The sequence below is a fragment of the Pseudomonas sp. SB113 genome (assembly GCF_040754745.1).
In the GTDB taxonomy this organism is placed as follows: Bacteria; Pseudomonadota; Gammaproteobacteria; order Pseudomonadales; family Pseudomonadaceae; genus Aquipseudomonas; species Aquipseudomonas grimontii.
On sequence record NZ_JBFMHW010000009.1, the window covers coordinates 115,344 to 227,656 of the forward strand.

Below are 112,313 nucleotides of genomic sequence, written 5' to 3' on the forward strand. Positions count from 1 at the left end.
AATATATCTATAATTCTTCAATCAATATGAAGAAGGGCTTCACAATGGCATCTTACAAACTGGATGAGCTCGCCGTGTTTGTAACGGTCGGCAGGGAGGGAAATTTCACGCGTGCCGCGGCCAGTCTTGGCGTATCACCTTCGGCAGTGGGCCAAACCATGCGGCTTCTGGAAGAGCGCCTGGGGGTGCGGTTGCTGACACGCACAACACGAAGCGTCACCCAAACAGAGGCAGGGGAAAAGCTGTTACGAGGCTTGATACCGTTGCTGGATGAGATCCATTCACTGGTCGATGCGGCGGTTGAGTACAGCGATCATCCCTCTGGCACGGTGCGCATTTCGGCTGACGAGTTTGCGGTCAGATTTGTCCTGTGGCCCAAGCTCAAACCGATCATGGATCAATTTCCGGATATCACCATCGAACTGATAACTGACTACGCAATGGCCGACATCGTGGCTGAGCGATTCGATGCCGGCGTCCGTCTTGGCGATACACTCGCCGCCGATATGATTGCGGCGCCCATCGCGCCCCCTATGCGACTGGTTACAGTGGCCTCACCGCGCTACCTGGCCGAACATTCAACCCCGCAAACGCCGGAAGAACTCACCCGCCATCGCTGCATCAACTTGCGCCTGCCGACTCATGGCGGCCTGTATCAATGGGAGTTCAGCCGAGAAGAACGCGAGTTTCGCGTCCGTGTCGACGGCCCGCTGATCATGAACAGTGTCTTTCAAATCCTGGAGGCGTGTCTGGCAGACACAGGCTTGGCTCAACTGCCTGATGGCTTAGTCATGGAGCACATCCACAGTGGCAAGCTCGTTGAAGTGTTGGCGCAGTGGTCAGAGCCGTTCAGTGGCTACCACCTTTACTACCCGAGCCGACGCCAGCATACGGCCGCATTTCGCGTGGTGCTGGAAGCGCTGCGTATTGAACTGGCAAGCATGCCTGTGCTCGATCACGGGGCCCGAAAAGAAATAAAAGCGTAGTTCACCGGCACGTCCATTGTCACTTGCGCGCCGGTTTCAAGCACTTGCCCTGCAATACCTTCGCCCGAAACATGGAATTGCCATTCACTGTCCTGCTCGACCTCTGGCTGCCCGACCACCTGGTCCACACCCTGGATAAATGCGCCCATGTCGGGAAGATAAGCCGTAAACCCGTCACCCTTCAGCGCTGTTGTCCTAATGCCCAGCAAGGCGCAAATCGCGTCTTTGCTCTGGATGTCATCATGATCAGCCTGACGAGAATGCTGGATCAATTTCGCGAGGTCCTGATCCACCAATTCACCGCCAACGATCATGTCCGCGCCCGTGGTCCAGGACTCTGGAGGGCAATCTTTGAGCGTTGTATTCAGAGGAATGTGCGGATTGATTTCCATCGGGTAGATCCGGCACACCAGTGGCCGGCGATCGTAGATTCGACAAAGGTTGTCTTCGTCAAGATTCCTGCAGGGGCCCGCGTTGTAAGCGGCGAAGGTGATGGCAACGTACGCTTCGCTTGTACCACTTTGGACAGCGACCGATCGACGGTAGGCATGCTCGCGTTGCGGCTCGGGCAGGCCCAGGCCATTGCTGAGAAACCCCTCCACAAGCACGATCACTTGCCCCCCATCCCCCGCCCATATCCTTGCTTCGTCAAGGGTCAGGGGCACATGGTGGTCATTGCAGCATTTGCCACAACCTACACAGGAAAACTTTGTATTCATGAAGTGATCAATCGAATTAGAGGTATGACATAGGCGCCGTAACGGCACACTTCGAATAAAAATAGAGCAGTAGAAGTTGCATTTAACGGTGTGGATGCTGGCTAGCGCCCAGGCTCTAGCTGGTAGCTTTCGTGAATCTTCAGTTCTCGCAATTTCAAACTTGCGCCGGTTCGGCCATTCATCACAGCCTGGATCTCCCCAAGTACCGACATCGCCACGATTTCTGGCGTATCACCGCCAATATCCAAACCAATCGGGTAAAATAATTTGCTGCGTGCAGGCTGGCTGTTTACCTCTCGTGTTATCCCATCCAGCAGGCGCTCGGTCCGGTCACGCGGCCCAAGCTGACCGATGTAACGGGGATTGCTCTGCAATACACCTTTGAGCCAATACGCATCCTGACTCAGGCTGTGGGACATCACCGCCACAAAAGCTCCATCCACCAACTCTCGAAACTCGAAGCGCTGGTTGATACTGGCGCACGTTACAAAATCGGCTTCAGGAAAGCGCTCCTGACGGGCGAAATGCGGGCGACTATCGATGACCGAAACATGCCACCCCAAGAGTTTGGCCATCCGCACCAACGGCTGCGCGTCATGACCCGCCCCAAAGATCACCAATCGCGGTGCAGGCGCGACGTACTCAAGGAAGACGTCGACCTCTGTGCACCCTTCTGCATAGTGCTGCAGCGAAGATTTTTGCCGGTCCAGTGTGAGCCGCAGATCATCCGTGATTCGCTCCGTCAGTGCTGGGTGGTAGAGCCCTCCGTGAGGAGCGCTGCCTGACTCTAGAAACACGCGATCGCCAACATCTGCACGGCTATTGCGGCAGCACGCTATTATCGTGGCGATTGCTGCGGGACGCTGCCTGCTCCTCACATTGCGCAACGCATCAAGCAAAGTGCATGACTTTCTTGCGGGTATGCGCTCGAACAACACATACACTTTGCCATTGCACCCCAGCCCGAATCCAAGTGACTCCTCCCCGCCCTCTTCGTCTAACGCCTCTGCAGTGCTGTAGCTGCGAATCACCGGCCCCGACTCACTTAACCACCAAGCTTTTCGCGCCACATCATTTTCCAGGCAACCGCCGCTGATGGTGCCCTGTGGGCGTCCATATTGAGACACGAGCATGCGCGCCCCTGGACGGCGATAAGCCGAACCCTCGACCTTCACAACCGTGGCAAGTACTGACTCCCTGCCCTCGAGCTGTTCGGCCTGGACAGCGTCGAGCAATGCATTTAAACCAGACATCTCACATCTCTCCCAAAGTGAATCAGCGTGACAACTGATACGCAGAACTTGAGGACGTTCGTGCGCGTGGGACTCAATGAGTAATAAATAAAAACGGGGGGGACCCTGGACAACACAACCCGCCGCAATAACCAGCGGTCGTCATAATTTCTTGCCGACCAAACGTTTCAGCCGACTCTGCTATTGACGGGGCTTTGAAGAGGCTGTGGCTTCTAAAACTGTCCAATCGGACGTAACTCTTTGATGAGATCAATCAATAGGCGAAGAGCCGTCGGCATCTGCCGGTAACTTGAGTAGTAGATATGAAAGCCTGGTCCCACACTGGCCCACTCTTCCAACACCCTTTGCAAGGTACCATTGGCTAAAAGCGGCGCGACAACAGGTTCGGCAACGTAAGTAAGTGCCTCGCCCTGGGCAACCATGGCGAGCATTACGCGCGTCTCATCCAATACAACACCGCCCGACACGGGGATCTCTAATTTTTCACCGTCTTTTTCGAACTCCCAGTTGTACATTCGACCGTTGCCTAGACGAAACCTCAAACAGTTGTGCTGCTTCAAGTCCTCCGGGTGCAACGGGATACCGTATCGGTTGAGGTAATCCGGAGTACCTACCACTACCCAACGGACGGGTGGTGAAAGGCGTTGGGCAATCATGCCTTCAGGTACGGTTGCGCCATACCTGATTCCGGCGTCAAATCCCCCCTCAACAATGTCCACCATGCTGTTGGTGGTTGAGATATCCACTTCGATACTCGGATAACGACGAGCAAACGTCGTTAACACCGGCGCCAACAGCAGGAGCGCCGCGTCACTGAATACATTCAGCCGTATACGACCGGTGGGTTCATCGCGGAACTTGTTCAACAGCTCAATCGCCTGGTCGATTTTCTCGACAGGTTCGCTTATCAATGCCAGCAGTTCCTCACCGGCCGCCGTCAGGGTTACGCTGCGCGTCGTACGATTGAGCAAGCGAACACCCAATCGCGCTTCCAGCCCCTTGACCGCATGGCTCAGTGCAGACGCGCTGACCCCCACGTCAACACCCGCACGACTGAAGCTGGAATGGCGGGCGACGGCCAAAAAATAGATAAAATCGCCAAAATTGGCACGCGTCAGCTGCATTATTTCCCCGCCATTAGTATGAAACAACCAAGCGGCCCCTCGGGCGCCTGTATCTGTTCGCCCAGCGTGGATACGGCCGCCCGGCATCCGGGGCAGCCAAGTCAATGGGCCACCGCTGCAACACTGACCATCGAAGACGTTGCCCGACACCCCTCATCAGCGCATTTGTAAAATAATGGCGTTACTGCTCGCGGGGCTCGTCCGTTCGCGCAGCTCTTTCACTTCATCCGACCTGACACCACCGCCTCTGTTTCCCCATGAAGTGCGAACAAAGGTCAAGACGTCGGCCATCTCCTGATCGGAGAGTTGTTTACGAAACGGTGGCATGCGATAGCTGTCCGGAACGCCATCAGCTACCACGCGCGCAGAACCATTGAGCGTCACATTGATGGAGGAAGCGTTCTGGGTAACCATGGACGATGTCGAGCCCGCGAGAGGCGGTACCCATTGGCCCTGACCACGCCCATCCGCCCCATGACATGAGCTGCATTTGGCAATGTAGGTCTGCGCTCCCGGAACGTTCGCTCGCTGATCGAGCGCCAGAGAGCGGTTGGACGCCGCATCATATTCGTAAGGCGGCCCGTCGCGTTGAGGATCTCCCGGCAGCGACTTAAGATAGTGCGCGATAGCCTTCACGTCATCATCCGTCATGAACTGCGTTGAGTTATTGAACACTTCGGCCATCGACCCGAATACGACGGCAAGCTCGTTACGGCCGGTCTTGAGGAACTGATGTACATCGCTTTCAGTCCAGCGACCAAGCCCTGTGTTCGAATTTCCCCGAAGACTGGGCGCGTACCAGCCGTCCAGCAGAGCGCCAGAGAGGTAGAGCGGGCTACTGTCATCAAGTGCTTTCTCATTCATCGCCAAGCCACGTGGCGTGTGGCAACTGCCGCAGTGCCCCGGCCCTTGAACGATGTAAGCGCCCCGCTGCCACTGCGGGTCTTTTGATGCTTGCGGCTGAAAGCTGTCAGTCTCTGAAAACACCGCATTCCACATAGCCAACGGCCAGCGCATGTTCAGCGGCCACGGTATCTCTGCGTGTTTGTTTTCCTGACGAACCGCCGGAACAGCGTGCATGAAATAGGCATAGAGCGCGCGTACATCATCCTGAGTCAGCTTGGCGTAGGACGGATAGGGCATCGCCGGGTAAAGCCGATGCCCATCACTGGCAACGCCCAAGCGTACTGCCCTGTCGAAGTCCGCGAGACTGTAGCGACCAATGCCCGTTTCCTTGTCCGGCGTGATGTTAGTGGCAAAGATCGACCCCATAGGGGTTGCCATCTCAAGCCCGCCAGCGAACGGCGCGCCGCGTGGCGTCGTGTGGCAGGCAACGCAGTCACTTAGACGCGCCACGTATTCTCCACGCCCCATCAACTCGGTTGACGGTTTTTCAGTGCTCGCAAAACCGTCAAAGGGCGACGACGGTGTGCGCGTGACAAACCACGCTAATGAGGCGCCCACGATGACGCAAAGCGGCAATAGGATAGCAACGGCTTTTTTAAACCTTCTTTTCGTCATGGGTGCTGTATCCGTCATGCTAGCTTTTGAAGGTGTATTGAGAAAGCGGCATGCTACGAATGCGTTGTCCGGTCAATATCGAAACCGCGTTCGCAACAGCTGGAGGAACAGCCGGTAGAGGGGGCTCACCAATCCCTCCCATCGTTGCTCCACTCTCGATGATCTTGACGTGCACGCGCGCCATGCGATCGAGAGGCAAGATGGGGTACAAGTCATAGTTACGAGCCACTGGCATGCCGTCTTTGTAAACCGCCTCTTCAATCAAGACCTGCGAAAGTCCGAGAGCAACGGCAGAGTTGACCTGGGCATCTATAATGGCCGGGTTCACGATGCTGCCTGGATCGATCGCCTGCCAAATATCATGCACCTTGACTTGGCCATTTTTGATCGAAACCTCCGCGATCACTGCCGTCTCTGTGCCAAAGGGTGTAGCCATGGCGACGCCGCGGGCGCGCATAGTCCCATCCTCCGCGGTAAAAGGGCCACGCTTCCAGCCACCGGACAATTCGGCCACTGCTTGAAGCAGATTCGTCAGTCGCTGATTCCCCCGCAGCAGTCTCATACGAAGCTCAAACGGATCCTGTCCGCCCTTGTCAGCCAGCTCATCAAGGAACGTCTCATAGAAGAAATCATTCATTGAGTGCCCGACAGAACGCCAATAAGCCAGCATCGTCGGATTTTTTACATAGAGGTGGGCCGTCCGCCGGTTTGGAATGTCGTAGACCTTACCCGCCAACCCCTCCGTTGCTGTCGTGTCAATCTTCCCACTGCGCTTGTTACTGACGCCTTCGGTTGCGCCTTCGCAAGCGGTGATGGCTTCGATAGCAATGGGCATACCTTGAGCATCAAGCGCGCCGCGAAATCGCACAGCAGCCATTGGTCGCAGAGGGTCTCGCAAGAACTCCTCCTCGCGGCTCCAGATCAATTTGATAGGGCGACCCGTCTCTTTCGCCAACTGGATGGCCTGCGGGTAAGGGCTGGCAGCTTCGTATAAGAAATGACGTCCAAAAAAGCCGCCCAACAGGGGCGAGTGAATAACGATCTTGGAGGGATCAAGCCCCGTCCGCTTGGCCACGTCAGACAGAAATAAATCAGGGGCCTGATTGGGTATCCATAGCTCCAGTGTGCCGTCTGGGTTATACCGCGCCAGCGTCGAAGGCGGCTCAAGTTGCGCGTGATGGACGTAGGGGCAGTTATAAGTCGCCGTCACCACGGTGCGGGCACTGCCCAGCACATTGATAGCGTCTCCCACCGTTTCGGCGTCCTCACCCGGGCCCGACTCATTGGCCAGCAACTCACTCAACGCCGCCGTCGAGAAATCGGCGGGCATGTATCGTCGAGAAGAATCGGGCGCAGGTTCACTCCAGTCGACCTGAACAGCTTCAGCGGCGACCTTGGCATGCCACCATCGTTGCGCGACGACCGCGACCGCTCCGGGCAGACGGTGGATAGAATGCACGCCCTTCATGAGCTTGATCGCGTCTTCGTTCCGAATGGAACCCACGTTCAACCCCAGCCGCGGTGCATGTTGCACTGCCGCATGTAGCATCCCTTCAACTTGGCAATCGATGGTGTAGGTCGCCTTGCCCGTAGACTTATCGTAAACATCCAAACGCCCAACCGACTTACCAATCCAGCGAAACTCACTAGGATCCCTGAGCTTGATACCCTCCGGATCAGGCACCAGAAGATCCATAGCAAGCCCTGCAAGCTCACCGTACGTTAGCGTACGCCCCGAGCTGGCGTGCACAACCAGCCCTGGCTGAGTGGTGAGCGCCCCAATTGGCACTCCGAGGCGGCTTGCGCCAGCTTGCAGCAGCATCTGACGAGCAAGCGCTCCGAGACGCCGCATCGTAAGATAACTTGACCTTACGGACTGGCTACCACCCGTGAATCGCTTACCGCCATCCATGACTGTGTAGTCAGAGCCAGGAGGAGCGTTCACTACGGTAAAACTCTGCGGATCAGCATCAAGTTCCTCACCCACGATCTGTGCCATTGCAGTGAAGATGCCCTGCCCACCCTCAATGAAAGGGCACTGCAGGCGGATTGTGTTATCCGGACGGATCTCGAGAAATGCTGGAACTCGTGTTCCTGGGGGGGCAGCCTGCGCGCTAGCGTCGGCACGTGCCTGACCGATCGGTAGTCCGAAGCCAAGAACGAAGGCGCCGGCCACAGTGCCTGCCGAAGCGAGCAAGAAACCGCGCCGGGAGATATTGGTGGCATCCCCCGACGGAAACACATCGCCCACCAAGGCCTTATCCGCCTGCTTTGTCATCATGCCTTCCTTTCTTCGCCAGCTACTTCGTGGACTGCGGCACTGATCGCGTTATAGGTCCCACAGCGGCACAGATTGACCATCGCGGCTTCAATTTGTTGATCTGTCGGATGCGGGGTTTGCTTGATAAGAGCGGTCGCTGCCATCACTTGACCTGACTGGCAGTACCCGCACTGTGCCACTTGGTGTTTGACCCAGGAGGCCACGACACGTTGGCCTACATCGTCCTGCTCTATCGCCTCAATTGTGGTGATCTTACGGCCGGATACACCGACGATGGGGATGACGCATGACCGTGCTACAACGCCGTCGATCAAGACCGAGCAAGCACCACATTGAGCGAGACCACAGCCGTACTTTGTTCCCGTCAGACCGAGCTCGTCACGAATCACCCACAGGAGCGGAGTGTCGCTATCAGCTTCAACCTGATAGGTCTTGTCGTTAATCTGAAGCTCCATAACTCTCCAGCCATCTTGGCTCTAATAAGGGCTACTGACGGGGCATCGTTTGATGGCTGCCCATACATCGTTTGAAAGTACCATGCACTCTGTGGGGGCAATCATTCAGTGGCCTTCTAGGCTCTATGAATAAAAACGCGTAATGCGAAATATCGAAGTATTTCTATGGCACATCAACATGGTGATTACTGCGCCACTCAAAACTAAACAACGCGCTTAAGACGACTACCGTTACCGATCACCAACGCACACAGAACCAGCAACGCCGCGCCTCCGATCAACGGTGCGGCGACGTTAATGCTGTCGAGCAAGTGGCCGCCGAAAGATCCACCGAGCATTATCGCCAGTTGAATCGAAGCGACCATCAAACCACCTCCGCTTTCGGGCTCGTCGCTAATCTCCTGCGCAAGCCACGTTGACCAGCACACAGGGAGCGCCGCATTCAGTGCCCCCCAACCCACCAGCATGCAGGCCACGCCCCAAAACACATGCCCAAAACCCACAAGCCCCAAGGTCAAAACAGCCAGTGCGATTGGCAACCAAAGCAGAAGACGGTAAAGAAGATTCCTTTGCAGCATCGAGCTGACCGCATAAGTTCCTGCAAAACCGGCAAGCCCCAAACAGAGCAACAAAAATGACAGGCCGTCTGAACTCACGCCCGTCTCATCTTCCAGAAATGGACGAAAGTAGGTGAACGCCGCGAATGCGCCGGAGAAAGACAAGCCGACTCCAAGCATGCCGAACGCAACATGTTTACGTTTCAACAGCCCAAACAGCCGAGTCACCGGGATGGTTGCCTGGGGCGGCATTGACGGCAGACTCTTGAACTGCCAACACAAGCTGGCTATCACTAACGGGACCAATCCCGCGAACACCAGTCGCCATCCGAAGTGACCTCCCAGATAAGCCCCCACTGGCGCCGCGAATGCAGTAGCCAACGCATTGCCCATGTAAATAGTGCCAAGGGATTTGGCAACGTGATCAGCAGGAACCAGCTGAATAACCGTGGCTGTCGCAAGTGACCAGAACCCGCCAATCGCCAAACCGAGAAGCGCACGCGCAGCCATCAGAAGCGTGAAGTTGGGCGCTATCGCTATCAGAATCAGTGACAGCAACATCAACACGGTCATGCTCATCAATACATAACGCCGATCAAACCGTCCGGCGATAGGTGCAATGAACAAACTCGCCAAGACAGCAAAGAATCCCGAGATCGAAATGGCCTGCCCCGCCATGCCCTGAGTTGCATGCAAGTCGTCTGCAATCGGCGTCAGCAGACTGACTGGCATGAATTCAGCGGATATCAACATCGCCACGCACATCGCCATAGAACCTATAGCGCTCCTCATCTGGCGTCCGGAGGAAACAGGTAACAAAGAGGAGTCTGTCATAATGTGTACTCGAAAAGTTCAAGACGCAAAAACGCGAAAGTACAGGTTCAACAGCGTTGAACCTGGACGAATTTGCTATCGAAACGGGCTGTAAATTAGCGGGGCATTAACCGAAGAATTTCATCAGTTCAACGTCGAGTTATCGATCACGAATCGGTACTTCACGTCACCTTTGAGCATGCGCTCGTAAGACTCATTGATCTGATCTGCGCCGATCAACTCAATATCCGACACGATGCCGTGCTCCGCGCAAAAATCCAGCATCTGCTGTGTTTCAGGAATGCCACCGATCATGGAGCCGGCAATCGAACGACGCTTGGTGATCAAGTTCATTACGTTCGGCGAAGCGTGCGGTGAAGAAGGCGCGCCGACCAGAGCCATCGTTCCATCCCGCTTGAGCAAGGTGACGAACATGTCAAGATCATGTGCAGCGGCCACGGTATTGATGATCAGGTCGAAGCTTTTCGCGTGGGCCTTCATCTCTTCGGCGTTATGCGAGACCACCGTCTCGTCCGCACCGAGCAACCTGGCAGCCTCACGCTTGGATTCAGACGTCGTGAAAGCAACCACGTGCGCACCCATCGCATGTGCGAGCTTGATCCCCATGTGACCAAGCCCACCGATACCGACGATCCCAACCTTTTTGCCAGGCCCTGCCCCCCAATGCCGAAGGGGCGAATAGGTAGTAATACCTGCGCACAGGAGTGGGGCTACGGCGGCAAGTTGCTCTTCTGGATGCCGAATGCGCAGCACATAGCGCTCATGCACCACAATCTGCTGCGAGTAACCGCCCAATGTGTAGCCAGGTGCGTCTGCCGTCGGGAAATTGTAGGTCCCGGTCATACCATCGCAATAGTTCTCCAGGCCCACATCGCATTCCTCACAATGCTTGCAGCTGTCGACAATGCAGCCGATACCGACGAGATCACCCGGACGAAAGTCGGAAACATGGCTACCTACCGCGGCGACTCGGCCGACGATCTCGTGGCCTGGAACACAAGGGAACTGCGTTCCGGCCCACTCACCACGCACTTGGTGCAGGTCAGAGTGACAAACGCCGCAATAGGCAATATCAATCTGAACATCGTGCGCTTGCGTTGTGCGACGGTCGATATTCAGCGGTTCCAACGGTTTGTCGCCAGCGTAAGCACCATAGGCTTTCACAGTCATGTCCAACTCCTGTCTCTTTAATTCGTGCCGCCCAACAGACGTGCTTGAGACAAATCTATGACAGCCTCAGGCGAATAAACAGGGTAAAACAACGAATGCATAGATGAGCCAAATTGAACAATACGTACGCAAGCATGCAAATAACCGACACCCGAAAATCTAATTTCCAGGCCATTTGCATCTGGATCAATCAATCATTGATGGGTTTTAGATAGCCGGGTTGCAACCGACAAGATAACGAACACTGCTGAGCGTCCAAGCCACGGTCGCTCAGCTTTGGCCGGTGCAATTCCGGCATCTTCTGAAGCTACTCACTCACAAGTTTGATCGTCACTTTAATCGGGCCTGGGCGTGCGAGGAGTTCAAGGCCAGAGTCAATCCTACCGAGCTGAATAAGGCCACTCGAGTACTTGAAGCCTTTGTGAAAAATGGCAAGATTTCCCCAAGGCGCGTAGAAGGTAATGTCACCCGGTGAAGGTGTGAAACCAGCCGGCGCGCCTTGAATATTTAATGGCGCGGGCAGGTCACTAATCTTCTCCGTCGATGCGTAGTCTTCCAGTGTCAGCGTCATCGGAAGCTGTTTAACGAAGTCCTGGGAGGACTGGTTGTTGTCGAGAGTTGCCGTAACCGGGCCGCCTGCGACATCAATGCGTATCTTCATTGTTGCTCCACTTTATTGTTGCTCCACTTTGATCCAATGCATTGCGGGATACATCCTGGACACCGACCTGACTCGTATTGACCGCCGCCTACAGTATCGGTGAAGAGAAGAGAACGAGGAGGATGCTCGCTCGTGCGTTGCCATGGGATATTTTTACCTAAAGCTGCTGAGTTTAGCGTTCCATGCGCGGCTCTTTGGCGTCCGGCACAGCCGCTTTACTCGTTAACGGTAGGCGACAAAACGATCACTCGCGCGACCACCATCACGTAATGAGCAATTATCACCGCCAAGCAGAACATGGCAACCCAGTACCCAAAAGGAGACAACAACGACCGTGAAATCCCAGAAGTCTAGATTTTAACTAAACGTTAACTTCGTCCATACCCCCAGTATCGAGAAACTCCATACCCCGTAGCACGCCATCAATACCGCGGTAATCCGAAGCAGCATTGCGTTGATCGTGCTCAGGTAAGAAACCTTCGAAAGCAAACGTAGCGTTGTTTCAACGGCCTATACCGTTTCATAGGCCTGTACCGTTTGATCTGGCCAGAACCACTGGTACTGCCAGTCGTCATTACCAGCCCCAATCTCACCGGTGACACCGTGATGTCATTGACGCCCACCTATCAATTCAGCTCATGGTTGTATGCGATCCATGCAGCTGGCTCCCCGTCACCCCCGCTGTAAGATCACGCTACTTTTGAGCATTCCCATCTGGCTTATCGACAATAGGCGTCACGATCATTCCTGATCGCGGACAGACCATGAACGCCCTACAGACACTCAGCTAAGCCCACACTCCGCCCAATAGCAGTGACTGCGCCAAATCAGGATTGAGATTTTACTGTTCATGTCCCGCGGCATTACTTCACACACTAAATGGAGATCCGTTGATGCCTACTCCAACCAAGCTTGAATTTTCCGAAAAATATGACGATGAGCATGCGCAGAAATATTTACTCAAGCATCAGGGCAGCTTGGCTCGCCGCCTGTCCCACAAACGCGACGAGCAATTGGCGCGTAATGCGCTGGCCTTAGCCGGCGAGCCTGGCCTGGTGTTGGACTTGCCGTGTGGGGCCGGACGATTCTGGCCGTTACTGGCGCAGAAGCAAAGCCGTGTAATCATCGGCGCCGACAACTCAGAGTCGATGTTGAAGGTAGCAACTGTCGCTCAACCGGCTGATGTAGTGAAACGCGTACGCCCATTGAAGACGTCTGCCTTTGATATCGATTTGCCGGACAACGCGGTCGACAACATATTCTGCATGCGCTTGATGCACCACATCGGCGAGTCCGAGCACAGGCTGGCGATACTGCGTGAATTTCAGCGTGTGACACGCGATAGCGTAATTCTCTCGCTGTGGGTGGACGGCAATTTCAAGGCTTGGAAACGCAAGCGTACCGAAGTGCGGCGTCGCAACAAAGGAGAGCAGGAAGTTTATCAAAATCGGTTCGTGCTACCGCCTGCTACTGTTGAGGCAGAGTTTGAACAAGCCGGTTTTCGTGTTCAGCAATCCCTGGACTTCATCCCGCTCTACGCCATGTGGCGAGTGTATATATTGCGCAAGAGGTAACCGGACGGCTGATTAGCCATTATTTAACATGCAGTCGCGACGCGCCATACGGCGGGTTAGGAGATTAACGCAGGACTGGCGAAGTCCGTCCTGCGTCGAATTCAGGCTAGAACGAGGCGGTGCAATAGCACACCCGTTCAGTTACCCAGTGCGTGCTGGACGACATAGCTGTCGGCGGTCTGTTTTAGCGCGGCGAGCTGTCCGTCACGTACTGTCCACAGATGCATAAATCGGACGTCCACCTTCTTCCCGTCCTTAGTAACACCGTGGTACAGGCCGACTACGAACACGTGGTTTTCATCATCAGCGTAGTACTCCTGCGCCTCGCTCCCCCAGGAAGCGAACAGCGGCACGAATTGACCGAAGAAGTCTTTCACCGTGCTGTCGTAGCCGTGATAGAGGCCACCCTGTGGAAAGCCCGGAGTGATGTCCCAGACGATATCCGCTGCCATAACCTTAGCAGTGACCTCCGGTGAGGCGCCGGACTCGTAAAGCTGGCGAGCAAGCGCGATGTTTTCAACCTTGGACATGGTGTTCTCCGTTAGTCATTGAAGATTCTCGAACGGGTTTCGTTCAATACTCCGGCACTCATTGGAGTGCCGGGGAAGTTAAGCGCTGCAGGCTATCTGCGTGTACAGCACTGTGCCGCGCGTGCTCAAACGCTTTCGCTGTCGTCCTGCAGGGACGCCAGATCGATGACGAAGCGGTATTTGACGTCGCTTTTGAGCAGGCGGTCGTAGGCCTCGTTGATCTGTTGAATACCGATCACCTCAACATCCGAGACGATACCGTGCTCGCCACAGAAATCCAGCATCTGCTGGGTCGCCGCAACGCCGCCGATGAAGGAGCCGGCAATAGCCTTTCGCCCGAATACCAGTGCACCTGCCGAGACAGGCTCGTTCAGCGGCCCCATGTATCCGACCAGCACCAGCGTACCGTTGAGGGCCAACGTCGGCAGGTACGGATTTACGTCGTGCTCGTAGGGCACAGTGTCGACGATAAGATCGAAGATACCTGTCACTGAGGCCATCTGACTCTCATCAGTAGACAGCACTACATGGTCGGCACCGAGGCGGCGCGCGTCCTCCTCCTTATCAGGCGAACGTGTGAAGAGCGTAACCTGCGCACCGAGTGCCTTGGCTAGCTTCAACGCCATATGGCCGAGCCCGCCAAGACCGACCACGGCGACATGTTTACCCGGACCCGCCTGCCATTGCTTCAGCGGCTCCCAGGTAGTGATGCCGGCACATAGCAGCGGTGCCGCCCCAGCCGGGTCGAGTGCATCAGGGATGCGCAAGATGAATTTTTCTGACACCACCATTTGCTTCGAGTAACCGCCGAGGGTCGTATGCTGATCGTAACGATCAGTACCGTTGTAGGTGAAGGTGGCACCCTCTACGCAGTGCTGTTCGAAGCCCTGTTGGCAGGGATTGCAGTGTTGGCAGGAGTCGACCATGCAGCCAACGCCGACAGTGTCCCCGACCTTGAACCGCGTGACACCACTGCCGACCTGAGTGACCTTGCCGATAACTTCGTGGCCGGGTACGACCGGATAGCGGGTATATCCGCCGTGGTTACGTGCGATATGCAGGTCGGTATGACAGACGCCGCAGTAAAGAACGTCCAGAACAATATCATCGGGACGCGGCTCACGCCGGTCGAACCGAATTTGGGCAAGGGAGTCCGTTGCCGATCGGGCGGCGTATCCTAAGGTTTTCATGTGGCAGTCCTCCCTTTATCAGGCACGCCCTGCAACAAATTGCTGGGTCAACTCGGCGACGCGTTTGCCAAGGTGCCGCGCCGTGTCCAGGTCAGCCTTATTGGGTGAAAGTTCCGGCGATTCGTCTTTCGAGTAGGCCATGGCACCGAGCCAGCCGCCGACGCGGTTGAGTTCCTCATCAGCTTTGCCAGGGAACAGGTCCAGCCCCACCCAGACCATGCCATGCTGCGCAGCGAACAGGGTTAAGGTGACAAGCGAGTTGAGTTTATCGCCGTGCATGGACCCGGAGTTGGTAAAACCAGCAGCGATCTTGTTGCGCCACGCTTGCGGGAACCACGCGGTCCTGGTGGAGTCCTCCATGAATTGCTTGAAACGCGCGCTAATTGTGCCGTTGTAGGTGGGCGAGCCAAAGATGATAGCCTCGCTGGCGGCCAGCGCCTCCCAGTCGACCGGGCCATCAGCCACGGCTACAAGTCGAACCTCTACTCCGGCAATGCTGCGCGCGCCCTCGGCGGTAGCCTCTGCTTGCTTCTTGGTATGGCCGTAGCCGCTGTCATAAACGATGGAAATGGACATGGGTTTTTTCCCGATAGCGAGTTAGGGTTCCATCATGCGTTCCATTTTATTCAACCGGAAGTATTGAATGAGTTGATGAGCCATCAACTTAATGTTGATAATTGCCCTGCACATTCGGCAAAACTTCTTGAGGGCAGCATGGATCCATCACATCGAGTACGCGCCATACTGTCCTTCGTTCAAGCGTCCGACACTGGCAGCTTTGCGGCCGCAGGACGCTTGATGGGCGTGACCTCGGCAGCAATAAGCAAGAACGTCGCGACGCTTGAGAAGTCGCTGGGGGTGCGCTTGCTCAATCGTACGACACGTACGCTCAAGCTCACTGATGAAGGCGCGACATTCCTAAGACAAGCGCGGATCGCACTGGATGCGCTGGATGCGGCCGTCGATACGATCGCAGCTGGACGCGAAGAGCCACACGGGCGTGTTCGGATCTCGACGAGCGTGGCGATAGGTCAAGGGCAGCTCATGCCCGTAATCCCTGAGCTCCTGTCGCGCCAGCCGAGCCTGTCAATTGCGCTGGACTTCGACGACCGGGTGGTTGACCTGGTCCGTGACGGATACGACTTGGCAGTACGTGGTGGACACATCCGCGATTCCGCCCTGATTTCGCGCCCAGTGTGTCGCCTCAACACAGTACTCGTTGCGTCCGTCGGCTACCTTGAGCACCGGGGCGTTCCGCGAACTACGGCAGACCTTCGCCAGCACAAGTTGATCGCGCGACGCTTCTTGGGGGGAAGTGTCGATGCCTGGAGCTTCGTTGCCGCAGACGGCAGTATTACAACGCTGGACCCCACGGATACGGCCATCCTTACACTGTCGTCACCGGAAGCTTTGGTAGAGGCCGCGCTCAAAGGCGTCGGCGTCGCGCAGGTAGCGGTTCATCTCGCCTGGGAACACCTGCTGTCGGGAAGTCTGAAGGTCGTGATGCACCACCAGCACCATCCAGGCGTTTATGAGATGGTGATCCAGTATCCGCATCGTGCGTTGATCGCACCGCGAGTGCGCGTTGTAGTGGACTATCTGCTTGAAGCATTTGCCGCCACCCCTGCGCTGCATGTCCCTTTAGACTCACTGGGCGCGTACACGGCTTGACGCCTTCACACTGCAGGGTGAGGCACGGCCGGTTGTCTGGTCGCCTCCTGCAGGCAGTGCGCGATGGGTTAGGTTGGCCGTGGGCCAGGTATCTCCATCCGCAATGGGCGGCAGCCGGCAATGCAGCTAGCAAGGACCAAACGCCCCAACAAATCCCGTCCTTTCCAAAATCTCAGTTTCGCACCGACAAACACCTAACGCCTTATTTAGCTCGCTCTATCAGCACCTTAATCGGGCCAGGCCTGTCGAAGATCGACACATCACCCTCGACCTTTCCAAGTATCACGATTCCAGGCTGGGGGACGCGACCGCTACGGTAGTAGATGACAAAGTGGTCTGGCCCCCAAAGCCCCAAGGTGCCTACAGAGAAGTCCTGCTGGCGAGAAGACTGCGGCAGGCCAGTAGGAAGATCACCCGTCTTCTCTTGTCGCAGGTGGTCACTCATCTCTATCGTAACTGGCAGATGCTTTAAAAGCGCTCGCGTAGCCTCGTTGTCGTCCAGCGTGGCCGTCACATTGCCCCATTCTGAGCTGATGGAAATCTGTTCCCGAGCCAAGGCAGTTCCTGCTGTAAATGTAAGAGCCAGTGTACTGGCAGTTAAAAAAGCACGGAGCATATCGGTTCTCCTTTATCTAGCATCCATGAAAAGCGTCAGTTCACTACTAACTTCATATTGGCTCGCAAGAAAGCAACTAGCTTCTCAAATGGAGTCGGAGGTGTGCTCGTAAAACTCAAAGGTCACGCGAAGTTTTGATGTACACGGCATGCTTGTGTACAGGCTTACTAACCTATTTGATCGCAGTGCAATCACTCCCCGATGATGCACACCGCGTAGAGACAAGGTCTGCGCGAAGCCTTGGTATTGGAAGCTAATGTAAAACGATAATTTTATTGGCGCATGGCCTGAGATTGCATACAACCATGAGCCATATTGGACAATTAGTTTTGATTTTCTTGGGTCGAACCGATGCCAAATAGACAGGGAACCTGCTGGATCAATTAATTGCAGTCCCCGGCCAAAAGACTACGCCGATGCGTACCTCCCAAATCCTTACCGGGTGCGCCTGACGCAAACCCATCAATCCTGCTCATAGCTCTATGCGTTCCACCCAGCTAGCCTTCAGTCAGCCACACTGTAAAAATAAAATCTTCGATACGGTAGCGCTGATAAACAGCACCGTTCGCGCACCCACTCATAGTGAGGATTTACGATTTCATGCCCCCTCGAATCATTTGCCACATGATCAGTTCCGTGGACGGTCGCCTTGTTTCCTCCCGATGGACACCATTGCCCAATGGGAACAGCGAGCAAACCATCAACGACCACTATGAGACAATCGCCGACCATCTAGGCGGCGACGGCTTCATCATCGGCCGAAATACAATGGAAGCGTTCGATGGTATTTCCTCACGCACACCGCTGACGCCGCGAGAGAACAATGATCTGCGCGACCACTACATAGCCCACCATCCAGGGGAGCCGGTTGCGGTCGTGATTGACCCCTCTGGAAAGTTGCACTACCAAACGAACACCATTGATAACGGACACCGTGTAATAACTATTCTCTGCGACTCGGTATCAGATGTGTATCTGCAGGAACTGCGAAACGCGGGTGTTTCATATCTTTTCGCAGGTCCTCGTTGTGAGAACCTTGAGCACGCGATAGCGATGCTAGGCCTCCAGTTTGGGTTAAAAATGCTGCTACTCGAAGGCGGAGGCGTGATTAATGGCACCTTTTTGAAATCCGGCCTGATTGATGAAATCAGTCTTTTGATTTATCCCGGCATTGATGGTCTTAGCGGGATACCAAGCATATTTGAATACCATGGCAAGGAGGACGAACGACCAGGATCCGGTCAGACCCTACGCCATATCAGTACGCAATCCATCAATGACGGTTTTATCTGGGCCCGATATCTCGTAGAGAAGACGCCGTCACGACTATAAAATCCATAGCTGCGGTGGGTGGACTAACGCTCGTATCGAGATCCGCTGTGCTTTGCATCACCTATCGCGAATGCGCCCAACCCTCCAGGGTATGGACGCTGGAATAACGGTCATTTTACGGCGTGCTGCACCTGCGCTTCCGGCATCGCGGAAGAGTGATGGTTGAGAATCTTCCACAGACCGCCGACCTGTTCGTAAACGAAGGTGAAGCGCGCCTGCACCTGGCGAGCCTTGCCGGTCGCCTCAGTCAGGGTAAGGGTGTAGACGCCGCTGTCCATTGCCACGTTGCTGCCCAGTTGAGGGATTTCTCGGTAGTTGATCTGGCCTACCGGCTTGAGCGGCAGCCGGCGCATAGAGGTCGACAACCGATTGCGCGTTATCGGTCTGCAACGCGCTGTTCCAACAATCAAAGAGCGCGGCAATCTCACGGTCCTTCACGTTGATCGGCGCTTGCGCTACGGTTCGGTATACTTGGATCGACAGGTCACGAGCATAGCCGCAACCGTCTCCAGGTGCTCCGCCGCAGAGCCTCGGGATCTCGGCCCCGCGGCCACAACAAGTGGACCGCTTACCAGGGGCGGGATCGCGCGATACATAGCCGTACTCAAGCGGTAGGGAAATAATCGCGCCATCGCAGAATGCGACCGCTTTCGATCTCGAAAATACCGCAGACACGTACGGTCATTACCGTTTCACCCGCTGCCGAATGAAAATAGTCCACCCGTTCGGTAAAAACGATTGGACCCTTTGCGACAATGAATTTCATGTCTACGGTCATCGTCTCGTAGCGGAAGGGGAAATTCTCGACGATTTTCTTGGCCTCCTCCGGACCAGTCGAAAGAGAGACACCTACATTTTCCCAAACCGTCTCGGCGGTGAAGAACTCGTCGAATGCATCCAGTCCTTCCTGGAGAGAGCGACCCGATCGTTCGAAAAACTGCTCTACTATCTCAACATTCTCGTTAGACACCGTTCTCACCTCATTTGATTATTTTAAAGGCGCTACCCGCGAACTTGCCAGATTGGACAAGCCAGTCTGCTTATCAGTCCTGTGGAAAACGCAAACTCGCAATTTTACCCACCTCATCCAGAGGCTCAAGATTGTCCGTGCACTCTCACGCGGAGAAAGCGCAATGACATAATCGCAACGATGATCGGCTAGCTCAGTGAGCACGGCTTCGCCGGGGCCCGCGGTGATCGCGTGAGGAGCGTCGCTGGCGTCTCGACGCGTACGCTTTGTCAAGCATCGCTTAGTCACCACGGCCAAAGAGTTCAGCTCTATGGTCTCGTTTTCACTGTGTGTCGCTTCGCCTAATGCACCAAGTCCATCCAGACTCGCGCTGACGAACTTGCTTACGTGAGAGATATCTGCTCCGCCCCTCTCTGTCGTGAGTATCCCGGTTAGGGCTTTCTGGTACAGCCCTACGATTTCAAAGCCGCCGCAATCATGCCGTGACGTCCTGCGCGCTCATACTCGATAACTTTTAAGTGGGATGGGATTGGGAGGGCTCATTCCTACACGTCAAAGATCAGGTGTAGGCGAGGAGCCGACCGGCGAAGATTACGCCTGTCCATGCGATCAGTGACACGCCTGCCCCAACGCGTGCGGCGACGGGGGTCTTGGCGCTATCCGTCCACTCACTGACGCGGCGGTAGATACCACGGTGGAAGACCAGTACGTTGAAGCAAGCGAGGATCAACAGGCCAAACTTCCACGGCGCAGCGCCGGTACCTGCGACCACGGTTGCCTGCGCGCTGAGCAATACGATGCCCGTGATAAATGCGATAGCAAAGCCAATGTGGGAGACGGGCAGCAGAGAACGCGCGGCTGTGGTTACAGAGACTACGCGGCGCCCTACTCCTAGCAAACGGAGATCGAAGGTGAAAGCGGGACCCACAAGGAGAGCGATGCCAAGGATGTGGCTAGCTTCAAGCATAGGATAGAGGAATTCAGAATTCCGCACCGCTTCTCCGAGCGCAGAGCCCTGCAAAAGCTTCAGCAAAAAGTTTAGCAACTCAGACATCGTTCATTCAATTCCGTTGGCGGCGATGGCGCAGGTGGCGAAATACATCCGCATCCGCCGCGGCGGCGATCCCGAATACCGTTGACACCACCCAAACTCCGGCGTCTTGCACTGCGGGTCCTGATCTAGTGTTCGCGTTGACGTTCGCACCTGTCGCGCAAGCCTTATTTCGCCATCGGCGCTCGTACCGGCAATGTGTTACCTAGCACCTGGTTCACAGGTACTGCGTCATGCCCGTACCAGAACACGACCGGCCGAAACAGACTGTTGTCTGTCCGATTGATATAGCCGACCGCCTGGAAACGCTCCCCGATCTTCAGCGGGCGGTCCAGGCCCCATCTGCCCGACCAGGCCGGTGGCGCGATGATTATCTCCAGCGTTTTGTGGGGACCTTTATACGACAGAGCCGCATTCACCCGAGTACTGTCCTCAGGATCCTGCAACTCCGTTGGAATAGTGAGCGTAGGAGTGCGGGCAGGCAGGTTGCTGTCCAGGGTTATATCGAAGAGTGAGTGCGGATTACCCCACACACCCTCCGAGGAGACCGCCCCGGCGACGTAGATGAGGCGGTCGGTGTCGAAGCCGGGCCATCCGTGATGCGCGAACGCCGGCAAGGCTGGCAGCAGCGAGGCCGCCGCCAGCGCGACAGCGCCAAGGATCACGCGCGCGCGGCGGCGTAATCCGGTGTCATGTCCATGAATGCGTTTGCGGTCAGTATTGGCCATTCTTCATCTCTCTGCGTTCATCGTTTGAACCACGAGACCGGCTGGGCTTAGTGTCATTGCCAACTTAGGGGCATCGGCTCCAATTACTCATGCCTGGAATGTTGGGGCTTGTTGATCTGCCTGACTAGCTAATACACTCTGCTAAGGTATATTAGTTGTGCTAATTAATACGCCATGTAAAAATTTCAGTCATGATCAAACGAAACCTCAACGATCTGCTGTATTTCGTAACGGTGGCACGGGAAGGCAGCTTCACGCGCGCCGCCTCGCTGCTGGGCGTTACCCAATCAGCCCTCAGCCAGGCCATCAGCGGCCTGGAGGCACGGCTGGAGATACGGTTGCGCACGACACGTAGCGTGTCGCCCACGGCCGCTGGCGAGCGCTTGCTCAATGCCATCGGCCGTCGCTTCGACGAAATCAACGCGCAGCTGTATGAGCTGACGGATATGCGGGATAAGCCTGCAGGCACTGTGAGGATCACCTGCGGCGAGCACATCCTTCGGACGACGCTGCTGCCCAAGCTCACGCCCTTGCTGCTGAAATACCCTGACATCAAGATCGAGTACGACATCAACTATGGATTCCGGGACATCGTGGCCGACCGCTTCGATGCCGGCGTGCGAATGGGCGACACGATCGACAAGGACATGATAGCGGCTCCGATCGGGCCACAGTTGCGCATGGCGATCGCGGCTTCGCCCACCTACTTCGAGAAGCATCCGCCCCCCAAGATTCCGCGCGACCTACTCAAGCACAATTGCATCAACATGCGCATGCAGACGGCGGGCGGGCTCTATACTTGGGACTTTGAGCGTCGAGGCCAAGCATTAAAGGTGCGGGTGGATGGGCAGCTTATCTTTAACACCTCGCCCAGCATGGTAGACGCGGCGGTAGCGGGGTTGGGTATTGCCTACCTGCCTGAAGAAGAGTTTGCGCCCCACCTTGAGGAAGGGCGATTGGTGCGCGTGCTGGAAGACTGGTGCTCGCCTTTCCCTGGCTACTACCTGTACTACCCTAGCCGAAGCCACCCTTCGCCCGCTTTCTCGCTGGTACTTAATGCGCTACGTGTGCCTCTGCGCCATCCCTGAAGCGGCGCCAGACCGGTTCAACTGAACATGCAAGGCCCACCCACAATAGGTCGTGATCGTCGTCCCTGACCTGCATCGCGACATCTGGAAGTTTTGTTCGTCGCGCTGAACATGTAGAGGCGGATAGACCTTATCAGTATAACTATCGATAAATTAGTTATGACGCTTCTATCCTAACGAGGACGCAACACGAAAATATGCAATATCTTAACTCCATTTTTATTTATCAGTTTGGCGCATGAGAGCATTCTGCTTCATGACTGTTACGAGAAGCCAAACACATGATAATGTATGCGCTGCTATGTCGCACGACAACCAGCCACGCAGCTACCATCCCAGGGCACACGAAACTATCAACTCATAGTGGTACAGACTAATGATATGGGCTTTTAACTTCCACTGCATCCCACATTAAAGTCGCTAATCGGAAGAACCCAAAGCCTCTGCTCTAACGGTGTCGGGAGTGAAAACCTACTATCAAGCAGAAACCGACCATTTCAAGCGAGTCTCACCCAGTAGGGCGACGATAGCATCAGGCATGTACGCAACAAGATAGTAAACAGGAAGGTACCACACACGACGCGCGCACCCGAACCACAACAAGGGTGACGTTTTGCTTTAGAAGTCTTAAGAAGAGACAGTCACCGCAAGGAAGCTAAGGCTTGTACAGCCTCTAAAACGTACCTAGCGGATCTTCCCTCTTGGAGTGAGGTGGCTAGCATGTACACAGCCAACAGTTGTATTCCACTGGAGAGCACGTTTTACCGGCCTATTGATGCAGCAATAAGGTGGTGCGGCCTCATGGATCATGAGGCTCGGATACTCGAGATCGCATGGGAAACCCCATACTTACTCGATAAAAAATTCCCCCAGTGGCCCTGCCTACATATCAACACCGAAAAAATTATTGATGCCGTGCGGAGTTTTGAAATTCCTTATGGCAATTTCGGGATAACCGTTCAACCCGGAACGCCCATCGACCACAGATTTCTAACAGTCAGGCATTCAGACCTAAAATCATGGATGATTCATAATTATCCAGAGCAACGCCCTGCATTCCTATTTGGGGAAAATATCACCGAGCTGGAAAATATCAGCATTGAAACTTACCTAACATTACAAGCGCACCGAGATGCTTTGGAAATCCAGCTCGAAGCGAAAGAGACTGCACATCAAACTTTACTAGAGGAGCTCAAAGCTATAGGATTAGAAAGAGAGCGCTTACACTTGCTCTACGAAGCACGCGGCGAGCTTAGTGACAGAAGCGAAGCTAGTTATAAGTGTATCATCGGTGCTCTACTTGAAACCCTGCTTGGTTCGTCTCCCGCGGGAAAACCTAACTCAGTATTCAAGACTCAAGCCTCGATAGTTGACTCGATCACATCGCACTATGAAGGAGTGCCAGGATTGAGCAAACGATCTCTTGATGAAAAGTTTGCTGCTGGTAGACGTAGTCTTCTAGGAGGTTGAGTTGTCATTGCACTGCAACGCCGCCTATTGCAGTGCAATGACTCTCCCACATTTCTGCTATTCAATTCAGGTCACTTCCCACTGGGAGCCATTCGCCGACAGGAGTGACCAGTATGTCCAGCCAACCCTCACTTATAGATGAAACACTTCAACCACAGGTAGAACGCCACATTATGCGGCGTGACGAGGTGGAGCGAAAAACCGGATTCAAGCGCGCGCACATCTACAACTTGATGAGGGAAGGTAAATTCCCTCAAGCCAAACGCATTGGGCTGCGCGCAGTTGGCTGGGACTCGCTGGAAATCGAGCGATGGGTCATTGAACGCCTGCGCCAGCAGGGCTGACGCCATGCGTGTGGTCGCGGTGCTTTCCACCAAAGGTGGGGTCGGCAAAACTACTGTAGCCGCCAATCTCGGCGGTCTGCTGGCGGATGCAGGTCTACGCGTCCTACTGCTCGATCTGGATAGCCAACCCACCCTCTCCACCTATTACGCCTTGAGCCAGAAAGCTGTTGCTGGCGCGTACGAGCTCATTGCACTCAACTTAACAACGCCTGCACAGATTATTTCCAGGACCGTGATTGCAGGGCTCGACCTAATCATCTCCAACGACGCTCAAGGCCAGTTGAGTACATTACTGCTGCACGCCCCCGACGGGCGATTACGTCTGCGCAATTTGCTCGACGATTTCCGCCCCCGTTACGACCTGCTTTTAATCGACACCCAAGGCGCACGTAGCGTGCTGCTGGAGATGGCCATCCTCGCCTGCGATATCGCCCTCTCCCCCATCACACCGGAAATGCTAGCCGCCCGCGAACTACGCCGCGGCACTTTAAGGCTGTTCAGTGAACTCGAACCATTTCGTCACCTGGGTATTACGCTGCCACCGTTGCAGCTGCTACTGAACCAGGTAAATGGCATCCGAGTAGACACGCGAATGATCATCCGTGGCCTGCACGAGGCCTTCGATGGGGCTCCCAACATCTCAGTTCTAGACACCGTAGTTCCAGACCGAGTGGCTTATCTCAATGCAGCCTCCCTTGGTCTACCGGCCCACCGAATCGAGACTCGCCAGTCACGTGAACGACGCTCGCACTCAGCAATGGAAACCATGCAAGCGCTGGCCATCGAGTTGTTTCCGGAATGGCGTGAAGCGATTTCTGAGGTGAGTAGATACGCAGAGGTTCGATAAGGCGAATTCCGAAGACGATATTTCGCGCCAAATCATTTTGTTTGTTCAACTTTGAGGCCAACAGCGTTTGGCGAGGAGTCTTTTGATGTTGGATCAGTTTCCCATCATCGTTCAACCATCCATTCGGCAAGATCATCCACCTAGTGAAGAGTACTGCACTGTGGTCTTTCGCCTGCAGCGTGGGCGCTCAGCCATGGGTTGGTTTCTCGCGGAACTGTCTCGGTATTTCGAAGGTTCGGGAACAGCCGAGATCGTTAAGTTCGAGGTCGGTGACCATTTGCGTAACCGGCGTTAACTGAGGCGGTTCAAATGAAGAAGCTCAGTCAGGAGGAGATCACCGACAAATTGCACCAGGACCATTTTCCTCGGGGTCCAGAACTGGAGCGACTATCCGATCCAATCATCGACACCCCAATGCTGGTCACGCTGGAGCAGTTGCGGCCCTACGAGCACAACCCACGCTTCATCCGCAATCCACTTTATGACGATATAAAAGCCTCGATCCGTGAGCGCGGGCTGGATCAACCACCTCCGATTACCCGCCGCCCGGGTGAAAACTATTTCATCATCCGCAACGGCGGTAATACGCGGTTGGCGATTCTCGGCGAGCTGTGGCAGGAAACCCGCGACGAGCGCTTCTTTCGCATTCATTGCCTGTTCCGGCCCTGGAGCAATGAAATCACCACCCTGCTCGGCCATCTGGCCGAAAGCGATCTGCACGGCCAACTCACCTTCATCGAACGTGCTCTGGCGGTAGCCAAACTCAAGATCATGCTCGAATCAGATGGAGAAACACTCTCGCAACGCGAGCTGGCACGACGTCTTGCCGCTGGGGGCTACCCCATTTCACAGTCGCACATCAGCCGGATGCTTGACACCCTCGAATACCTGCTGCCCGCAATCCCACAAACCTTGTATGCCGGATTGGGTAAACCCAAAATTGAGCGCCTGATCTCTCTGCGTAGCCAGGCTGAACAAACCTGGAATCGTTATCCAACCGACGCCATTGCGTTCCCCGAGTTTTGGCTCGACACCTTGGGCCAATTTGATGCCGACCCCGAGTCCTTTGATCTTGAGCGAGTCCAGGATGAACTGCTCGAACGCATGAGCCGCTTACTCGGACAGTCCTACCGCATTTTGTCCCTGGAGCTGAGCGATACACAACGGGTCATCCGGACGCCTGGCGTTGTCGTCACACCATCAGAGAACAGTCATCCGTCTAGTATTGATGAAACCGCGGCGGGCCCTCTCTCACCCAAAACAACTGTGACCAGAACCCAGACCGACACAGCGCGAGAGGAGCTGCTCACGCTGCCCGAAACAAATGTCGCATCAGCAGTCAACTCTCCGTCACGTATCCAACAGATTCGCGAACAGATTGATCGCGACACTGCCCCCGAACCAGCACCAACCGTCGAAACCTGCACGTTCGACGATATATGGTTCATCGCCCCAACACTGGATACCCCCGAGCCCCTGCGATTTGCCATTGCTGAATTGGCCCGGGAAATGGCGACCTATGCCGGACATCCCGAGAGCATCATCGATCAGAAGTATGGTTTGGGCTTCGCCCTCAACATGGAGCAACTGGATCTTGCAGCGCCTCGTGCAACCGGCGTTCACCTGATGCTCCTTGCCCTAATGCGCGCTCAAGACGAAGTGAACTGGGACGATCGTAAACAATTACCCTCTGCCCTGTTCGGACAACTGCTATTGGGTGTCTATCAACTCCCGCTGCCAGATCGTCCCGCCTTGGACGTGGGACTGGAGCGATTGCCCGACGGTCTACTAATAAAACTGTATCGCCTCATTCGCTTAGCCCGGCGCCTGATCGACTTAACGCTCACCCCTGAAGACGACTCACCAAGGGAGCTGCCATGAACCTGTCCTTCAATGTACTCAACCAGGCCATGCTGACCCAGGTCCTTCATGAGGTGCGCCTGGGCAACCTGCAACGATGCAAGGCACTCGGACTGGGTGAAGAGGACATCTACCTGCTGCAATCTTTGCCACCTACCACACTGTCACGCCTGGCCTATGCCACCGTGCCCTGGGTTGAGGTCAAGATTGATTCGCCGGTGCTACATCGGTTGATCGACCAAGCCGAACGCGACGAGCAGAACGAGCGCTTGATCAACCGAGCGCTCAAGCTTGGTGCCAGCAGTACCATCATGTATCAGTGCTTCGGCTTGGCGCATTCGGAAACGGCCCTGCGCCGACGCCTGCTCAAGATAGAAACCCGTAAGGGTCGCCCCCAGAACTTGAGTGAAGCGCAGGAACATGCGGTCTGGCAGCGTTGGTGCCAATTACGCGCTCAGGACGGTGCCGAGGATCAACTCGACGCGATGATGATGTTAGCGGAGGAGCAAAAGATCAGCCTGACCATTGTTTGGCAACAGATCGATCAGTACAGCAATGGAACATGAACACTACCTCTTTTGGTCGCTGGCAGCGCGTTTTGCAGCAATGCACCCAACAGCTGAGTGAGCGCTGGCCCAAACACCCTACCACTGAACAACCCTCCAACCAGGCTCTACAGGTTGCCTTTCTATTCAGTGGCCAATCACATGAAGTCGTGCCGCGTCGCCTGCTGCTGGATAATCGGTTGACGCCTTTGGAGCGTAACGCCTGGCAGGTGTTTCGACTCATGTTGCAAGGCCAGGGCATGGTTACACCGCGCTATGAGGATTTTCAGCCTTACCTGTCGAGCGTGCCCTATGGGGTATCAGCCTCCCGTGAAACCATCGCTCGCGTGTTGACGATGCTCAGGCTGACCCGCTGGCTCAGCTTGGTGAGTCGTGGCCGCGATCAGCTCAGCGGGCGCCTACAAGGCTCTCTGTACGTCCTACACGATGAACCGTTAACCCCCGCCGAAGCCCTGGAGCTGGATCAAGATTACCTAGAGCTGGTCGGACACGCCCTTGGTCACGCGACCAAGGCTGTGCGTATTGTCGCGCAGCACATTGTGGAAGAAATTCGCCAAGACACGGATATCGATCAGGGTCGACTACCTACCCCACTTGAGAGCTGGGGCGAACACTGGACACCGCAAAAACTGGATCAGGTGACCGATGAAGTACTACACGATTCCGAACTGAGTGACGATCGCAGCGTTCGGGATCGTGTGGGACCTCGTTCGGATTCCGAACCGGGTCTGAACGCCAATGTTTCCGGCGCAGTTCGGAAACCGAACGCCGCCTGTACTGTATTAAAAGAAAGTACTTGTACTGTACCGCGCGCGACCCCAGCAGTGGATAACCTGCACTGGCCCGACCAGCTGCAACTGAGCCCAAGCGAACGTCAGACCGTCGCAGTGGCGCTGAACAAGCTTAAACCAGCGGATCGGCAGGCAGTGCTCAACGAAGCGGGCGTGCGATGTGCAGCTGGCGGTATCCGCAAGCCAGCGGCGTATCTGATGGGTCTGATCCAGCGAGCGCTGAAAGGCGATTTTCGTCCTTGGGCAAGTCAGTCTGAATCATTACCTATTCCAGAACCGCCACCCGTCCCTTCACGCCGACCAAGAAAACAGGGCGAACCCGTCTCTGCCCTGGCCCAAGCGTGCCTGAATGAGTTGCGTCAGCTGCGCGGCAAACGCCCTGGACGTCAGTAGATTTGATGCCACTGGCATCAGTGTCGAGCGTCTCAGAAATTAGCCGTCTCGAACCAAACCGAGCAGACCGCATTCAGCTTTTTGGCTGTCCTTGCCCTTCATCTATCGCAACGTTCCCGTCCAAGCTTATGTGAGGACAATACCGTGGCTGATCATTACCAACTCAACCTGGGCTCGTTGCGCAGCAGCATCACCCTGACACTGCACACTCACCACGCCGCCCGTATCTGGCAAGGTCGAACCGCACGTGAAGGCGTCCATTCGATCATGGGCATGGCCGGCTACATCAGCGTCACCAATCTGATCAAACAAGCCGCAGCTCAGGACGACCCTTATGCCGATTGGGCTATCGTGCAGCTCGAAGAAAAACTGCTGCAGGCTAAGGCTGGGATGCTGGAGCTGACCCAACAATTGGATCAGATCAGACGGGACCTGCCGACGCAGATCGACATGAGCGATAACCTCAATATCCACCCCGTCACCTTGCCCTTGTACATCGGTAGCCAACTGGGGTTTCTCGCCGTCTACCTGCTGACTGACTACGACACGCTGGTGCGCCACACCCTGTTGGCCCATCACACCGCCTTGATTGGTCGCAGAGACATGGAAGCCTGGATAGACGACGGTGCCCATCTACTACGCAGCCTGTTCGGCCAGGCGCAGCGTTATCGACTTGCAGGTGTCACGCGCGATGATATGGCCACAAATAATGCCCGAGCCCTGGCGGCCATGGAAAAGTTTGGGTTGCCCCCCATGGACATCCTTGAGGGGCATCGCCGTTCCCAGTTCGCGCCACCGATCATTCGTCGTGGCGTTGTGACGGTGGATGACGCTGATGCGTGGGTGGAGGACGCGGTAGCCCCATCTGCGGCGGCGGATGGGCTGGAGGACGAAGCATGAGTCCCATGACACCGGCTCAACCAATGCCCCTCGAAGCATTAACACCGGATGCCTATCGACAACTCGAACACGCTGCCTCCCTAAAAGGCCTTTTAAAACCATTTAAGGGTAAGGGGGAGCTGGACCATCTGGCGCAGATGGCGAGGGAAATCGAGGCGCAGTTATGTCATCTGATGGAGGCTGTGGTGCGGCAAGCCGGACAACATCCTTACTCACTGCTGGATATTCGATTGGTGCTGCAGAGCACCAGTGCAGGCAGCACCTTTTTGCGTTGGCGTACCCGTGACTTCGCTCGTATGGGGGTGGCGGTCTGGGAACGCCAGGTATCCAACAAGGCCTTGCCGCAAGCCATACGCGAGGAATTGCACCGTTTCGAATGCGAGCGCATTGCGCTGAACTTGCAGATGAGCGTGGTGCATTCGCTATACCGCCAGGCATCGACCTGCGCGATCAAAATGGCCAGTGCCGAACGGCTACTGCGCCAACTCACAACCGCAGTGGAGGTATCAGGATGAGTACTTTTTTTGTCGGCGAAGGCAACATTGGCAGTGCGCCAGAGTTCCAGGAGTTTTCATCAGGCAATGACGAGCCACGGCGTTTGCTACGGCTGAATGTGTACTTCGACAACCCCGTGCCACGCGAGGGCAGCTATGAAGATCGGGGCGGCTATTGGGCGCCAGTTGAGCTCTGGCACCGTGAGGCAGAACACTGGAGCACGCTGTACCAGAAAGGCATGCGCGTGCTAGTCGAAGGCCGCACAGTGCGCGATGAGTGGGAAGACAGCGAAGACAATGCGCGGGTCACGTTCAAGATAGAGGCACGTCGAGTCGGCATCCTACCCCATCGGGTACACAGTGTGGTCATGCGGGATCGATCCAGTGAACCGGCCGCATCTGCGGCAGATGTTGGGCAAACTACAGACCATGCCAGGTCGTCTGCGTCAAAGTCCAAAAAGCGCAGAGAGCCGTCGGCTCAAGGTTGACGGGCATTAGGCATAAAAAATGCGCCTACGCGAAGTTTCTGGCCATTATTACTCGCTGCTCGTGAAGATCCGCCCTGCTGCCCACGCCACACCTAGGCCCGACCTATCCATGACTGCCTTCATCGACAAATATGAGGAACCTGTCATTCAGGTTTCTCATATCTCACTACCGCTGTTTTCAATAACGCTGCTCCGAACTCAATCCGGAGCAGCTCTATGCGTCTCTTTCTCTGTGAGAAACCTTCCCAAGGTCGTGACATCGCCAAGGTTCTCGGAGCCACCCGACGCGGTGATGGTTGCCTGATCGGCACCGATTCAACCGTCACCTGGTGTATCGGCCACCTGCTGGAGACAGCCCCACCTGAAGCTTATGGTGCCCAATACAAATCCTGGTCGTTGGACCAACTTCCGATCATTCCCACGCAGTGGCAGGTTGAGGTCAAACCCAAGACTGCCGCGCAGTTCAAAGTCATCAAGCGCCTGCTCAGTGAAGCCTCCACCGTCGTCATCGCGACCGACGCCGATCGCGAGGGTGAAATGATTGCCCGCGAGTTACTGGAGCTGTGCACATATCAAGGCCCCATCCAGCGCCTCTGGTTGTCCGCACTTAATGACGCCTCGATTCGCAAAGCACTGCTCTCGCTGAAGTCTAGTCAGGAAACCTTCCTGCTCTACCACTCCGCCCTGGCGCGCAGCCGAGCCGATTGGTTGATCGGTATGAACCTCAGTCGCTTGTTTACCCTCCTCGGTCGACGGGCGGGTTACGACGGCGTGTTGTCGGTAGGGCGCGTCCAGACACCCACGTTACGTCTGGTGGTCGACCGGGATCGCGCGATTGCCAGCTTCGTTTCGGTACCCTACTGGGACGTGGAGGTGCACCTGTCCTCAATGGGGCAACCATTCATCGCGTCGTGGCAACCACCCAGCTCAGGGCGAGATGAGGCCGGTCGTTGCCTGCAGCAGGCAACTGCCGGTCAGGCGGCGCAAGCGATCTCTAGTAATAAGACCTCCATTGTACTCTCGCTGCTGACGGAGCATTTCCGCGAAGCGCCGCCCCTGCCCTTCGACCTGAGCACACTGCAGGAAGTCTGTTCACGCAAGCTGGGACTCGGCGCTCAGGAAACCCTGAACATCGCCCAAGCCCTGTATGAAAACCACAAAGCCACCACCTACCCGCGCAGCGATTGCCGCTATTTGCCAGCGAGTATGTTCAACGAGGTACCCGCAGTATTCGATGCCCTACTCAAATCGGATCCGGCGCTGCTGCCCGTATTGGGAAGACTGGATCGATCACAGCACTCACGCGTGTGGAACGATGCCAAGGTCACCGCGCACCACAGCATCATCCCCACCACCGAGCCGGCGAATCTGGAGCGGATGTCCGAACAAGAACGCCAAGTCTACGAACTGATTCGCAACCACTACATGGTGCAGTTTCTTCCACATCATGAGTTTGATCGGACCCAGGTCGAACTAGAGTGTGGCGCAGAACGATTGACCGCTGTTGGCAAACAGATCCAGATCGAGGGCTGGAAAGGCTTGCTCTACGAAAACACCGAAGAGGATGAGCCCAGTCACAAGTCCCAAGTCTTACCAGTCTTGCAACAGGGTACGCAGTGCACAGTGGACGACGTCGAACTCAAGTCCATGCGCACTGCCGCTCCCAAACCTCTCACCGAGGGCGATCTGATCAAGGCCATGAAAAATGTGGCCAAGCTGGTCAACGACCCACGCCTGAAACAGAAGCTTCGGGACACCACCGGTATCGGCACCGAAGCCACGCGAGCCGGTATCATCAAGGGGTTGATTGATCGCGGTTATTTGCTGAAGAAAAAACGCGCTTTGATGGCCTCCGCAACGGCCCATACCCTGATCGAGGCGGTACCTGCTGCAGTCGCGGATCCGGGTATGACCGCGATCTGGGAACAGGCTCTGGACGAAATCGAAGCGGGACGTCTGACACTGGATGCGTTCGTCGCCAAGCAGGCGACTTGGATTGCGCAGTTGGTCACACGCTACGGCTCACTTACTTTAGCCATGCCTATAGAAGCCGGTACGGCCTGCCCTATTTGCAACGCTTCAATGCTCAGGCGAAAGGGAAAATCAGGGCCGTTCTGGTCATGTTCCCACTACCCGGACTGCAAGGGCACTGCGCCGATCAGAAAAGATACGCGTCGCCCATGACGCGCCAGTGGAGATCAACATGAAATTGGGGACGATGTACTGGTCAGTGCATCATCAACGGCGGCTGATCCCTCTCTAAGTCGCTGAGTGGTTGTCCGATTTCACGGGCCAAGGCGATGCCTGTCGAAATCCAGATCTGCCCTAGTTCGTTGAACGCTTTCAGGTGAGCAGGATTTTCGTTGAGCCAACGGACAAGGCTGTCGAAGTGTTCGGGGTTATCAGGGCAATCATGAATCTTGATGAACAGCTCCAGTGTTCGATCCCAGATCAGATCCATGACGTCTTTGCTCTCATCTTCCATGCTCAACCATTCCTCAGTTTGGCCCTGTCAGACCATTCATTCTCACGGGCCACCCTGGACTCTGATTCCTGGAGGAATAGAACCCACGTCGCATTACAAAGGGATTTCAGCCAATATAACAACCTAACAAGTCGATACTCAACCGTTAAGGATGTTCATGTCAATGGGTCTTTGCTCAACCATTCGGGTTGAACTGGAGAACTCATCACTTGGCACATAAACATCCAACCCAAGCCCAAATCGGGCGCATGATCGCGAAACACCGGACCGAGCGTAATCTGACCCAGGAAGAGGTGGCTGAGCGCATGGGGATCGGCAGTGAAGCCATATCGCGCCTGGAGCGGGGTGTAGTGGAGCTTTCTGTGGTCAAGCTAATGCAACTGGCAGACATTTTCGACTGCCGAATGGATGAACTGCTGACGGAGTCGAGCAATCGTCCCAATGATCAAGGCCAGATGATCGCGGGTCTGCTGCGCGGACTGAAAGAAAGTGATCGCGCCTTTATCCTGGCAACTGTCGAACAATTGGCCACTCATCTCGCCAACAAGTGAGTTCATTCACTCGCATCCGATACCGGGGTCTTTGAGGCGGCGCACTCTGCCTTGACGTCGTCCCCCCTCTCTGCTGTAGTGCCTCAGGATCATCGCCAACGGCGACCCAAGACCGATTCGCTCCGGGCAGCTCGGTCAGACTCTTAGAGTTCGGAGCCTTCTCCTCTGCGGGATTTCATTCCCGATTTGTGCTCGACCTGATCGTGGGGGCGGATGACCAGTGTTGCCTCTACAAGGCAACAGCGGTCATTCGCCTCGGCGATCGTATTCAGCCCCGGGGCCCGCCGGGGAAACACTGGGCACCCTTTGTGCGCGGATGCGTGCCAGCATATTCCGACCCAGGCCACGACAAGGGTCGGTTGACGAATCAAGGCGCAGTTAAACCAAGCTTTGCGAGGAGCTTTTCGACTGCGTATGACAGTCAAAGGTGGCTTTTCTGTTCCTCGCCTGGTGACCCACCAGGCCAGCTCTTCTTTTTCTCATTCCAGTGACTGCCACCGTATTCCGGCCATAAAAAATCGGGTTGCAGCGTCTTGACGCTCCCCTGTGACAGGCTTATACAAAGGGCGTGGTTCGCTGTCGTTGACAGCCCAGCCCAGGTAGCTTGAACCTTCAAGGCTACGCCACGTTCGTGGTGGTTTACCCAAGTGCGATCAGCGTTCGGAAGCTCGCGCGGTTACCGCTTCAGCGGTGATGAATGCCCACTACCCCATGTCTGCGGATCACCACCGCAGACGCTCCTCTGCTGCACCGCTATTCCCCCCAGACGCATCGTTCTGATCGTCATCGGCTTGCCGGTGGCGAGTCGTTCATCGCTCGCCTTCACCTTACCCACCCTGACGGAGGCTCACTTCCCCGTCAGGGGCTGTGCGTCGCCGTTTTCCCTTGAAACAGGAGAACCACCATGGCCCACGCCAACCACCCCCAAGAAGCGACCACTTACTTCAATCTGCACACCGTCGGTATCGGCTACCTCAACCGTGTTCGTGAAGTACAAGTCCGCCGCGGCCAGCCATTCATGGCCTGCGATATTGCAGCCCTGCACGGTGCCACCGATGCGGTGGAGTACACCCGTTTCGACTGCAAAGTTGCTGGGGGTGAAGCTGAACGCTTGATTCGTCTCTATATGGACGCCGTCAAAGCCGAGAAAAAAGTCCTGCTGTCGTTCCGTATCGGCGACCTGTGGATCGATCCGTTTCTTTACGAGAAAGGCGATAAACAAGGCCAACCGGGCGCCAGCCTGAAAGGTCGTTTGCTGTTCATCGACTGGATCAAGGTCAACGGCACGTTCGAATACAAAGCGCCCGCCAGGCAGGAAGTAACAGCACCTGCTGAGCAAGCGCCAAACAGTGAGCCATCCCCATCATCGGCTGATACCGAAGCTGAGGAGACCGCAAACCCAACAGAGGCTCGGGTCGAACCTGAATCTCCACCCACTCCCCGCACGGCCCGCCGTGATGCCACCCGCACCGTTCAGTCCGCCTGAACAGTCCACGATGTTCCTCATCACATCAAGGCGCTCCGTCGAGCGCCTTTTCTTCAATCCGCACAGGAGAACCAACATGGAATCCTTCTGGCTTTGCGACGACTGCGTGTTCGCTACTGCTTACGAGGACTACAGCACGTTATCGCTCTATTACACGACGGATGAAATTGAGAAACGCATCGCCGGCATCCATCGAGGACTGGTTCGGTTAATGCCCATCAGTGCCGACTTCGATCCCGAAACTGGCTGGGGAATAAAAGCTTTTTCCCCATTGCCCTGCGACGGTTGTGGTTCGTCCCTACACGGTCAACGCCACCGATTCACGCGGCTGTAAACAGCGCGCCATCTGCTAACGCCCGCGACTCCACACCCACCTCGGGGACAACACACCCCTCGGGCGTGTACCCCTGATTGTTCCCTTCGGAGGTACCACCATGAGAACCCAACTCACACTGATTGAGACCTCGGATTTCGAGGCTGATCGTATCGTCCAAGAAAACCAGGTGATCGACGAAGCACTGCACATTCTGGATCGTCGGCTGTTCGCCCGCGGCCCTAACCTGATGTCGCCTGACGCCGTGGCTTCATACCTAAAACTGCATCTTGTGCAACAAGAGCATGAAGTCTTCGGTGTGATATTTCTCGATGCCCAGCACCGGGTGTTGGCGTTCGAAGTCCTCTTTCAGGGCAGCATTGATGGCGCCAGTGTTTACCCCCGCCAAGTCGTTAAGCGTTCCCTAGCGCATAACGCCGCGGCCGCCATTTTTGTTCATAACCACCCCTCAGGTTGTACAGAACCCAGCCAGGCGGATCACGTCTTGACTGCACGGCTGAAAGAGGTCTTGGCCTTGATCGAAGTGCGCGTACTGGATCACTTCATCGTGGGTGAAGGTCGTCCACTTTCTCTTGCCGAACATGGCTGGCTTTAACCCTCACAGGCGTCTTCGGGCGCCTTGTCCATTATCATTCTGGAGAACCTTCATGAACCCCACACACCAAGCTGCAGCCCTGCTGACGGCCTCCAACCCATTTACTCGCGGTTACGACAACCTTCATATCGAACGGCTGCTACTGATCACCTACGAAGACGACTGCCCTCCCTGCTGTCGACCCGTACACGACGCACAGGCCCATCTGTCCGACGACGAGCTGCAACTGTTCCCCTGCCTGTTCAATGACGATTTCGCCGTGATCAGCGAAGGCCAATCCATTTCGGATGATTTGGATGAACGCTGCCAGTCCACCGGGCTAGTGCGCCAAGTAATCTACGCTGTGACGGGTGAAATGCTCAACGAGCGGCATCACCTCGGTGATCTGTACTCCCTGGAAGAGGCACAAGCCATGGTCCATCGCTTGAGCTTCGAAACGGGACACTACAGTCGAGCCTGGGAAATCAGCACCGCACACCTTCCCGAAGCAGCGATGTTCTATCTGCAGAGTGGGTCAGTAACTTCGCTCTGCGGCAGACCGGCCTTTTGTTCGAGCTTTTTACGCTGCCAGATTGCTGCGGTATCGGTTGCAAACTGATCGGCACGCCATGGACGGACGATAACTTGTTGAACATTGAGGGCAACCGTTATTCGAGCTTGAGACAAGAGCAACTCGACGCAGGCACGCCGGAAGCCTTGGTCAACGTACTGTATCTGGCGGCATTAGCGGATGTGCGATTGTTAATCTTCGACCCCGACGCTGCCATCTTGAATGGGCTCGCCATTTTTGATGAATAGCAACGCGTTCAGCGTTAACACGACTCGCCTTGAATCAACTTTCTCACTGAATCGTCCCTTCACCTCATGTCAGGTTTTGCACTGAATCTGACATGAGGTTTTTTCCATGGAGCGTTTTTTCACGCCTGTCTGCCTGCTGGGTTTGTTGAGCGCCTGCACCGCGCAAATCCCCAACCCTTTGCCGACCAATCCAGAGATCGACAGTTACTCCAATCGGGCCCAGCACTCGAAGGGCATAGCCGAAGAAAGCCATCCGGCAGAGCTTCGTTATGGCCGCTACACGCTGGTCAGCACCGAGCCCACCACGGAACAACGCGATCTTCTTGCCCAAATCATTGACGTGAGCATCCCGTCCAGCTTGAACCCTTCAGTGCAGGATGCATTGCAGTACGTATTGCAGCGCTCGGGCTATGCGCTCTGCCCCGTTACCGCGTCGGTGAGGGTGCTGTTTACTCGGCCCCTGCCCGCGGCCCATTACCGGCTCGGCCCGATCTCTTTGCGCCGCGCGCTCCAAGTGCTCGCTGGCCCCGCCTGGCAACTCACGACCGACGAAGTCAGCCGTTCAGTCTGCTTCGAACAGCAGAAAACGGCGGCCGGCGTCGCGCTGATCACACCCGTCTCGCCCCATCTGTTGGAGGCACGCCCATGAGAACCTCGACGTTTCAAACCCTCATCATTGGGCTGCTTTGCTTGGCGGTCGCCGGCCTGAGCGGTGGTTTGTATAACCAGTATCAACGCGTGGCCGAACTGCAGAGCACGAACACCCAACACCGACAAACCCTGGACACCCTGCAACATGATTCAAGCGCCCTCAAGGATGCCCAGGAGAAGCTGCAGTACGCGCTTAAAGACCTGAAGCAGATGGTCGATACTGGTGAGCAACAGGCCAATACCCTCGATCCGATGTTGGATCAGTGGGCGCAAGAGATACAGGAACTGCGTGATGGTCTCGCAGCCCGCGCCACCCAGGCAGACCTGACAGCGCTGCGCGCACGCCTTGAACAGGTCGAGCAGCAGCTCCTGGAGCACAAGACCCAGCCATCACCCCCATCGCCGACGCCTTCTGCGACCAACACGAAAAAGACCGCTCGCCCCAAACCCACCCCGCTCTCGCCACCGTTTTCAGTATTGAGTGTCGAGTCCCGCGGTGGTGAGCGCTTTCTGGTGGTCGCACCTCATGACAGTCGCTCGCTCACGGATGTCAGGCTGCTACATAGCGGTGAGCAGCAAGGGGCTTGGCGCCTGAAAATACTGGAGCCGAACTCAGCCATCTTCGCGGTGGCCGCTCAGCCAGATCAGACCGTGCACCTCCCTTGAGTAGTGATCATGAACAGAGCGCTACTGCCCACCGTTGTCTGTCTCGCTTCGCTACTGGCCATGGGCGCTGCGGTGGGCAACCCTGTCGCGACACAGTCACGGATCCAGGACACGCAGTCCGCTCCCCTGGGGCGTTCTGACTCTGAACAGGCGGCGAGCTGGGGTCTGACGGAGCAGGAGTGGACGCGCTTCGAACAGATCCAAGCCGGCCCGCGCGGTTTCTGGAGCCCGAACCTCGATCCGTTGACCGCACTCGGGGTCGAGGCCCAGACCGACCAAGAGCGCCAGCGCTACGCCGAATTACAGGTAGCGCTGGAAGCCATACGCGCTGAGCGCGAGTTGGCCTACCAAAACGCTTACACCGCGGCCTGGGCCAAGCTGTTTCCCGGGCTGCTGCCGATCCAGGGCATAGCATCCCCGTCCCCTGCCAACTCAGCGGTCATGCCGCGTCATGCCTTGTTTGTGGAGGACCACTGCCCAGCGTGCACCGCCGAAGCCCAGCGTCTGCAAAGCAGTGGCATGGCGTTCGATATCTACCTGGTGGGCAGCCAAGGCGAGGATGAACGCGTCCGTAGCTGGGCTAGGCAAGCAGACGTTGATCCGGCCAAGGTCCAACGCCGGCAGATCACCCTGAACCATGACCGTGGTCGCTGGTTCAGCCTGGGAGCCCCGGGGCCATTGCCTGCCACATTTCAAGAGGTGAATGGACAATGGCAACGCCTCGACTGAGTGGTATTGCGCTGATGTTGGCGATGCTGGCGGCTCAGGCCGAGGAGCTTCCGCCGCCAGCCTACCAACTGGTGGCGCATGACGCCGACATCCCTTCTACGGTGCTGTTCGCGATTGCCCTGCAGGAGAGTGGTATCCGCGTCCGGGGTCGACTGCTGCCCTGGCCTTGGACCCTGAACATCGCCGGAACACCCTACCGCTTCGCCACTCGCCAGGCCGCCTGTCACGCCTTGCTTCAGGCACTCACCCGACATGACGCCAAGCGGGTCGATGCCGGTCTCGGGCAAACCAATCTGGGTTACCACGGACAACGTTTTTCCAGCCCCTGCGAAGCCCTTGATCCCTACCGAAATCTCGCCGTGACCGCCGCGCTGCTGCAGGAGCATCACGCTGCCACCGGTGATTGGGTCTTGGCTGCCGGGCGCTATCACCGTCCGGCAGGAGGAACGCCGGCCGCGCGTTATCGCGCAGGCTTTTCCCGGCAACTCGAACGGTTGCTGGTTTCCTTTGAACAGGGCATACCACCATGAAGCGAATCCCCAATGTCTGTTATTGCATCCTGCTCTTGGCACCTTTCGCCCAGTCGGAACTGACCGTAGCCGGGGATCAGCCTAGCGACTTCACCCGACCCCATTTTCAAGTTGCCAGGCCGTCATTAAACAACAAGACCCAGCCTGATCGGACCATGCATGCGGACCTGTCCACATTTGCCGATGAAGCCTGGATATTGCCCGTCCGCAGCTCTCACTTGAGCCCCGGCCAGATCACGTCTCGCGCCCTGAACATGCCAGGCTTGCGACCATTTTTCCTCGTCGGGGAGGATCCCCAGTCACTGGCTTGGTTGCGTCAACGCGCGGCCGAACTGCACGAAATGGGCGCGGCCGGCCTCGCCGTCGAAGTGGCCGACACCGAAGCTTTGGCGCGGATTCGAACAGCCGGTCCGAACCTCACCATCCTGCCGATCAACGGTAACGACATCGCCACCCGCTTGCAGATCGAGCACTACCCCGTCTTGATCACTGCCACCTCACTGGAACAGTGAGTCCAGGTCATGGCCGAGCATGCGATGGAATCCAAGCTCCGGCCAGCGGTGGAGCTGTACACCGTAGCGATCTGCATCGCGGCCGCAATGCTGTGCATGTCCTCGCCCTGGGCCGTGGCCCTGTCACCCGAGATCGGGCAGGTTGCGGCGCTGGCCTATGCCTTGTTCGGCCTGATCCGCCTGCGACAAGCCTGGGAGGTGTTGCGCTATCGACGCAATATCCGCCGGCTGCCCCGCTACGAACTGACCAGTCGGCAGATTCCGGTCAGTCGTAAGCGTTTGTTCATGGGTCGCGGCTTTCGCTGGACCCGTCTGCACACCCAGCGCTTGGTCGAGGCCCAGGATCCGGCGGTCGCCCACTATGTCGACCAACCGACCAGCTACCGTCTGGCCCGTGGACTCGAACGGCGCCTGGAGCATGTACCGTTTCCACTCTCGATACTGGCCCGTGTCACGGCCTGGGACAGTGCGTTCAATCCGTTGCGCCCTTTGCCCTCGGTAGGTGGCTCGCCACTATTGCATGGGGTCGAGCCCGATGAAACGGAAGTCAGTCTGCCGCTGGGCGAACGGGTCGGACACACCCTGGTGCTCGGCACTACCCGTGTCGGCAAGACGCGACTCGCCGAGGTGTACATCACCCAGGACATTCATCGCATCGAACATGAGGTAGTAATCGTCTTCGATCCGAAAGGCGATGCTGACTTGCTCAAGCGGATGTATGTCGAAGCCAAACGGGCCGGTCGGGAAAAGGAATTCTATGTTTTCCATCTGGGCTGGCCGGAGATCTCCGCGCGCTACAACGCGGTGGGACGTTTCGGACGCATTTCGGAAGTGGCGTCACGCATCGCCGGGCAGCTCAGTGGTGAGGGTAACTCTGCGGCCTTCCGTGAGTTCGCCTGGCGCTTCGTCAATATCATCGCCCGTGCCCTGATCGAGCTCGGCCGGCGTCCGGACTACCTGCAGATCCAGCGACATGTGGTCAATATAGACGCGCTGTTCATCGAATACGCTCAGCAGTTTTTCGCCAAGACCGATCCGAAAGCCTGGGAAGTGATCGTCCAACTTGAAGGCAAACTCACCGAGAAAAACATTCCCCGGCATATGGTGGGACGCGAAAAGCGCGTGGTGGCCATAGAGCAGTACCTGGCAGTGAAGCGGGTATTTGATCCGGTACTGGACGGACTGCGTTCGGCGGTACGCTACGACCGTACTTACTTCGACAAAATCGTTGCCTCGCTACTGCCGCTGCTGGAGAAACTCACCACCGGCAAGACCGCCCAACTGCTGGCCCCCAACTACACCAACCTAGATGACCCGCGGCCAATCTTCGACTGGATGCAGATCATCCGAAAACGCGGCATCGTCTACGTCGGCCTGGATGCACTGACCGACGCCGAGGTGGCCGCCGCGGTGGGCAACTCCATGTTCGCCGACTTGGTCTCGGTCGCCGGACACATCTACAAACACGGCATCGACCATGGCCTACCCCAATCGGGTAACAACAGTGACAAGTTGCCAATCAACCTCCACGCCGATGAGTTCAACGAGTTGATGGGTGATGAATTCATCCCGCTGATCAACAAGGGCGGCGGGGCCGGCATCCAGGTGACGGCCTACACCCAGACCCTCAGCGATATCGAAGCGCGAATCGGCAACCGCGCCAAGGCCGGCCAGGTCATCGGTAACTTCAACACCTTGCAGATGCTCCGCGTACGCGAGACCGCCACTGCTGAACTGCTCACCCAGCAGTTGCCCAAGGTTAACGTGCTGACCAAGACCCTGGTCTCCGGGGCGACCGATACCTCCTATCCTGAGGCCAACACGGACTTCACCTCGTCCTCCCAAGACCGCGTCAGCAGTACCAGCGTGCCGTTGATCGAGCCTGCTCATATCGTCAGTTTGCCCAAGGGACAGATGTTCTCTTTCCAGGCCGGTGGGCAGCTCTGGAAAGTCCGCATGCCTTTGCCAAAACCCTCCAACGACGATGCCATGCCCAAGGACCTGCAGGAGCTCACCCAGCGAATGCGGGCCGCCTACAACGAGCAGGCGGGGCAATGGTGGAGCGCAAGCGGTGGCGGCCCAACAACAAACTTCAATCTGGATCAGGTGGGGTAGCCCGCCCCTGCCACAGGTTTCGATTCAGCAAAAACTATCCAGAAGGCCTCGTGACGACATCAACACTGCAGCGCGCAATGGAGTGAACGATGGCGACTTCCGTCCAGAACACGCCGCCACAACCGATCCAGCGCCCGGGGTTGTTCATCTCGGCGATCAGCCTGGTCCTGCGCATCATCGGACTGCTGATTGCCTCGTTGCTGTTCTCGATCCTCACCGAGTTCGTCGGACTGCTACTGTTCTGGGGCGATCAGGGTTGGCGCCACAGCCAGGCCATGTTGAATAGCGAATTGGGATGGCTCAGCGAGCACTTCAAAGCTTCACTCATCCTCCAACAACCCGGGCAAACGATCGTTCAAGTACTGGATTATCTAAATCAGTGGCTGCTGGTCAAGACTGGCTTTGCGGATTTTGCCCGGCAGGCGCGGGAGTCGAGCCGCGGCAACGGTTTCTGGAGTTGGACCAATCAGCTGTACGTGAGCATTGAGGATTTCGTACTGGTCGCAGTGTATGTGACCTTTACCTTCGTGGTGCGCCTGACCATTCTAGTCCTAGCCACACCCTTGTTTCTGTTGGCCATATTCACTGGTTTTGTGGATGGCTTGATGCGCCGTGACCTGCGCAAATTTGGCGCGGGCCGTGAGAGCAGTTTTGTCTATCACCGCGCCAAGCGCGCAGTGATACCACTGCTGATCGTGCCCTGGATCATTTACCTATCTCTACCCTTTTCGATCAGTCCAATGGCGGTATTCCTACCTTGCTCCGTGATGCTCGGGGTGACCATGGCTATTACTGCGGCGACATTCAAAAAATACATTTGAGTGCGGCACAAGTGCTAATTTTCTATTTCAGTCGATATGATGACGCTGGCATTCAAATGGACCGCGGTGAGCGCCCCGTAGGGCGAGCCTAACTTGCCGCAGTTCAGAATTTCCGAGTGAGATCCTGGTGTACTGGAGGCTCGCCATCGGCGAGAGGGACTACCCTGGAACAGCATTGGAAGTGTCTTCGACGGACGAGAAGACACACCCCGGCAAATGGGGAGATGAAAAGGCAACCCGCACTGAGCGGGATGGAGGTGGGGCAAGTTTTCCTATGCACGGCTGTATGAGGGAGATATGTGGCTCATTAACTCGTCGATTTCACCCGCCGAGGCAGTATAAAGCGGCTCGAATCGGCCGTGCTCTCCGGCAAATACGTACCGTGAACAGCGGCATTCATCGGCTGCCTCCTCGCAGTTTTTACATGGGGGAGAACAGAGCTCTATCATCTGATCGATTGCTGTCGAAGGATCGTAGGGGTCGAAGATGTCAGGATGATGCGACGCCTCCATAACGATGAATCCTCCCCTCGCGAATTCCAAAACTTCTTCAGTACTATCAAACTCCCAATTCGACAATGCCCTTAGAGCCGGCAGAAGCACCACACGGCAGTAGTCGAATCGGTAGTTCTCAAGGTGGCACATGACGCGTCCCTCATCCTCCACTAGACTCTGGAACGAAATCTGTCCGTAGCGTTCGCCTAAACTCCTATATCGCGAGGGATCGACACGGATGTGCTTCAGGGCATTGTTGATCGCGTCTATCAGTTCCATTTTACGGTTACCGAGATACGCACCGGGCACCGAGAATTTCTCATCGAAAGTTGTTACCAGGTCCTTGCGTGTTTCTGTTATTCCATCTGCAGATCTTACAGCCTGCAAGTAGTCCACGCTGTGAGCCAAAATCAGGTTTACGCCGAACACTTGGTGGAGCGTAACCTCGTCCCTCCTGACCTTCGTTTCCAGATCGTCCCTTGCAGGCTCAAGGATGTAAGTGATGAAGTGACAATAGTCGTCGCACGCCTGCTGAAGTGACAAGGACACTTGAGTTCTGGGTTGCGGTTCCGCATCGTAGATGATTGCCATGCTGTTTTTTCCTTAAACATTGGTGTATCAGTCAATCGGGAAAAAAGCGGCGAATTTCAGCTTCCGCAGCTCGTAACAGTTCGCAAGCATTTTCCGGCACTTCGATGCTCCAGACCCAGCCGCTTGTATTCTTCTGTCGGTAATAGCGCACCCGCTCGACACCGGCCTGGAGGATAGTCAACGGGTTAGCAATCTCGATCCCTTGCACCTCAAACGTACCGATTGAGTAGGCCTGCTTCTTACCTTTCCAAGGGCCGTCAATCACTGGCAGCGGGCTGAAGGGATACAGCGAATTCGTGAATTGCATTAACGCCTCAAACTGCTCTTTGGCCAATGCGCAAAGGAGGTTGTAGGCCTCTACAGCCAGCGCATGCTGTTCAGCCGTTTGCTCTATCACTGTTTCAAGCGTTATCGCTTCCCGAGGCCCGAACGACCACATGCGCTGCCCCTTTTCGTTGGCTGATACCGCTACGGAAGCCGTAAGGCCCATACCGATGTTGCGGGGATGACCATGCTCATGATGGTTTCGGTAGTTGTCCGTCAGGTCGTGGATGGCACCGTAACCCAGCTTATTACTGAGGATGGGGGCCAACTCCTTCCAATTCGCCCATGGTTGTCCAATACCTGAGGCTATCTTCATGTTCAGGTTGCGAACGCCGTCCCATTGCAAATTGGGATTGTCACCATGGAGAACGTAGTTGGCGTGGCCGCAGCAAATGGCAGCTGCGTACATTATTCGGCCCCGAATGGCCTGTGGGCCTCCTAGCGCTAGAGTCGAATAGGGGCGTATGTGCTCGACCAGCAGCGAGAGACGTTCAATCTCATCGCAGCTCTCGTATACCTGCCTCCAAGCATCGAGCGTGTTAATCCAGCGCCGAAAGTCGTTCACGGAGTTGAAGAGTTCGCGCAGGAAATCATCAGCGCTCTCAATGTACGGGATCATTGGGGCCGTCATTGTCTGTCCGCCAGACAAGTTTGGCTGTTGCACGATATCGTGCACCCGTTTCGTCTGGTAGCTGGCTCGGAACTGGGCGTAGAGTTCTATAGCTCGATCATCATCCATGGTGTATTCCTTGATCTGTGGCTGTCGAGAACAACCTATTCGCATCAACTCTTGACCTGTACTGCTACTCATTACTGACGGCGACCGTATTGAGGGGAGTATTCGACCAATCCTGAAGAGCCAGGGGGTAGCTGATAGTCGTGCCTAAAACAGAGAGGCGGAGTGTCTGCCGCCCTCGCGCTAAGGGCAGACGATCCCTTTTTTTCGCATCTTCGCGATGAAGGCGGGGCCATCACCCGTAAGGTGGCTCCCATCAGAGGACTGGCCAATACCCGCATATCCGGCAGTGAGAGGGAAGCCGAAGCATTCCCTGTGCAGCTCAAGGCAGCGCTGGCCAATACCTAGTCCCTTGCAGGCATCGAGAGCTAGATGAGTGATATGGTATCGATCTGGAGCGCCCGTATCGTCTTCATCATCTCTGTAGTCGAGGCGAATGTTTCCGACCAATGCTCCACCCCTAGTCACGTTGATCACGTCGCCCTCATCATCAATAGTGATCATGTAACTGTTGCCGTCTGAAGCGTTGAATTGATCTTCCATCATTTTTCCTCGTTAGAGTGCTAAAAGTCGCATTCTTCTACTGGCTTAGCCCCAGTGAAGGGGCCGTGGACTTCCTACTATTCGGACTGTCGCATCAGAGATGTCTTCAGTTCCAATGCTTTTGCCAAAAGAAGATCGATGTCTTCTTGTGTGCTGGCTTCAAGCTCGATGTCACCCACTTTCAACCGAAGCTTGCGGCCGGCACGTCCATTCATCCACGCAACAGCTGCAACGCTAAGAGCAGGGACAATTATTTGAGCTGCTGGAATGAGAAACTCACCCGTCATACCACCGACAGTGCCCGGACTATCGAACACGGCAAAGCGAGTATCCGCATCAACACTTGCGGCTTTGAGCTGGCCCTTAAACTGACGCAGTTCAGCCTGATAATCAGCTCCGAATCTGGCAAGGTCATCTGGCGCTGGGATTAAACGAAGGGAAAGTTCAGATTGGTCGTTCATTTGTAGAAATCCATTCTTTTGGACGCGAAAACCACGTCCTTCTACTCGCTCGGCCCCGCACAAAAGCGGGGCTTGGAGTATACCTAGGCGATTTATCTGGTTGGACATAGTGTCGCCGTCCTGGGCCGCATGAACCAACTCCATGACCCAGTCTTGCAGCCACTCACGCTGAACTCCGACGATTTTCGAGCTAGGGTGTTCAACCGTATTTAGGGCCACGTTTGAAGCACTCTGCCCCCTTCGTATTGCAGTAGCCCCGAAAGAACGGAGCTGGTGGTGGACCTAGTTTCATATCAAGCCGAGTCGCTGATGTATGCGTTTGATACGGCCTGATTGCGCCTCGGTGGGTTCCATTGCTCCGATGAAGAAGAAGCTTTCATGGTAGTTCCCAGCTACCCATTTGAAGTCGCCATTGGACTTCCATTCTAGGTTCGGTGGTGTCCTCAACCGCTCGACGTCAAACGGTGCACGGTTATCCGGCATAAATAGTGCTTGAGCAGACAACCCCTCATTTGGCGTTGGATCAAGGAGTTCGCCCTCCTCATTTCGCCAGATCGCGTGATGCTGCGCAATAAATACGTCCCCTCGCTGCCAGAGCGACCAGCCATATACAACCTGTCCACCATTTGAAAGCTGGTGGTCAATGCAGTTAAACCAGCAGTAAGAAATATCACAATTTGGCTGTGGATCGACAGGTACGACAAGAACTGATAAGTGATCCACATAGCTAGAAGTAGCCAAACCTTTCGCAGGAAGAACCTTTGTTTTGCGCAAAAAATCACAAAAATCCTGAAATCGAGTGTCGTCCGTTCTTGGAACATTTGGCAGCGGTTTGCTCATCAAGATTTCCATATTAATGCTGACTAGCGGATAGAGTTACCGATGTCACTATGCCAGTGCAAGCTCGAAAGCGCGGCGGACAACCTCGATGTCAACAGTTAGATACATCTTGCTGTGGTAGAGATAGGCATGCCCGAGAATGATCTGAACTGTCTCAACGTCGCCGATTGCGGCCAGGTTTTTTTTGCAGCAAGCGAGCGTCTGCCACTATGGGATGATCCCTGCTTGATACCGGCCTGTCGGTAGAGCCTGATGATGGTCTGGTGGAGCGAATCGCACGCCCGGTAAACCTCTGGCCCATTGTCCAGCTCCCGATGCTTGAAGACCAGTTCAAAACCCCGGCCCGTGTGTGTCGTGACCAGCTTCGATGCAGGCCGCAACCCTCGATACTCATCAGTGCTGGAAAGCCCCCAGCGGCACCGAGATCGCACCGCTATCCAGCCACCCAGGGCGGCAGGGCATCGAGCATGGGTCAGGTACACGTTTCGCGGTCGGCAGCCCTTCGTGATATCGGCACGCAGGTAGACTTCGGGCTTAATGGTGCCACTTGGGTACAGCACGTCTGCGACCTCCAGTAAGGTCCTTCCCCAGAAAAAGCGATTCATCAGACCTCAGGTTTCTTACGGAATAATTCGACCTCTGACTTGATTCTGCTCCCAGATCCATATGGGCCAGCATCATGCCAACTACCGTCTTTCGCTGCTTACTACTCTCACTGGCTATCGTCGATGGCAGCAGCTATGCCGCATCTGCTCATGAGCAGGATCAGCTCAGCCTGGTCCAGCAGCAACTCGACATTATCGAACGGCTTACGACGCGTGCGGAGGCAGCCAGTACTTCTGAATCGAACAAACGCTATCGCTTCGACTATCCCCAATTGATCCAAGACATCCAGCGCATCGGAAACGGTGTGCAGGACTACCTGTCTCCCTCTCGCGCTCAACCCCGTGACCCCACTGAATTGGTCGGCGACTACCGCCTCGACGCTCCGCCCGTGAAACCCTCGCCATGAGCATGACTGACGCTCAGATCGCAGCCTTCCAAAACGCCTCCGGCTTCTCGGCGCAGAGCAGTTCGACACTGTGGCTGTCTCTGGTTCTCGTCCTGGCTTTGCTTTGGTGTGCCTGGGTGATGTGGACGGCTTACCGGGGTTGGGCCGCCGGCAGTGTGCGCTTTGGGGCCTTCGGCGGCAGCACCGCGCGCGTCTTGCTCGCCCTGCTCGTACTAATGTTCTTCACCCTGTCCTAATCCAGGAGATCGCCGCCATGCTCAAGTGCTTTGCCCCTCTGAGAAACAACCTGCGTGATCGTGCCAGCCAGCGCTTGATCGGTCTGCTGCTGGTGCTCGGTCCGAGCCTGGCCTTTGCTGAACTCCCAACCATGGAAGCACCTTCGCGCGGCGAAGGCTCCGGGTTAATCGAGACAATCAAAAACTACGCCTACGACGGCGGCATCTTGCTCGGCCTGCTGATCGCCCTGCTCGCTTTTCTCGGTGTGGCCTGGCACTCCCTGACTGTCTATGCCGACGTGCAGAACCAACGCAAGACCTGGAAAGACCTCGGCGCCGTAGTCGGCATCGGAGCCTTACTGGTGGTGATCATCATCTGGTTCCTGACCAAGGCTGCCGCGATTCTGTGAGGTTGGTATGAATGACGCTATCGAACGCCTTGTCGACGGCACCTTGGTCTTTCTGCCAGAGCGACTCAATCGCGATCCTGCCGTATTGCGCGGTTTAACCAATGATGAGATGTGGGTAGCGCTCGGCACCGGCGCTGTCATTGGCCTGCTGCTAGGCGTTCCTCTGGCGATCGCCACCGCCTCCATTGCCGTGGCGCCGACCAGCATGATCGCAGGTATGGCGGTAGTGTTATTTGCCGGTGGCACACTACTGCGTCGGGCCAAACGGGCTCGCCCCGAGACCTGGTTGTACCGCAAGCTCGAATGGGTACTGGCTAGCCGCTGGCGCCTGGGTCGAGGGACTTTGATCCTTCACTCCAGCGCCTGGACGGTTCGCCGTTCGCGTCGACTGCGCCCTGCCCTGTCCCGGTGGCAGCCATGAGTCGTTTTCGGAACAAGGTGGATGCTCAGCAGGCCCACATCTTCAGCCTGCGCCTGGCGGTAGTGATCCTCGCTCTTGTCTGTGCCGGACTCTGGTATGGCTGGCGCTCGGCGCCGACCGATCTGACCGTGCATGTACCGCCAGATCTGCGCTCGGGCAGCACTCGCAAGTGGTGGGATATTCCCTCAGAAAATGTCTATGCCTTTGCCCTCTACATCTTTGGCCAACTCAACCGCTGGCCCTCGGATGGCGAGCAGGATTATCGCCGCGCCATCTATGGCTTGCAGTCCTACCTGACACCCGCCTGCAAGGCCTTCCTCGACGGCGACTACGAGTACCGCAAGGCCGCTGGCGAACTGCGCCAGCGGGTGCGTGGCGTCTACGAAATCCTGGGGCGAGGTTACAGCGAGGATCCGGAACTCAGGGTCAAGCAACTCGACCGCGACAGCTGGTTGGTCAAACTCGACCTCAATGCCGATGAATATTACGCCGCCGAACCGGTGAAACGGGTGGTGGTGCGTTATCCATTACGCGTAGTGCGTTTCGATCAGGATCCCGAGCGCAACAAGTGGGGGCTGGCACTGGATTGCTATCAGGGCACTCCGCAAAAAATCTCCCTGCCTGGAGGTGAGCCATGAAGCAGATTTCTACCCTGGGACTCACCGTCGCACTGATGCTATGGGGAGCTGCAGCGCAGGCCGTCGAGCTGATGCACTGGGAACGCCTACCCCTCGCGGTCCCGCTGGTGATCAATCAGGAACGGGTGGTCTTTGTCGATGAGGATGTTCGAGTCGGCGTGCCCTCAACCCTGACAGGCAAGCTGCGCGTGCAATCAACCGGCGGAACGCTGTACCTGCGCGCATCGGAAGCCATTGCCCCGACCCGACTGCAACTGCAATCGGTCACGACGGGCGAGATTATCCTCCTGGATATCGCGGCCACTCCCGGCGATCAACCGCTGGAGCCCGTACGTATTCTCAAGAATGCTCAGAGGCAAGCTACCGAGGCTGAATCTAGCGCCGTCCCTGTTCCAGAACGCACACCGATCCCGGTCGCTTTGACGCGCTACGCAGCGCAAAGCCTGTACGCGCCGCTGCGCACCGTGGAGTCCCTGCCCGGTGTACGCCGCGTCCCGCTCAAGCTGCGCACCGAACTGCCAACCCTGCTGCCGACCGAAAACGTGTCCAGCACACCCATCGCCGTCTGGCGACTCGGTGATTACTGGGTGACGGCGGTGAAATTGCGCAATCGTGGTTCAGAGACGGTGCAACTCGATCCACGTCGACTTCAGGCCAAGCTGTTCGCCGCGGCCTTCCAGCATGCTTTCCTCGGGCCTGTCGGCAGCGCTGAAGACACCACGATCGCCTACCTTGTCACCCGCGGTGCCGGCCTCGAGCAAGCCGTGCTGCTCCCGCCCGTTGCGCGAGGTGCTGACGATGAAAGCTAACGCCTTGCTCAAATGGCTGGTACCGGCTGCGCTGCTGGGCGTGGTGCTGATCATCCTGAAAACCTGGGTCCCGGGTGGCAGCACACCTTCTCCAGAGCACCCAGTTGATCAGGGCAATATTCAATTATCCGCCGAGCAAGCCAAGTCGCTCGGCATTGCGGGCGATACCCCACGCGACACGGTCGCCACCCTGGTCGGCCAGGTGAAGGCCATGCGCAGCGACATGCTCGGTTTGAAGAAACACAATGACTCACTGCAGACGGAAAACAACCGCCTACGCGAGCGGGAAAACAGTGTCGATTCGCGTATCCAGACCGCGCTTGGCAGTGTGACCCAGCAGGTCGACGAAGGCCGCCGCCAAGCCAACGAGGCCCGACTCAAAGCGGAACAAGACAGTCGTCAGGCTCGCGGCCTGCTGACGCAATTGCAGGAACAGTTGTCGGGGCTGACTGGCAAAAGCAAGGACATGCCGATCGGATTGGGGCTTGAGCCCGGCGACGGCGCTCAGTTCGAAGGGCGACACTCTACCAATGATGCGCTGCAGTGGATTGAACCCTCGGATGCTCCGTCCACCGACGCCAGAGGCAAAACCACGACTTCCTCCGCACTGAGCCTGCCTACCGCTTTCAACTCTCTGGAAGGCTTGAAAGACAACGCGATTGATCGCAGCCAGAAACAGCTACGTGCAGTTACCAAGGGTGAGCGCGACCTGACGCGATCCGTTGATCGTACCGAAGGCGCGAAGCCGGTCTACACGATCCCCGAAAACGCCACGCTGATGGGCTCGGTCGCCATGACCGCGCTGATCGGCCGAGTCCCGGTGGACGGCACCGTGAATGACCCCTATCCCTTCAAGGTGCTGGTCGGTCCGGAGAACCTGACCGCCAACGGCATCGACCTGCCGGACGTCGCGGGGGCCGTGATGAGCGGCACGGCGTCCGGTGACTGGACCCTGTCCTGCGTACGCGGACAAGTCGAGTCAATTACCTTTGTGTTTACCGATGGCACCATCCGCACGGTGCCTCAGCCGAAGGCGATAGCCAGCCGCACTGCCTCCACCACCCAGAGCTCGAACACCGACAAGATCCGTGGCGGGCTCGGTTACCTGTCCGATCCGTATGGCATTCCTTGCATTGCCGGCGAGCGCCGCTCGAACGCCCAGCAATACCTCGGCAGCCAGAGCCTGATCACTGCCGCCGGTGCCGGTGTCGCAGCGCTGCTCGGGGATGAGCGGAACAACAGCAGTGTGATCAGTTCGGGCGGCAGTACGCTCGGGGTCACCAGCAGCAGTGGCAATAGCGCACTGAACTCCATTCTCAGTGGTGGGGTCAGCGACATCCGCGAGTGGGTCAACAAGCTGTATGGCGAAGCCTTTGCTGCTGTGTACGTGCCACCGGCAGCACAGGTCGCACTGCACCTCGACCAGGAGATCACCATCGACTACGAGCCCAAGGGCCGGAGCGTTCGCCATGAAAAAAACCATGCTTCTCTGCCTGACCTGGATTAGCTTGCTCTGCTGGGTCCTGACGGGGTGTTCCACCGACAAAGACACGCTGCTGCCCCATGGCGAGCAAACCATGCTGGACATCTGGAACGGCGCCGGTTCGCAAGGCACTCAACAGCAACTGCTGGAGGCTCGACAGCAGTTACGCCGCCCGCTGGCTCAGGCAGATGTCTCCGCGGCTCTCCAGGAACCGTACACGCGCACAGCGGCGAACGAGATCCGCAACCTGTTCCCGCGCCTGCCCAATCCCGATCTGGTGCTGTACGTGTATCCGCATTTGAGTGGTACCGAGCAGGCACCGGTTCCGGGTTACTCGACCGTCTTTCCGTTCTACCAACGGGTGCAGTACGCATTACCCGGTGAACGTCAGGAAGACTTGTAGTGCGTACCAGCGATGCGGGCAACCGCACTTCTGCATGGAAAGCCTGGCGCAACCCATTATGCGCTCGCGCCACGTTGGCCGATGACGCCGCACTCTATGCGCACAACCCTAGCTTCACCGATCACCTGCCGTGGGTCGAGTACCTCAACACCGAGCAGTGTTTTCTGCTCGATGACAATCGTTCGATGGGTGCGGTATTCGAGTTGCTGCCCATCGGCACTGAAGGGCGCGAACCCGATTGGTTGATGGCGGCCCGCGATGCCCTTGAGGATGCCCTGCAGGATAGCTTTGACGAGCAGGATCAAGCGCCGTGGGTGGTGCAGTTTTTCTGCCAGGACGACAACGACTTCACCCCCTACCTGACCCGGCTCACCGATTACATTCAGGACAGCGCGCGAGGCACGGTCTTCACCGAAGCGTATTTGGAACTCATCCGCCGTCATCTGAAGGCCATCGCCAAGCCCGGTGGTCTGTTTGAGGATAAGGTGGTGACGCGCCTTCCCTGGCGTGGCAACAACCGCCGGGTGCGCCTGGTGGTCTATCGCTGGCTTGAGTCTGACGCTGAAGAAACAGGACTCTCCCCGGCGCAAGCCCTGCAACAAGCTTGCGAACGAATCGGTGCCTCGCTGCAAGCATGCGGGGTGCCATCGACGCGAGTCGATGGCCGAGGTCTGTATGCCTGGTTAGTGCCCTGGTTCAATCCGGCACCCACGCTCAACGATGAGGCGCCCGAGGCGTTCTACCGTCGCGTGGCCTATCCGGAGTCGGGCGACGGTGAGTCGCTGGAACTGCCCTTCGATCACGACTTCGCCGAACGGCTATTTTTCAATGAGCCGCGTTCGGATGTGCAGCGCGGACTTTGGTATTTCGACGATCAGCCCCACCGGGTGATGGTAGTGGACAAGTTGCGCCGAGCGCCCTTGATTGGTCAACTCACTGGCGAAACCCGCAAGGGCGACGCGGTGAATGCCCTGTTCGACCAGTTACCCGAAGGTACAGTCATGAGCCTGACCTTGGTGGTCAAACCGCAGGACGTACTTGAGGAGCAGTTGAACCGCCTGGCGCGCAAAGCCATCGGTGAAAACCTGGCCTCGACCCAGACTCGTCAGGATGTCGAAGAGGCTCGTACGATCATCGGCCGCCAGCACAAGCTGTACCGCGGCACGCTGGCGTTCTACGTACGCGGTCACGATGAACAGCAATTGCACCAGCGCTCGGTCAGCCTGGCCAACGCGCTGTTGGGCTCGGGGCTGCAACCGGTACGTGAAGGCGATGAGGTCGCCGCCTGCAACAGCTACCTGCGTTGGTTACCGATGGCTTACAACCCGGCCCGCGACACGCGTAACTGGTACACCCGCCTGATGTTCGCCCAGCACCTGGCGAACCTGGTTCCGGTCTGGGGCCGCAGCACCGGCACCGGCCACCCGGGCATCACCCTGTTCAACCGCGGCGGCTCGCTATTGAGCTTCGACCCATTGTCACGCCTGGACCGGGCCATGAACGGCCATCTGCTGTTGTTCGGCCCGACCGGCGCCGGCAAGTCGGCCACATTGGTCACCCTGCTGATGCAGGTCATGGCCGTGTACCGCCCTCGCCTGTTTATCGTCGAAGCCGGCAACTCATTCGGCTTGCAGGGCGACTACTTCGCGACACAGGGCCTGTCAGTCAACAAGGTCCAATTAAAACCTGGCGCCTCGGTCAGTCTCGCCCCGTTCGCCGATGCCTGGCGCCTGGTCGAGCAGCCGGATCAGGTGGCGAGTCTGTCGATCGATGAGCTGGACGATGAGGCGGTAGCCAGTCGCGAAGACCAGCGCGATGTTCTCGGCGAATTGGAAATCACCGCTCGCCTGATGATCACCGGCGGCGAGGCCAAGGAAGAGGCGCGCCTGAGTCGAGCCGATCGCAGCCTGGTTCGCGAGTGCATTCTCGATGCGGCGCAGACCTGTGTCGCAGCGAACCGCCAGGTGCTGACCCGCGACGTGCGCGACGCGTTGCTGCGTGTCGCCGCCGACCCGCACCTGCCAGAGAAGCGTCGCGAGCGTGCCCAGGAAATGGGCGAGTCCATCGACCTGTTCTGCCAGGGCTTCGAGGGTGAACTGTTCAATCGCGAGGGCACGCCTTGGCCCGAGAGCGATGTGACCATCGTCGACCTGGCCACCTATGCTCGTGAAGGTTACGAAGCCCAGATGTCCATCAGCTACATCAGCCTGATGAACACCGTGAACAATCTCGCCGAGCGCGATCAGTACCTGGGCCGACCAATCATCATGGTCACCGACGAGGGCCATATCATCACCAAGAACCCGTTGCTGGCACCGTTCGTGGTCAAGGGCACTAAGATGTGGCGCAAGCTTGGCGCCTGGTTCTGGCTGGCCACACAAAACCTTGCCGACTTCCCCACTGCCGCGCAGACCATGCTCAACATGATCGAGTGGTGGGTTTGCTTGAACATGCCACCGGCGGAAATCGAAGAAATCGCACGGTTCAAGAAACTCACGCCGGCACAGAAAGCCTTGTTGCTCTCCGCCAGCAAGGAGCCGGGCAAATACACCGAAGGAGTGGTGCTGTCGAAAAAGCTCGAAACGCTGTTCCGGGCCGTGCCGCCCAGTCTTTACCTCGCCCTGGCGATGACAGAGCCCGAGGAAAAAGCCGAGCGCTGGACACTGATGCAGGAGAATGGCTGCTCAGAGTTGGAAGCGGCTTATCGGATAGCTGACCGGATCGATAGAGCGCGAGGCATAGAACCCACATAGGGGAATCTATTCAGGTATCGCGCTCTAAAGCGAGTGACCGGTTATTACGATGCGCCTCGAAGCCGCTGCTGAATCCGCAACAAGAATCCGGCTTCAAAAGCATCTTGGCAGTCACCGACAGGAAAGGTTTTGCGTGTTTGCGCCAGCTCCCACCACAGTGGAATTTCACCGGGCGTATCAAGCCAAGCCTGGGCGCATTGCACGCCACGTTCGATCATCTGAGCAAATTCGTTGCCCCAAGGGGTCAGAAGACTTGAGCAACCATCCGCCGCAGGAATTGAAATGTAGTTTTCGTCCATACACACCCTAGAGTTCTGATTTTATTGTTAGACACTGGACCCAGCCTCGAATCATAACGAAACCAAATGAACACTGGATAACAGGTATGTGCATCAAATGGCCTAGATCAATACCAATGTAGACTATATCCCGTGGATTGAGAGTCCCTCAAGGCGCAATTTGCGCGCATGACTCAAGACTACGAACAGCTTCGTCTTCAGCTGGCGGAAAACATCCGCTTGATGCGACGCGTGAAAAACCTTACCCAAGAGCAGCTCGCGCTCATGGCCGAGGTGGATCGCACGTACGTCAGTCAAATCGAACGATGCACGGGCAATCCGTCGCTGTTGGTCCTGTGCAAGCTCGCCAATATTCTCGAAATCACCACAGATCAGCTACTTGCAGAACCCGATACTCTGCGCAGCGCCCTTCACGTCAAATAATAGTCTCACGGCTCACAAATCCGATAGATCCGCCTTCATAATTTCCACTGACAGTCTTCAGTCTGTAATCGAACCTGCCCAGGCCATACACCGAGAGCCTGGATCATGCCTGTTGCCTGCTCGTCAATCTCGCCCACAAAGCTACGGCCCCTGGCGCTGAGTATCCTGCTGGCGTGCGGCCCAAGCGTGGCGCTGGACACCGCCAGCATCACGTCCTCCGTGCTTTCGCAAAACTGCCTCGACTACAGGGTCGTCGGCATTTGTTTCTGGCTGTTCTGCACCCCCTTCGGCTGCACAGTCAAAACCTCGACCAAGGTTCGTCATTTCATTCCTGAACTGGTGGTCTCGAGCTACGCCAACACCGGCAACAACCCCTGGACCGAGATGGCTGCCCTCTCCACTCCCATCAGCGGCGCGGAGGGTGGCGGCAACCTGATCACCCCGAACACCCGCCGCGACAACCTGCCCCGCTTCAAGAACGTCGACGGTATCGGCCACCCCGGTGGCAGGATCGCCACGCAACTGGCTTCGCAATCAGGCTACGCCTGCGCCAGCGGCGCAACTGCATTCATGCCTTACTTCCTGAGTACCCTGGACTCACTGGCCTGGCGCGATGGCATCCCGGAAGGTTTCTACCCCGAGTCGCTCATGCCGGGGCTCCGTGAAATCGGTAGTCAGGCCTCGGGAAACATGTGGGGCAACGTTTATCCCCGGCAGGGTTTTCTGGTACAGCCTGACGACTTCAAAGCCGCCGCAGTCATGGCGCAACGGGCCGGCGATGTCATCACCCGTAACGGGCAACCGCATGTGTATGTACCACTCACGCCGGCCAAACGCGACGGTTACTGGCCGCCGGGCCCGATTATTGAAAACGACACCTCAACCCACAAATGGCAGTTGCTCTACCCCCAGGTTCAGCCCACGTGCGCCATCTTCCCCAGCGATCCGGTCCAGAGCGCGGATGGCGGCTATGCCTGGTCGCTGTGGCGTCCTTATAGCTGCTGTAAACGCGAGGGGCAGACCTTCCTGTTCAGCATCGACTTCGAAGGCGGTGCGTCATGAGTCGACTTCGTGCGCAATCATGGTTTGGTCTGGCAAATTTGTTGATCTACGGGCTGCTCGCCATGGCCACGCATGCCCACGCCGCCGAGGGCGATTACCGCCTGGGCACTCAAGGCGAAGTGCTCGATGACCGAGTGATGTACACCATTGGTGGCGGCTCGGCAGTGGGCTCACCGAGCTCGCTCTACCGACCCAGTGGTCTCGGTGTCGGCGGGTCCTGGCGAGCGAACATGATGTGCGGAAACATGAGCCTCACCAACACGCTGCAAAACCAGCTAAACGGTGCCACCGAAGGTTTCCAGCAGATTATGGGCAGCATCGTGCAGAACGCGACCCAAGCGGTGATGTCACTGCCGGCGTTGATCATCCAGCGCGCCAACCCCGGTCTCTATGAGTTGTTGAGTAACGGGGTGATGCAGGGGCGTATCGACTTCGACCGCTCCAAGCTGACCTGCCAGGCCATGGCCGAGAAGATGGCGGACAAGGTCGGTCAGGCCGGCTGGGGCGCGCTGGCTAAGAACCAGGAAATGCAGGGTAATCTGGAGCAAACCGGCGGTGATGCGGTGGCCGCAGTGAAAAACACCGAGGCGCGTAACGGCAACAATGGAGTGTCCTGGGTCGGCGGTTCGAAGGCCGGAGGTAACGGACAGACGCCCATTCGGGTGACCGCCGACGTGGTCCGCGCAGGCTATAACCTGCTGCATAACCGGTCGGTGGATGACGGTGCGTCGATCAGTAGCAACGACTGCCTGGGTGGGGCTATCTGCCAGACTTGGGCCTCGCCGCAAGAGGAATCCGAATGGGCCGTTCGCGTGTTGGGCGAGAGCGAAGTCTCGACCTGCGATAGCTGCGAAACCCTGCGTGCGACCGCTGGCAGCGGATTGACGCCACTGATCCAGGAGGCCTATAACGAGCGCCTCAAGGCCTTGCAAGAGCTGCTGTCTGGCTCGCTGCCGCCTACCCCTGACAACCTGGCGAAAGCCTCCAGCCCGATGCTGCCGGTGACCCGGGGTGTGATCGAAGCGCTGCGCGACGATCCCGACCAGGATCTACTGACACGGCGCCTGGCCAGTGAGACAGCCCTGTCCAGCGTGCTCGACAAGGCGCTATTGCTACTGCGCACTCTGCTGGCGGGCAGCCACGAACCGAACATCGCTTCCGCCGAACCGGCCCAAACCGCCTTGACGAAAAACATCGACGCTCTGGAGCGCGAAATTCGTCTGCTGCAGACCGAACTGCAGGTCCGGCAGATGCTGGCCACCAATACCGCCAGCTTGGTGCTCGATCGGCATGCAGGGGGTGCCGACGCATCACGCACCGTCGAACAAGGTGATCCCGAGCCCCGCCGACTCAATGACGCCGACGCCAGGCGCAAGTGAAGCCATGAAACGCTCACGGCTGTTCACTCTGCTTTCAGGTCTGGGAATTGCCGCGGCGATGATCCTCACCGCCGCATTGGTCGCCTGGATCGGCCGCATTGCGTTGGGTAGTTTCGAGGCCTGGCAGCAGGTATTCGAATCCGTACGACCCTATCTGCGGGGGTGGCGTGCCCTGCTCTACGGCGCCCTCTTCGCGCTCTGGTGGGGTCTGCTTCGGCGCTACCGACATCGACCACAGGATCGACTGCGCGTGAAACGCATCGGGACATTAGGGCTCGTGCTCATTACCTGCGTCGAACTCACCCGACTGTGAGGTCACCACCATGCTCATGAGCACCAACAGCTACCTGGAGTTTTACCTCTCCCTACTGGCCTGGATCATCAACAACGGCCTCTGGAGCGTCCTGTCCGACACCGGACTGTTCGCCGCGCCCTTTGGTGCAATCATCCTGCAAGAATGGCTATCGGCCCGTCAGCAAGGTGCGGATGAAGGTAACAAGGGACAGCTCTCGGTGCCGCGGATCGAAAACCGGTTGTGGCTGGCCTACATCGTTGTGTTGTTCGGCTGCGCGCCGGTCTTTCCGTTGAGCCTCTCATCAATGACGTTCGATGATGCGACGAGTCAGCGCTGCGGCGTAAGTGTGGCCAAGCCAGCGGAAACCGCCTGGGGGACAACCTTCAATACCATCGGCGAACGCTCCGCCAACGTACCGATCTGGTGGTTTCTAGTGCATGCCTTGAGCAAAGGGGTAACCGCCGCAGCCACCGCCTCCATTCCCTGCGCACCGGATATTCGGCAGATGCGCATGGAGATCGACAGCTCGCGTATCAACAGCCAGGTACTGCTGCAGGAAGTCGCCGACTTCACCCGCGACTGTTATGGCTATTCCCGTTCTCGGTTGTTTACCAATCGCCCGCAACTGGACAAGGAACAAAGTCACGACGCGTCCTGGATCGGCTCAAGCTATCTTCTCGACACGCCCGGCTACTACGACACGGATCGTTCACGCACACCGCGAATCAGTTGGCCGTATGACGAAAGCCGCGATGTTTCCTTGCCGCGCCTGGAGAATGGCGCGGGCTACCCCACTTGCAAGCAGTGGTGGAGCGACAGCGGTGTTGGCTTGCGCGAGCGGTTGATCCAGCAGGTTGATCCCTCGCTGCTGACTCAGCTGAAAGGTTGGTTGACTGGCCGTTCGAGCAACGAGATCGAAGATGCCACCCTGCGCGAACTGATCAGCCCGCGCCAGCAAACGATGTCCATGTCACCTGGACAGGTGTACCAGGACTATGGCTCTAGCGCTCGTGGCGGCTCAATCAATCAGGGGCTCAATAACCTGGCCACCAACACCGGCTTGGCCCTCGGTTCCTTCAGTAACTTCCCGGCGATGAATGCGCTACGCGCCGCTCTGCCAATGGTGCAGGCCTTCCTGATCATGGGCGTCATCATCAGCTTGCCGCTGATTCTATTGGTCAGTACCTACCAGCTGAAGACCGTCATGACGGTGACGTTCGTACTGTTCACACTGCATATGCTGAGCTTCTGGTGGGAACTGGCCCGCTGGGTCGACTCCAGCATGCTCGATACCTTGTACAACCAGGTTTCGGTGTCCAATCAGGTGCTGTTGTCGCTGCCCACATCCGGACTTATGGATGGGACGGTCACCGCGCAGGTGATCGAGTACGTGATGGGGGCAATGTTCGTCGTGCTTCCGATGTTGTTTTTGGCTGCAATGAGCTGGGCAGGATATAGCGTTGGCTCAATTGCCGACGGCATGCTTAGCAAAGGAGCAGCTCAAGCGCAGGACGCTGGTGCAAGAGGCGCTGGAGCTCTGATGTCTGCTGGAAAGGCCTTAAGGAAGGGGTGAAGAACTCGACTACAGGTCTTTTAAATCAGGCTGACCGGGTGCGCGGCCATACTCATACTCACTATATGGGTCGCCATATGCCTTGTACCGGAGAGCATCCTTAGGTTTGATAGGCGTTCCATTGGCGATGGCCCAACACAAGACAATAAGGATCATCACCGACACTGTGAACCATAAGCTAACTAGAAGGAGTCCGGCGGCTATTGCCAACTTGATAACTAGAAAACTCCCGCGAACAAGTAATTTACCTGCGGGCATTCCTGCCGTCTCCGCACGCTCAACCACGCGGGATTCAAACGCTCTCAACTTACGGTAACCACGCTTCACCGACAGACCACAGGCATACGCCCAGCGGTGGGCACGTGAACTCTGAACAGGTTGCTGAGTCGGCATGGTCTCGCCCTCTTCTGAGCGTTTTCATGGTTGAGACAAGAGTAATAGCGTACTACTGAAATCGGCCCGTCCCTGACCGTTTATCAGTTTGCCCCAGCCGAAAAATCTTCATTGGAAGACAGAGGACAAGCTCCGTGAAACAGCGTCTTTACAGTCATTGACCCATACAAATCGTCCGGTTAAATACAAGGTACGGATCGCTGTTATCGACAGCACCCTGCCCAGGTAGCCAGAGCCTTCAAGACTACGTCACTTCGGTGATGGTTCTCCCCAAGTGCGATTAGCGTTCGGTAGCTCGCACGGTGACCGTTGCTACGGTGATGAACGCCTACTGCTCTCCAGAGCGCCTTTCGAGCTTTGCTCGCCAGACAAACCTTCTTGTTTTTCTTCAACCCACCGCGGGGAAAATCTTTCCCTCCACGGGACAGGTTTCTTCGCGTCTTCAACGGAGACACACCATGCCCGACTCACTGACACCGGAAACACTGAACACCCTTCGGTTGCCCATCGTGTTCACGCCTGGCGCGTGGCAACGCGCAGTTCTGCTCGAGCGTTCCGATCACCCTGAGAAGCTGCAGGTCGATCGGCTGAGCCACGTATTGCGCGCAGCCTTCGAGGCTCATCGGGCCTCTCCACACGAGCCCTATGTGCTGTTCGAGGTAGTCCACATTCAACCAACCGATCACTTATACCACGACCCGTTGCTGCAACTGAGACTCAGCCTGCTCCAAGAGCCGGGGCAGCCTTGCGCCTTGCTGATAGCGCTTGCAGAAGAGGCCAACGCTAAACGCAGATAACCGTACTCGGCGCTCAAATCCACATTCGACCAGCATGCAAGACCTGTATCAGTCCACTCATCACCCAATCGGGGAACCCTCCCCGACGGGCACGGCGTTCCTCCGTTTTCTCTCGAGGAAAATGCCATGCGCGATATCTACCAAGACGTGACTGACAAGATCGTTACCGCTTTGGACCAAGGCGTAGCCCCCTGGATCAAACCCTGGTCCTCAAGTGGCTCAGCTCACGTCGGTCATCATCACCCCTACCCCATTAACGCCATCACGCGGCGTCCCTATTCGGGGATCAATTTACCGTTGCTCTGGACCGATGCCAGGTTGCAGGGGTTCACTCAAGATCGTTGGCTGACCTTCAACCAAGCTAAAAAGGCCGGTGGGCACATCCGTAAGGGTGAGCACAGCACTCTGGCTGTGCTCTACAAGCCGATGGAGCGCGAGGAACAGACCGAGTCAGGCCAACCCATACTCGATGAAAACGGTCAGCCCAAGGTCGCTCACTTCGGCATTCTCAGGACGCATTTTCTGTTCAACATCGAGCAAACGGAGGGGCTCGAAGCGCTCAATGAAACCCTGCTCGAGACGGAACCGACCGATCCCTTCCAGGCCAACAGCGTTGCGGAAAATCTGCTGTTAAGTTCAGGTGCACGCATCGTTCATCGGCCTGCCGACGAAGCCTTTTACCACCCGATCAGGGATCTCATCCAACTACCGAAAAAAACGCAATTTCACGATGAAGGTGGGTACTACGCCACCGCACTTCACGAGCTGACGCACTGGACCGGGCATCACGCTCGGTTGCAGCGCGAGGGGGTGACGTCAGCCTGTCCGTTCGGCTCGCCAGGCTATGCCTTTGAGGAGTTGATCGCCGAGATGGGCGCTGCGTTTTTATGTGCTTACGCCGGCATTCAGGGAGAGCTGAGGCACGAGGGCTATATCGATTCCTGGCTCGGTCTGCTCAAGGCTGACAAACGCGCAATCTTTCGTGCCAGTGGCCAAGCTAGAGCCGCGACAGAGTATGTACTCAATCTGAAGCAGCAATTGGAGCAAGCAGTATGGGAGGAGCCCGCCGAGCAGAAGCGCCAACGTTTAATCGTGAGCAACTCTTAAAATCACCGCTTCAAACTCTTCACAGGGCCCGACGCGAGTTGGGTCTTTTTTCTACTCGGCGATGACACGTTAGCATAGATAACCTCGTGCCCTGGGAGACGTTCTTCGATGTCAGAATCGCATGCCCATGATGAGCGCTATCGCTCAATTAATAATCACTCCATCGCAATCAGTGTGCTCCGCGGCATGCCGAGCTTTATCCACAGACATACCCACGCTTTTCGTGGACAACTCACTCTCGCCACCGAGAGCCATTTCGAGAGCTGAGCGCCCTGAAAAAATTGTGCTCAGTCATCGAGGTTTTCCGCTAGAAACCCAACCAGCTCGAGTGGTCTCCGGCTTTCGATCACCTGATAGATCAGATCACGCTTACTGCGCGGCAACTTCTTGACCACGCTCTTCGCCGAGGCCCTAACGGCTTCGTCGGTCCCATGGATACGTGCCGCGAGCAGCAGCACGAGCGTGGCGTCAGTGAGGTTCATGGCAAGGCCCGAGAAAATTCGCACCGCAGTGTACCGACTCTTTCCTTTGCCGTACCAGCACTCACCTCCAACAAAATGGTACCAGCGCAAATCGATATTCCGATTGCCGCACAAAGGGAGCCAATCCAAAAGGACGGGTAAGGGTTGGAAGGGAATGGGGACTCAAGGGTAAGAGCGCTACCCAAAAAGGCTAAAAACCCACTGACCCAGCCAATTCCCGGAGGCCACGATGCTCAGTCTGTTTAGCCGCAAAAGGCAGAAGCCCCCTCCGCCACCTACCGTCAATGTTGCCGACGGTTACTTGCCCATCGAGTCGGCCCACAGCTTGTTAGCAGCAGAGCACCGCCGCCAGTTGCTCGATCGCATCTGGGAGTACACCGCCCTCTCCCACGCGCAGTTCATCCAACTCTATTTAAATCCGATCCAACGCTACGCCGAACAGGTCCAGCTACTCCCCGCCAGCGAGACGCACCACCATGCGTATCTCGGCGGAATGCTCGACCATGGACTGGAATTGGTCGCCTGTAGTTTGAAACTACGCCAATCCTATCTGCTGCCCACCGGCGCGGCGCCGGAAGACCAAGCCGCGCAGACTGACGCCTGGTCGGCCGGCATCGCTTATGGCGCCCTGCTGCATGACATTGGCAAGATCGCCGTGGACCTGGAGGTCGAGCGCCAAGATGGCCGTGCTTGGCATCCTTGGCAGGGCCCGCTGGACCAGCCCTACCGCTTTCGCTACCTCAAAGGTCGCGACTACCACCTACACGGTGCCGCTACAGGCTTGCTCTATATGCAGATTCTCGACCGATCTATCTTGGACTGGCTCAGTGGATTCCCTCCACTCTGGGCCAACCTGCTGTATGTCCTAGCAGGTCAGTATGAGCGTGCCGGTGTGCTCGGTGAGCTGGTAATGCAGGCAGACCGTGTTTCCACCGCGCAGAACATCGGTGGTAACCCGAGCAAGGCGCTGCAAGCGCCGACTCATTCGTTGCAACATCACTTGATAAGCGGACTGCGTCATCTGGTTCAGCGCGAGCTGAAACTCAACCAGCCAGGTGCCGCGGGATGGCTGACCCAGGACGCGCTCTGGCTCGTCAGCAAGACGGTCACGGACAAGCTGAGAGCCTATCTGCTGTCGCAAGCGATAGAGGGGATTCCGTCGTCCAACCTTGCGGTGTTCGACGAATTGCAATCGCATGGGTTGGTTGAGTCGACGCCGGAAGGCAAAGCCATTTGGACCGCGCTTGTGACACAGGGGATCTGGCAGCAGAGCTTTACGTTTCTGCGTCTTCAACCGGCGTTGATTTGGAGGAGCGAAGACCGACCCGCGGCTTTCAGCGGAACGGTGAGCGTGGCAGCCGACGACCACTCGACTGACGCATCGGCATCACCACCAGCGCCTAAGATTGTCAGTACAGGGTCGCGTCAAAACTCTTCGCTGACAGATCCAATGGCGATGGAGAATGCCGACTACCTCAGCACACTGCTGGATATGTTCGAGCTGGAAGTGCCTAAAGTCAGCGACGCATCTTCAGCAAGCACTCTCGAAATCTCAAATCCCTCGTCGGATGATCCTGGTCAGGTTTTCCTGAATTGGGTCAAGGAAGGCATCCAGAGCCACAAGCTGATCATCAACGACAGCAAGGCTAAAATTCACACGGTGAGTGGCAGCCCATTTCTGGTCACACCTGGTCTCTTTCAACGCTACGCGCAGGAGTTTCCCGGTATCTCACAGGGGGCCGATCAAGAAACTGAAGAATGGCGCTGGGTGCAGAAGCAGTTTGAGAAACTGAAGGTCCACAGGAAGCGAGACAACGGCCTGAACATCTGGACATGTCAAGTACAGGGCCCTAGGAAGAAAACAACCTTGAAGGGCTACTTGGTTGAGGATCCCAAGCTTTTTTTTGAATTGATGCCACTCGATAATCCGTTTCTTGAAATCGAAAAAGATTAAATTTCACTGGCACTCCATTGGTGAGGGATCGAAATGCAGAGTTGACTCTGTCCAACTCCTGCTTGGTTATACGAAGCTTGAAAGCACCGCCAGATACCAGGCAATCGAGGTCGATGACGCCCTGGAGATGGCAGAACAGAAGGAAGTCTGAGCAACTATAGCGACGGTCGATATTAGACCGTCGCTATCCGATCCAAAGCTGCCCTTCACGGAGGGCGGGAATCGACCCAGGCTGTGTGAAAACGCATGCCCCGTTTTGAAGTCTGCGTTGCTACGTAAAATCTGGCAGCGTTTGGCTGGTAAGCAGACCTAAAAGTTGCGTAGGAATGCGATTTCCGTTGCGGTTCTGAGTGTCAAACTCACTCCAAAACATTTTCACATAGCCTGGACCAGAAGCTGCCACGCGATGGTGTCTATTTACCAGGGGCGATTCACATCCCCAAGGTCGAGAAGTAGAAAACTCCGCACTTGCCTCAGAGCTTGATGAGGGAAAATGCTTCAAATCTGACTTGCATTGTGGATGGCCTCACGCCACCATTCAGTGAATCCAGAAAGGAATTCTCTCACGGGCGAGAGACATCAATGGAAGGTGGCATGGAAAGCATTACCCGAAACAATCAAGGCGCACCGCTCAGATCGTGCCCGCCACCCGCACGCAACTATTTCAAACACTCCGCGATACGTTGCGTAGTTCGCGAGCATGATCCCGGAAGGGAAACTGCCAATGAACATGCATTCAATCTACAACCAAGAAGTTGCATTTACGTTATCCACAACGTATCGCTCAACACTTCGCCACCATTCGACCGAAATGATTGCTTCTGCATTACACCTAAAAGCCCAGCATACTCTAGGGCGCTCTTAATTCAGCATATGCGAAACTAATCCATATGAAACTTCATGAAGTCAGCCCTAGAGAACAAAGCGGACGGGATACGATCGACCGTTTCCGAGCACAGTTCAAAGCAGCCAGCTTGGAAAGCCTGGCGCTACTAGAAAACGGGAAAATGGATAGGGTGTACTGTGATGTACACGAGGACTATGTCGTCAAGCACATAGTTAACTCAAAATCCCAATACCGATTTGTTCAAGTAAAGACTAAAAGTAAGCTAAATCATCAATACACCATACTTGAAATTTTTGGCCTGAAGAAAAAACCGAAAAACAGTCCGATTCATGACTTGGCGGGCAGCTTCGCAGGGAAGTTACTGCTTCACGTTGAAGAGTTTGGTGAAGCGTGCAGTTCAATTGAGATCTGTACAAACGTGAACTTCGACGATGAAGTTGAACAGATTTGGCAAGAAGTTAAAGGCAAAGCAAGCCCAACCAAAAACACCGCAAGCCTGATCGGCGAGACCAAGAAACTGATACCTTCTCTCGCCACGAAAAGCGATGCCGATGTAATGGCGTTCTTGTCACACTTGGCGCTGGTACCTCGAAAGCAGATCCTCAATGAAGAAGAGGATGTTTTCGTTTCCCAAGCATCAAACCAGATATTCAAGTACAGCGAAATTAATCTTAACCCCCTTGAGGTTCGGAAAATAATCATCCAGCTTCTATCTTTAATTGAGGATAGATCTGCCGTTCCGCTTTCCAGTGGTATTACCGAAAAAGAATTGGATGCAAAGGCGAGTGTCAATCTGGATGATATCCTAGACATTCTCTGCATCTCCAGATCCGCCTATTATGTTCTTAAGACAGGCGGAGATGATAGAGCTATAAAGTCGGTTTCTATCCTACAGCGAATGCTCAAGCGCTCAGGCTTCTCAGATGACACAGTGGACACATTTGCAGGCTTCAAGTGTAGCTGGGAAGCTTGGCACAGAACCAATAGGCATGCGCTCTTGGAGTTTCGCTTGGCCGTAGCAAAGAACAAAATTATACAAGTGGCGAGAAAGATCGCTATTGGCCAGATTGACATGGACTCAATCACCGGAGAAATTTCAAGCTTGACGATCCAAATCAGTAAAGACCTTGGGCGATCAGATATCACCGAAGAGCTGGCCTTCGGCGCCGTGCTCTCCGAATTGGTGAAAGGAGAGGCGCAATGAACTTCCGCGAGGCCGTCTCGACCGCCAAGACTGAGTCCATGGCATTGTTGACCGAAAGTAGCCCCAGGGGGCGCTATGACGTACTGGGAAATGAGAGTCTATTCCATACTCCGCTGATTGCGCTGACCATCATTTTACTCGCGCGTTCCAGAGCCAAGCCCAAGCAAGACGAGATCGGAATGTTAGTAGGCGTTTGTTTTGAGAAAAGCCTTGTAGGTTTCAAGGGGTCGAGCCAAGAACTGGGTTGGTCTGCAAACCTGAGAATCCGTACCGTGAAGGCTTTTACATTTTTGGAAAACACCGGATTCATTATTATCGACAAAAGTACTTCCCGGATTGAAGCAACAGAGTCTGGAAAAAAGCTGATTGATAATATTCTCAAAGATGAAAGCAGACTCTGTATTGCATTGCTGATGATAAAGCGTGCGTACCGTAACATCTGTAAGGAACGAGCCGTTGAGGTTAAGCTAAATGAAATTTGAATCACTTGAAATTATCCAGAACAACCCAGATGGGTGGCGCTCAGGTGAGCTTGAGTTTGGTGTTGCCATAACTCAACTGTACGCAAAAAATGGTAGTGGCAAGACCCCATTGATCCAAGCAATGATGTTCTGTCTTGGACTGCATGTTCAGTTTAGGGACGATATCGTCCGAAACTGCAAGATGGCACGATTGAAACTGCTCCTCATGGGGAAACGATTCACCCTAGACCGAATGATGGGAGACTCTTTCGATTTGACCGTAAAGGTTGACGATAAAACCGAAAATCGCTTTTACAATGAAGATGACTTTTCGAGGTTCATGTTAAAATCACTCAACCTCAGAAGTGACAGACTCATAACAAACGGCAACACTCCAACGACCCCATATTTTTCGGCGTTGCTGCCTCTTTTTTATCTGGACCAAGATCAAGGTTACTCCGAATACTATGCGCCTCCGCGGCCAGGCTTCATAAAAAACCAATTTTCAGAGATGATTAGACTAGCTGCTAATTTCCCTCCGCAGAACTCGTACGACAAAAAGAAAAAAGCGATTGAGGTCAAAAAAGACCTAGCTTACTTGGACACTACAATCGTTGATAGTCGAAAACTGATGGAGCGCATTGTTCAAGATCTTCCATCACCCCGCCGAAAGATCGAAGATGTTGATAGACTCATCACTGAATTAAAGTCTCGTCTCGAAGACCTTAAAAAGTCGAAGGACATAAAAAGCGATTCACTTTCAAGTTTAGATTATGTTATTGGTAACCTGAGGAGAAGGCATCGTGAACTGCAATCGGAAGAGGCTGCTCTCGACTCAAAAATCTCCAGTGCAACTCAAATACGTGAAGAAATACAGAGTGAGATTGAGACACTCAACCTGAATGAAGAGGCCAAGAGAGCCTTTATTTCGTTCTCTGACATATGCACCTCGCCATCGTGTGGAATATTCATGGTGAGCGCAGACTCGTACGGAAAAAGCTTGCTTTACCTAAAAGATCAGATCAAGGATCTTGAGATTTCGACTGCCTCGAATATACAAAAGTCGGAGGCGATATCCACCGAGAAAAAATTTGTTGAATCGCAAATCGCGCAACTGGCCCAGCAAAGAGGCCTGGCAGAACGGGAAGCCGGGATTGAAATTTTCATTGAGGCTATCAGCAGAATTTCTTCGGAAATCTTTGAACTCGGATTAGAAAAGAATAAGCTAGAAAAATCAGAGCAGCAAAAAAATACTCATCTTGATCTTTTAAAAAGAAGAGATATCGCTCTTACGCTTGAGGATTCGCTACAGACGTCACGTGAACAGTCTCCAGACATTCTTCGATTCAGGATCGAACTGGGACAAAAAATGGCAGAATGGCTCGACGTCCTCAATTCCAAGAATATTTCGAGGGACATCCGAATTGATTCGGATCTAAAACCTATATTGGGCACTGAAAAGCTTGGGATCATCAAAGGCAGCTCAAAAGCTCGAACAGTGCTGGCGTTCCACGCTGCGCTATTTGAACTGTGCACCAATGATCCGCTCTCTCCTTTCAGAGTACTGGTGTTCGACACACCTCGGCAGCAGGAAATCCACTGGGAAGATTTGGATGCCTACATCAAAGCACTCAAAGCTGTTGCTCTACGTAACAATGCCCAAGTCATTTTCTCAACTACCAGTTATCAGTATGCGATCGATGACAAAACAGACAAGGAATGGTTGCCGAAATTTGCTGGCTCCGAGCAGCCCATGTACCTCGGCGGAGTTGGTCAACCGCCCATTGATGCAGCACCTTGACGTAAGCGGCGAAGCCGCCTCTAGTTAACCTGCACCTGCACCAGCACAAAACAAGGCCAGGGTGCAACTACCCCTGGCTGGTAGAAATTTAATCTCGCCCCTATAAAATTTCTGAACTAGGTGCGGGTAGCTGAAGTGTAAGCTTACAAGTTCGGAATGGCGAACGCACATCGGCGCTCCTTTCAATTATGTCCATAAGGATGGCTAGTCAGAACAGTGGTCGCTAACCACCCAAAGCTGCCGATCGTCGCTGGCAGCTCCTGAACAGAAGCAACCGTTTAGACGATCACATAGCCCGGCGGCGGCCATCCGTTAGAATGCATTCAAATGCATATATGAAGCTTCGCGCAACTCACACCCTGATATACTTTTTATTCATAGGAAATCAAATTTCTGAGCTTAGCTTGGCATTTTAGGGAGTGGAAACCGTTTAAGAGCTAGAGTCGATGAATCTCGCAGCAGCTTCAAATATCCGCTCGGCCTCATCAGGATCCGCATTAAATAAAGTTCGGAATGATCTTGCGCAATTAGTATGCTCCGACTTCGGCGATGTAAAGCCATCAATAAGCATTTTGGCTATTGCCTTTTTATTCGCTGATTCATTTCCAGCAAAAGTCAAAAGCTGAGGATATAACGTGGTAATCACGTGAGCTCTCCCCCTAACTAAGTTCTTCCGACCTATAGGATCATCTAGCTCAAAGAAGGCAATGGTTGTAAGGGCTTTATGTCTCTTGTATCCCTGTTGGGGAATCGCCTGAGGCGATATACCGTGAAAGCCAATTAACTCTTCTGGATCATGATCAAAATCTCCAATGGGGTAAACTAGCAGCGGTTGCTCCCCCAAAAGAGCGATAGGATCATCCCCGGTGAACTGGTAAGTACCCGCGATAGGAAAACAATCGCTTTTAATAGCACTATTACAAGGTTTACAAGCAGCGCTGTAGTTGAACAGATGGTAGGGTAGTAGGTGATAACCAGGTGCCGGCTTACCAGGTTGAGTAAGTGAAACGCCTTGCTTACTCAGTGCGGCAGATATTTTCCATGTGCGAACGCTGCTTTTAGGACGGAAATGCTCGACATCATGTTCAGCCTTGCCACGCTCCTCTCCTTCTAACTTTCGCTCGCAGTACACGCACTTGGCTTCACCTTGCAGCCGCATGTACACAACCTTTATCTCGCTCCAAATCGTGCTAGGTTCATCATATTTACCAGCTATCTTAAACTTCTTTGTGCGGTCATCCGCACGAGTGCGCCATCCAGTGACTTCGGCATCTATAAGACTTTCGAGTTGGGCTAGGCTTATACGGTAAGCTATCATTCGGTCGACTCCATGCCTCGACTCATTTGTGCGAGTAGTGCAAACGCAGCATCCGTATCACCCTGCCTTGCTTTTAGGCTCAGCGACTTTAGGGTGCGCTTAGCAGCCGATGCTCGAGTTGAACCCAGCCCAAAAAAATCGGTGAGAAGTACCTGATCGGCGTCCAGGCCATGAACGGCACTACTAATTCTTTTTAGGTTGCTAGACTGATAGGGGCCAGACTTCATGGTAATGATGTTCATCCACTCCAAAGAGCCGACTATCAGAGGGCTATGCGAAGTCACGATGAATTGGATTTTTGGAAGAGCTGCTGCAAGTGTTGGTAACACAGATTGCTGCCATTGAGGATGCAGATGAAGGTCAATTTCATCAATCATCACAATCCCTTGGTTCTCGTCGAGTCGCTTGCCGCTCGGGCATGTGGTGCAAATGTGGTAAAGCAGATCCCCGACCCAACCCAGATAAGCTCGGTATCCATCTGAGAGAGCACGGAACGGTACCTTAAGCCCCCCCCGCTCAAAAAGGTACTCCCCTGACTCTATCTCACCAGTAAATTTGTAATGCCCTGTTCCAACTAGTTTATTAAGGAGGGTAACTACCTGCGTATAACGCCCTTTATTCTCGGCTTTATACCCTGGTAGCCAACTCGAGAGAGGCACTAGAGAATAGGTGTCTTCAAAGAGGCTTTGTATCCGCTGAGCACGAACGAATATGCGGCTATGCCGCATTCCTGAGTCGAAATTTTCCTTTTGCTCCACACGGCGCATTGCGCCGTAGCCTACGAAGAAGAATGCGTCCGACTCTGAGCTAAAAATGGGATGCCAGACCTTTTCGTCTAAATGAGCCCACTCAATATACTCGAGATCTCCCCGGAGATTTATGAGGGTTTCAGACTCAAGGGATGAGATGCCTTTAGGCACTCGGTCTTGATGATGCGGAGTAAAAAAGGCCGAGATCGACGCTCTAGCCGAGTTTCCTCCATTTTTTTTTGACTGGTATGTTTCAGGTTCACGGCGGATCAGTCGATAGGGGTAGATACCCGACTGACCAACTGCTGGCCCAAGGCAAGCCAATGATATCGCCTTCAGGAGCGTAGTCTTGCCTGCGCCATTATTGCCCAATAATAGATTGACGTTTTTCAGCTTGGGAGCCGGCATTCCGAGCTGTTCAAAATTCTGATCGGGATGAACAAGATCTATTTGGGTTTTTCGGAAGCTGCGGAAATTCCGCAAAAATATTCTGTCGATGTACATAGGAAACCCTGACGGCCGCTCACCGGAAAATTTGAGCAGTGGTTAGCGTAGCAGCTTAAATAAGCCAAAGTTAACGATTAGTCCCAATTTCCAAGATAAACCTGATTGCCAACCAAGGGTAAGAACTAAGGCCTCCGTCAACGGCCGCTGCTGGCCCAGAGTGTGTAAAAACGCCTCCGCGAACCCTTGCTATGATTTCTGCGGGCTGGACTGCCCCCAGCATCGTAGACATCTCCAGCCTATGCTGAGGCCATTTAGGAGGTGCCATGAGCAACCCGCGTTGCCCCGAAGAACTCACAATCCAAGCGGTCAATTAAGTGACCGAAAAGAAGCTGCGTGTCGCTGATGTGGCGGCACGTCTTGGTGTGTCGACGCATAGCCTCTACGCCTGGATAAAGCGCTACAGCAAAACTCAAGAGGAGAGGCAGCAGGACGATGATCAGCGCGCTGAACCGCGTCGTCTCCGAGCGGAACTCAAGCGAGTCATTGAAGAGCGAGACATCTAAACAAAAGGCCGCCGCGTACGTTGCCAAGGAGTGCGGCTGAAGTACGCCTTTATCAAGCATCGAGCGGGCGACTATTCCATACGACGGCTTTGCCTGATACAACTGCTGTGCAAATGAGGAGCTCTACTTCTGAGCCGGATGCACCGCTTGCAGATGGTTGGAAAAACCTACCTCAGTTTCACAACGCCAAGTCGCCCACAGTTTGCATCCCGTCTCCCCGCCCATGTCCAGCTCAAACGCCAACCAGTTCCGAGCAGGCATCACATACCGATTAAAACCGGGGAACAACATCATCTCGACACAGTGCTGCACATCGATGGATTGGACCTTGCTGGCGGTATGGTTCAGCAACTGAAGAAAAAGCCGTTCGGCCACTCCAATCAACGACGGATGCACCACACCTGACGAAGTAAATTGCTGAATCTGCGCCCAGTTCGACGTTGGCGGAATATCCCTTCGGTAGCAACTGCCCCAAGCCGCGACATGCACGTCCCCAGAAGCAATGGATACACGCAGCATTCTCTGCTCAGCAATACGAGTCAGCGACTCCAGGAGTCGCTTACGCTCCCCTTCGTGATCCCCGTGCGACCAATGATCCTTAAGGTCATCAGCATTACTGTCGAGCACATGATCCTGCCCAAACGTATCGAGCAACCCTTCAGCCAGCGACAATTTGGGGTGCGCGACCGGAACCGAGGACATGAAGATTAAGTGCTGACATTTGCTTCCCGGATGAGCAGGCTTACCGTCACGGAGCGTGTTGAGCCAAGCCTGCATAGCAGTCCAGGTATCGGCCCCCAGTACTTGGGTACGTGAACGCTCAGTGCGCAGATCAGCAACAAACAACGATACCGGCCCCAAGTGATAGCCGAAACTAAAGCCCGGCTGACCATCCAAGAGCGGCAAGGCCAATCGATCTCCATTTAATCGAGCACTCCATTGCACCGGCTCATACTGTGGGTCCTGCTGGGAAACGTTTGCACGTTGGAGCAATTGCAATGGCGGCAAATCATCAAGGGCATGCTGCAACTGAAACACCCAGAAAGCCTTGCGCGCATGACGCATCAGCACCTGGAACAACTCGCAGTGCTGCATAGCCGGACTGTAGGACCCCCAACCGTCGAAGATGTCATGGTCGTCCCACATCATCACTGTAGGGATTCTCGCCATCGCATCAGCTGCATCAAGATTCGGCTTTGGGTGCCCCCAGTCACGCCGCGTATCTGGCAGCCAACGATTGGCATAGAGCCCGAAATAGTAGGACTCGATCTCTTTCTCCAACGCCGCGCTTACCTTGAACGCCAATTGCTCCTTGCGCGACAGTCCGACCCATTTCTTGAGAGACTTCACATCCTCCCAAATCGAGTCAAAGTAAATTTGGTCGCCCCCCATCAGCAGCAATTGGAACCGCTTCAAGCCCTTGTCATGAATTCGTCCTTCGTGCCAAAGCTGTTCCTTGTCCAGCACGTAACCTGCAGCACGCAAGTCACTGTCATGATTGCTGATCAGGTCAGCCCATACGGCGTTTTCAGGGCGCACCAACTTGCGCATCCCACTAGGGTCCGAAAAGCCATTGCAAGAGACGTAGGCCATTCTTGGGGCATAGTCTCGACCGGGAATGGAGAACTGCCATTGCGGCCCTTCCTGCCCTACACCAAACTTTACTGTTCGCTCCTGCGCCTGCTGATCACAGCTCAGGTCGTAACGAAGGATGGTTTCTTTCGGACGCTCCAGCAAAACCTTCGGCGTCGGACAAGCCTGGCCGTCAACAGAAAGAACAGGAAATGCGGCGCCAGCTACAACTCCGACTAACGCGGTCACCTGCCACTGCCCGGTTTTGCTGACGCCTCGGAAGGACAACACGGGCCCCACAGTAAAAAGTGCTTTTGACATCCCTGTTATCTCCCTTCAAGTTCGGCGGCAATAACTTTGACAATCTTGGCGCGTGAAGCGGCTCTCTTGGCCAGAATTTGCGCTTCACCTGTTTGATCCAACCATTCCCTAAAACGCTGGAGCGCATGGCGCGTTTGCGACGCATCGCGACAGTTGGCCAGGAAGGCAAACTGTACTTTCTGTACATCATCAGCGACAAAAATACCGAAGGAACCGCTGACAACCGTAGCATCAGGAAAGCCTAACAACGCAGTGGCCTGAGTCTCTGTCGCTCCACGGTGACAGGCGATTAAATGCAACGGTCCTTCTGCACCTTTCAACAGATCAGCATGCACATGGTCACGCAGAAAAGGCTTACCCACCAGCTCACGCGCAGCAGCAACCGTGAACGCAGCCGGGATTGCATGGACAAACACAACGACATTCACTCCAGCCATTGGAACAATGGCGAACGCTTCGCTAGCAGGGTCTTTGTCACCATTGAGCGCCTGCAGTAACACCCTCTCCATCGCTCGTTTGCGCTGACGGAAATCCATCCGTGTCCAATCCAGCGCCTGGCCCATATCGAAACGGCTCGAAGCCGCGGCGGTTACACCACGCTGGGTCAGAACAACCAACGCATCAAGAAGCGCTTCCTGAACTCGTGTACGCAGTTGATCCACAGTAGAGACCAGTCCCCCCCTAAAGGGTGTCTGCTGTGCAATAAACGCCTGGAAGCGCTGGTTACGTGCTGCCTCAGCTTCCCGGCCATCGTCTAATGGGATGTTTGGCATAGCGATGAAGCGCACCTTCCCCCTAGTGGTGGCGAGCCCCTCCATGTACTCCGCATGGCAAATACCAATGTTGCCGTCACCACTGGCCCAGCCGGCATTGCCGTTGGACAGCACTAGTAGCACATCGCAGTCCCTCACGGCTTGCAAACAGGCGTCCCAACTGTCCTGCATTCCGTCCGCAGGAGGTGCATCTTCGTTAATCCAAACTTCAAATACCTGTTTGCCAAATAGCTTCGTGCTCTCTATCTCACGTTTGAGTTGCTCTCGGATATTGCTGAGCGTTTGATCGCTGTCCGCGGGAAAGCGATCGTTACAACGACTGGACAGCATTACTTTGATTCTCTTTGACTGGGCCATCCCTGCTCCTGCCCCAATTCCGAGGCTTCAAAACTCTTTGATCAATGAATAGACGCGGCGTTGGCAATGGTCGATTACCTACTACAGCCACGTCCGATTGACGATGCCTAAACACCTGCCCGGTTATTGGGCGCCGATTTGGTGACGTACTTGCCGGGCTCAGGTGAGTTAAATTAGTACGCGATGCTGCTTATGCTGAGCGTCCACTTTTGACTATGGGTTCAGCCGGTCCTTCACGACTTCAAAGTGAATCATCTACGCATAGCTCCGACCCTGAGAGCATGGCTTCTGACATTAACTGTTTGCGCTGAAACGGCACCTAGTCAAGCCAATATTTCAGAACTGAATCAAGTCTAAATTTGCTCCCGAAGTTCTTTATAGGCTCGCTTGATATCCCAGCGAGACAGAGATCCCCTCGCTTGATGGGCAGTTGCATGTAGCCTACAACAAGCGAATCGACGGCCACACCCACATGGACACGGTAGCTTGTTAGCCCTTCTGCGCTTCCTTGAAAGCAGATCAAGCAATCCCATGAGGACGCCAGTATCCTTCACTCCAAATATCATCCTGTAGTCGTCGATCAGCCCCTGGGAACCATGTGCAAGCTCCCCGAAAGGAAAATTAGCAATGCCCCTCTCCCTTAACGACTGCGCATACAGAAACGGCACCAAACACAGCTCGACAAAACGAGTAAGGGTCGGTGTGGCACACAGCTGCAGCCGTTGGCTAAGCGGTGATCCTAGGCACAATGAGCTATCCGGATTTACGTGATTGTCTCTGGCAGATGAAATTCTTCCTCCAGTCTCGTAGATGACAGGAAGCGCCTTGTCCAACGGATCAATGATGTCGATCCGTATCCGGTACTCGTCAGTTACAACGGGAAGCCCCGCAGCTGACGCAGAAAATGGCAATCGGCCGACAAGCGAAATCGTTCCGTCCACCGTCGGCCTAAACCTCATACGCGGGTAGTCGGCCAAAAATGATTCGATCATCGAACCATGCTTAATCAACCGCTGCGAACCCAGGGACGAGGCGGCTGAGAAACTACAATGGCAGGGGCGGCGACCTGAGGCGGTGCTGACGCAATGCCCAGAGCGACGGTCGAGGTCGGCGTTTCGAAACAATCCTCGATGTGCTCCACCAGACGTTGCCCATCCAGATCCTTGATTTGCTTGAAATCTTTAAGAGCCTGGCGAACCCAGAGGTGGAAGTGCTCTTTCAATCGATCTTTCTCCCCCTCAGGCATCTTCCAGCGATCGGCGAAGTTCTCCTTAGGGTTCACCGGATTCGGCACAGTGTCGGAATTACTGGCCACAAAGGCACTAAGGCCGGCGAGGCAAGAGGCGACGGCATCCCTCAATGAGCCACCAGGCTGATAGGCTTGCGCCGCCAGCGTGGTGATGATGACTGAAATTGGTTTTGAGTCGGGATTGTCACGGTACATCACATCACGATGACGCTTGAGCAATTGAATTGCCCGCTGAAGATTTGTCTTTCGTTGATAAAACGGGACCTCATCAACTTGCGCTTCCAGCGTGACCAATCCTTTTTCAAAAACTGGCTCTGACTTGGACTCGAACCATTTGCAGTATCCGTCCGGATTGCTGACCATCCAGCCAGCGTTGACGTCCTTATAATCTGGACGGCGTTTGTCGGTGATGTAGACTGCAAGATTAGAAACATCTCGAGCTAGCACCTGCTTGACGCCATAGCTCTCCATGGAGATAGCCAGCTCCTGACGCCTACCTTCCTCCACGGGAACTCCGGGCACAACGTCCATATGGAAGCTGACCCCATCCTGGTAATAGAGACGCCAGCATCGATTCTTTTCTTCCAGAGCTTCCTGAATACGCTTAGCTTCGCGGTACCCCTCCAACTCAATTCCCACCAACTCCTTCAGATCCGACTGGCTGTGAGTCTGCGGATAAATACCCTCCCTCAATTTGCACGATAGATCCAAGTCGTAGCTCTCTCCCACAAGTAACGGGCGGATGGCCGTACCCAAAGCGAACGACCCTTGAACAAAAATGTGGGGATCGTTCGTGGCGAGGGTTGATTCAGGTCGGCTGAACCACTCGCCCAGTGATTTATACCGCTGTACCGCTTTCTCGTAAGCACTGGCCGGAAGCTCTAAAGCCTCTACTGCTACAAGCAAGCTGCGTTCTTCGATGTCCATGTGGAAAGCCCTCATGAAGGTAATGTTGAAAAGATGTTGCTCGTACTCAGCAGGCATCCAACTGGAGCACGCTGCCAGGTGCATGCGGCGGCACGCTAATCGCATGCCTGTCCAAAGTGAAGGCGTGGAACGGCAAGGCTTTAGGAGCCATTTGGAACATGTGGATTCGCGGGTGCAAACGCGACTGAAGCTTCATGCCGAGAGCAAAAATTGCCGCCGCAGGGGCGATCGTACAAATTGAAATTTCTGAGGCGTGGAGCACATCGACCGCATATGCCCATGCTTCCTGGCAGGTATTTCTGAATCTCTCCATCGCCTCTTTGGGTGCCACAACATCAACACCATAGGTGGTGGAAAAAATCCGTATGCGGGGCATGTTCAGCATTTCCGCCGTTAGCGCTGCATCGGTAATTTCTGAGGTAATCTCCAGAGTGATCAAGACATGCGAGCCAACTTTCACGCTTGGGGGCTTAGTCCACTCGAATTTCACAGCAGGCTCGGAATCGTCAGGGCGTACCCACGTTCCCGGATTACGTCGGAAGCTAAACAGCTCTACTCGTCTCGCTTCTCCCACCAACCACCCGCCTAGCAGCATTGCCGGCATGTTGCCCAGTGGGAAGACTGCGAGCTCCTGGGCTTGAGCACCGAACGCACCATCGCCCCTGATCGCGGTATAGATGTGGAGAATTTGTGCCCGGAAAACTCGCAAGAAGTTAGCCCAATATCCGGGATCGTTTACATCGTTCCCGCCTTGGGCATCGCGTAAGAGATATTCGGCCACACGTTCGCTCACAGGCGTAAGGTGCGCGGCCAACAAGGCCTGCCGGCCATCGTGCTGTGAGTATGTCGTTGTGCGACCGGCGATATCACCTATGAATGCCAAGGCATGCACAATCGGGTAAGACAAACTAGCTGCTTGATGGGTACGCCAGTTGACCCTAGTGGCGACCATTCCCTGAAGTCGTTCCCGGCTAAAACTATCCGGATCGACCTTATCGATCAGCCGATGATGGATGTCACAACACAGCATGATATTCGAGGGTGACTGCGCCAGTTCTGCTGACAGGTGGTCATCACCGCGCGGGCCTTTTGGCTTGGCTGCAACGATGTGGGCGAGGTAACCGTAGTACCCGTAGTTGCCTAGGTTATCCCTGAACAGCTCCGCGGGGCAGCCCTCGAATTCACAGATCCCGGCTGACCTTGCGAAAACCCAATTGATGACTTCGCCCGGCAGGTTGGGGCGCTTCATGTCTTCCAGCAGAGCGTCGCGCTGCGTCAGAAATGCCCGGACAGCTTTCTTTGTTGCCTTAGCGGGCATAGATGCAAGCAGTAGAGTCGCGAACAACTCAGTGTTAACAGATACATGTGGTAGGTCGTCCATTACCGCATATTCAAGCTTGGCGACGAGTTGTTTGTCGCCTGCCCATTGCAAGATCAGGTCTCTGGATAAAACTCCGAAATCCCCGGTGATGGCTTCTTGCGGATCATAGGTGGTTGCGTCGAACCGAAAAAAAGCAAACCTCCAGCCACCGGCTTCCGTTGCCAGAACCACGCGACTGGTCGAAGAGTGTTGCCATGCCTCAAGCGCGGCACGTAGCTGTTGGTCATACATCGCATCAAGAGGTACCGACACATACCACCCCTACTACCTGCCAAGGTCATGGAAACTAACCAAAACTCTTCAGCTCATGTTCCTAGCGGCGAAGATCAGTTAGCCTTCGACAAAATATGCCATCATCAGATCATAAACACAACATATACCAATACAAAAACAATACAACACAACATGTAGTGCCAAGTGAGAAAGGATAGAAACCGCATCTGCTCCGCGCACAATGCTATCACTGTACATGCAACCACCAAAAAAAGGGGAAGTAATTGGATCCATTTCCCGGTACGCATCTCGATCTGCTTGGCGGCTTGAGATAGCTCAACCGCTCTTGAAATGTCGCAATCTTTCATTGCGTGGCGTCGTCGAGGAACGCGTCCAGCCTGGCAATCCGTTCCTTATCGTTGAGGGTCGCGTCGTCGGCAATCGCTTTAAGCTCAATCAACTGGTCCAGCGGCTCAAATGAGACAGAGGAATGGCTGCGTTTACAGGAAGCGCCATACTTCACGAGACGCTGCGCAAGCTTTAACTGGCCGGCGTTGGCCGCCATCACGGCCACTCGGAAAATCTCTGGAATCCAGACAATCCTTTCAGCCTCGAAGTCCAGCGTGGCCAGTTGCTCTAGAATGCGCGACTTCCTTGCAGACGATCGCGTCTCTTCATACAGCTCAAGCCACCCGCCAATCGCCAGCACAGTGTCCTTGGCCGCCTCTGCGTCAATCGGCTCATCATGGGCGATCGCATACACTTCAAGGGCCTGGGCGAACACCAATTGCTGCCAAGCCCTATCGTAGTCGTAACGGTCCGACAACCGCTGAGCGGCTCGGTGCAACCACTCATGCATCTGGATCAATCCGATATGACTGGTCGCCCTTTCGCGGAGCAGCAGGCACGCATAACGTGAAGAGTGGATTTTCCTGAACAGGATTTCTGCCAGATGCGGCGCCTGCGTCGAGCGCTGCAACAAAAGGCGTGTGTAAGGAAAGCGGTCGCGCCGTGCACCATCTTCGCATTCGTACTTCACGATGCCTTCCACGAGATGATGGGTCGTCTCGTAGTCGTAATAGTTCCTCACCTCTTTCCACCACTGGAAACAATCAAAAACGCGCTCGTTCCGCAGGCGCCGATAACGCTCGATCACGTCGTCCAGCTGGGACAGGTCCAGTGCTGAGCAATAGGCCTCCTGCTCGTTCGCAACGAAGCCGGTACGCACCTCATCTGAATCCCGCCGTGCAGGTCGCACGATCGCATTCATTCGATTTTCAGACAACGCGATATCGGCCGCACATTGCTCCCAACTATCATGCAGGGAATCGCCATTCGTGATCGCTCGTCTACGGCATTTTAGTGGGGGCAAAATTGGGGGCACATTGAGATTTTTTTAAGCTGAAAATACTGTGCTAGTTGTTAAAGCTATCGATGCAGTGCTTGGGTGGTTGCGGTTGACGCTGAGCCGCGCCACATAGCGTGGTGAACCCGAAGCCTGTAAATACAGTCAAGGTCGTTCTCTCCAAAAAACATGGTTACTGCGCTGATCGTCCCTATGTCTCCATCACCAGGAAGTTCATAACACCCATCGACACGAACCTCCGCCGCTGGAATCATGTGATATTCGATGACTCTACCGAAGTCTGAGCGAATGCCCGGATCACTTCACCAGCAACAGAGAGCTCCGCGTTACCTACAGCCATCGCCCGAAGCTTGCCTAGCGGACTGTCCAGATCGGCAACTCATTAACGAACATCTTCGCTTCTTCAGGTTCTTGCACCGGTAGGGGCTGTCCGGGGGACACAAGACTCGAACGCCTCTCAGATGGCATAGCTACCGAGATCCAAGATATCCGTGGGAGTAAATGTGGGAGTATTTTTTCAGATATGAAAAAGCCCAACCGGTGAAGATTGGGCTAACTCATTGAAAAATATGGTCGGGACGGAGTGATTCGAACACTCGACCCCTAGCACCCCATGCTAGTGCGCTACCGGACTGCGCTACGCCCCGACTAGGCGTGTTACTGGGTTCGCTTCGTAACGAAGCGATCAGGAATATACCGCAAGCTTTTGAAATGTGGAAGTATTTTAAAAGCCTGTATCACTTCTTCAAAACCACCAGCACATCTTCTAGCTCGGAGATCATCTGGCGGATCAGTTGCTTGTATTGGGTGGTGTCGTCTTTGGCTTCATCACCGGACATACGCTGGCGCGCGCCGCTGATGGTGAACCCCTGATCATACAGCAACGCACGGATCTGTCGGATCATCAGCACATCCTGGCGCTGATAATACCGACGGTTCCCGGTGCGTTTGACGGGGTTGAGTTGAGGAAACTCCTGCTCCCAATAGCGCAGCACGTGCGGTTTTACCGCACAGAGCTCGCTGACTTCACCAATGGTGAAGTAGCGTTTGCCAGGGATGACGGGTAGCTCGTCGTTATGACTTGGTTCCAGCATAAGCCTCAACTCGGGCCTTCAACTTCTGCCCTGGACGAAAGGTGACCACACGGCGAGCCGTGATCGGGATTTCTTCTCCCGTTTTTGGATTGCGGCCAGGCCGCTGGCGTTTGTCCCGCAGGTCAAAATTGCCGAAACCGGACAATTTGACCTGTTCGTTGTCTTCCAGAGCGTGTCTGATCTCTTCAAAAAACAGCTCGACCAATTCCTTGGCCTCGCGCTTGTTCAGACCCAACTCTTCGTACAGACGTTCCGCCATCTCAGCTTTCGTCAAAGCCCCCATACGTCACTTCCTTAACGTGGCGTTTAACCTTTGTTCGAGCGAGGTGAGGATATTTTGTGTCGTGGTATTCACCTCATCGTCATTAAGAGTGCGCGATGGATGCTGCCAGGTCAAGCCAACTGCAAGGCTTTTTCTATGCGGATCAATGCCTTTACCCTGATAGACGTCAAATAGCCTGAGGTCTGTCAGCCATTCCCCTGCATTTTCACGGATTACATCCAGAACGGCAGTGGCGGCGACTTCACGATCGGCGATCAGGGCAAGGTCGCGACGCACTTCAGGGAAGCGCGACAACTCGCTGAACTTAGGCATCTTGCCCGAGGCCACCTCAGCCAGGACCAGCTCGAAGACGAAGACCGGGCGGTCGAGCCCAAGGGTTTTCGACAGCTCTGGATGGATGGCGCCGACGAAGCCCACCAAGCGACCTTCGCGTTCGATACGCGCCGTCTGACCAGGGTGCAACGCCGGGTGGTTACCTGACACAAATGTGAAGTCGTCCAGTGCGCCGGCAAAGCCCAATACCGCCTCCACGTCAGCTTTAACGTCGAAGAAGTCCACGGCATCACGGCCTTGCGCCCAACCTTCCGGCAAGCGGCTGCCGCAAACAACACCGGCCAGCATTGGCTCTTGCTTCAGGCCGTCGAGTTGACCGACAAACCGCAGGCCGCTTTCAAACATGCGCACGCGGTCTTGCTGACGGTTCAGGTTATGGGAAAGGGCTTTCACCAGGCCTGGCCACAGGGACGAACGCATGGCGGCCATGTCGTTGGAGATCGGGTTGGCCAGCAGCAGCGGCTCGACGCCGGGGTTGAACAGTTCGAACTGCTTTGGATCGATGAAGCTGTAGGTCACCGCTTCCTGATAGCCACGGGCAACCAGCAGGCGACGCAACTCAGGCAAGTGCGCACGCGCTTCAGCCTTGGGCTGCGGTGCCAGACGCGCTTGTGGATAACGAACCGGCAGGCGGTTGTAACCGTACAGGCGAGCCAATTCTTCGATCAGATCAACTTCCAGGCTGATATCGAAGCGATGGCTTGGCACTTCAACATGCCACTGCCCTTCCCCACCCGTAGAAATGTTCAACCCGAGGGCCGACAACAGTTGCTCGATTTCAGCCGGGGCGATGACCAGGCCGAGCATTTGCTCAACGCTTTTGGCGCGCAGGGTGATCGGCGCAACGGACGGCAGATGCTGTTCGCTGACCGTCTCAGTGATCGGGCCGGCTTCGCCACCGGTGATTTCCAGTAGCAGGCCAGTGGCGCGCTCCATGGCTTCACGGGCGAGCTTCCAGTCCACACCACGCTCGTAGCGGTGCGAGGCATCGGTGTGCAGGCCGTAGGAGCGGGCCTTGCCAGCGATGGCAATCTGGTCGAAGAACGCGCTTTCAAGGAATACGTCGCGAGTGGTCGCGGACACACCACTGTGCTCGCCACCCATCACGCCGGCAATCGCCAGGGCGCGGGAATGGTCAGCGATCACCAGGGTGTCGGCGCGCAGGCTGACTTCCTGGCCGTCGAGCAGAACCAGCTTCTCGCCTTCTTCGGCCATGCGCACGCGGATGCCGCCATTGATTTCGGCGAGATCGAAGGCGTGCAGCGGCTGGCCCAGTTCAAGCATCACGTAGTTGGTGATGTCGACGGCAGCGTCGATGCTGCGCACGTCGGCGCGACGCAGGCGCTCAACCATCCACAGCGGGGTTGGCTTGGACAGGTCAACGTTGCGGATGACACGCCCCAGGTAACGTGGGCAAGCATTTGGCGCCAGCACTTCGATCGGACGCACTTCATCATGCACCGCAGCCACTGCGGCAACCACTGGACGAGTAACTGGGGCGTTGTACAGCGCACCCACTTCACGTGCCAGGCCTGCCAGGGACAGGCAGTCGCCACGGTTCGGGGTCAGGTCAACCTCGATGCTGGCGTCTTCCAGTTCCAGGTAGACGCGAATGTCCTGGCCCACCGGCGCATCGGCCGGCAGTTCCATCAGGCCATCATTGCCCTCGCCTACTTGCAGCTCCGCCTGGGAGCACAACATGCCGTTGGACTCGACGCCACGCAGCTTGGCCTTCTTGATCTTGAAGTCGCCCGGCAGTTCGGCGCCGATCATGGCGAACGGGATCTTCAGGCCCGGGCGCACGTTAGGCGCTCCGCACACGACCTGGAACGTTTCCGTGCCATTGCTGACCTGGCACACACGCAACTTATCAGCATCGGGGTGTTGCTCGGTGCTCAGCACCTCGCCCACGACCACACCACTGAAAACACCGGCGGCCGGCGTAACGCTATCGACCTCAAGACCGGCCATCGACAGACGCGCAACCAGCGTGTCGCGATCTACCTGCGGGCTTACCCAGCCGCGCAGCCATTGTTCACTGAATTTCATCCTGCTCTCCTAAAGATTCGTTACGACTAGCGAAATTGCGCGAGGAACCGCAAGTCGTTGTCGAAGAACAGACGCAAGTCGTTCACGCCGTAACGCAGCATGGCCAGGCGCTCAACGCCCATGCCGAAGGCAAAGCCCGAGAACTCTTCCGGATCAATCCCGGACATGCGCAGCACGTTAGGGTGAACCATGCCGCAGCCCATCACTTCCAGCCAGCCGGTCTGCTTGCAGACGCGGCAGCCTTTACCGCTGCACATCACGCATTCCATGTCGACTTCCGCGGACGGTTCAGTGAACGGGAAGAACGATGGACGGAAACGCACCGCCAGTTCTTTCTCGAAGAACACCCGCAGGAACTCTTCGATGGTGCCCTTGAGGTCGGCGAAGTTGATGTCGCGATCAACCAGCAGGCCTTCGACCTGGTGGAACATCGGCGAGTGGGTGATATCGGAGTCGCTACGGTACACACGGCCTGGGCAGACAATGCGGATCGGCGGCTTGTTCGCTTCCATGGTGCGGACCTGTACCGGCGAGGTATGGGTGCGCAACAGCATGTTTGCGTTGAAATAGAAGGTGTCGTGCATCGACCGGGCCGGGTGATGGCCTGGGATGTTGAGCGCCTCGAAGTTGTGATAATCGTCTTCGACCTCAGGGCCTTCGGCAATGCCGTAGCCGATGTGGGTGAAGAACTGCTCGATACGTTCCAGAGTCCGGGTGATCGGATGCAGACCGCCCGAGGCCTGGCCACGGCCAGGCAAGGTCACATCAATGGACTCGGCGGCGAGCCTGGCCGCAAGATCGGCCTCCTCGAGCGACGCCTTGCGCGCATTGAGCACCTCTGTGACACGCTCCTTGGCGACGTTGATCAGCGCACCGACTTGCGGGCGCTCTTCAGCAGGCAAATTCCCCAGGGTCTTCATCACCTGAGTCAATTCACCCTTTTTGCCAAGGTAGTGAACCCGGATTTGCTCCAGGGCATTGATATCTTCAGCGCTTTGCACAGCCTCAAGAGCTTGAGCGACGAGCGCGTCCAGGTTTTCCATGTACAGACTCCAGATACAAAATAGGGGAAGAGCTTGAAGGCTCTTCCCCTATTTATGACGTTTACCACCTTGGGCTACAGGAGCAGCCCAGGGTGACTGTCGGGGGTACTTAAGCCAAGGTGGCTTTAGCTTTCTCGACAATCGCAGCAAACACCGCTTTTTCGTTCACGGCCAGTTCAGCCAGAACCTTACGGTCGATTTCGATGGACGCTTTTTTCAGGCCAGCGATGAAACGGCTGTAGGACAGACCGTTAACACGTGCACCAGCGTTGATACGAGCGATCCACAGAGCGCGGAACTGACGTTTTTTCTGACGACGGTCACGGTAGGCGTATTGGCCTGCCTTGATTACCGCTTGCTTGGCAACACGGAATACGCGTGAACGCGCGCCGTAGTAGCCTTTAGCGAGTTTCAGAATTTTTTTGTGACGTTTACGGGCAATGACGCCACGCTTTACACGAGCCATGAGTTACTTCCTCTATTCTTGATCCAAAATTAACGAAGGCGCAGCATGCGCTCGACTTTTGCCACGTCAGACGGATGCAGCAAGCTGCTACCGCGCAGTTGACGCTTACGCTTGGTCGACATTTTGGTCAGGATGTGGCTCTTGAAAGCGTGCTTGTGCTTGATACCGTTAGCAGTTTTCAGAAACCGCTTAGCAGCACCACTTTTAGTCTTCATCTTTGGCATGTTCGGATACTCCGCATTCAGTTGATAAACATAATCAGAAGGCCTGCCGTGCCCTGTTGATTACTTCTTCTTTTTCGGGGCGATGACCATGATCAGCTGGCGTCCTTCCATCTTAGGATGCTGTTCGACCGAACCGTACTCGAGCAGGTCAGCTTCAACCCGCTTGAGGAGTTCCATCCCCAGCTCCTGGTGGGCCATCTCACGGCCGCGGAATCGCAAGGATACCTTGGCCCTGTCCCCATCACTCAGGAAACGTACCAGGTTGCGCAGTTTTACCTGGTAATCCCCTTCCTCCGTCCCTGGACGAAACTTGATTTCTTTTACTTGAATCTGCTTTTGGTTCTTCTTCGCTGCGGCAACCTGCTTCTTCTTTTCGAAGATCGACTTGCCGTAGTCCATCACCCGGCAAACGGGTGGGATTGCATCGGCGGAGATTTCCACCAAGTCCAACTTGGACTCTTCTGCAATACGAAGCGCTTCATCAATCGAGACGATGCCAATCTGCTCGCCGTCAGCGCCAATTAACCGAACCTCGCGTGCCGAGATATTCTCGTTGATCGGGGCTTTCGGTGCAGCTCGTTTATCTTGTCTCATTTCACGCTTAATAATAATTACTCCGAATCTGGGCGACCACGCCGGGAAACCGCTTGCGCGAGGAACTCAGCGAACTGGGCGACGGGCATCGAGCCCAGGTCAGCACCTTCACGAGTACGCACAGCGACAGTCTGCATCTCGACTTCCCGATCTCCGATAACCAAAAGATAGGGAACCTTGAGCAAAGTATGCTCGCGGATTTTAAAGCCGATCTTTTCATTTCTCAAGTCGGACTTGGCACGAAATCCGCTTTCGTTGAGAGTTTTTTCAACTTCAGCAGCAAAATCTGCCTGTTTATCAGTGATATTCATGATCACTGCCTGAGTCGGAGCCAGCCACGCAGGGAACGCACCCTCGTAGTGCTCGATCAGGATACCGACGAACCGTTCGAACGAGCCGAGGATCGCCCGGTGCAGCATAACCGGGTGTTTACGGCTGTTATCTTCGGAGACGTATTCGGCTCCCAAACGGATCGGCAGGTTAAAATCGAGCTGCAAGGTACCACATTGCCAGACACGGCCAAGGCAATCTTTCAACGAGAACTCGATCTTCGGCCCGTAGAAGGCGCCTTCGCCCGGCTGCAGATCGTACGCGAGGCCCGCACTGTCTAGCGCAGCGGCCAGAGCCGCTTCGGCGCGATCCCACAGTTCGTCCGAGCCGACGCGTTTTTCCGGACGAGTGGACAGCTTCATCTCGACTTCGGTAAAGCCGAAATCGCGATAAACGTCCATGGTCAGCTTGATGAATGCAGCGGATTCGGCCTGCATCTGCTCTTCGGTGCAGAAGATGTGGGCGTCGTCCTGGGTGAAACCGCGCACGCGCATGATGCCGTGCAACGCACCCGATGGTTCGTTACGGTGGCAGGCACCGAACTCGGCCAGACGCATCGGCAACTCGCGGTAGCTCTTCAAGCCCTGGTTGAACACCTGCACGTGGCATGGGCAGTTCATCGGCTTGATGGCGTAGTCGCGGTTTTCCGACTGGGTGGTGAACATGTTGTCGGCGTAGTTGGCCCAGTGCCCGGATTTCTCCCACAGGCTGCGATCAACGACCTGCGGGGTCTTGATCTCAAGGTAACCGTTGTCGCGCTGAACCTTGCGCATGTACTGCTCAAGTACCTGGTAGAGAGTCCAGCCGTTCGGGTGCCAGAACACCATGCCCGGCGCTTCTTCCTGGAGATGAAACAGGTTCAGGCGTTTGCCGATCTTGCGGTGATCACGTTTTTCGGCTTCTTCAATACGCTGGATATAGGCGGCCAGCTGCTTCTTGTCAGCCCAGGCAGTGCCGTAGATCCGCTGCAGCTGCTCGTTCTTCGCGTCGCCGCGCCAGTAGGCACCAGACAGCTTGGTCAGCTTGAAGGACTTGAGGAAGCGCGTGTTCGGCACGTGCGGGCCACGGCACATGTCGACGTATTCTTCATGGTAGTACAGGCCCATGGCCTGCTCGTCCGGCATGTCTTCCACCAGGCGCAGCTTGTAGTCTTCGCCACGCGCAGTGAACACGTCGATCACTTCGGCACGCGGGGTGACTTTCTTGATGACGTCGTAATCTTTTTCGATCAGAGCGTGCATGCGCTGTTCGATAGCGGCCAGATCGTCCGGAGTGAAAGGACGCTCATAGGCGATGTCGTAATAAAAACCTTCGTCGATGACCGGGCCAATCACCATTTTCGCGGTTGGGTACAGCTGCTTGACCGCATGGCCAATCAAGTGCGCGCAAGAGTGGCGAATGATCTCCAGCCCCTCTTGATCCTTGGGCGTGATGATTTGCAGGCTGGCATCGGAGGTGATCAGGTCGCTGGCGTCAACCAGCTTGCCGTCGACCTTGCCGGCCACGGTGGCCTTGGCCAGGCCAGCACCAATGGATGCGGCGACCTCGGCTACGGAAACCGAATGATCGAATGAACGTTGACTGCCGTCGGGAAGAGTAATAGTTGGCATGGCGCCTCCTCTCCTAGTGGTGACCCCTACCAAAGGTCACGTGGGTTGGGATGAGCCAGTACAAGATCCAACACCAGGCCGTTCAGTGATGAACGCCTGCCTTACAGCGGCAGGAGCCTTTCGGCCAACCGATAATCGAACCACAGTGACTGGAGTGAGCTAAAAAGAAACATGGCAAGGCGGCAAATGGCGCGCCCGGAATTAGCCAAGCCAAAGATGCTAGCACAGATGAACGGTCATCGCGCCGGCAGTATCCGATGCAAACACAAATTCCAGCCTTTATAGCTGCAAAAGTGAACTTGAGCTGTACGCCACGCCTCAAACCCACTGAGAATCGCTGTTCGTCATCGACCCAAAGGAGCATCCCATGATGCGTTTTACCTCGACCCTCGCTCTCGCCGCTTCCCTGACCCTGCTTTCCCTCGGCGCGCAAGCAGCGGCCCCTTCGAACTGGCCAGCCGGTGCCCGTGACAGCTTCGTCAAAGACTGTACTTCCGCAGCCAGTCAGAACGTGGACGTGAAAACTGCCACAGCCCACTGCGAATGCGGCGCCGACAAGATCAACGCCGAATTGAGCACTGCGGAAATCAAGGAACTCATGACCAACCAGAACGCCAGCCCGGCGCTTAAAAACAAAGCGGTCGCGGCTATTTCGTCCTGCAAAGTCGTGAAGAAAAAGTAAGATCGGCCCCTGATCAGACGGCCGTTTTGCCAGAAAAACAGCCTTAAAACTGCCATTTCGCACAAATTACGCAGCTTTTACGGCTTTTTTTACCAGCTGATATTTCGCGCCAAAGCCCCGTAGATCGGGGCTTTCAGCCGACACAAGTACCAAACGCAACGCTATTGATTAGCAAACAATGCCTTGGGGGGGCTCCCAAGTCGAACATTTCGACTATGATAGCCCAGTGTGCCCAGTTGGCCTGAGCAGCACAGCACTACTGAAAATATATGTTTCTTGGAGATACACCATGTCTAATCGCCAAACCGGCACCGTTAAATGGTTCAACGATGAAAAAGGCTTCGGCTTCATCACTCCTCAAGGTGGCGGTGACGACCTGTTCGTACACTTCAAAGCTATCGAAAGCGACGGTTTCAAAAGCCTGAAAGAAGGCCAAACCGTTTCCTTCGTGGCTGAGAAAGGCCAAAAGGGTATGCAAGCTGCACAGGTTCGCGGCGAGTAATTCTCCGCTGAGCTAAAAAAACCCCGTCCATGTGACGGGGTTTTTTATGGGTGTTGCAAACGCCTGGAAGCGATCAGCCGCAATTAACGCGCGTGATCACCAGGTTGTCATCGGTGTTCAGGTTCAGGCGGTCGGAGCGGTATTCCAGCGTGATCATATCGTTGGGCTTGAGGATCCGTGCGTTCTGCGCACCGGCGCGGGTACGGGCCTGCTCCAGCAACTGGGGCGAGGCCTTCTGGCCGATGGTGAATTCGGCGGCCTTCGACTCACAGCGGCTATGACCGGCATCGGTCACGGCGGCGTCTTTGGCTGGCTCAGAGGCACCCGGGGTGCTGCAACCCGCCAACGCGAGTGCTGCCAACAAAGTACCTAATGATGCGAGCTTCCAAGGCATGAAGCCTCCTATTGAAAAATGAACAGAGATCGTGCGACAGCGGTCTGGCTGATTGGTTTCAAAACGTAAACCGCCGATAGGCAAGTCTGCCCGACTATCAGCAGGCATTCGCCCGATCAATCGTGACCAAATATGAACGCAATCAGTAGATGTCGATGTAATCAAACGGCGGCTTCGGCCAGTTCTGCTTCAGCGCATTAAAAATCTGTGTGACCCAGACCTCATCGCTGGCCGCGACGTTGCCGACATAGCCGGAGCCCTTGGCCCAGGTCTCCAGGCGAAACAGCAGGCCGTCGATGTCAGTGCCTCCCACCACCCCCGAAGATATGTAGGCAATCCCAGCCTTGGTCACACGCAGCTGGGTATGTTCGTCATCACTGGCACTGGCGATCAGCTGGCGCACGGCGGCCAGGGTCAGGTTCTCGGGGTTATTCAAATCGATCTGCACGCGGTGTCCCCCGGCAATTAAACAGGGGGACAGTGTCGCACAGCACCTGCTTCATGCCTAAGTAGCAGTGCCAAACCCCGCGCAAAATGATTAACTGCGCCCGTTAGAGCCGCGTTCCAGCGCATTGCCCCGTATTTCAACCCGTGAGACTTCCATGACCACCGTAACGCTCCAAGCCGACATCAAAGCCAAGTGGCCCCAAGGACAAAGCTCCTACAGTCCAGGAAGCCCGGAGGAACTGGCAATCATCGGTATCGACCTGCTGGTCAAGGAACTCGGCACCCAGGCAGCGCAAGCATTCATCGGCCAGGTATTCGAAAAATACCCGGCCGATCACATGGGGGCACAAGACCCCGAGCGCGAATAAGAACCGGCTGACGAGCCGTCGGCCGGGTTACTTCAGGCGCGCCAGGCGCTCGGTGAGCAGATCGAAGAAGCCCTGGGCGTCGCCGTTCCCAACCCAGAACACATTCTTTGTCTGCTTCAGGCCGTCGTACCAATCAACGATGGTCTGGCCGAAGGTCGGGCCTTCGCGGCTGTCCACCACCATATTGGCCTGACGCCCCGTGAACAAAGACGGCTTGAGCAGGTAGGCAATGACAGTGGCGTCATGGACCGGGCCGCCCGGAATACCGTAGTGCTCCATATCGCCCTTGACGTATTCATTGAGAATATCGCCGACGACCTTGCTCGCGTTGTTCTTGATATCGGCGATCTTTTTCAAGCGCGCCTCACTGGTCAGCACCTTGTGAGTCACGTCCAGCGGCAGGTAAGTCAGCTTGACGCCACTCTTGAGCACAATCTCGGCCGCAATCGGATCGGCAAACAGGTTGAACTCGGCAACCGGCGTAATATTGCCGCCGTTGAAGTGCGCGCCGCCCATCACCACCACTTCCTTGATGCCTTGGGTGATTTCAGGGTCCTGAGTCAATGCCAGTGCCAGGTTGGTCTGCGGGCCGAGCATGGCAATGGTGATGCTGTGAGGCTTGGCAGCACGGAGGGTCTTGACCAGGTAATCAACGGCGTTGCCTTCAGCCAGGCCCTTTTTTGGCTCGTGGACGGTGACGCCGGAAATACCTTCTTTGCCATGGATGTTCTCGGCATAGATCGGTGTGCGCAGCAGCGGCTTGGGTGCGCCGGCGTACACCGGGATGTCTTCGCGCCCGGCCCACTCGCGAGCCAGACGCGCGTTACGCGAGGTCTTGTCCAGGCGCACGTTGCCGGCGACGGTGGTCAGCGCACGAATATTCAACTCGTCCGGTGAAGCCATGGCGAAGAGCAAAGCCACCACATCGTCGGCGCCTGGGTCGGTGTCGATGATCAAGTCGATTTTTTCCGCCGCCTGGGCGCTTGCAGCAGTGAGCGCGGACAAAAGCAGGACACTCCGAAACAGATTTCTCAGGGTTGGGAGACCACGTTGCATAAAACACTCCTTGTCGTTGGGAAACTCTAGAAGGTTACGCCGGACACCAGCGCGATATTGCAGTAAGGCTGGCACTCGCCGGTGCGCACGACAGCGCGCGCGTTACGGCTCAGTTGCTTGAATTGTTCATGGCTGAGCAGACGTCGCTCGCCGAGGGCGGCCTGTTCAGTCATCGCGTTCAGCTCAGTCAGCGCGGGTGGCTGCTTGAGCAGGATTTCTTCCGCCAGCACGTGGCTTTCCACCTGCATTTCACTGAGCACGATACGTAGGGTGCTGATGAAGTCCGGAATGCCCTGGGTCAGCGCCAGGTCAATCAACTCGACTCCCGGCGGCACTGGTAGGCCGGCGTCGCCGATCACCAGGATGTCGCCATGGCCCAGGGATGCGATCAAACGCGACAGAGCGATATTGAGCAGAGGGGTCTTTTTCATAAAGGCACAAAACCTTGAACGTCATGCAGCGTAGGAATGGAGGGTTGCGCACCGGCACGGGTGACTGACAATGCTGCCGCGACCTGGCCGAAACGGATGGCCTCGGCTTCACTTTTGCCACTGGCCAGTGCCGCGGCAAAACCACCGACAAAGGTATCGCCGGCAGCCGTGGTATCCACCGCCTTGACCTTGGGCGCCACCAGGTGCTCAAAGCCCTGGCCATCGGCAAACAACGCACCTTGGGCACCCAGGGTAATAATGACTTTACCGGCTCCCGCCTGGATCAGCCGTGTCGCCGCCGCCTTGGCACTGTCGAGGGAGTCGACTGTCACGCCGCTCAGTGCGCTGGCTTCGCTTTCGTTGGGAATCAGGTAATCGACCGAGGCGTACCAGTCGGCGGGCAATGGACCGCTGGCCGGCGCCGGGTTGAGGATCACGGTCTTGCCTAGTTCACGACCGCGCTTGAGGGTGTAGCCCACGGTGTCCATCGGCACTTCAAGCTGGCAGATGATCACATCGGCGGCCTGCAGCACCGCATCAGACGCCTGCAGTGAGGCGGGTGTCAGCTCGCCGTTGCTGCCGGCAACAATCACAATCGCGTTCTGGCTGCTGTCATCCACCACAATCAAGGCCACGCCACTGGAACCGTCCACGGTGCTCACCGCCTGGCAATCAATACCTTCCACCAGCAAGGCGTCACGCAGTTCAGTGCCATAGGCATCGGTACCGACACAGCCGATCATTGCCACATCAGCCCCCAGTCGCGCCGATGCCACGGCCTGGTTGGCGCCCTTGCCGCCAGGCACCGTGGAAAACGTCTGGCCGATCAAGGTCTCACCCGCACGGGGCAGCCGACTCGCGCGGGTGACCAGGTCCATGTTCAAGCTGCCTACTACCACTACTTTTGCTGGCATACATCAGTACTCATCAATTCGGTTCAGCGGTATTGGGCAAACACACCGGCGACTGGCGCCGTCGACTCGCGCAACACGATGCTTGGCGTCACGATGCGTTGATCGATCGGCAGTTGGGGGGTTGCAATTCGTCGCAGTAAAAGCTCGGCAGCCGTCTCGCCCAGTTGCAGGATCGACTGGCCGACCGTGGTCAGCGCCGGGTACACGTAGCGGCTCATTTGAATGTCATCGAAACCGATCACCGACAGTTCGCCGGGCACGCGAATATTACGCTCCGCCGCCGCGCGCAACACGCCAAAGCCGATCATGTCGTTGCTGGCGAAAATCGCGCTGGGCGGGTTTTGCGCCAGCAATTGCACGGCAGCAGCATAACCGCCGGTGCTGGTGAAGTCGCTTTCCCGGATGCGATTGGCGATCACCCGCACACCCGCTTCATGGAGCGCACGGTGGTAACCCGCCAGGCGCATTTGCGCGACGCGCGTATGGGCCGGGCCGCCGATGCAGGCGATGTCCCGATGCCCCAGCTCAAGCAAGTGCCGGGTCGCCAGGTAGGCGCCCTCCTCGTGGTCGATGCGCACCAGGTCGACATCGATGCCATCCAGTGCCCGGTCGACAATCACCATGGGCGTGCGCACTGCGCTCAAGCCTGCGGCGAGGCCGCTGTCATCACCACCTACCGAGGTCACGATCAAGCCATCGACGCGTTTTTCCAGCAACACCCGCAAATAGCTGCGTTGTTTTTCCGCGTTGTCGTCGGAGTTGCAGAGAATCACGCAGTAGCCGTTACGCTCACAATAATCCTCAATGCCCCGGGCCAACTCGGCAAAATACGGGTTGAGGCTGTTGGGCACCAGCAATCCTATGGTGGCTGTGGTCTTGGCCTTGAGCGAACGCGCGACAGCGCTGGGCACGTAGTCGAGCTGCTTGATCGCCGCTTCAACCTTGATCCGTACCGGCTCGCTCACCGGGCGCGTCTTGTTCACCACATGGGATACCGTGGTGTAGGAAATACCCGCAAGCGCTGCCACATCCTTGATCGTCGCCATGGTTCAGCCTCGCCGACTGGCGCGGCGGCTGCGGTAAGTATCCAGGACCACGGCGATCACGATCACGGCACCGGTAATGATGCGCTTGGTGGGCTCCGTGGCACCGATCTGCGCCAGGCCGGCGGCCAATACCGAAATAATCAACACACCGAAGAAGGTACTGATCACCGACCCTCGCCCACCCATCAGGCTGGTACCTCCGATCACCACCGCAGCGATCACTTGCAGCTCCAGGCCGGAGCCCGCATTTGGGTCTGCTGCTTCCAGGCGCGAAATCTGGAACAACGCCGCCACACCGGCCAGCAGTCCCATGAGACTGAATACCAGAATCTTGTACGGCTTGGGGTTGATCCCGGCCAGGCGCACAGCTTCTTCGTTGGTGCCGATACCGATCAGGTAGCGACCGAATACGGTGCGGGTCAATACCAGTTGGGCGGCAATGATCACCAGCAAAGCGATGATGAACGACGGCGAAATGCCGAAGGCTATCGGGTTGGACAGCCAGGCAAACGAATCGCCGATATAGGCCGTGCGCGAACCGGTCATCTGGTACGCCACGCCACGAGCCATTTCCAACACACCAAGAGACACGATAAACGATGGAATGCGCCAGGCCACCGTGATCGAACCAGTGATAGTGCCGGCCAACGCGGCGCAGCCCATGCCGAGCACGGCGGCCGGTAAAACACTCCAGCCCCAACCGAGAATCGCCACGCTGACCGCCGACGCCGCCAACGCCAGCACCGAGCCCACCGACAGGTCGATACCGCCGATGATCAGGATGAAGGTCATGCCCACCGCCAGCACCATCAGGTCCGGAATCTGGTTGGCCAGGGTGCTGAACGTGTCATAGGACAGGAAGTGATCGCTGAGCACCGAAAACAGCGCGATCATCGCCAGCAATGCGCCGGCCAGCCCCAGGTAGGTGCCCAGGCCGTAGAAGTTGCCGCCGGTTTTACCAGGGGAAGTTGTGGTTTTCATGGGGTATTCCTAGGCGCGGCATCGTTGAGCAGCGCATCACGTTTCTGATAGCCGGCAAACGCGGCGGCGAGCAATTCGTCCTGGGTCCAGCTGTCGCGCTCAAAGGTCTCGATCAGGCGCCCGGCGGATAGCACGCCGATGCGGTCGCAGATCAGCATGAGTTCCCGCAGGTCGCTGGACACCACCACCAGCGCCTTGCCCTGGCGGGTCAACTCGCCGAGCAAGGCATAAATGTCGAACTTGGCACCGACGTCGATGCCCCGGGTAGGCTCGTCGAACAGCATTACTGAGCAATCGCGCTCCAGCCAGCGACCGATCACAACTTTCTGCTGGTTGCCGCCGGACAGTTCGGAGACCAATTGCGCCGGGCTGGAACTGCGGATACGCATGGCGTCGATCTGACGCTTGGCCAGTGCGGTTTCGTTGCGGCTATTGACCAAACCGCCAGCGGAAATTTCCGGCATGTTGCCCAGCGCGATATTCGCACTGATCGACTGGGTCAGCAGCAGCCCTTCGCCCTTGCGGTCCTCGGTGATCAGGGCAATGCCATGACCCACGGCGTCCACCGGCGAGCGGATACTCACCACCTGGGCCGGCGTCCCCAGGGCCACAGTGCCGCTGTCGGCCAGGTCGGCACCGAAGATAAGGCGCAACAACTCTGTACGACCAGCGCCGATCAGGCCGGAAATGCCATAGATCTCACCGGCACGCACTTCAAAGGATACGTCGCGGACCTTGTCCGAGCGGGTCAGGCCCTTCACGGTTAGGGCCGGGCCGCCGATGCTGCGCGGTCCCAGGTCGATGTGTTCACCCAGCTCCCGGCCGACCATCAAGGTGACCAGTTGTTCGCTGTTGTAATTGGCCATCGGCTCGACGCAGACCAGTTTGCCGTCGCGCAATACCGCAATGCGCTGGGCGACACGGGCCAGCTCTTCCAACCGATGGGAAATGTAAATGATCGCCACGCCCCGAGCCTGCAAGCGGGTGATTTGCTCAAACAGCATCTCGACTTCACGGGCCGTGAGCATCGCCGTGGGCTCGTCGAGGATCAGCACATGGCAGTCGCCAATCAGGTTGCGGGCGATCTCGACCATCTGCTGGTGGCCGATACCCAGGCTGCCAACCAGAGTGTCCGGGTCGATGGCGTCCAGGCCGACCTGAGCCATGGCCTCGATCGCAGCCTTGCGCAACTGCTTGCGGCTGATCCAGCCACAGTGACTGGGCAGGTTATCCAGGAACAGGTTTTCGGCCACGGTCAGCGTCGGCAACAGGTTGAGTTCCTGCATGACCATGCGCACGCCCAACGCTTCAGCCTGGGTTCGGCTGCCGGGGCGGTAATCCTGGCCATTGAACTGCATGTTCCCGGTGGTCGGCATGACCAGCCCGCCAATGATCTTCGACAGCGTACTTTTGCCTGCGCCGTTCTCACCGGTCAGCGCCAACACTTCACCACGGTTGAGCGTGAGGGTGATGTCGGACAGCACCGGCTGGGCATAGGTCTTGCCGATGCCGCTGACCGAGAGGACAGCGTTCGGGGCGGAAGATGACATAGGAAAATCTCCAGGCGTCCGCTCAGGACGAGCGGACGCTGTTGGGTGCCGCCAGGATTACTTTTTGAGGACGAGTTCGACCGGAGTTTCGATCACGCCATCTTTGGCATCGACTTTCTCACCCTTGACCAGCTTGAGCGCGTTCTGGATACCGAACACAGCCTGCTGCGCGGCCGCCTGGTCGGCAGTCGCCAGGACGCGACCGTCCTGCAGCATCGGCTTGATGGCTTCGATGTTGTCGTAACCCACCACCAGCACCTTGCCGGCCTTGCCAGCCGCGCGTACGGCGGAAACAGCGCCCAGGGCCATGTTGTCGTTACCGGCCAACAGAGCCTTGAGGTCCGGGTATTCACTCAACATGGCCGAGGCCACTTTCTGGCCCTGGTCAATTTCCCAGTTGCCGGATTGGATGGAAACGATCTTCATGCCCGCAGCGTCCATCGCATCCTTGTAGCCTGCGGTGCGTTGCTGGGCATTGGTGGTGGTCGGTACGCCTTCGATGATGCCGACCTTGTCGCCTGCCGCCAGTTGCTTGGCCAGGTAGTCGCCGACCAGCTTGGAACCTTTGCGATTGTCGGGACCGACGAAGGGAATATCGAGTTTTTTGCTTTTCAGAACGTCAGGGTCGAGGCGGTTGTCGATGTTGACGATCTTGATACCGGCGTCGGAGGCTTTCTTCAGCACGGTGACCAGCGCCTTGGAGTCGGCAGGCGCGATGACGATGGCGTTGACCTTAGCGAGGATCATTTGATTGACGATGTCGATCTGCGCGCTGGTATCGGTTTCGTTCTTGATACCGTTGGTGATCATGTCGAAATCAGCGGTGTGGTCTTTCTGATACGCCTTGGCACCGTCCTGCATGGTGACGAAGAATTCATTGGCAAGGGACTTCATCACGAGGCCGACCTTGGGTTTGGCGGCTGCGTCATCAGCGAATGCAGAGGAAAAAGGTAAGGCGGCGGATGCGGCAGCAAGCACAGCGACAGCAAGAAGACGTCCAGCGAATGGCAGCTTCATGGGTTCACTCCGATCTTATGATTATTGTGAGCAACGCTTGCACCGAAGTGTACTTCGGCGGCCCTCCCACCCGGGTGGCTGATACGAGCTGACAGGAGACTCAGTGAGCGCCCCATGAAACATCTCGCAAACGTTTGCGTTATTCAAACTATGAGAACCTTGTCGAGATTTGTCAACGGTAGAACACCGCCTTTCATGCAAGGCCTCTAGCCCCTGCCCTTCTGCCTTGTGAATGACGTCGCTAAACATATCCCCCACCGGTTCGTTCTCTGAAACGACAGGCTTCGGCGTATCGCTCAGGTTTTTCCGTGATCATTTTCGGACAACCGAACGCGATGCCGCAGCTTGTTCGGAAAGCCGGACAGCGGTACGACGCGACGCGCAAAAAGTCACGATATTTTTTTTTATAAATCAATAGTTTAATTTATATAAACGGACACAATCGGCTTGGTACAAATCCTGCTCTTACCCAGCACCCCGTGGCGTTCAGAACCGCCCGGGCGCTCTAGATGAACTTGCTACAGCACTCATCAAAAACCAGAGAGAAAAATAATGAAATCTGCATTGAAGAACTTTGTTCCGGGCGCGTTAGCCCTTCTGCTGCTGTTCCCTGTTGCCGCTCAGGCAAAGGAAGTCGAATCCAAGACCAAGCTGTCCAACGTGGTGATCCTTGCCACCGGCGGTACCATTGCCGGCGCTGGCGCCAGCGCAGCCAACAGCGCGACCTACCAGGCAGCCAAAGTTGGCATCGAGCAATTGATCGCCGGTGTTCCTGAGCTTAGCCAGATCGCGAATGTGCGCGGCGAGCAAGTGATGCAAATTGCGTCCGAAAGCATCAACAACGAGAACCTGCTGCAACTGGGCCGTCGCGTCGCCGAACTGGCCGACAGCAAGGACGTCGACGGCATCGTGATCACCCACGGTACCGACACCCTGGAAGAGACCGCCTACTTCCTGAACCTGGTGGAAAAAACCGACAAGCCTATCGTGGTGGTCGGCTCCATGCGCCCAGGCACCGCCATGTCGGCTGACGGCATGCTCAACCTGTACAACGCCGTGGCCGTGGCCGGCAGCAAGGATGCACGTGGCAAAGGCGTACTGGTGACCATGAACGACGAGATCCAATCGGGTCGCGACGTCAGCAAAATGATCAATATCAAGACCGAAGCGTTCAAGAGCCCATGGGGCCCGCTGGGCATGGTCGTTGAAGGCAAGTCCTACTGGTTCCGCCTGCCGGCCAAGCGTCACACCATGGACTCGGAATTCGATATCAAGAACATCAAGAGCTTGCCCGATGTTGAAATCGCCTACGGCTACGGCAACGTGAGCGACACAGCCTACAAGGCACTGGCCCAGGCTGGCGCCAAAGCCATCATCCACGCCGGCACCGGCAATGGTTCGGTGTCGTCCAAAGTGGTCCCTGCGCTGGTGGAGTTGCGCAAGCAAGGTGTGCAGATCATCCGTTCTTCCCATGTAAATGCCGGGGGCATGGTGCTGCGTAATGCCGAACAGCCAGACGACAAGTACGACTGGGTCGCCGCCCTTGACCTGAACCCGCAGAAAGCACGGATTCTGGCAATGGTTGCCCTGACCAAGACCCAGGACAGCAAAGAACTGCAACGGATGTTCTGGGAATATTGATTCCTGATGACATCGCTGTAGAGGCGGGTTTACCCGCCTCTACCTCATCTGCAAATCCCGCAACAAACACCTCCCCGCCTTACACCAAATCATCTAAACAGCTGTCAGACGAACTTATTGAATTTTAAGCGGTTGCGAAATTGCCCACAGTTAAATACTGTATGCACGTACAGCTTACTAAGGATCACTCCGTGGCAAAGTCCTCTTCCGCAGCGCTAACCCCACCTGATGCCTACGAACGCCTGGCCATTCGTGTGCAAAAGATCATCAACTCCACCAACGCCCAAAAAGCCAAGGCAGCCTTGATCTTCCGTTTGCCGGACGAGCCGGAAGACGAGTGGCAGCGCTTGCTGGAGGAAATCGCGGAGAACGACAACGTCACCCTTGCCTACCGGGATGACGGCGGCGTGCAGATTTTCTGGGTTGTGCCGAAGGAAGATTGATTCAATGAGTGCCCGTTTTATTGCTGTGTGTTGCCTGCTTTTTGCCGTGACTGCCCATGCCCAGGCACCCCGAACCTTCAGCGAAGCCAAGAAAGTCGCCTGGACGCTCTACGCGCCACAGTCCACCGAGTTCTATTGCGGCTGCAAATACACCGGCAATCGTGTTGACCTGAAAGCCTGCGGCTACATCCCGCGCAAAAACGCCAACCGTGCCGCGCGCATCGAGTGGGAGCACATTGTTCCGGCCTGGCAGATCGGACATCAGCGCCAGTGCTGGCAGAACGGTGGACGCAAGAACTGTACGCGCCATGACGACGTGTTCAAGCGTGCCGAAGCGGATTTGCACAACCTGGTGCCGAGCATCGGCGAGGTCAACGGAGATCGAAGCAACTTCAGTTTTGGCTGGCTGCCGGTGCAAAGCGGGCAGTACGGTTCATGCCTGACCCAGGTGGACTTCAAGGCCAAGAAGGTCATGCCGCGCCCGTCCATTCGCGGAATGATCGCACGCACTTATTTCTACATGAGCAAGCAGTACGGCTTGCGCCTGTCGAAACAGGATCGCCAGCTGTACGAAGCCTGGAACAAGACTTATCCAGTACAAGCCTGGGAGCGCCAGCGTAACCAGACAGTGGCGTGCGTGATGGGCCGTGGCAATGAGTTTGTCGGCCCGGTAAACCTGAAAGCCTGCGGTTGAACATGGGCGGCACTGCCGCCCAATCAGCCGTTACTGCGCGGCCTTGTGCTCGATGATCTCGGACACCGTGTCGCTTTTCTTGGCCCGCGCCATCTTCTCGTTGAGCAGTGTCTGCTTGGCTTCGGCCTCGGCCCTGGTTGCAAATGGCCCCAGCAGCACTTCGTCCTTGCCATCGACCTTCACGATATAAAAATTGAACCCGTGTTCGAGCAACCAGGCGGTCAGGTCCGTGATTGCCTGCAGCTTGTGGTCCGGCGGTCCTACTCGCAGGTCCCATTCCTGGGCGGCAATCGCGCCGGTTTGTGGCTGGCTTTCGGTCACGGCAGGCTTGGCCTTGGGGGCATCGACGCTTTTGCCTTCACCGCAACCGGCCAATGCCAACACCGCCATTGCCATCGCTACTTTACGCACTGCCCTGCTCCTTCAACGGATAAAGAGGCGACTTTATCATTCACTGTCTATTCTGGCCGTCATAAACGTTGGCTTAAACAATGCGAATGATGTATCCCAGACCTGTATGATGCCGCCATGGGAATTAATGTCGCCTCTATGCGTCCTAAAAGAGGCAGTCACAGGGACGCGCTTAGCAGTAAGCTACACACATACGACACCTGCCCTGTCTGAAACATGTGTCCTTAAAAGTAATCAAGGAGAAGTCCATGCTTATACTCACCCGCAAAGTTGGTGAAAGCATAAACATCGGTGATGACATTACGATCACCATCCTGGGCGTCAGCGGCCAGCAAGTACGAATCGGCATCAACGCACCTAAGGATGTTGCCGTGCATCGCGAGGAGATTTACCAACGCATCCAGGCCGGCCTGACCGCTCCGGACAAAAACCAGACGCCTTGAAGCGCCTTCAGTAGCCAGCCCTTTCGTTCACTGTAACGGCTGGCGAAAACCTCTTCGGTCTGCTTTTGTCTTTGTTTCGCGAACCGTTTTTTGCCGCACGCTCATCCATGCATCAAGATGAAACTATCTTCACGCCTGGAACTTCTTACATAATCTGCAACCGAATCCTCTGACTGATATCCCGCCATCCGTGTGCGCTTGGGAGCACGACGATGATGCCTGGCAATGCCCAGCCATTTTTTTCCAGATCCTGGATGATCGCCCTGCTGATAGGGCTGGTCTTTGTCGGTTTGGAATATGGCCTGAAGATTGAAATAGAAGGCACAGACGCCCCCCGTTCGCGGCTGGACCTGGTACTGCTGCTATGTGGCTACCTGTTCATGTTCTGCCTCAAGCCCATCCAGATAGCCGTGCAGCGTAAGCTGTGCCAGCGAAACGTCCGCAACACCGCACGCTGAAGCCCCCTTGGTTCACTATCAGATCGCCGGTATTTACAGCGTCGCAGCAAGACCTATTCTTGGGTGTGTTTGCACAGTCAGTAAGAAGGTGCCGGTACAGATGGATACGCTCACTAAAACCCAAATCGAATCTGAATTGGCGGCCCGCCTGCCCAGCTATACAGTCACGTGTACGCTGCACGCCGACGGCACGCTCTCGGCCGTGCTCAGCGGTCCGGAAACCGACCATTTCGCAATCACCGGAATCGTGCGGGCGCATTATCGCGGTGCCGAAGCGATTGCCCGGCTTGCCAACGAGATTCTCAGGGAGATGGTGCTGTCACGCCAAGGCATGCGCAGTGATCGAATGCAGGCGCCGCCTTACCCAGCCGCCCGCCAAGCAGGCCGAGACCGGTAGCGGGCTCGGCTTGCCTGTGTCAGCCCGCCACACTCTCCAGGTACAACAAGCCCTCTGCGTTGCGTTGCACCTGTAGCTGTTCATACCCATCAACCGAAGGATGCGCGGTCACCATGGGCTTGAGGTGCGTCGAGGTCACGACCATCACATCCGCTCCAGCCGCCTCCCCTGCACGAATACCCACCGTCGCATCCTCAAACACCAGGCAGTCCTGCACCGACACACCCAGGCGCTGTGCACCGAGCTGATAACAGGCAGGGTCAGGCTTGCCGATGGCCACGTCTTCAGCCGTGACCAGCACCGCTGGCGGTGTAATCCCTGCCGCTTGCAGTCGACGCAACGCCAGCTCCCTGGGTGCAGAGGTGACCAGCGCCCACTGCTCACCAGGCAAGCGGTTCAGAAATTCGACGGCACCGGAAATTGCAACGACGCCCTCCACATCATTGATTTCAGCCTCGGCAATCCACTGCGCTTCAATCTCTGGGTCGACGCCGGGCAATGCTTGGCGCGTGATGGTGTCGATCGCCCTGGCGCCATGAATGGTGGTCAGAAACGTCGCCACCTCCAGCCCATGGCGCTCAGCCCAGATACTCCACACCCGCTCGGCGGCGGCAATCGAATTGAGCAGCGTCCCGTCCATGTCGAACAGAAAGGCGCGGTAAGAGCGGGCAAATACGGCTGAACCTCGGATGGACACTGCGGGGTTTCCTCGTGGGCTGAAACGAATAATCGGCGCGATGCAATCTACGGATCACCCGGCTGCTTGTAAACGCCACCGACGCCGGCAATAACATGGCGACGTCGAGCGCCATGCGGGTGATCGAGGTAATTGCCCCTGCTCGAACGGAGGCGCAACGCACCGTCAGCTCAATCGAGGGCGCCATTGAGGACTTCGTAGATGATGCCCGTCGCAATGGCCACCAATATCAAGTCGGTGCCCGCCTGCTGCCACTCGTACCCATCGTAATGGGGCAAGCGGCCCAACAAACGGCCGTCCAGTTTCTTGGCAATGCCCGGCGGCAGCGGCTTGCCGCGTGCCAGGTTCTTCTGGATACCAGGCGGCAAGGCCGGCCCCGGGCTCCAGTAGTCGCGATAACCGCCCAATACATTCAGCACGCTGCCACGGTCGACGCTGGGGCCGTGACTGCCTGACGCACCTTTGCCTTTGGGCTTGTCATGCCCCTGCCCGCCTTGACCATTACCTTTATTGTTCCCTTGCCCCTTGCCATTGCCTGGATCAGCCAGGGCCATACCGCTACCAGCAAACAATACAAGCGATAGTGCAACAGACACGAATTTCGGGTACTTGATCATGGCGATTATCCAAGTCAGGAATGTAGCAGAACTGTAGTCGAAGTTACCGCACCATGTGCGGAGTCAGCTCACCTGGCCACCCACTTCCACCACGTCCACCGAGGTATTCCAGGCCGTCGAAACAGCGATGCGCAGCCCATCGACCAGACCCGCTCCAAGCTGGCTCGACACGTGGATAAAACCACTGCGTACGCCCGAGCCCGCGAGTTCGTGCTGCAAGCGGTAGAACACCTGGTTGCACACGAAGGTACCGGCCGTCTGCGACACCGCCACCGCAATCCCCGCCTCGCGCACCGCTCTGGCCATGGCCTTGATCGGCAGCGTCGAGAAATACGCCGCAGGGCCGCCGACCACTACTTCCGTATCGATGGGCTGCTCCCCCAGATTATCGGGGATGCGCGCATCGTTGACGTTGATCGCCACCCGCTCAATGGAAATTTCGCTACGCCCAGGGGCCAACCCAGTGGCGATGACCATCGCCGGGCGTAGTTCACTGATCAGTTGGAGCAAGCACTCACTCGCCGTCGCAAACGCACAGGGCAACCGACGCGCAACAATCCGCACATCGTCGTCGAGCTGCACGCCGTCCAGTTGGCGCACGGCTTCCCAGGATGGGTTCACCACATCTTGATCAAAGGGCTCGAACCCCGTCAGCAATACAGTTCGCATCTTGGCCTCACATCAACAGGTAAAGCAGGACAATATTGACCACCAGCATCATCAACGCGGTCGGCAGTTGCGCCTTGATCACCGCGTTCTTGTCCGGCAACTCCAGTAACGCTGCCGGCACGATATTGAAGTTGGCAGCCATTGGCGTCATCAGCGTGCCGCAATAGCCAGAGAACATACCGATGGCCGCCATTACCGCCGGGTTACCGCCATAGATACCCACCAGCACCGGCACGCCGACGCCCCCAGTCATCACCGGGAACGCCGCGAAGCCGTTGCCCATGATCACCGTAAACAAGGCCATGCCCAACACGTACACCATGACCGCCACCAACTTGAAATCCAGGTTGATGTAGGTGGTGGTGACGTGTGCGACGGCCGTGCCGACACCTGCCTCATTGAACAGCAGGCCAAGCATCGCCAGCATCTGCGGCAGCACCATGGCCCAGCCCAAGGCCTCGGTGAGACGCCGGGATTCGCGCAAGGCCTGCACCGGCGTATCGCGGGTCAGCCAGCAAGCCAGGCCGAGGGCGATCAGGCAGCCGATGCCGAGAGACACGAAGGTGGTGTTTTTCGGGTCCAGCAGCGGTACGCCGCCAATCTCGGTGTGCTTGAGCAAGACCGAACCGATCACGGTGGTCAGCGGGATCGCCAGCGCCGGGATAAACAGCTTGTGCCCGAGGCGACCAGCACTGGCGCGCGAAGCCTTGTCATGCAACTCAGCATGGGTGCCACGGCCAACGCCGCCCAAACCGGCGATCAGCGCCATCACCACCACACCCGCACCGACAACTACCGAGGGCAGGCGCTCGCCCACCAGGAACGGGATGGCAAACAGCAGCCAGAACAGCGCACTGGACCAGCGCTTGGGGTGGGTTCGATCCAACAGAATCATGCCGGCGGTAATCAGCAGCAGGGCCCCGGCGAGCCAGTACAGGTATTGGATGGAGATGATCATTGCGCGGCCTCCGCTGGGGTCGCGGCGGGCGTCATCTCGCGGGTCAGTCTTCGGTCAAACCGATGAAGTCGGATCGCGTGAATGATAAAGGCGCAAATCGCCGTAGGAATGCCCCACACCGCGATGTGCAGCGGCTCCACATCAATCCCCGAGCCCAATAGAAAGGTGTGCATCAACGCAATCGCACCAAAGGCGACGAAGATGTCTTCACCAAAAAACAGGCCGACGTTATCGGTGGCGGCGCACATGGCCAACACCTTGTGACGCAGTTTGTCCGGCAGTTTGCCGTAACGCTTTTCCGCCGCGCCTTCGGCCATCGGTGCCAGCAGTGGGCGCACCATTTGCGGGTGACCGCCGAGACTGGTCAAGCCCATGGCTGCGGTGGACTCACGTACAAATAGATAGATGATCAGCAAACGCCCTACCGTGGCGCGCTCAAACCGCGCAATCCAGTTCTGCGCGTGCAGGCGCAAGCCGTGGCGCTCCAGCAAACCGATGACTGCGAGGGGCAACAACAGGATCAATTGCAGGGCACGAGTCTGTAGGAAACCATCACCCATAGTGGCGAGGATTTTCTCCAGCGGGAAGTGGGCTGCGAGCCCAGTGGCGATAGCCGCGGCGGTGACCACCAACAGCGGATTGAAACGCAAAACAAAGCCAACCACGATCACAAGTACGCCGATCAACGGCCATAAGTTCACAACAGTTTGCATGGCGGAGAGGTCCTTAAGTGCGCGCTGCGGCGCCATTACAGCAGGATGTGAACAAAGGGTTCACAGCAGGAAGTGGCGTGCAGTCGGCTCGGTTTTTTATTGTTGACCCGTCAGGGCGAGCGTCAGTGGCGGCAACTGTGCTGCCTGGGAGAGGGAGGTGTCCAACAAGAAAAATTGTTGCTGCAAACCAATAAATTTTGTGGGTAATGGAAGGCTGTGTGGGTAACAAGTTGCAGACAGGCTGTAAGGGATTCGCGCATCGTAGCGCCGCCTATTTATCAAGTGTCCCCGCCACTGCGGTGGTGTTCAGCGCCAAAACAAGTTCAGGCGATTGCTAAACAGATGATCAGTGACATCAAGAGCAGCAAGGCCTAGTAAGGCACCCCGCCTGGAGATGACGCCAGCACATCATCCCAGGCGCTTCTGGAAAAAGTAGCGTTGATGACCTGGCGGGTAATCGGCCATATGGCCAAATTCACTGAAGCCTAACTTGCGATAAAACCCAGGCGCCTGAAAGCTGAACGTGTCCAGCCAGATACCCGTACACCCCTTACGCAGGGCCGCCTCTTCAGCAGCCAGCATCAAGCGAGTGCCCGTGCCTTGGGCGCGCATCGAATCAGGGATACTCAAGAGCTCTATGAACATCCATCCATAGGAAATTTTCCCGTAGAGACCGCCGACCACTTCTTGAGTCACGGGGTCGCGCAGTAAAATTCCGACCGTTTCGAACGCCATTTCACCGGTATGACTCAGGTTATAGGCTCTCAATGGTTTGAGAATTGCCTGGCGCTCTTCCTCAGACACGTTGTAAGACACTTCCATTGCCATCTCCATTGCAGCGCTCTGTGTTGGTTTGAAAAGCCGCTCACTATTGCTTCATGAATGCAAAAAGGGCCAACCCATTGGTTGACCCCAGAGATTCACTCACGCCAGATCGGTTGGCGTCAAAGCTGCTTGAATGTCTCCCGCGACACTTCCTGCAGACCTGCCTCGGTAATTTTCTTCCAATCGCTTTCCGTCACCGCCTGCATGCTTTCGCTTTGACGCGTGACTACATTCATCGCCTTTGCGCCCGGAGTTTCGATGCGCAGAAGGGACTTGCTAGTGACGTCAACGGAGAAAAATCCGGGAGTGAACCAAGACCAGAACTCGACGATATGAACCTTCACCATCGCCGCATCAGCAGCACTTGGCTCGCTTACGACCTCATAACCCGCCTGCTTATATGCCGAGGCTACCGACTCATTGACCAATTGGGAAAGTGTGCGGCCCGACGGGAGCAACACATCGCCCAGCGCCATGCCATAACCGTTACGCTTACGGGCAATGGCGCGTTCGGTGATGGTTTTGTCCGTGACTTCGTTATTCTTCAGCGAAGGAATGTCCGGACTACGAGGGTCGATTTGAAAGATGCGTTCGTCCACTGTACTGATCAGCACTTTCTTGCCATTGCTGGCAGTGGCTTGCACGTTACTCAACGGCGCAACATTGACATCGATCTCGGACCGACTGGTGGCGCATCCCGCCAACACCATCAATGCCGCAATTCCCACAGCTAAACGAACGCTCATACCTACCACTCCCTCTCGCCATCATTGGCTTGACCGGAAATCGATCGAAAACGATTGTACCTAGATGATGGCACTTAGACACCTTTTGACCGACTCTGGAAACCGCGACTATCGTCACGTGTGCATCCAAGCCTGAGCCGGTATCGTTAACCCGAGCGACCATCATCGAACAAGGGACAGCACCGGTGACATCATCCACTCCAGCCACCGCCCTCAGCACGCGAACCCACCTGATCGCCCTGGTGGTCGCCGTAACTTTCTTCATGGAGAACCTTGACGCCACGGTAATCGCCACCGCACTGCCGACCATGGCGACCGCCTTCGGGGTGACACCGGTCGACATGAACATCGGCATCACCGCCTATATCCTCGCCGTGGCGATCTTCATACCGCTGTCCAGTTGGGTCGCCGACCGCTTTGGTGCGCGCCGGGTATTCGCTGGCGCAATCATCGTCTTCACCCTCGCCTCACTGCTCTGCGGGCTGAGCCAAAGTATTGAGATGTTCGTGTTCGCCCGAATCCTGCAAGGCATCGGCGGCGCATTGATGGTGCCCGTGGGACGCTTGGCGGTGTTACGCAATACGGATAAGAAAGACCTGGTGAAAATGATCGCGATCATTACCTGGCCGGGCCTGGTCGCACCGATTTTAGGACCGTTGGCCGGCGGGTTGATCGTGACGCATGCATCGTGGCCATGGATCTTCTACGTGAATCTGCCGTTGGGTGCGTTGGCATTGGCCGCCGCACTGTGGTTGGTTCCGGAAGGCCGTGAAGACAGCGTGCGCACGTTCGATGCCAAGGGTTTTGTATTGCTGGCAGGCGCCTGTGTGGCGCTGCTGGGCGGGCTGGAATGGCTGGGCAACCAAACCGGTGAACGCCTTATCCCAGGCGCCATGCTGGTCGCGGCAGGCATCGCGCTGGCGGTGTGGGCCGTGCACCATTGCTGCCATTCCAGGGATCCGTTATTGCCGCTGGAGACCCTGTCCATCCATACATTTCGCGTGAGCATCTATGGCGGCTCGCTGTTTCGCCTGGCCATCAGCGCCCTGCCGTTCCTGCTGCCGCTGCTGTTTCAAGTCGCCTTGGGTTTATCCCCGGTGGATGCAGGCTTGCTGGTGCTGGCGGTATTCGCTGGCAACTTGGCGATGAAGCCGTTTACCACGGCCATCATGCGCCGCTATGGGTTTCGCCAAGTCTTGCTGGTAAATGGGGTGATCGGCGTGATCTCGATAGCCGCTTGCGCGCTTTTCACGGCGCAGACACCATTTGCGCTGATCGTGGCAGTGTTGTTTGCGGGAGGGCTGTCGCGCTCGATGCAGTTCACCTGCTACAACTCGATCGGCTTCGCGGATGTGCCCAAGCCACGCATGAGTGAGGCGTCGGCGCTGTTCAGCATGTCATTCCAGCTGGCCATGGGGATGGGCGTAACGGTGGCGGCGCTGCTGCTACGGGCATCCATGACCCTGCAGGGGCATGAGATGCAGGCACAGGTCGGGGATTTTCGCGTGGCGTTCGTCGGCGTGGCGCTGCTGGGAGCGTGGGCGCTGGTAGATGTATATCGCTTGAGGGTGGGAGCGGGAGAAAGTGTGTTGAATCGACAGTGAAGGCTGCGACTCAACACACTGTTGCCAGTATCAGGCGGTGGTACTGACCATCGAACCCGACGTGCTGTTGCCCTCATCGGTGACCGCCTGCAACAGCGCGGAAGTCACTGTCTGCAACGCCGCCGCAGTGCCGGCGATCTGCATCTGCGCCGCCGCTACTGCCGCCGCTTTGGCTTCTGCATTCTGGTTGCTGGACTGAGCTTTCTGCAAGGCTTGCTGCTGCGCTTGAAGCTGCTTTTGCAACTGCTCGATCTGCTTCTTCAATTCTTTGACGGTATCGGACTCCTTCGAGATCGAGGAGGCTTGGCCACCGCCACCGCCACCGCCACTTACACCTGCCGCACCATTGGAATCAGCGTGCATGTTGACGGTCATGCCGCCTGCGCTGCTTGTACTTTTCTTGGTCGCGGCAGACGTCGAGCTGACAGTGCTTGGGGTGCTTGCTACGGAGGCGGTAGTGCTGATGTTGATAAGCATGCCAAGTGTCCGAGAGTAAGAGATTTGCGATCTCTATCGGCCTGGGTGTCGATTACTTTAGGCGGGGGTGGGAAGGTTTTCGGGTAGTAATAAATCGCACGAACAAAAAAGGGCCCACCTTTCGGTGAGCCCTTCTAGACCGCCCAGCAGAGCGGATTTTGATTGGTAGGCGCGATTGGACTCGAACCAACGACCCCCACCATGTCAAGGTGGTGCTCTAACCAACTGAGCTACGTGCCTGCTGTGAGGCGGCATTCTACGGAATTCCGAAGGGGTGTCAACATCTTTTTTGCAGCTAACCCTATGAATATGCGAATTATTTATTTGCAGTCGGTGCACCGCACTTTTTTGGGTGGCTGGCAGGCAATTTTCAACTCAGGTAGGATCGGGGCACTCGTAAAAAATATAAAACAGAGGTTCCAGGATGGCGAACACCCCCTACCCCCAGTCGTATTACGCCGCTTCCGCAAATGCCGTTCCGCCGCGCCCAATGTTGCAAGGCGACGTTGAAACCGATGTGTGCGTGATTGGTGCCGGATATACCGGCCTGTCCAGCGCGCTGTTTCTGCTGGAGAACGGTTTTCGCGTGACGGTACTGGAAGCCGCCAAGGTGGGCTTTGGCGCATCGGGCCGCAATGGCGGGCAGATCGTCAACAGCTACAGCCGCGACATTGACGTGATCGAGCGCAGCGTCGGCCCCCAGCAGGCACAGTTGCTGGGGCAGATGGCGTTCGAGGGCGGCAGGATCATTCGCGAGCGGGTCGACAAATACCAGATCCAGTGCGATCTGAAGGACGGTGGCGTATTCGCAGCACTCAACAGCAAGCACATGGGCCACCTGGAGTCGCAGAAACGCTTGTGGGAGCGCTACGGCCATACACAGCTGGAGCTGCTGGACGAGCGTCGTATTCGCGAGGTAGTGGCCTGTGACAACTATGTCGGCGGACTGCTGGACATGAGTGGCGGCCACATCCATCCACTCAACCTGGCGCTGGGTGAAGCCGCAGCCGTGGAGTCCCTGGGCGGTACGATCTACGAACAATCGGCGGCAGTACGCATCGAGCGTGGCGCCAACCCGGTGGTCCACACCGCCGAAGGCAAGGTCAGGGCCAAGTTCATCATCGTCGCGGGCAATGCATACCTGGGTAACCTGGTACCGGAGTTGGCGGCCAAGTCGATGCCCTGTGGCACTCAGGTGATCACGACGGCGCCACTCGGGGACGAACTGGCCAAGACCCTCCTGCCGCAGGATTACTGCGTAGAGGACTGCAACTACCTGCTCGACTACTATCGCCTCACCAGCGACAAGCGCCTGATCTTCGGCGGCGGCGTGGTGTATGGCGCGCGCGACCCGGCGAACATCGAAGCAATCATCCGCCCGAAAATGCTCAAGGCCTTCCCGCAACTCAAGGATGTGAAGATCGACTACGCCTGGACCGGCAATTTCCTGCTGACTCTGTCGCGCTTGCCGCAGGTCGGTCGCCTGGGCGACAACATCTACTACTCACAGGGCTGCAGCGGCCATGGCGTGACGTACACCCACCTGGCGGGCAAGGTGCTGGCGGAAGCGCTGAGGGGCCAGGCAGAGCGTTTTGATGCGTTTGCCGACCTGCCGCACTACCCATTCCCGGGCGGGCAACTGTTGCGCACGCCGTTTGCGGCACTGGGGGCTTGGTATTACGGGCTGCGAGATAAGCTTGGCTTCTGACAAATCAATGGGAGCCGGTTCGCCGGCTCCCGCAGAAATTGCCAAATCGCAGACACAAAAAACCCCGGTCTTTCGACCAGGGTCTTTGCTATCGGATCAAAGTAGCCAATGGCTTTCTTTGTGCTTCAAGGCGTTCAGTGGGCCTTGATGCAGATATGGCGCAGCGGACGGGACTCGAACCCGCGACCCCCGGCGTGACAGGCCGGTATTCTAACCGACTGAACTACCGCTGCGTATCGCTTGACCGGGTGAGTAAACCACCTCAACCGTCTTTAAACATCTGATCAAGCAGCCTTGGCTGTTCAATCTCAAGCCCGATAAATCGAACCTGGAAAATATGGCGCAGCGGACGGGACTCGAACCCGCGACCCCCGGCGTGACAGGCCGGTATTCTAACCGACTGAACTACCGCTGCGCGTCGGTGCAACCTTTAACGTTGCGTCTTACCCGAAGGTAAAACTCTCAAGAAGTGGTGGGTGATGACGGGATCGAACCGCCGACCCTCTGCTTGTAAGGCAGATGCTCTCCCAGCTGAGCTAATCACCCTTTGCTTCGTTGAGGCCGCGAAATTTACGCAGGTAGCGGACCTAAGTCAATAGCAGGATTGAGTTTTTTTCAAAAACAGCTTCGAATTGCAAGCTGCAAGCTACAAGTCGAAAGCCACCAAAATCCGCTTTAACTTGCAGCTCATCGCTTGAAGCTGCTCTTCACTGCTCATAGACCATCTTCTTGCTCATGCCACCGTCCACCACAAACTCTTGCCCGGTGACAAACCCGGCCTGGCGCGACAGCAACCACGCCACCATCGCCGCCACGTCCTCCGCCGTCCCCACCCTGCCCGCCGGGTGCTGGGCATGATCGGCATCGGTCAAAGGCTCGGCACGCCGCGCCGCAGGATCGCGGGCATCGATCCAGCCAGGACTGACCGCATTCACCCGCACCTCCGGCCCGAGACTCATCGCCAAGGCATGCGTCAGCGCCAACAGACCGCCCTTGCTCGCGGCATAGGCCTCGCTATCCGGCTCCGACTGGCGAGCCCGGGTCGACGCCAGGTTGACGATGGCCCCGCCGTGGGCGCGCAGGTAAGGCGCACAGTGCTTGGCCAGCAACATCGCCCCACTGAGGTTAACGGCCAGCACGCGGTTCCAGTAAGCCAGATCAAGGCTTTCCAGGGTGATATTGTGCGGGTCGGCCACCGCAGCGTTACAGACCAAT

The 112,313-nt window shown here is 56.3% G+C and carries 117 protein-coding genes, 5 tRNA genes and 5 pseudogenes (1 of these 127 only partly in view); 61 read left to right on the forward strand and 66 right to left on the reverse strand.

Going from position 1 to position 112,313, the window contains the following annotated elements; all coding sequences use genetic code 11:
- The first annotated feature begins 44 nt into the window (after positions 1-44).
- On the forward strand, positions 45-986 hold the full coding sequence (locus AB1462_RS14140; RefSeq protein ID WP_367247116.1) for a LysR family transcriptional regulator: 942 nt from the start codon (positions 45-47) through the stop codon (positions 984-986).
- Here AB1462_RS14140 and AB1462_RS14145 read toward each other — a convergent pair.
- From AB1462_RS14145 to AB1462_RS14185, 9 genes are all read right to left on the reverse strand, one after another.
- Positions 956-1,705 carry a YkgJ family cysteine cluster protein gene (locus tag AB1462_RS14145; protein ID WP_367246965.1) on the reverse strand — a complete coding sequence of 250 codons (750 nt, stop codon included), beginning with the start codon at positions 1,703-1,705 and terminating at the stop codon, positions 956-958. The two genes, AB1462_RS14140 and AB1462_RS14145, sit on opposite strands and share 31 nt — an antisense overlap.
- 101 nt (positions 1,706-1,806) lie before the next feature.
- Positions 1,807-2,958, reverse strand: a complete 1,152-nt coding sequence (locus tag AB1462_RS14150) for an XdhC family protein (RefSeq protein ID WP_367246967.1) — start codon at positions 2,956-2,958, stop codon at positions 1,807-1,809.
- 212 nt (positions 2,959-3,170) lie between these two features.
- Positions 3,171-4,082, reverse strand: a complete 912-nt coding sequence (locus AB1462_RS14155; protein WP_367246969.1) for a LysR family transcriptional regulator — start codon at positions 4,080-4,082, stop codon at positions 3,171-3,173.
- A 156-nt stretch (positions 4,083-4,238) separates the two neighbouring features.
- On the reverse strand, positions 4,239-5,603 hold the full coding sequence (locus AB1462_RS14160) for a cytochrome c (RefSeq protein ID WP_367246971.1): 1,365 nt from the start codon (positions 5,601-5,603) through the stop codon (positions 4,239-4,241).
- 19 nt (positions 5,604-5,622) lie between these two features.
- Positions 5,623-7,881: a molybdopterin cofactor-binding domain-containing protein gene (locus AB1462_RS14165; protein WP_367246973.1), complete on the reverse strand. Its 2,259-nt coding sequence runs from the start codon at positions 7,879-7,881 to the stop codon at positions 5,623-5,625.
- Entirely contained in the window at positions 7,881-8,339 is a 459-nt protein-coding gene (locus AB1462_RS14170) for a (2Fe-2S)-binding protein (protein ID WP_367246975.1), read from the reverse strand. The genes AB1462_RS14165 and AB1462_RS14170 overlap by 1 nt, the downstream gene beginning before the upstream one ends.
- Before the next feature lie 203 nt (positions 8,340-8,542).
- Positions 8,543-9,730: an MFS transporter gene (locus tag AB1462_RS14175; protein WP_367246977.1), complete on the reverse strand. Its 1,188-nt coding sequence runs from the start codon at positions 9,728-9,730 to the stop codon at positions 8,543-8,545.
- A 123-nt stretch (positions 9,731-9,853) separates the two neighbouring features.
- Positions 9,854-10,900, reverse strand: a complete 1,047-nt coding sequence (locus tag AB1462_RS14180) for an NAD(P)-dependent alcohol dehydrogenase (protein WP_367246979.1) — start codon at positions 10,898-10,900, stop codon at positions 9,854-9,856.
- A gap of 307 nt (positions 10,901-11,207) precedes the next feature.
- Positions 11,208-11,561: a cyclophilin-like fold protein gene (locus AB1462_RS14185; protein WP_367246980.1), complete on the reverse strand. Its 354-nt coding sequence runs from the start codon at positions 11,559-11,561 to the stop codon at positions 11,208-11,210.
- Between the two features lie 893 nt (positions 11,562-12,454).
- On the opposite strand from AB1462_RS14185, the gene AB1462_RS14190 reads away from it, so the two are divergent.
- A complete protein-coding gene (locus AB1462_RS14190) occupies positions 12,455-13,135 on the forward strand; it encodes a class I SAM-dependent methyltransferase (protein WP_367246982.1) in 681 nt (226 codons plus the stop codon).
- 137 nt (positions 13,136-13,272) lie between these two features.
- Here AB1462_RS14190 and AB1462_RS14195 read toward each other — a convergent pair whose 3' ends face one another.
- The 3 genes from AB1462_RS14195 to AB1462_RS14205 form a co-directional block, all read right to left on the reverse strand.
- A complete protein-coding gene (locus tag AB1462_RS14195) occupies positions 13,273-13,665 on the reverse strand; it encodes a nuclear transport factor 2 family protein (RefSeq protein WP_367246984.1) in 393 nt (130 codons plus the stop codon).
- A 125-nt stretch (positions 13,666-13,790) separates the two neighbouring features.
- A complete protein-coding gene (locus AB1462_RS14200; RefSeq protein WP_367246986.1) occupies positions 13,791-14,855 on the reverse strand; it encodes an NAD(P)-dependent alcohol dehydrogenase in 1,065 nt (354 codons plus the stop codon).
- 18 nt (positions 14,856-14,873) lie between these two features.
- Positions 14,874-15,431 carry a flavodoxin family protein gene (locus AB1462_RS14205; protein WP_367246988.1) on the reverse strand — a complete coding sequence of 186 codons (558 nt, stop codon included), beginning with the start codon at positions 15,429-15,431 and terminating at the stop codon, positions 14,874-14,876.
- A 75-nt stretch (positions 15,432-15,506) separates the two neighbouring features.
- On the opposite strand from AB1462_RS14205, the gene AB1462_RS14210 reads away from it, so the two are divergent.
- Positions 15,507-16,526, forward strand: coding sequence for a LysR substrate-binding domain-containing protein (locus tag AB1462_RS14210; protein WP_367246990.1), 1,020 nt, complete (start codon positions 15,507-15,509; stop codon positions 16,524-16,526).
- A gap of 202 nt (positions 16,527-16,728) precedes the next feature.
- Here the strand turns inward: AB1462_RS14210 and AB1462_RS14215 are convergent, their stop codons facing one another.
- Positions 16,729-17,142, reverse strand: a complete 414-nt coding sequence (locus AB1462_RS14215) for a cyclophilin-like fold protein (RefSeq protein WP_367246992.1) — start codon at positions 17,140-17,142, stop codon at positions 16,729-16,731.
- A 600-nt stretch (positions 17,143-17,742) separates the two neighbouring features.
- Here AB1462_RS14215 and AB1462_RS14220 point away from each other — a divergent pair.
- Positions 17,743-18,474, forward strand: a complete 732-nt coding sequence (locus tag AB1462_RS14220) for a RibD family protein (RefSeq protein ID WP_367246994.1) — start codon at positions 17,743-17,745, stop codon at positions 18,472-18,474.
- A 110-nt stretch (positions 18,475-18,584) separates the two neighbouring features.
- Here the strand turns inward: AB1462_RS14220 and AB1462_RS14225 are convergent.
- From AB1462_RS14225 to AB1462_RS14245, 5 genes and pseudogenes are all read right to left on the reverse strand, one after another.
- Positions 18,585-18,945: pseudogene (locus AB1462_RS14225) on the reverse strand (nuclear transport factor 2 family protein); the annotation flags it as partial.
- A 133-nt stretch (positions 18,946-19,078) separates the two neighbouring features.
- Positions 19,079-19,444 carry a limonene-1,2-epoxide hydrolase family protein gene (locus AB1462_RS14230; RefSeq protein WP_367246996.1) on the reverse strand — a complete coding sequence of 122 codons (366 nt, stop codon included), beginning with the start codon at positions 19,442-19,444 and terminating at the stop codon, positions 19,079-19,081.
- A 276-nt stretch (positions 19,445-19,720) separates the two neighbouring features.
- Positions 19,721-19,864, reverse strand: a pseudogene (locus AB1462_RS14235) (M20 family peptidase); the annotation flags it as partial.
- 139 nt (positions 19,865-20,003) lie between these two features.
- Positions 20,004-20,498 carry a hypothetical protein gene (locus AB1462_RS14240; protein ID WP_367246997.1) on the reverse strand — a complete coding sequence of 165 codons (495 nt, stop codon included), beginning with the start codon at positions 20,496-20,498 and terminating at the stop codon, positions 20,004-20,006.
- Between the two features lie 164 nt (positions 20,499-20,662).
- On the reverse strand, positions 20,663-21,223 hold the full coding sequence (locus AB1462_RS14245) for a hypothetical protein (protein ID WP_367246998.1): 561 nt from the start codon (positions 21,221-21,223) through the stop codon (positions 20,663-20,665).
- A 191-nt stretch (positions 21,224-21,414) separates the two neighbouring features.
- On the opposite strand from AB1462_RS14245, the gene AB1462_RS14250 reads away from it, so the two are divergent.
- The 12 genes from AB1462_RS14250 (at position 21,415) to AB1462_RS14305 (ending at position 32,648) form a co-directional block, all read left to right on the forward strand.
- The gene (locus tag AB1462_RS14250) at positions 21,415-22,311 is read left to right on the forward strand and encodes a LysR family transcriptional regulator (RefSeq protein WP_367246999.1); all 897 of its coding nucleotides are present in this window, start codon (positions 21,415-21,417) and stop codon (positions 22,309-22,311) included.
- A 720-nt stretch (positions 22,312-23,031) separates the two neighbouring features.
- Positions 23,032-23,781: a hypothetical protein gene (locus tag AB1462_RS14255; protein ID WP_367247001.1), complete on the forward strand. Its 750-nt coding sequence runs from the start codon at positions 23,032-23,034 to the stop codon at positions 23,779-23,781.
- Between the two features lie 113 nt (positions 23,782-23,894).
- Positions 23,895-24,125, forward strand: a complete 231-nt coding sequence (locus tag AB1462_RS14260) for an AlpA family phage regulatory protein (protein ID WP_367247003.1) — start codon at positions 23,895-23,897, stop codon at positions 24,123-24,125.
- 4 nt (positions 24,126-24,129) lie between these two features.
- Entirely contained in the window at positions 24,130-24,972 is an 843-nt protein-coding gene (locus tag AB1462_RS14265; protein ID WP_367247005.1) for a ParA family protein, read from the forward strand.
- Between the two features lie 85 nt (positions 24,973-25,057).
- Entirely contained in the window at positions 25,058-25,267 is a 210-nt protein-coding gene (locus tag AB1462_RS14270) for a hypothetical protein (protein ID WP_367247007.1), read from the forward strand.
- 14 nt (positions 25,268-25,281) lie between these two features.
- Entirely contained in the window at positions 25,282-26,853 is a 1,572-nt protein-coding gene (locus AB1462_RS14275; RefSeq protein WP_367247008.1) for a ParB family protein, read from the forward strand.
- On the forward strand, positions 26,850-27,398 hold the full coding sequence (locus AB1462_RS14280; protein ID WP_096143076.1) for a DUF2857 domain-containing protein: 549 nt from the start codon (positions 26,850-26,852) through the stop codon (positions 27,396-27,398). Before AB1462_RS14275 ends, AB1462_RS14280 begins: the two co-directional genes overlap by 4 nt.
- Positions 27,395-28,582, forward strand: a complete 1,188-nt coding sequence (locus AB1462_RS14285) for an STY4528 family pathogenicity island replication protein (protein ID WP_367247010.1) — start codon at positions 27,395-27,397, stop codon at positions 28,580-28,582. The genes AB1462_RS14280 and AB1462_RS14285 overlap by 4 nt, the downstream gene beginning before the upstream one ends.
- A 144-nt stretch (positions 28,583-28,726) precedes the next feature.
- Entirely contained in the window at positions 28,727-29,482 is a 756-nt protein-coding gene (locus AB1462_RS14290; protein WP_367247012.1) for a PFL_4669 family integrating conjugative element protein, read from the forward strand.
- Positions 29,479-29,997, forward strand: a complete 519-nt coding sequence (locus tag AB1462_RS14295) for a DUF3158 family protein (RefSeq protein ID WP_367247014.1) — start codon at positions 29,479-29,481, stop codon at positions 29,995-29,997. The genes AB1462_RS14290 and AB1462_RS14295 overlap by 4 nt, the downstream gene beginning before the upstream one ends.
- Positions 29,994-30,464, forward strand: coding sequence for a single-stranded DNA-binding protein (locus AB1462_RS14300; protein ID WP_367247016.1), 471 nt, complete (start codon positions 29,994-29,996; stop codon positions 30,462-30,464). Before AB1462_RS14295 ends, AB1462_RS14300 begins: the two co-directional genes overlap by 4 nt.
- A gap of 216 nt (positions 30,465-30,680) precedes the next feature.
- Positions 30,681-32,648, forward strand: a complete 1,968-nt coding sequence (locus AB1462_RS14305) for a DNA topoisomerase III (protein ID WP_367247018.1) — start codon at positions 30,681-30,683, stop codon at positions 32,646-32,648.
- A gap of 43 nt (positions 32,649-32,691) precedes the next feature.
- Here the strand turns inward: AB1462_RS14305 and AB1462_RS14310 are convergent, their stop codons facing one another.
- Entirely contained in the window at positions 32,692-32,949 is a 258-nt protein-coding gene (locus AB1462_RS14310) for a hypothetical protein (protein WP_367247020.1), read from the reverse strand.
- Between the two features lie 209 nt (positions 32,950-33,158).
- On the opposite strand from AB1462_RS14310, the gene AB1462_RS14315 reads away from it, so the two are divergent.
- From AB1462_RS14315 to AB1462_RS14370, 12 genes and pseudogenes are all read left to right on the forward strand, one after another.
- The gene (locus tag AB1462_RS14315) at positions 33,159-33,500 is read left to right on the forward strand and encodes a helix-turn-helix domain-containing protein (RefSeq protein ID WP_367247021.1); all 342 of its coding nucleotides are present in this window, start codon (positions 33,159-33,161) and stop codon (positions 33,498-33,500) included.
- Positions 33,501-34,404: 904 nt separating this feature from the next.
- The gene (locus AB1462_RS14320) at positions 34,405-34,986 is read left to right on the forward strand and encodes an STY4534 family ICE replication protein (RefSeq protein ID WP_367247023.1); all 582 of its coding nucleotides are present in this window, start codon (positions 34,405-34,407) and stop codon (positions 34,984-34,986) included.
- A gap of 76 nt (positions 34,987-35,062) precedes the next feature.
- Positions 35,063-35,320 carry a hypothetical protein gene (locus AB1462_RS14325; protein ID WP_367247025.1) on the forward strand — a complete coding sequence of 86 codons (258 nt, stop codon included), beginning with the start codon at positions 35,063-35,065 and terminating at the stop codon, positions 35,318-35,320.
- A 100-nt stretch (positions 35,321-35,420) separates the two neighbouring features.
- The gene (radC, locus tag AB1462_RS14330; RefSeq protein WP_367247027.1) at positions 35,421-35,915 is read left to right on the forward strand and encodes a DNA repair protein RadC; all 495 of its coding nucleotides are present in this window, start codon (positions 35,421-35,423) and stop codon (positions 35,913-35,915) included.
- A gap of 52 nt (positions 35,916-35,967) precedes the next feature.
- A pseudogene (locus AB1462_RS14335) lies at positions 35,968-36,713 on the forward strand (ABC transporter substrate-binding protein).
- A gap of 106 nt (positions 36,714-36,819) precedes the next feature.
- A complete protein-coding gene (locus AB1462_RS14340) occupies positions 36,820-37,362 on the forward strand; it encodes a PilL N-terminal domain-containing protein (protein WP_367247028.1) in 543 nt (180 codons plus the stop codon).
- Positions 37,359-38,030: a chemotaxis protein gene (locus AB1462_RS14345; protein WP_367247029.1), complete on the forward strand. Its 672-nt coding sequence runs from the start codon at positions 37,359-37,361 to the stop codon at positions 38,028-38,030. Before AB1462_RS14340 ends, AB1462_RS14345 begins: the two co-directional genes overlap by 4 nt.
- A 9-nt stretch (positions 38,031-38,039) precedes the next feature.
- Positions 38,040-38,759: a TIGR03759 family integrating conjugative element protein gene (locus AB1462_RS14350; protein ID WP_367247031.1), complete on the forward strand. Its 720-nt coding sequence runs from the start codon at positions 38,040-38,042 to the stop codon at positions 38,757-38,759.
- Entirely contained in the window at positions 38,741-39,289 is a 549-nt protein-coding gene (locus AB1462_RS14355; RefSeq protein ID WP_367247032.1) for a lytic transglycosylase, read from the forward strand. The genes AB1462_RS14350 and AB1462_RS14355 overlap by 19 nt, the downstream gene beginning before the upstream one ends.
- A complete protein-coding gene (locus tag AB1462_RS14360; RefSeq protein WP_367247034.1) occupies positions 39,286-39,801 on the forward strand; it encodes an integrating conjugative element protein in 516 nt (171 codons plus the stop codon). Before AB1462_RS14355 ends, AB1462_RS14360 begins: the two co-directional genes overlap by 4 nt.
- Positions 39,802-39,810: 9 nt before the next feature.
- Complete coding sequence (gene traD / locus AB1462_RS14365) at positions 39,811-41,916, forward strand: type IV conjugative transfer system coupling protein TraD (RefSeq protein WP_367247036.1); 2,106 nt, start codon at positions 39,811-39,813, stop codon at positions 41,914-41,916.
- A gap of 89 nt (positions 41,917-42,005) precedes the next feature.
- Complete coding sequence (locus tag AB1462_RS14370; RefSeq protein WP_367247037.1) at positions 42,006-42,737, forward strand: TIGR03747 family integrating conjugative element membrane protein; 732 nt, start codon at positions 42,006-42,008, stop codon at positions 42,735-42,737.
- A gap of 272 nt (positions 42,738-43,009) precedes the next feature.
- Here AB1462_RS14370 and AB1462_RS14375 read toward each other — a convergent pair whose 3' ends face one another.
- The 5 genes from AB1462_RS14375 to AB1462_RS14395 all read right to left on the reverse strand — a co-directional run bounded on the left by AB1462_RS14375 (position 43,010) and on the right by AB1462_RS14395 (position 46,726).
- Positions 43,010-43,822 (reverse strand): hypothetical protein, encoded by an 813-nt coding sequence (locus AB1462_RS14375; RefSeq protein WP_367247039.1) that lies wholly within the window; start codon positions 43,820-43,822, stop codon positions 43,010-43,012.
- Between the two features lie 31 nt (positions 43,823-43,853).
- Positions 43,854-44,885: a hypothetical protein gene (locus AB1462_RS14380; protein ID WP_367247041.1), complete on the reverse strand. Its 1,032-nt coding sequence runs from the start codon at positions 44,883-44,885 to the stop codon at positions 43,854-43,856.
- Between the two features lie 180 nt (positions 44,886-45,065).
- A complete protein-coding gene (locus AB1462_RS14385; RefSeq protein WP_367247043.1) occupies positions 45,066-45,425 on the reverse strand; it encodes a hypothetical protein in 360 nt (119 codons plus the stop codon).
- A gap of 77 nt (positions 45,426-45,502) precedes the next feature.
- A complete protein-coding gene (locus AB1462_RS14390) occupies positions 45,503-45,886 on the reverse strand; it encodes a hypothetical protein (RefSeq protein ID WP_367247045.1) in 384 nt (127 codons plus the stop codon).
- Positions 45,887-46,174: 288 nt separating this feature from the next.
- Positions 46,175-46,726, reverse strand: a complete 552-nt coding sequence (locus tag AB1462_RS14395) for a hypothetical protein (protein ID WP_367247047.1) — start codon at positions 46,724-46,726, stop codon at positions 46,175-46,177.
- Positions 46,727-47,405: 679 nt separating this feature from the next.
- On the opposite strand from AB1462_RS14395, the gene AB1462_RS14400 reads away from it, so the two are divergent.
- Genes AB1462_RS14400 through AB1462_RS14440 form a run of 9 tightly spaced genes read left to right on the forward strand, consistent with a single transcriptional unit; the run spans position 47,406 to position 54,870 of the window.
- The gene (locus AB1462_RS14400) at positions 47,406-47,738 is read left to right on the forward strand and encodes an RAQPRD family integrative conjugative element protein (RefSeq protein ID WP_367247048.1); all 333 of its coding nucleotides are present in this window, start codon (positions 47,406-47,408) and stop codon (positions 47,736-47,738) included.
- A complete protein-coding gene (locus AB1462_RS14405) occupies positions 47,735-47,974 on the forward strand; it encodes a TIGR03758 family integrating conjugative element protein (RefSeq protein ID WP_367247050.1) in 240 nt (79 codons plus the stop codon). Before AB1462_RS14400 ends, AB1462_RS14405 begins: the two co-directional genes overlap by 4 nt.
- A gap of 17 nt (positions 47,975-47,991) precedes the next feature.
- Entirely contained in the window at positions 47,992-48,363 is a 372-nt protein-coding gene (locus AB1462_RS14410; protein ID WP_367247051.1) for a TIGR03745 family integrating conjugative element membrane protein, read from the forward strand.
- Positions 48,364-48,370: 7 nt separating this feature from the next.
- Positions 48,371-48,784, forward strand: coding sequence for a TIGR03750 family conjugal transfer protein (locus AB1462_RS14415; protein WP_367247052.1), 414 nt, complete (start codon positions 48,371-48,373; stop codon positions 48,782-48,784).
- Positions 48,781-49,422, forward strand: a complete 642-nt coding sequence (locus AB1462_RS14420) for a PFL_4703 family integrating conjugative element protein (RefSeq protein WP_367247053.1) — start codon at positions 48,781-48,783, stop codon at positions 49,420-49,422. Before AB1462_RS14415 ends, AB1462_RS14420 begins: the two co-directional genes overlap by 4 nt.
- The gene (locus AB1462_RS14425) at positions 49,419-50,231 is read left to right on the forward strand and encodes a TIGR03749 family integrating conjugative element protein (RefSeq protein ID WP_367247055.1); all 813 of its coding nucleotides are present in this window, start codon (positions 49,419-49,421) and stop codon (positions 50,229-50,231) included. The genes AB1462_RS14420 and AB1462_RS14425 overlap by 4 nt, the downstream gene beginning before the upstream one ends.
- Positions 50,221-51,738 (forward strand): TIGR03752 family integrating conjugative element protein, encoded by a 1,518-nt coding sequence (locus tag AB1462_RS14430; RefSeq protein ID WP_367247057.1) that lies wholly within the window; start codon positions 50,221-50,223, stop codon positions 51,736-51,738. Before AB1462_RS14425 ends, AB1462_RS14430 begins: the two co-directional genes overlap by 11 nt.
- On the forward strand, positions 51,701-52,117 hold the full coding sequence (locus AB1462_RS14435) for a TIGR03751 family conjugal transfer lipoprotein (RefSeq protein ID WP_367247059.1): 417 nt from the start codon (positions 51,701-51,703) through the stop codon (positions 52,115-52,117). The genes AB1462_RS14430 and AB1462_RS14435 overlap by 38 nt, the downstream gene beginning before the upstream one ends.
- The gene (locus AB1462_RS14440; protein WP_367247060.1) at positions 52,117-54,870 is read left to right on the forward strand and encodes a conjugative transfer ATPase; all 2,754 of its coding nucleotides are present in this window, start codon (positions 52,117-52,119) and stop codon (positions 54,868-54,870) included. The genes AB1462_RS14435 and AB1462_RS14440 overlap by 1 nt, the downstream gene beginning before the upstream one ends.
- Before the next feature lie 44 nt (positions 54,871-54,914).
- Here AB1462_RS14440 and AB1462_RS14445 read toward each other — a convergent pair whose 3' ends face one another.
- Positions 54,915-55,169, reverse strand: a complete 255-nt coding sequence (locus tag AB1462_RS14445) for a LasR-specific antiactivator QslA (RefSeq protein WP_074844878.1) — start codon at positions 55,167-55,169, stop codon at positions 54,915-54,917.
- Between the two features lie 168 nt (positions 55,170-55,337).
- Between AB1462_RS14445 and AB1462_RS14450 the strand changes: the two genes are divergently transcribed.
- From AB1462_RS14450 to AB1462_RS14470, 5 genes are all read left to right on the forward strand, one after another.
- Positions 55,338-55,592, forward strand: a complete 255-nt coding sequence (locus tag AB1462_RS14450; protein WP_069551348.1) for a helix-turn-helix domain-containing protein — start codon at positions 55,338-55,340, stop codon at positions 55,590-55,592.
- A 105-nt stretch (positions 55,593-55,697) separates the two neighbouring features.
- Positions 55,698-56,654, forward strand: a complete 957-nt coding sequence (locus AB1462_RS14455) for a TIGR03756 family integrating conjugative element protein (RefSeq protein ID WP_367247062.1) — start codon at positions 55,698-55,700, stop codon at positions 56,652-56,654.
- Entirely contained in the window at positions 56,651-58,033 is a 1,383-nt protein-coding gene (locus AB1462_RS14460) for an integrating conjugative element protein (protein WP_367247063.1), read from the forward strand. Before AB1462_RS14455 ends, AB1462_RS14460 begins: the two co-directional genes overlap by 4 nt.
- Positions 58,034-58,037: 4 nt before the next feature.
- On the forward strand, positions 58,038-58,346 hold the full coding sequence (locus AB1462_RS14465; RefSeq protein ID WP_074844868.1) for a hypothetical protein: 309 nt from the start codon (positions 58,038-58,040) through the stop codon (positions 58,344-58,346).
- A 10-nt stretch (positions 58,347-58,356) separates the two neighbouring features.
- Positions 58,357-59,901, forward strand: a complete 1,545-nt coding sequence (locus AB1462_RS14470) for a conjugal transfer protein TraG N-terminal domain-containing protein (protein WP_367247065.1) — start codon at positions 58,357-58,359, stop codon at positions 59,899-59,901.
- Between the two features lie 9 nt (positions 59,902-59,910).
- On the opposite strand, the gene AB1462_RS14475 is transcribed toward AB1462_RS14470, so the two are convergent.
- Positions 59,911-60,294, reverse strand: coding sequence for a DUF3742 family protein (locus tag AB1462_RS14475; protein WP_074844862.1), 384 nt, complete (start codon positions 60,292-60,294; stop codon positions 59,911-59,913).
- Between the two features lie 458 nt (positions 60,295-60,752).
- Between AB1462_RS14475 and AB1462_RS14480 the strand changes: the two genes are divergently transcribed.
- Positions 60,753-61,091: a hypothetical protein gene (locus tag AB1462_RS14480; protein ID WP_074844859.1), complete on the forward strand. Its 339-nt coding sequence runs from the start codon at positions 60,753-60,755 to the stop codon at positions 61,089-61,091.
- Between the two features lie 126 nt (positions 61,092-61,217).
- On the forward strand, positions 61,218-62,198 hold the full coding sequence (locus AB1462_RS14485; RefSeq protein ID WP_367247066.1) for an ArdC family protein: 981 nt from the start codon (positions 61,218-61,220) through the stop codon (positions 62,196-62,198).
- Between the two features lie 287 nt (positions 62,199-62,485).
- On the opposite strand, the gene AB1462_RS14490 is transcribed toward AB1462_RS14485, so the two are convergent.
- Positions 62,486-62,680: a hypothetical protein gene (locus tag AB1462_RS14490; protein WP_367247068.1), complete on the reverse strand. Its 195-nt coding sequence runs from the start codon at positions 62,678-62,680 to the stop codon at positions 62,486-62,488.
- A 229-nt stretch (positions 62,681-62,909) separates the two neighbouring features.
- On the opposite strand from AB1462_RS14490, the gene mobH reads away from it, so the two are divergent.
- From mobH to AB1462_RS14515, 5 genes and pseudogenes are all read left to right on the forward strand, one after another.
- A complete protein-coding gene (gene mobH / locus AB1462_RS14495) occupies positions 62,910-64,634 on the forward strand; it encodes a MobH family relaxase (RefSeq protein ID WP_367247070.1) in 1,725 nt (574 codons plus the stop codon).
- Between the two features lie 46 nt (positions 64,635-64,680).
- Positions 64,681-64,785: pseudogene (locus AB1462_RS14500) on the forward strand (integrase); the annotation flags it as partial.
- Positions 64,786-65,524: 739 nt separating this feature from the next.
- On the forward strand, positions 65,525-66,685 hold the full coding sequence (locus AB1462_RS14505; protein ID WP_367247072.1) for a dsDNA nuclease domain-containing protein: 1,161 nt from the start codon (positions 65,525-65,527) through the stop codon (positions 66,683-66,685).
- Positions 66,682-67,167: a hypothetical protein gene (locus tag AB1462_RS14510; RefSeq protein WP_367247074.1), complete on the forward strand. Its 486-nt coding sequence runs from the start codon at positions 66,682-66,684 to the stop codon at positions 67,165-67,167. The genes AB1462_RS14505 and AB1462_RS14510 overlap by 4 nt, the downstream gene beginning before the upstream one ends.
- Positions 67,157-68,947 carry a hypothetical protein gene (locus AB1462_RS14515; protein ID WP_367247076.1) on the forward strand — a complete coding sequence of 597 codons (1,791 nt, stop codon included), beginning with the start codon at positions 67,157-67,159 and terminating at the stop codon, positions 68,945-68,947. Before AB1462_RS14510 ends, AB1462_RS14515 begins: the two co-directional genes overlap by 11 nt.
- Positions 68,948-69,377: 430 nt before the next feature.
- On the opposite strand, the gene AB1462_RS14520 is transcribed toward AB1462_RS14515, so the two are convergent.
- A complete protein-coding gene (locus AB1462_RS14520) occupies positions 69,378-70,265 on the reverse strand; it encodes a hypothetical protein (protein WP_367247077.1) in 888 nt (295 codons plus the stop codon).
- A complete protein-coding gene (locus AB1462_RS14525; protein ID WP_367247078.1) occupies positions 70,262-71,518 on the reverse strand; it encodes an AAA family ATPase in 1,257 nt (418 codons plus the stop codon). The genes AB1462_RS14520 and AB1462_RS14525 overlap by 4 nt, the downstream gene beginning before the upstream one ends.
- 317 nt (positions 71,519-71,835) lie before the next feature.
- Here AB1462_RS14525 and AB1462_RS14530 point away from each other — a divergent pair.
- Positions 71,836-72,120: pseudogene (locus tag AB1462_RS14530) on the forward strand (transposase); the annotation flags it as partial.
- A gap of 27 nt (positions 72,121-72,147) precedes the next feature.
- Here the strand turns inward: AB1462_RS14530 and AB1462_RS14535 are convergent.
- The 14 genes from AB1462_RS14535 to thrS all read right to left on the reverse strand — a co-directional run bounded on the left by AB1462_RS14535 (position 72,148) and on the right by thrS (position 88,209).
- A complete protein-coding gene (locus AB1462_RS14535) occupies positions 72,148-73,917 on the reverse strand; it encodes an alkaline phosphatase family protein (RefSeq protein ID WP_367247080.1) in 1,770 nt (589 codons plus the stop codon).
- A gap of 5 nt (positions 73,918-73,922) precedes the next feature.
- On the reverse strand, positions 73,923-75,047 hold the full coding sequence (locus tag AB1462_RS14540; RefSeq protein WP_367247081.1) for a DUF4062 domain-containing protein: 1,125 nt from the start codon (positions 75,045-75,047) through the stop codon (positions 73,923-73,925).
- Between the two features lie 1,006 nt (positions 75,048-76,053).
- Positions 76,054-77,223, reverse strand: a complete 1,170-nt coding sequence (locus AB1462_RS14545; protein WP_367247083.1) for a nucleotidyltransferase — start codon at positions 77,221-77,223, stop codon at positions 76,054-76,056.
- A gap of 46 nt (positions 77,224-77,269) precedes the next feature.
- The gene (locus tag AB1462_RS14550; RefSeq protein WP_367247084.1) at positions 77,270-78,856 is read right to left on the reverse strand and encodes an SAVED domain-containing protein; all 1,587 of its coding nucleotides are present in this window, start codon (positions 78,854-78,856) and stop codon (positions 77,270-77,272) included.
- Between the two features lie 325 nt (positions 78,857-79,181).
- The gene (locus tag AB1462_RS14555; RefSeq protein ID WP_367247085.1) at positions 79,182-80,087 is read right to left on the reverse strand and encodes a hypothetical protein; all 906 of its coding nucleotides are present in this window, start codon (positions 80,085-80,087) and stop codon (positions 79,182-79,184) included.
- 666 nt (positions 80,088-80,753) lie between these two features.
- Positions 80,754-80,830: transfer RNA gene (locus AB1462_RS14560), tRNA-Pro, on the reverse strand.
- Between the two features lie 90 nt (positions 80,831-80,920).
- A complete protein-coding gene (locus AB1462_RS14565; RefSeq protein WP_003174972.1) occupies positions 80,921-81,277 on the reverse strand; it encodes a MerR family transcriptional regulator in 357 nt (118 codons plus the stop codon).
- Positions 81,258-81,560: an integration host factor subunit alpha gene (gene ihfA / locus AB1462_RS14570; protein WP_002553164.1), complete on the reverse strand. Its 303-nt coding sequence runs from the start codon at positions 81,558-81,560 to the stop codon at positions 81,258-81,260. The genes AB1462_RS14565 and ihfA overlap by 20 nt, the downstream gene beginning before the upstream one ends.
- 3 nt (positions 81,561-81,563) lie before the next feature.
- Positions 81,564-83,942, reverse strand: coding sequence for a phenylalanine--tRNA ligase subunit beta (gene pheT, locus AB1462_RS14575; protein ID WP_367247086.1), 2,379 nt, complete (start codon positions 83,940-83,942; stop codon positions 81,564-81,566).
- A 26-nt stretch (positions 83,943-83,968) separates the two neighbouring features.
- Positions 83,969-84,985, reverse strand: a complete 1,017-nt coding sequence (gene pheS, locus AB1462_RS14580) for a phenylalanine--tRNA ligase subunit alpha (protein ID WP_078733896.1) — start codon at positions 84,983-84,985, stop codon at positions 83,969-83,971.
- Positions 84,986-85,094: 109 nt separating this feature from the next.
- Positions 85,095-85,451, reverse strand: coding sequence for a 50S ribosomal protein L20 (gene rplT, locus AB1462_RS14585; RefSeq protein ID WP_003174975.1), 357 nt, complete (start codon positions 85,449-85,451; stop codon positions 85,095-85,097).
- A 29-nt stretch (positions 85,452-85,480) separates the two neighbouring features.
- Positions 85,481-85,675 (reverse strand): 50S ribosomal protein L35, encoded by a 195-nt coding sequence (gene rpmI, locus AB1462_RS14590; protein WP_002553160.1) that lies wholly within the window; start codon positions 85,673-85,675, stop codon positions 85,481-85,483.
- Between the two features lie 60 nt (positions 85,676-85,735).
- Positions 85,736-86,287, reverse strand: a complete 552-nt coding sequence (gene infC, locus AB1462_RS14595; RefSeq protein WP_015884933.1) for a translation initiation factor IF-3 — start codon at positions 86,285-86,287, stop codon at positions 85,736-85,738.
- Positions 86,287-88,209: a threonine--tRNA ligase gene (gene thrS / locus AB1462_RS14600; protein ID WP_048719014.1), complete on the reverse strand. Its 1,923-nt coding sequence runs from the start codon at positions 88,207-88,209 to the stop codon at positions 86,287-86,289. The genes infC and thrS overlap by 1 nt, the downstream gene beginning before the upstream one ends.
- Before the next feature lie 367 nt (positions 88,210-88,576).
- On the opposite strand from thrS, the gene AB1462_RS14605 reads away from it, so the two are divergent.
- Together AB1462_RS14605 and AB1462_RS14610 are read left to right on the forward strand one after the other, a co-directional pair.
- A complete protein-coding gene (locus tag AB1462_RS14605; RefSeq protein WP_090406561.1) occupies positions 88,577-88,891 on the forward strand; it encodes a hypothetical protein in 315 nt (104 codons plus the stop codon).
- Between the two features lie 289 nt (positions 88,892-89,180).
- The gene (locus tag AB1462_RS14610) at positions 89,181-89,393 is read left to right on the forward strand and encodes a cold-shock protein (RefSeq protein ID WP_003234260.1); all 213 of its coding nucleotides are present in this window, start codon (positions 89,181-89,183) and stop codon (positions 89,391-89,393) included.
- A 73-nt stretch (positions 89,394-89,466) separates the two neighbouring features.
- Here the strand turns inward: AB1462_RS14610 and AB1462_RS14615 are convergent, their stop codons facing one another.
- Together AB1462_RS14615 and AB1462_RS14620 are read right to left on the reverse strand one after the other, a co-directional pair.
- Positions 89,467-89,787 carry an I78 family peptidase inhibitor gene (locus AB1462_RS14615; protein ID WP_090406564.1) on the reverse strand — a complete coding sequence of 107 codons (321 nt, stop codon included), beginning with the start codon at positions 89,785-89,787 and terminating at the stop codon, positions 89,467-89,469.
- 142 nt (positions 89,788-89,929) lie between these two features.
- Positions 89,930-90,235, reverse strand: coding sequence for a hypothetical protein (locus AB1462_RS14620; protein ID WP_090406567.1), 306 nt, complete (start codon positions 90,233-90,235; stop codon positions 89,930-89,932).
- Between the two features lie 154 nt (positions 90,236-90,389).
- Between AB1462_RS14620 and AB1462_RS14625 the strand changes: the two genes are divergently transcribed.
- Positions 90,390-90,602, forward strand: coding sequence for a hypothetical protein (locus AB1462_RS14625; RefSeq protein ID WP_053128891.1), 213 nt, complete (start codon positions 90,390-90,392; stop codon positions 90,600-90,602).
- Positions 90,603-90,629: 27 nt separating this feature from the next.
- Here AB1462_RS14625 and AB1462_RS14630 read toward each other — a convergent pair whose 3' ends face one another.
- From AB1462_RS14630 to AB1462_RS14660, 7 genes are read right to left on the reverse strand one after another with little or no spacing between them, the layout of a single operon-like run.
- Entirely contained in the window at positions 90,630-91,658 is a 1,029-nt protein-coding gene (locus AB1462_RS14630) for a nucleoside hydrolase (protein WP_367247089.1), read from the reverse strand.
- A 26-nt stretch (positions 91,659-91,684) separates the two neighbouring features.
- Positions 91,685-92,089 carry a D-ribose pyranase gene (gene rbsD, locus AB1462_RS14635; protein WP_090406573.1) on the reverse strand — a complete coding sequence of 135 codons (405 nt, stop codon included), beginning with the start codon at positions 92,087-92,089 and terminating at the stop codon, positions 91,685-91,687.
- Entirely contained in the window at positions 92,086-93,003 is a 918-nt protein-coding gene (gene rbsK, locus AB1462_RS14640; protein ID WP_259191908.1) for a ribokinase, read from the reverse strand. The genes rbsD and rbsK overlap by 4 nt, the downstream gene beginning before the upstream one ends.
- A 23-nt stretch (positions 93,004-93,026) precedes the next feature.
- Positions 93,027-94,049: a LacI family DNA-binding transcriptional regulator gene (locus AB1462_RS14645; RefSeq protein WP_090406579.1), complete on the reverse strand. Its 1,023-nt coding sequence runs from the start codon at positions 94,047-94,049 to the stop codon at positions 93,027-93,029.
- A gap of 3 nt (positions 94,050-94,052) precedes the next feature.
- Positions 94,053-95,030: an ABC transporter permease gene (locus AB1462_RS14650; protein ID WP_090406582.1), complete on the reverse strand. Its 978-nt coding sequence runs from the start codon at positions 95,028-95,030 to the stop codon at positions 94,053-94,055.
- Positions 95,027-96,580, reverse strand: coding sequence for a sugar ABC transporter ATP-binding protein (locus AB1462_RS14655; protein ID WP_367247091.1), 1,554 nt, complete (start codon positions 96,578-96,580; stop codon positions 95,027-95,029). The genes AB1462_RS14650 and AB1462_RS14655 overlap by 4 nt, the downstream gene beginning before the upstream one ends.
- Positions 96,581-96,637: 57 nt before the next feature.
- On the reverse strand, positions 96,638-97,597 hold the full coding sequence (locus AB1462_RS14660; RefSeq protein ID WP_090406587.1) for a sugar ABC transporter substrate-binding protein: 960 nt from the start codon (positions 97,595-97,597) through the stop codon (positions 96,638-96,640).
- Positions 97,598-98,149: 552 nt separating this feature from the next.
- Here AB1462_RS14660 and AB1462_RS14665 point away from each other — a divergent pair.
- From AB1462_RS14665 to AB1462_RS14675, 3 genes are all read left to right on the forward strand, one after another.
- On the forward strand, positions 98,150-99,238 hold the full coding sequence (locus AB1462_RS14665) for an asparaginase (RefSeq protein ID WP_010209102.1): 1,089 nt from the start codon (positions 98,150-98,152) through the stop codon (positions 99,236-99,238).
- Between the two features lie 191 nt (positions 99,239-99,429).
- Positions 99,430-99,681, forward strand: coding sequence for a DUF1654 domain-containing protein (locus tag AB1462_RS14670; protein WP_174562738.1), 252 nt, complete (start codon positions 99,430-99,432; stop codon positions 99,679-99,681).
- A gap of 4 nt (positions 99,682-99,685) precedes the next feature.
- Positions 99,686-100,375 (forward strand): endonuclease, encoded by a 690-nt coding sequence (locus tag AB1462_RS14675; protein WP_090406593.1) that lies wholly within the window; start codon positions 99,686-99,688, stop codon positions 100,373-100,375.
- A gap of 30 nt (positions 100,376-100,405) precedes the next feature.
- Here AB1462_RS14675 and AB1462_RS14680 read toward each other — a convergent pair whose 3' ends face one another.
- Complete coding sequence (locus AB1462_RS14680) at positions 100,406-100,771, reverse strand: SPOR domain-containing protein (RefSeq protein ID WP_167361154.1); 366 nt, start codon at positions 100,769-100,771, stop codon at positions 100,406-100,408.
- A 263-nt stretch (positions 100,772-101,034) separates the two neighbouring features.
- On the opposite strand from AB1462_RS14680, the gene csrA reads away from it, so the two are divergent.
- The 3 genes from csrA to AB1462_RS14695 all read left to right on the forward strand — a co-directional run bounded on the left by csrA (position 101,035) and on the right by AB1462_RS14695 (position 102,084).
- Positions 101,035-101,229, forward strand: a complete 195-nt coding sequence (gene csrA, locus AB1462_RS14685) for a carbon storage regulator CsrA (RefSeq protein WP_003192511.1) — start codon at positions 101,035-101,037, stop codon at positions 101,227-101,229.
- A gap of 212 nt (positions 101,230-101,441) precedes the next feature.
- The gene (locus AB1462_RS14690; RefSeq protein WP_090406599.1) at positions 101,442-101,687 is read left to right on the forward strand and encodes a hypothetical protein; all 246 of its coding nucleotides are present in this window, start codon (positions 101,442-101,444) and stop codon (positions 101,685-101,687) included.
- A gap of 100 nt (positions 101,688-101,787) precedes the next feature.
- Positions 101,788-102,084 carry a hypothetical protein gene (locus tag AB1462_RS14695; RefSeq protein WP_090406602.1) on the forward strand — a complete coding sequence of 99 codons (297 nt, stop codon included), beginning with the start codon at positions 101,788-101,790 and terminating at the stop codon, positions 102,082-102,084.
- 19 nt (positions 102,085-102,103) lie between these two features.
- On the opposite strand, the gene AB1462_RS14700 is transcribed toward AB1462_RS14695, so the two are convergent.
- From AB1462_RS14700 to AB1462_RS14730, 7 genes are all read right to left on the reverse strand, one after another.
- Positions 102,104-102,781 carry an HAD-IA family hydrolase gene (locus AB1462_RS14700; RefSeq protein WP_367247093.1) on the reverse strand — a complete coding sequence of 226 codons (678 nt, stop codon included), beginning with the start codon at positions 102,779-102,781 and terminating at the stop codon, positions 102,104-102,106.
- A gap of 170 nt (positions 102,782-102,951) precedes the next feature.
- Complete coding sequence (locus AB1462_RS14705; RefSeq protein WP_367247094.1) at positions 102,952-103,398, reverse strand: anti-virulence regulator CigR family protein; 447 nt, start codon at positions 103,396-103,398, stop codon at positions 102,952-102,954.
- 63 nt (positions 103,399-103,461) lie between these two features.
- A complete protein-coding gene (gene pcp, locus AB1462_RS14710) occupies positions 103,462-104,067 on the reverse strand; it encodes a pyroglutamyl-peptidase I (protein ID WP_259191914.1) in 606 nt (201 codons plus the stop codon).
- Between the two features lie 7 nt (positions 104,068-104,074).
- On the reverse strand, positions 104,075-105,025 hold the full coding sequence (locus AB1462_RS14715; RefSeq protein WP_090406613.1) for a DUF979 domain-containing protein: 951 nt from the start codon (positions 105,023-105,025) through the stop codon (positions 104,075-104,077).
- Entirely contained in the window at positions 105,022-105,738 is a 717-nt protein-coding gene (locus AB1462_RS14720; protein ID WP_315339166.1) for a DUF969 domain-containing protein, read from the reverse strand. The genes AB1462_RS14715 and AB1462_RS14720 overlap by 4 nt, the downstream gene beginning before the upstream one ends.
- Before the next feature lie 408 nt (positions 105,739-106,146).
- Positions 106,147-106,572, reverse strand: coding sequence for a GNAT family N-acetyltransferase (locus AB1462_RS14725; protein WP_367247096.1), 426 nt, complete (start codon positions 106,570-106,572; stop codon positions 106,147-106,149).
- Between the two features lie 110 nt (positions 106,573-106,682).
- Positions 106,683-107,309: a flagellar biosynthesis protein gene (locus AB1462_RS14730; RefSeq protein WP_186731516.1), complete on the reverse strand. Its 627-nt coding sequence runs from the start codon at positions 107,307-107,309 to the stop codon at positions 106,683-106,685.
- Between the two features lie 185 nt (positions 107,310-107,494).
- Between AB1462_RS14730 and AB1462_RS14735 the strand changes: the two genes are divergently transcribed.
- Entirely contained in the window at positions 107,495-108,913 is a 1,419-nt protein-coding gene (locus AB1462_RS14735) for an MFS transporter (protein WP_367247098.1), read from the forward strand.
- Between the two features lie 30 nt (positions 108,914-108,943).
- Here the strand turns inward: AB1462_RS14735 and AB1462_RS14740 are convergent, their stop codons facing one another.
- Complete coding sequence (locus tag AB1462_RS14740; protein WP_367247099.1) at positions 108,944-109,390, reverse strand: hypothetical protein; 447 nt, start codon at positions 109,388-109,390, stop codon at positions 108,944-108,946.
- A 163-nt stretch (positions 109,391-109,553) separates the two neighbouring features.
- Positions 109,554-109,630: transfer RNA gene (locus AB1462_RS14745), tRNA-Val, on the reverse strand.
- A 184-nt stretch (positions 109,631-109,814) separates the two neighbouring features.
- On the opposite strand from AB1462_RS14745, the gene AB1462_RS14750 reads away from it, so the two are divergent.
- Positions 109,815-111,098 carry an NAD(P)/FAD-dependent oxidoreductase gene (locus AB1462_RS14750; protein WP_367247101.1) on the forward strand — a complete coding sequence of 428 codons (1,284 nt, stop codon included), beginning with the start codon at positions 109,815-109,817 and terminating at the stop codon, positions 111,096-111,098.
- A gap of 156 nt (positions 111,099-111,254) precedes the next feature.
- On the opposite strand, the gene AB1462_RS14755 is transcribed toward AB1462_RS14750, so the two are convergent.
- From AB1462_RS14755 to AB1462_RS14770, 4 genes are all read right to left on the reverse strand, one after another.
- Positions 111,255-111,331, reverse strand: a tRNA-Asp gene (locus AB1462_RS14755).
- A 105-nt stretch (positions 111,332-111,436) separates the two neighbouring features.
- Positions 111,437-111,513: transfer RNA gene (locus tag AB1462_RS14760), tRNA-Asp, on the reverse strand.
- Between the two features lie 55 nt (positions 111,514-111,568).
- A tRNA-Val gene (locus AB1462_RS14765) sits at positions 111,569-111,644 on the reverse strand.
- Between the two features lie 161 nt (positions 111,645-111,805).
- Positions 111,806-112,313: the 3' portion of an SDR family oxidoreductase gene (locus AB1462_RS14770; RefSeq protein ID WP_367247118.1), read on the reverse strand. It continues 257 nt past the right edge of the window; only the last 508 of its 765 coding nucleotides appear in the window; its start codon lies off the right edge, out of view; it ends in the stop codon at positions 111,806-111,808.

Coding starts and splice junctions, on each gene's coding strand:
- AB1462_RS14140 (WP_367247116.1), top strand. CDS start 45: ATGGCATCTTACAAACTGGATGAGCTCGCCGTGTTTGTAACGGTCGGC.
- AB1462_RS14145 (WP_367246965.1), bottom strand. CDS start 1,705: ATGAATACAAAGTTTTCCTGTGTAGGTTGTGGCAAATGCTGCAATGAC.
- AB1462_RS14150 (WP_367246967.1), bottom strand. CDS start 2,958: ATGTCTGGTTTAAATGCATTGCTCGACGCTGTCCAGGCCGAACAGCTC.
- AB1462_RS14155 (WP_367246969.1), bottom strand. CDS start 4,082: ATGCAGCTGACGCGTGCCAATTTTGGCGATTTTATCTATTTTTTGGCC.
- AB1462_RS14160 (WP_367246971.1), bottom strand. CDS start 5,603: ATGACGAAAAGAAGGTTTAAAAAAGCCGTTGCTATCCTATTGCCGCTT.
- AB1462_RS14165 (WP_367246973.1), bottom strand. CDS start 7,881: ATGACAAAGCAGGCGGATAAGGCCTTGGTGGGCGATGTGTTTCCGTCG.
- AB1462_RS14170 (WP_367246975.1), bottom strand. CDS start 8,339: ATGGAGCTTCAGATTAACGACAAGACCTATCAGGTTGAAGCTGATAGC.
- AB1462_RS14175 (WP_367246977.1), bottom strand. CDS start 9,730: ATGACAGACTCCTCTTTGTTACCTGTTTCCTCCGGACGCCAGATGAGG.
- AB1462_RS14180 (WP_367246979.1), bottom strand. CDS start 10,900: ATGACTGTGAAAGCCTATGGTGCTTACGCTGGCGACAAACCGTTGGAA.
- AB1462_RS14185 (WP_367246980.1), bottom strand. CDS start 11,561: ATGAAGATACGCATTGATGTCGCAGGCGGCCCGGTTACGGCAACTCTC.
- AB1462_RS14190 (WP_367246982.1), top strand. CDS start 12,455: ATGCCTACTCCAACCAAGCTTGAATTTTCCGAAAAATATGACGATGAG.
- AB1462_RS14195 (WP_367246984.1), bottom strand. CDS start 13,665: ATGTCCAAGGTTGAAAACATCGCGCTTGCTCGCCAGCTTTACGAGTCC.
- AB1462_RS14200 (WP_367246986.1), bottom strand. CDS start 14,855: ATGAAAACCTTAGGATACGCCGCCCGATCGGCAACGGACTCCCTTGCC.
- AB1462_RS14205 (WP_367246988.1), bottom strand. CDS start 15,431: ATGTCCATTTCCATCGTTTATGACAGCGGCTACGGCCATACCAAGAAG.
- AB1462_RS14210 (WP_367246990.1), top strand. CDS start 15,507: ATGAGCCATCAACTTAATGTTGATAATTGCCCTGCACATTCGGCAAAA.
- AB1462_RS14215 (WP_367246992.1), bottom strand. CDS start 17,142: ATGCTCCGTGCTTTTTTAACTGCCAGTACACTGGCTCTTACATTTACA.
- AB1462_RS14220 (WP_367246994.1), top strand. CDS start 17,743: ATGCCCCCTCGAATCATTTGCCACATGATCAGTTCCGTGGACGGTCGC.
- AB1462_RS14240 (WP_367246997.1), bottom strand. CDS start 20,498: ATGTCTGAGTTGCTAAACTTTTTGCTGAAGCTTTTGCAGGGCTCTGCG.
- AB1462_RS14245 (WP_367246998.1), bottom strand. CDS start 21,223: ATGGCCAATACTGACCGCAAACGCATTCATGGACATGACACCGGATTA.
- AB1462_RS14250 (WP_367246999.1), top strand. CDS start 21,415: ATGATCAAACGAAACCTCAACGATCTGCTGTATTTCGTAACGGTGGCA.
- AB1462_RS14255 (WP_367247001.1), top strand. CDS start 23,032: ATGTACACAGCCAACAGTTGTATTCCACTGGAGAGCACGTTTTACCGG.
- AB1462_RS14260 (WP_367247003.1), top strand. CDS start 23,895: ATGTCCAGCCAACCCTCACTTATAGATGAAACACTTCAACCACAGGTA.
- AB1462_RS14265 (WP_367247005.1), top strand. CDS start 24,130: ATGCGTGTGGTCGCGGTGCTTTCCACCAAAGGTGGGGTCGGCAAAACT.
- AB1462_RS14270 (WP_367247007.1), top strand. CDS start 25,058: ATGTTGGATCAGTTTCCCATCATCGTTCAACCATCCATTCGGCAAGAT.
- AB1462_RS14275 (WP_367247008.1), top strand. CDS start 25,282: ATGAAGAAGCTCAGTCAGGAGGAGATCACCGACAAATTGCACCAGGAC.
- AB1462_RS14280 (WP_096143076.1), top strand. CDS start 26,850: ATGAACCTGTCCTTCAATGTACTCAACCAGGCCATGCTGACCCAGGTC.
- AB1462_RS14285 (WP_367247010.1), top strand. CDS start 27,395: ATGAACACTACCTCTTTTGGTCGCTGGCAGCGCGTTTTGCAGCAATGC.
- AB1462_RS14295 (WP_367247014.1), top strand. CDS start 29,479: ATGAGTCCCATGACACCGGCTCAACCAATGCCCCTCGAAGCATTAACA.
- AB1462_RS14300 (WP_367247016.1), top strand. CDS start 29,994: ATGAGTACTTTTTTTGTCGGCGAAGGCAACATTGGCAGTGCGCCAGAG.
- AB1462_RS14305 (WP_367247018.1), top strand. CDS start 30,681: ATGCGTCTCTTTCTCTGTGAGAAACCTTCCCAAGGTCGTGACATCGCC.
- AB1462_RS14310 (WP_367247020.1), bottom strand. CDS start 32,949: ATGGAAGATGAGAGCAAAGACGTCATGGATCTGATCTGGGATCGAACA.
- AB1462_RS14320 (WP_367247023.1), top strand. CDS start 34,405: ATGGCCCACGCCAACCACCCCCAAGAAGCGACCACTTACTTCAATCTG.
- AB1462_RS14325 (WP_367247025.1), top strand. CDS start 35,063: ATGGAATCCTTCTGGCTTTGCGACGACTGCGTGTTCGCTACTGCTTAC.
- radC (WP_367247027.1), top strand. CDS start 35,421: ATGAGAACCCAACTCACACTGATTGAGACCTCGGATTTCGAGGCTGAT.
- AB1462_RS14340 (WP_367247028.1), top strand. CDS start 36,820: ATGGAGCGTTTTTTCACGCCTGTCTGCCTGCTGGGTTTGTTGAGCGCC.
- AB1462_RS14345 (WP_367247029.1), top strand. CDS start 37,359: ATGAGAACCTCGACGTTTCAAACCCTCATCATTGGGCTGCTTTGCTTG.
- AB1462_RS14350 (WP_367247031.1), top strand. CDS start 38,040: ATGAACAGAGCGCTACTGCCCACCGTTGTCTGTCTCGCTTCGCTACTG.
- AB1462_RS14355 (WP_367247032.1), top strand. CDS start 38,741: ATGGCAACGCCTCGACTGAGTGGTATTGCGCTGATGTTGGCGATGCTG.
- AB1462_RS14360 (WP_367247034.1), top strand. CDS start 39,286: ATGAAGCGAATCCCCAATGTCTGTTATTGCATCCTGCTCTTGGCACCT.
- traD (WP_367247036.1), top strand. CDS start 39,811: ATGGCCGAGCATGCGATGGAATCCAAGCTCCGGCCAGCGGTGGAGCTG.
- AB1462_RS14370 (WP_367247037.1), top strand. CDS start 42,006: ATGGCGACTTCCGTCCAGAACACGCCGCCACAACCGATCCAGCGCCCG.
- AB1462_RS14375 (WP_367247039.1), bottom strand. CDS start 43,822: ATGGCAATCATCTACGATGCGGAACCGCAACCCAGAACTCAAGTGTCC.
- AB1462_RS14380 (WP_367247041.1), bottom strand. CDS start 44,885: ATGGATGATGATCGAGCTATAGAACTCTACGCCCAGTTCCGAGCCAGC.
- AB1462_RS14385 (WP_367247043.1), bottom strand. CDS start 45,425: ATGGAAGATCAATTCAACGCTTCAGACGGCAACAGTTACATGATCACT.
- AB1462_RS14390 (WP_367247045.1), bottom strand. CDS start 45,886: ATGAACGACCAATCTGAACTTTCCCTTCGTTTAATCCCAGCGCCAGAT.
- AB1462_RS14395 (WP_367247047.1), bottom strand. CDS start 46,726: ATGAGCAAACCGCTGCCAAATGTTCCAAGAACGGACGACACTCGATTT.
- AB1462_RS14400 (WP_367247048.1), top strand. CDS start 47,406: ATGCCAACTACCGTCTTTCGCTGCTTACTACTCTCACTGGCTATCGTC.
- AB1462_RS14405 (WP_367247050.1), top strand. CDS start 47,735: ATGAGCATGACTGACGCTCAGATCGCAGCCTTCCAAAACGCCTCCGGC.
- AB1462_RS14410 (WP_367247051.1), top strand. CDS start 47,992: ATGCTCAAGTGCTTTGCCCCTCTGAGAAACAACCTGCGTGATCGTGCC.
- AB1462_RS14415 (WP_367247052.1), top strand. CDS start 48,371: ATGAATGACGCTATCGAACGCCTTGTCGACGGCACCTTGGTCTTTCTG.
- AB1462_RS14420 (WP_367247053.1), top strand. CDS start 48,781: ATGAGTCGTTTTCGGAACAAGGTGGATGCTCAGCAGGCCCACATCTTC.
- AB1462_RS14425 (WP_367247055.1), top strand. CDS start 49,419: ATGAAGCAGATTTCTACCCTGGGACTCACCGTCGCACTGATGCTATGG.
- AB1462_RS14430 (WP_367247057.1), top strand. CDS start 50,221: ATGAAAGCTAACGCCTTGCTCAAATGGCTGGTACCGGCTGCGCTGCTG.
- AB1462_RS14435 (WP_367247059.1), top strand. CDS start 51,701: ATGAAAAAAACCATGCTTCTCTGCCTGACCTGGATTAGCTTGCTCTGC.
- AB1462_RS14445 (WP_074844878.1), bottom strand. CDS start 55,169: ATGGACGAAAACTACATTTCAATTCCTGCGGCGGATGGTTGCTCAAGT.
- AB1462_RS14450 (WP_069551348.1), top strand. CDS start 55,338: ATGACTCAAGACTACGAACAGCTTCGTCTTCAGCTGGCGGAAAACATC.
- AB1462_RS14455 (WP_367247062.1), top strand. CDS start 55,698: ATGCCTGTTGCCTGCTCGTCAATCTCGCCCACAAAGCTACGGCCCCTG.
- AB1462_RS14460 (WP_367247063.1), top strand. CDS start 56,651: ATGAGTCGACTTCGTGCGCAATCATGGTTTGGTCTGGCAAATTTGTTG.
- AB1462_RS14465 (WP_074844868.1), top strand. CDS start 58,038: ATGAAACGCTCACGGCTGTTCACTCTGCTTTCAGGTCTGGGAATTGCC.
- AB1462_RS14470 (WP_367247065.1), top strand. CDS start 58,357: ATGCTCATGAGCACCAACAGCTACCTGGAGTTTTACCTCTCCCTACTG.
- AB1462_RS14475 (WP_074844862.1), bottom strand. CDS start 60,294: ATGCCGACTCAGCAACCTGTTCAGAGTTCACGTGCCCACCGCTGGGCG.
- AB1462_RS14480 (WP_074844859.1), top strand. CDS start 60,753: ATGCCCGACTCACTGACACCGGAAACACTGAACACCCTTCGGTTGCCC.
- AB1462_RS14485 (WP_367247066.1), top strand. CDS start 61,218: ATGCGCGATATCTACCAAGACGTGACTGACAAGATCGTTACCGCTTTG.
- AB1462_RS14490 (WP_367247068.1), bottom strand. CDS start 62,680: ATGAACCTCACTGACGCCACGCTCGTGCTGCTGCTCGCGGCACGTATC.
- mobH (WP_367247070.1), top strand. CDS start 62,910: ATGCTCAGTCTGTTTAGCCGCAAAAGGCAGAAGCCCCCTCCGCCACCT.
- AB1462_RS14505 (WP_367247072.1), top strand. CDS start 65,525: ATGAAACTTCATGAAGTCAGCCCTAGAGAACAAAGCGGACGGGATACG.
- AB1462_RS14510 (WP_367247074.1), top strand. CDS start 66,682: ATGAACTTCCGCGAGGCCGTCTCGACCGCCAAGACTGAGTCCATGGCA.
- AB1462_RS14515 (WP_367247076.1), top strand. CDS start 67,157: ATGAAATTTGAATCACTTGAAATTATCCAGAACAACCCAGATGGGTGG.
- AB1462_RS14520 (WP_367247077.1), bottom strand. CDS start 70,265: ATGATAGCTTACCGTATAAGCCTAGCCCAACTCGAAAGTCTTATAGAT.
- AB1462_RS14525 (WP_367247078.1), bottom strand. CDS start 71,518: ATGTACATCGACAGAATATTTTTGCGGAATTTCCGCAGCTTCCGAAAA.
- AB1462_RS14535 (WP_367247080.1), bottom strand. CDS start 73,917: ATGTCAAAAGCACTTTTTACTGTGGGGCCCGTGTTGTCCTTCCGAGGC.
- AB1462_RS14540 (WP_367247081.1), bottom strand. CDS start 75,047: ATGGCCCAGTCAAAGAGAATCAAAGTAATGCTGTCCAGTCGTTGTAAC.
- AB1462_RS14545 (WP_367247083.1), bottom strand. CDS start 77,223: ATGGACATCGAAGAACGCAGCTTGCTTGTAGCAGTAGAGGCTTTAGAG.
- AB1462_RS14555 (WP_367247085.1), bottom strand. CDS start 80,087: ATGAATGCGATCGTGCGACCTGCACGGCGGGATTCAGATGAGGTGCGT.
- AB1462_RS14565 (WP_003174972.1), bottom strand. CDS start 81,277: ATGCTGGAACCAAGTCATAACGACGAGCTACCCGTCATCCCTGGCAAA.
- ihfA (WP_002553164.1), bottom strand. CDS start 81,560: ATGGGGGCTTTGACGAAAGCTGAGATGGCGGAACGTCTGTACGAAGAG.
- pheT (WP_367247086.1), bottom strand. CDS start 83,942: ATGAAATTCAGTGAACAATGGCTGCGCGGCTGGGTAAGCCCGCAGGTA.
- pheS (WP_078733896.1), bottom strand. CDS start 84,985: ATGGAAAACCTGGACGCGCTCGTCGCTCAAGCTCTTGAGGCTGTGCAA.
- rplT (WP_003174975.1), bottom strand. CDS start 85,451: ATGGCTCGTGTAAAGCGTGGCGTCATTGCCCGTAAACGTCACAAAAAA.
- rpmI (WP_002553160.1), bottom strand. CDS start 85,675: ATGCCAAAGATGAAGACTAAAAGTGGTGCTGCTAAGCGGTTTCTGAAA.
- thrS (WP_048719014.1), bottom strand. CDS start 88,209: ATGCCAACTATTACTCTTCCCGACGGCAGTCAACGTTCATTCGATCAT.
- AB1462_RS14605 (WP_090406561.1), top strand. CDS start 88,577: ATGATGCGTTTTACCTCGACCCTCGCTCTCGCCGCTTCCCTGACCCTG.
- AB1462_RS14610 (WP_003234260.1), top strand. CDS start 89,181: ATGTCTAATCGCCAAACCGGCACCGTTAAATGGTTCAACGATGAAAAA.
- AB1462_RS14615 (WP_090406564.1), bottom strand. CDS start 89,787: ATGCCTTGGAAGCTCGCATCATTAGGTACTTTGTTGGCAGCACTCGCG.
- AB1462_RS14625 (WP_053128891.1), top strand. CDS start 90,390: ATGACCACCGTAACGCTCCAAGCCGACATCAAAGCCAAGTGGCCCCAA.
- AB1462_RS14630 (WP_367247089.1), bottom strand. CDS start 91,658: ATGCAACGTGGTCTCCCAACCCTGAGAAATCTGTTTCGGAGTGTCCTG.
- rbsD (WP_090406573.1), bottom strand. CDS start 92,089: ATGAAAAAGACCCCTCTGCTCAATATCGCTCTGTCGCGTTTGATCGCA.
- rbsK (WP_259191908.1), bottom strand. CDS start 93,003: ATGCCAGCAAAAGTAGTGGTAGTAGGCAGCTTGAACATGGACCTGGTC.
- AB1462_RS14645 (WP_090406579.1), bottom strand. CDS start 94,049: ATGGCGACGATCAAGGATGTGGCAGCGCTTGCGGGTATTTCCTACACC.
- AB1462_RS14650 (WP_090406582.1), bottom strand. CDS start 95,030: ATGAAAACCACAACTTCCCCTGGTAAAACCGGCGGCAACTTCTACGGC.
- AB1462_RS14655 (WP_367247091.1), bottom strand. CDS start 96,580: ATGTCATCTTCCGCCCCGAACGCTGTCCTCTCGGTCAGCGGCATCGGC.
- AB1462_RS14660 (WP_090406587.1), bottom strand. CDS start 97,597: ATGAAGCTGCCATTCGCTGGACGTCTTCTTGCTGTCGCTGTGCTTGCT.
- AB1462_RS14665 (WP_010209102.1), top strand. CDS start 98,150: ATGAAATCTGCATTGAAGAACTTTGTTCCGGGCGCGTTAGCCCTTCTG.
- AB1462_RS14675 (WP_090406593.1), top strand. CDS start 99,686: ATGAGTGCCCGTTTTATTGCTGTGTGTTGCCTGCTTTTTGCCGTGACT.
- AB1462_RS14680 (WP_167361154.1), bottom strand. CDS start 100,771: ATGGCAATGGCGGTGTTGGCATTGGCCGGTTGCGGTGAAGGCAAAAGC.
- csrA (WP_003192511.1), top strand. CDS start 101,035: ATGCTTATACTCACCCGCAAAGTTGGTGAAAGCATAAACATCGGTGAT.
- AB1462_RS14690 (WP_090406599.1), top strand. CDS start 101,442: ATGATGCCTGGCAATGCCCAGCCATTTTTTTCCAGATCCTGGATGATC.
- AB1462_RS14695 (WP_090406602.1), top strand. CDS start 101,788: ATGGATACGCTCACTAAAACCCAAATCGAATCTGAATTGGCGGCCCGC.
- AB1462_RS14705 (WP_367247094.1), bottom strand. CDS start 103,398: ATGATCAAGTACCCGAAATTCGTGTCTGTTGCACTATCGCTTGTATTG.
- pcp (WP_259191914.1), bottom strand. CDS start 104,067: ATGCGAACTGTATTGCTGACGGGGTTCGAGCCCTTTGATCAAGATGTG.
- AB1462_RS14715 (WP_090406613.1), bottom strand. CDS start 105,025: ATGATCATCTCCATCCAATACCTGTACTGGCTCGCCGGGGCCCTGCTG.
- AB1462_RS14720 (WP_315339166.1), bottom strand. CDS start 105,738: ATGCAAACTGTTGTGAACTTATGGCCGTTGATCGGCGTACTTGTGATC.
- AB1462_RS14725 (WP_367247096.1), bottom strand. CDS start 106,572: ATGGAGATGGCAATGGAAGTGTCTTACAACGTGTCTGAGGAAGAGCGC.
- AB1462_RS14730 (WP_186731516.1), bottom strand. CDS start 107,309: ATGAGCGTTCGTTTAGCTGTGGGAATTGCGGCATTGATGGTGTTGGCG.
- AB1462_RS14740 (WP_367247099.1), bottom strand. CDS start 109,390: ATGCTTATCAACATCAGCACTACCGCCTCCGTAGCAAGCACCCCAAGC.
- AB1462_RS14750 (WP_367247101.1), top strand. CDS start 109,815: ATGGCGAACACCCCCTACCCCCAGTCGTATTACGCCGCTTCCGCAAAT.